Raw genomic sequence first — 112,061 nt, forward strand, 5'->3', positions numbered from 1 at the left:
AGGACGGTCAGGCTTCTATCAAGTCATGACCAGCCGACCGGATGCTTACGGTGTCGCGGGGTTCGACAGTTCGAGATCCAGACAGCCCTGCCAGGAGTCAGATACGCAGACGAGTCAGAACCCCGCGACACACCAAGGCAATCACCGATACGCCCGCTGCGCGGGCTACTCGATCAGCATGGATGCGGCGGCTCCGCGCTCTGCTATCGGACTCGACCGGTGAGATCGAGGACTCGACGTGATGCAGCTGCTCTCCGTGCCGGTCCCCGCGCCCCCTGGTCAGAACCGCTCGGCGATGGTTACCATGTCGTGTCTCCTTCCGGATCTCGCGATCCGGTCGGATGACTTCACCGGGCCGGGTGGACACGACTGAACGGTCGTCGGACAGTGTCCTTCCAGGTCACTTCCCCCACCCGGTCCGGCCCTCCGATCCCTCTGGGCGCAGAGCGGATCAGCCGCAGGCGGCGGCGTATCGAGACCTGCGGGAGCGTGCCGTGCCGGAAGCGTGGCGTTGATGCTGCCGTTCGACACCGCACGACTCCGGTTCCGCGAAATGACCGCGGCGGACGTCGATCTCCTGGCCGGATTGCTCGGCGACGCGGAAGTGATGCGCTACTACCCGGCCTCGAAGACCCGCGCTGAGGCCGCCGACTGGATCGCCTGGAACCGGCGCAACTACGAGCGCGACGGCTTCGGGCTGTGGGTCATCGAGACCACGGACCGCGAGTTCGTGGGGGACTGCGGCCTGACCTGGCAGAGCGTCAACGGCGTCCCCGAGCTGGAGGTCGGCTACCACGTCCGCTCCTCCCTGCAGGGGCGGGGCTACGCCACGGAGGCCGCGACCGCGTGTCTCGAGCTGGCTCGACGGTGCGGCCTCGCGGAACGCCTCGTGGCGATCATCCATCCCGAGAACAGCGCCTCCCAGCGCGTCGCCGAGAAGATCGGGCTCCGCATCGCCGGTGAGGACCGCGACGGCGGCCCGCTGGTGCGGATCGTCCTCGCGACTCCGCTCGACGGGTCCCGGTCCCGTCCCGAGGAGGGTTGAGAGGCCGGAGAACGGTTCGGCCTCAACTGCGCGGCCGAGGTCGTCCGGTGGGTGGATCTCGATACGCGCCCTGCGGGCGCTACTCGATCAGCATGCTGTGGCGGCTGCCACGCCTCCGGCTGCTGCGAACGCGACGGCGACTTCGGCTGCCGCGGCTGCTGCGCTTCCTGCGCCTGCTGCTACGCCGGCTGCGGATGCTGCACCTGCTCGACGACCTGCTGAACGGTCGGCGGCCCTCTCATGCTGGTCGAGTAGCCGCGCAGCGGCGTATCGAGACCCGGGGAACCGGATCGCCCTGGCGTTTCGATTCCGCAGTGGCCGGGGCTAGAGGCGGTCGGCGAGGGCCGCGATGAGGGCCGCGCGGTCCTCGCGGAGGATCGAGGCGCCCGCGCCGGGGATCGTGCGGACCTCCGCGCCGTGGTCGGCGAGCACATCACCGAGCGAGGAGTGGCCCAGCGGGTCCTCCGGCAGCACGGCGAGCGTCGGGACGGGGAACGACTCGGGCGCGTCGGCCGCTCCGCGCGCCGTCAGTCCGGCCGCGGACTCCGGGTCCCAGAGCGCGTGCGCCGAGACGTCGAGCTCGATCTGCTCGTCGGTCCAGATCGGGTGGCGGTGGCGCAGGTCGTCGGCGTCGCCCTTCTCGACGTGCGCGATCGAGCCGCCGCGGCGCAAGGCGCTGCCGAGCCCCTTCGCGTCGGAGAAGGCGGGGTCGAGCAGGATCAGCCGCTCGGCGCAGTACTCCGGGGCGAGCCGCGCGGCGACGACGGCGCCGAGGCCGTGGCCGATCACCAGGTCGGGCGACTGCAGGACCGAGGCGCGCACGTCCTCCGCCCAGTGGCCGACGGAGTAGGCGGGCGACTTCGGCGAGCCGCCGTGCCCGGCGAAGTCGGGCGCGACGACGCGGTAGCCGTGCTCGTGCAGCGTCGGCACCAGGGCGTACCAGACGCGCGAGTCCGTGCCGAGGCCGTGCAGCAGCAGGGCGATCTTCTCGCCGGAGCCGCCGTAGTCGCGGACGTGCAGCTCGAGCGGCTCGGCACCGGCCGCGAGCGCCTTCCGCTCCGCCTTCGTCGGCGGGAGCACGAAGACGTTCCCGAACTCGCGCGGGGCCGGACCGAACGCGTCCCGCGCGCTCTGCACGACCTTGCGGCCGAGCATCGCGTTGCCGACGCCGCCCAGCGCGGCACCGATCCCGAACGGCATCGCCCGCCCGACCAGCCCGGCGCCCTGCTGCGCGAGGAAGTGCTTGGCGAACGACTTCTTCGCCCGGTCGGCCAGCTCGCCCACGAGGAACGACGGCAGCCCCTTGGTCACCACCGAGCCCCAGTACTGGTTCATCCCGGTGCTGGTGCCGGTCGCGTGCCCGGCGACCTGGCGCACCAGCTCGCTGCCGGAGGAGCCCATCATCAGCGTGAGCACGAGGGCGCGGGCGCGGTCCGGGTCCTCGAGGCGGATGCCGTGCACCTCGGTGACCGACTGCGCGAAGAGGGCGCTCGCCTCGAGGAAGCCGATCGCCCCGGCGCCGGAGAGCGCGACGGATGCGGCGGTGCCGATCCCGGGGACGACCGCGGTCGCTCCGATGGCCGCGCCGCCGGCAGCGACGCTGGAGAGGTACTGGCGCTCGAGCGAGGTGATCAGCTGCTCGGGAGTCGCGTTCGGCCGGCGGCGCCGCAGCGCCCGGATGTTCGCGAGGACCGCGGGCCGCTGGACGGCGAGGACGCGGTCCAGGATCCGGGCCAGCTGCGCGTTCTCGACGTCGGCGGTGCCGGCCTGCTCGAGCTCGTCGCGGTCCTTGCGGTCCTTCTTCGAGGACATGTCTGCACTCCTGCGTCGTGAGGTCCCGCGCGTCGCGCTGTCACGACGAGCACCGGGCCGTGCGGCTCGGACTGCCGGTCACTCCGCGGCGGGCTGCGCTTTCGGCGCGTAGTCCTCAGAATACCGGGCGAGAACCTGATCGATCGGTGCGTCGAGGACCAGCGCGCCCTTGTCCAGGTAGAGCCCGCGGGTGCAGAAGCGGCGGAGGTCGCGCTCGTTGTGCGAGACGAAGAAGAGCGTCCGGCCGGCCGCGAGCAGCTCCTCGATCCGGGCGTAGCACTTCTCGCGGAACGCCTTGTCGCCCACCGCGAGCACCTCGTCGACCAGGATGATCGGCTCCTCGAGCCGCGACACCACCGAGAACGCGATCCGCACCTTCATCCCGCTGGAGAGGTGCTTGTACGGGGTGTCCAGGAAGTCGCCGATCTCGGCGAACTCGATGATCGAGTCGAACCGGTCGTCGACCTCGCGCTTGGACATGCCGTGCAGCCCGGCGGTCAGGTAGACGTTCTCGCGGACGCTGAGGTCGGCGACGAAGCCGCCGGTGATCTCGATCAGCGGGGCGACGCCGCCGCGCACCTCGACCACGCCCTCGTCCGGCAGCACGACCCCGGCGACGAGCTTCAGCAGCGTCGACTTGCCCTGGCCGTTCCGGCCGACGACGCCGATCGCCTCGCCCGCGTGCACCCGGACGTCGAGGCCGCGCAGGGCCCAGAACTCGCCGGGTCGCGAGCGTCGCGTCCCGCGGGAGAAGAGGTCCTTGAAGGAGCGACGGCCGCGGCGGTTCCGCCGGAACCGGATCCCGAGTCCCCGGCACTCGATCACGACGGGGGCCTCGCCGCCGGGGCGCTCGTCAGCGGAGGACACGCTCACAGCTCCTTCAGCACCGCGCGCTCGGAGCGGCGGAAGACGATCAGGCCGAGACCGAGCACGAGGAACGAGATCAGCACGGAGGTGAGGATGAGCGGCAGGTCGAGCTCGCTCGCGAAGAAGGTGGAGCGGTAGAGCGCGAAGATCCCGCTGAGGGGGTTCAGCGCGGCCCACGGCCGGATCGCATCGGGCAGGTTCGCCGTCGAGTAGATGATCGGCGAGGCGTAGAAGAGGAAGCGCAGCACCAGCTTGATCGCGCGCTCGAGGTCGCGGAAGAACACCACGAGCGGAGCGACCAGCAGGCCGACGCCGAGCGTGAGCACGCCCTGCAGCAGGATCGCGAGCGGGAAGAGCAGGATCGCCGGCGTCACTCCCGCTCCCGCGACGACCGCGAAGAGCACGAGCACCGGCAGACTCGCCACGAACTCGATGCCCTTGGACAGCACGATCCGGCCGACCCAGATGGTGCGCGGGATCGACGTCGAGCGCACGAGCTTCGCCTCGCGGAGGAAAGCCCGCGTCGCGTCGGAGGTCGCCTGGTTGAACCACATCCACGGCAGCAGACCCGCGAGCAGGAAGACGATGTACGGGTCCTCGCCGACGGTGCGCTGGAAGACGACGGTGAAGACGAAGTAGTAGATGCCCGACATGACCAGCGGGTCGAGCACCGACCACACGTAGCCGAGCGCGCTGGTGGCGTACCGGACCGTGAGGTCGCGCTTGGTCAGCAGCCAGAGCGAGTGCCGGTAGCGCCAGGCCCGCGAGCGGTGCGGACGCAGGGCGGTCGCACCGGCGTCGACGCGTGCGGGGCTGGTCACGGCAGGCGACTCCTCTCGACCGGCTCGGATCGAGCCGGACGAGACGCGAGCCTCAGACGAAGAGGTTCGCCCGCTCGAGATCCTCGGCGAAGTCCACCTCGACGGCGTAGAGGTCGGAGATGTCCATCGGCTCGACGAGCAGTCTGTCCTGCTCGATCGCCAACTCTATTCCACGCTCGAAGTAGTCCTGGGCGTCGACCCGGGCCAGCTGGCGGATGAGCGCCGGCTTGTCCGCGGCCGAGACGTAGTTGATCCCGACGGCCTCGCCGAGACCGCGCTTGACGGTCTTGGACAGCTCGTCGATGTAGCCCTCGGCGCTGGTCGTGTACTTGACCTCCTCGTCGGACACCTTCGCGGTGTTGACGGTGACGAAGGAGACGTCCTTCGCGATGAGGTCCGCGGTGCGGTCGAGGATGCGCGGGTCGAAGACGACGTCGCCGTTCATCCAGAGCACGCCGCCCTGGCCGGAGGCCTGCAGCGCGCGGAGGAGGCTCTTCGAAGTGTTGGTCTGGTCGTACTGCTCGTTGTAGACGAACGTCGCCGAGGGGAACGCCTCGATGATGTGCTCGAGCTTGTAGCCGACGACGATGCTCACCGGCACCTTCGTGCCGAAGGCGTGGTGGATGTTGTCGAACTGCTGCTGCATGATCGTGCGGCCGTCGCTCAGCGGCGTCAGCGGCTTCGGCAGGGAGCGGCCGAGCCGGCTGCCCATGCCTGCGGCGAGGATGACGACGGAGGCGGGCGCACCGGTGGAGCCGCCGGCGGGGGCGGTCGGGAAGGGCTTGCTCGTCATGTGTTCTCCTCGCGTCGATCGCGGCGGAACGGTGTGTTCACCGCCGCGTAGCGATCCTTAACCGGCGTGCAGCGACCTGATCGCTTCCTGGGTCGCCACTTAGTGTACTGTGCACGCCTTCGAAGGCCAGGGGTTGCCAGGAGCCGTGTCGGCGAGACGGATCCCAGGCTCCTCTCCACAGGGCCCGGCGCGCCCCGTCCCCGTCCGGAGCGACTTGGTACCGTAGCCGGATGACGTCCGCGACGAACGCCGAGGAATCCGAGCGCGACGGCGCTCCGCCCGCCGAGTCGCCGACTCCCGCAGAATCGTTCGCGACCGAGACCGCGGATCCGGCCGCTCCCGCGCGGACGGCCGAACCCGCGCGGACGACCGACCCCTCGCCGCAGCCCGAGAACGCCCAGCCCGCCGACCCCGAGCACCCCGTCGTCTTCGAGCTGCACGCCCTCACCCGCACCTTCGGGCGCACGGTGGCGGTCGACCGCATCGACCTCGCCGTCCGCGCCGGCACCTTCTACGGGATCATCGGCCCGAACGGCGCGGGCAAGACCACGACCCTGTCGATGATGACCGGCCTCCTCCGCCCCGACACCGGCCGCGTGCTCGTGCACGGCGTCGACGTCTGGAAGGACCCGCGCGCCGCGAAGCCGCTGATCGGCGTCCTGCCCGACCGCCTGCGCCTGTTCGACCGCCTCACCGGCGCGCAGTTCCTCTACTACTCCGCCGCGCTGCGCGGGATCGACCGGAAGACCGCCAAGCAGCGCACGGTCGAGCTCGCGGAGGCGCTCGGCCTGACCGACGCGCTCGAGCGCCTGATCTCCGACTACTCGGCCGGCATGGCCAAGAAGGTCGCGCTGGCCGGCGCCATGATCCACGCGCCGCGCGTCCTGGTGCTCGACGAGCCGTTCGAGTCGGTCGACCCGGTCTCCTCCGCGGCCGTGATCACCGTCCTGCGCCGCTTCGTCGCGGGCGGCGGCACCGTCGTCCTCTCCAGCCACGGCCTCGACTTCATCGAGCGCGTCTGCGACGACGTCGCCGTGATCGTGGGCGGCAAGGTCCTCGCCGCCGGATCCGTCGAGGAGGTCGCCGGCACCGCGACGCTCGAGGAGCGCTTCCTCGAGCTCGCGGGCGGCAAGCAGATCGCCGAGGGGCTGCAGTGGCTGCACGACTTCTCCGGCTGAGGCTCGACGTCCTGCTCGGCGCCTTCCGCTCGGGCGCACGGCACACGGGCGGTGCCCTGCTCGGAGTGCTCGTCGTCGTCGTGGCGACCGCGGCGCTCCTGGCCGGTCTCGGCACGCTCGACCCCGGTTCCTGGCTCGCGGACGACGCCGTCGTCGCCGGGGGAGCGGTCCTGACGCTCGGCTTCCTGGTGCTCCCGTTCCTGCTCGGGCCGAAGGATCCGATGGACCCGCGGGCCTTCCGGCTCTTCGGCATCCCGAGCGGCCGGCTCGCGGCCGCTCTCGCGCTGGCCGGGCTCGTCTCCCTCCCCGTGCTCGCGCTCGTCGTGCTGGGTGCGGCGTCGATCCGGCTCTTCCCGGGCGCCGGACTCCTCGCTGTGCTCGGCCCGCTGCTCGGCGTGCTGACCGCGGCGCTGCTGGCCAGGATCGGCCTCGCCGCCTCGTCGGCGCTGGTGCCCTCCCGCACCGCGCGGGAGCTGCTCGCGGTGCTCGGCCTCGTCCTCCTGCTCACCGCGCCGGTCGCGCTCGTGCTCACCACCGGACTCGACTGGGGCGGCGAGGGCTCTGAGGCGCTGGAGCGGCTCGCCGCCGTCCTCGCGCCGACCCCCTTCGGCGCCGCCTGGGCGATCGCGCCGAGCGCGGCCTCCGGGGCGGTCGCCGGCCCGCTGCTGACCGCTCTGCTCACCCTCGTCGTCGCCGGGGCGCTCTGGTGGCTGGTCGTCCGCGCGCTGACCGTCCGCCCCGAGCGCACCTCCCGGCCGCCGCGCGGGCTCCGCCTGGGCTGGTTCGACGTCCTCGGCGGCAGCCGCACCGGTGCCATCGCCGCGCGCAGCACGACCTACTGGCTCCGGGACCCCCGCTACCAGGCGTCGCTCGTCGCGGTCCCGCTGCTCCCGGTGCTCGCCGTGGTGCTCCTGGCCCTGGTGGGCGTGCCGTTCCCGCTGCTCTCGCTGCTGCCCGTCCCGCTCGTCGCGCTCTTCCTCGGCTGGTTCCTGCACAACGACGTCGCCTACGACGGCTCGGCCTTCTGGCTGCACGCCGCCGCCGGGGTGCGCGGCTGGTCGGACCGCCTCGGCCGCGCCTTCCCGACGCTGCTGCTCGGCCTGCCGGTCGTCGTGCTCGGCTCGCTCGTCAGCAGCGCCACCTCCGGCCTCGACGGTGCGCTGCCGGTCCTGCTCGCGGTGAACGCCGCGCTGCTCCTGGTGCCCGCGGGGGTCGCGAGCGCTCTCTCCGCGCGGCTCGCCTACCCGGCGCCGCGTCCCGGCGACAGCGCCTTCGTCCAGCCGCAGGCGCCGGGAGCGAGCGGGGCCGGCTCGCAGGCGCTCGCGTTCGGCCTCGGGCTGCTGCTCTCGGCGCCGGCCGTCGTGCTGGCGGTGCAGACCCTGTTCTTCGAGGGCGACCGGGACCAGGCGATCCTCGCGGGCCTCGGCAGCGCGGTCGGCGTCTTCGCCCTGGGCGTGCTGCTCGGCGGCTTCCTGTTCGACCGCCGCGCGGCCGAGCTGGTCTCGTTCACCAGCCGCTACTGAGCCTCAGCGGGCCCCGCCCCCTCCCGCGCTCCGAGCGTAGGATCGGAGCCATGACGTCCCGTTTCGAGAACAGCAGCACCGACCCCCTCGAGGGAGGCGGAGGAACCGCCACCCTCGACCGCGAACTCGAGGAGCTCCTCAACCAGGAGACGATCGAGCCGGGCGACCACGAGCGCTTCTCCCACTACGTCCCGAAGGACAAGATCCTCGAGAGCGCGATGACCGGCAAGCCCGTCCGCGCCCTCTGCGGCAAGAAGTGGCTGCCGGGCCGCGACCCGGAGAAGTTCCCGGTCTGCCCCTCCTGCAAGGAGATCTACGCCCGGATGAAGTAGGGCGCGCAGCCCGGCCCCCTCGGGAGCCGGGCTGGTCCCGTTCTGGGACCGTTCCGCTCAGGGACCGGTCCGCTCAGGCGTAGCGGGTCGGGATCACCGGGTCGCCGCGGCCGAGACGCAGCGCGTCCTGCGGCAGCTCGAGCACGGCGTTCGCCCGGTGCTCGCGCGCAGCGACGACACCCGTCGCACCGAGGTACTCCTCGCGGATCCGGCCGTCCTCGATCAGCGGCACCAGCAGCGCGCGCTCGTCCTCGCCGACCGCGCCCTCGGGCCCGGCTCCCACGTGCACGACCTCCTCGACGGCGACGCCGTCCTCGGTCAGACGCCGCCCTGCGGACTTGCGTCCGCCGATGGAGGCCTTGGCCGCCGACTTCTTGGCGACGGAGACCCACTCGCCCGCGTCGTCCTCGTGCGCGACGAGCTTGTAGACCATGCCCGCGGTGGGGTGGCCGGAGCCGGTCGCGACCGAGGTGCCCACGCCGTAGGAGTCGACGGGGGAGGCGGCGAGCGCCGCGATGCCGTACTCGTCCAGGTCGTTGGTGACGGTGATCTTCGTGCCGGTGGCGCCGAGCTCGTCCAGCTGGGCGCGGACCGCGGCGACCTGCTGGGGGAGGTCGCCCGAGTCGATCCGCACGGCTCCGAGCGAGGTGCCCGCGACGCGGACCGCGAGGTCCACCGCGGCGGTGACGTCGTAGGTGTCGACGAGGAGGGTCGTGCCCGGTCCGAGCGCGGCGACCTGCGCGCGGAAGGCGTCCTCCTCGGAGTCGTGCAGCAGAGTGAACGCGTGCGCGGAGGTGCCCATCGTCGGCACGCCCCAGCTGCGACCCGCCTCGAGGTTCGAGGTCGCCCCGAAGCCGGCGATGTGGGCGGCACGCGCGGCGGCGACGGCCGAGCGCTCGCCGGCCCGGCGCGAGCCCATCTCGGCCAGCGGCCGGCCGTCGGCGGCCGAGACCATCCGGGCCGCGGCGCTCGCCACGGCGCTGTCGTGGTTGAGCACGCTCAGCACCAGCGTCTCGAGCAGCACGCCCTCGGCGAAGGGCGCCTCGACGATCAGCACGGGGGAGCCGGGGAGGTAGACCTCGCCCTCGCGGTAGCCCCACATGTCGCCCTGGAAGCGGTAGTCGGCCAGCCAGTCCAGGGTGCGCGCGTCGACGACGCGGTTCTCCCGCAGCCAGTCGAGCTCGGCGTCGCCGAAGCGGAAGCGCGAGATCAGCTCGAGCAGGCGGCCGGTGCCGGCGAGGATCCCGTAGCGGCGCCCCGGCGGGAGGCTGCGGGCGAACACCTCGAACATGCAGCGCCGGTCGGCGGTGCCGCTGCCGAGAGCGCCCTCGACCATCGTCAGCTCGTAGCGGTCGGTGAGGAAGGCCGTCGCGTCCATCCGACCAGTGTTCCATGCACCGTTCCCTGCACGGGGCACCCTCCCCGGGCGCGGGTAGGCTCTTCCTCCGTGACGGACGCACCCCTCGGCATCTTCGACTCCGGCGTCGGCGGACTCACCGTCGCCCGCGCCGTGATCGACCAGCTGCAGAACGAGTCGATCGTCTACCTCGGCGACACCGCGCACTCGCCCTACGGGCCCAAGCCCCTCGCCGACGTCCGCGCCTACGCCCTGGACACCCTCGACACGCTGGTCGACCAGGGCGCGAAGCTGCTGGTGATCGCCTGCAACACGGCCTCGGCCGCGATGATGCGGGACGCGCGCGAGCGCTACACGACCGGCCGCGGCATCCCGGTGATCGAGGTCATCCAGCCGGCCGTCCGCAGCGCCGTCCGCGACACCCGCAACCGCCGCGTCGGCGTGATCGGCACCGTCGGGACGATCCGCTCGCGCGCCTACGACGACGCCTTCGTCGCCGCACCGGACCTCGAGCTGGTCACCGCCGCCTGCCCGCGCTTCGTCGAGTTCGTCGAGGCCGGCGTCACCTGGAGCGACGAGCTGCTGGCGCTCGCCGAGGAGTACCTCGCGCCGATGAAGCAGGCGGGCGTCGACACCCTCGTGCTCGGCTGCACGCACTACCCGCTGCTGCGCGGCGCCATCGCCTACGTGATGGGGCCCGACGTCCGGCTGGTCTCGAGCGCCGAGGAGACCGCCCTCGACGTCTACCGCACGCTGGTGGCGCACGGCCTGCAGCGCACCGCCGCCGCCCCGCCGACCTACCGCTGGGAGGAGACCGGCTCGAGCGACTTCGTCCGCCTCGCCCGGCGCTTCCTCGGCCCCGAGGTCTCGAGCGTCGACCTCGTCGAGACCGGCACGATCAACCTGCGCGAGCTCGACCGGGCCGCGCGCCGCACGACTCCAGGGAGACCCGAGTGACCGACAGCACCGCCGCCCAGCCCGCCACCGCCCAGCCGACCGTCAAGCGCAAGGACGGCCGCGCGCCCGACGAGCTGCGTGCGATCACCATCGAGCGCGGCTGGAGCACCCAGGCCGAGGGCTCCGCGCTGATCTCCTACGGGAACACCAAGGTGCTCTGCACCGCGTCCTTCACCAACGGCGTCCCGCGCTGGCTGCAGGGCAAGGGCAAGGGCTGGGTCACCGCGGAGTACGCGATGCTGCCCCGCGCCACCAACTCCCGGATGGACCGCGAGGCCGTCAAGGGCAAGGTCGGCGGGCGCACCCACGAGATCTCCCGGCTGATCGGCCGGAGCCTCCGCGCGGTCGTCGACACGAAGGCGCTCGGCGAGAACACGATCGTGATCGACTGCGACGTCCTCCAGGCGGACGGCGGCACCCGCACCGCGGCGATCACCGGCGCGTACGTGGCGATGGTCGACGCGATCGAGTGGGCCCGCGGCAAGAAGTACGTCGGCCAGAAGGCCCAGCCGCTGATCGACAGCCTGTCGGCGGTCTCCGTCGGCATCATCGACGGCGTCCCGATGCTCGACCTCGCGTACGTCGAGGACGTGCGCGCGGAGACCGACATGAACGTCGTCGTCACCGGCCGCGGCCTCTTCGTCGAGGTGCAGGGCACCGCCGAGGGCGCCCCCTTCGACCGCCGCGAGCTCGACGCGCTGCTCGACCTCGCGGTCGGCGGCGCGGCCGACCTGGCCCGCTTCCAGACCGAGGCGCTCGCCGCGGGGCAGGACGCGTGAGCCTCGACCTCGTCCTCGCCACCCACAACGCGGGCAAGGTCGAGGAGTTCCGGGCGATGCTGGCCGGCGCGCTGCCGGGCGTCGGCGTCCGCGCCTACGACGGGCCGGAGCCGGTCGAGGACGGCGTCACCTTCACCGAGAACGCGCTGATCAAGGCGCGGGCCGCGGCGGCGCACACCGGCCTCGTCTCGCTCGCCGACGACTCCGGCCTCTGCGTCGACGTGCTCGGCGGCTCGCCGGGTATCTTCTCGGCACGCTGGTCCGGCCGCGCGCACGATGCGGTCGCCAACTACGAGCTGCTGCTCGCGCAGCTGGCCGACGTGAAGCCGGAGCACCGCGGAGCGCATTTCGTCTGCACGATCGCGCTGGTCGTCCCCGAGTCGGTCCTGCCCGGCGGCCGCGAGATCGTGGTCGAGGGCCGCTGGGACGGCGCGATCGCCACGGGCCCGCGCGGCACCAACGGCCACGGCTACGACCCGGTCTTCGTCCCCGCTCACTCGGCCCTCTCGGCCGCCGAGATCGCCCCCGCCGAGAAGAACGCCCGCAGCCACCGCGCCCGGGCCTTCACCGCCCTCCGAACCGAGCTGACCGCCCTGGCGACCACCCTCTCCTGATCGGGGGCGCAGCCTCCCGACCGCGAGATGCCACTTGTGCACGCTCGACACGGCGTGTCGCGTGCACAAGTGGCATCTCGCGGGAGGGGCCGTGCTCGCTGCGGGTCAGTGCTTGCGGCGCTCGTCGTCGACGGCGGTGGGGTCGAGGACGAGGGCGCTCGCCTCCGACGCGTCGGTGTCCTTGTCGGCGGCGAGCCTGGCCTTGCGGCGCTGCTGGAAGAAGTGGAACGCGGTCGGGATGATCGCGAGGGCCACGGCGCCGATCAGGATCACGTCGATGTAGTGCGAGACGAAGTCGGCGACGGGCGGGATGAAGGCGAGCAGCCAGCCGATCAGCGTCACGCCGCTGCCCCAGATCAGGGCGCCGATGGCGTTGTACAGGCTGTACTTGCGGTAGTTCATGTGGGCGACACCGGCGGCGATCGGCGCGAAGGTGCGGACGATCGGCACGAATCGCGCGAGGATCACGGCGAGGCCGCCGAAGCGCTCGAAGAAGGCGTTGGTGCGCTTGACGTTCTCGACGCTGAAGAGGCCCGACTCCTTGCGCTCGAAGATGCGCGGGCCGGCCTTGTGCCCGATCAGGTAGCCGACCTCGCCGCCGAGGAACGCCGAGAAGCCGACCGCGAGGCAGATCAGCCAGATCGGGACGCCCAGCCCGCCGTTGGAGGCGTTCTCGTGAGCGAGCAAACCCGTGATGATCAGCAGGGTGTCGCCGGGGAAGAGGAAGCCGATCAGCAGGCCGGTCTCGGCGAAGACGATCAGGCAGACGACCAGCACGCCCCACGGACCGAAGGAGGTGAGGATCGTCTCCGGGTCCAGCCAGGGGATCAGGGCGGCGTGGTTCAACGGTTCTCCAGTCGATCAGTGCCGTGCGGCCGGCCGACGCCGCAGCCGATCCTCGGTCTGCGGCGGCTCGACCGCGCTCACTGTACCGGCGAAACCGGGAAGACGGCCGGGGCGGCCCCCGAAGGTGGCGTGCCACGCCGGTCGCTCCGGTCACCCCTGGTGCGGAAGGTGGGACTCGAACCCACATGCCTCTCGGCACAGGAACCTAAATCCTGCGTGTCTGCCATTCCACCACTCCCGCGTGCGCGCTCCAGTGTAGGAGGGGAGCGCGAGCAGGGGCCTGCGCGGAGACCGCCTGGCCGCCAGGTGCGCTGCGGGTCAGGTGCGCGGGCGCCGGTGCGGCAGGTACCGCGGGATCCAGCGCGAGAGCGCGGCGGCACCGGCCAGCCCGAGCACGCCCATCGCCCCCGCAGCGAACGGCAGCGAGACCGCCGCGGTCAGCGCGGACACCGCGATCGGCGCCGCCGCATTGCCCGCGTCGCCGGTGAAGCGGAACGCGCCGAGGAAGGGCGCGGGATCCTTCGGCGGCGCGAGATCCGCGGCGATCGTCATCAGGATGCCCGAGCCGATCCCGTTCGCCACCGCGAGGACGCAGGCCACCGCGATGAACCAGGGCACCGGGTCGGCGGCGAGGAGCGTCGCCACGAGCAGCAGGTGCCCGACCCCGAGGCCGATCATCGACGGGATCGCCGTGGCCCCGCGGCCGAAGCGGTCCATCACCTGCCCGCCCGCGTAGAAGAGGGCGAAGTCGAGGGCCCCGGCGATGCCGATGATGATCGCGGTGTCGGTCTCGGCGAGGCCGAGGCTGACCGCCCAGAGCGGGAGGATCAGCGTCCGGCTCGCGCGCAGGGCGCCGATCACGGCGGCACCGGAGCCCATCCGCGCGAGCACGCCGCGGTGCGTGCGGAGGGTGCGGACCAGGCCGGGGGAGGACTCCGGCACGGCCGCGGCCGCGGCTTCGGCAGCGGAGTCGAGCGCGGGGTCGGCGGCGGCGGAGGCGGCCGCCGCGCGGCGCAGCACCGTCGCCGGGTCCGGCACGAGCAGCAGCACGACGACCGCGGCCACGCAGCAGGCGATGTGCACCCAGAAGATCGACTCGACCGAGCCGCTGAGGTGCACGACCCCCGCCGCGAGGAACGGGCCGATCAGCCAGCCCGCGCGGAACACCCCCGCGAGCGAGGACAGCGCCCGCGCCCGGTGGCTGATCGGGACGAACGAGGTCATGAAGGCGTGCCGGGCGAGCGCGAAGACCGCTGTCGCGAGGCCGATCAGGAAGACGCCCACGGTCAGAGTCACCCACGAGGTGGAGACGAGGCAGATCGCCAGGCCGAGGATCGAGGCGGCCGAGGCGCCGAGCATCGCACCGCGCTCGCCGATCCGCGAGACGATCCAGCCGCTCGGGATGTCGCCCGCGAGCTCGCCGATCATGATCATGCCCGCGACGAGGCCGGCGATCGCCAGCGTCGCCCCGAGGTCGCCGGCGACGGCGGGGAGGAGGGGGATGATCGCGCCCTCGCCGACCGAGAAGAGCAGCGTCGGCAGGAAGGTGGAGAGCAGGAGGGGCCCGACGGGGAAGGGGCGCTCGGCGGTGCTGCTCACCAGCCCCATCCTAAGCGCCGCCCGGGCGGCCGCCCGCGGCGACCCCCGGCGCCCCCGGTAGTCTGGAGCCACCATGCTGGACAACGACTTCACCGAGCAGATCACTGCTCTCCGCTCCACCTTCTCCGACATCCTCGCCGTCATCGACGTCGCCGAGCTCCGCTCGAAGATCGAGGAGCTGAACGAGCAGGCGGGCGTCCCCGACCTCTGGGACGACACCGACAACGCGCAGAAGGTGACCAGTGCGCTGAGCCACCGCCAGTCCGAGCTCGCCCGGATCACCGCGATCGAGCGCCGCCTGGACGACCTCGAGGTCCTGGTCGAGATGGCCAACGAGGCCGACGACGCGGAGTCCGAGCAGGAGGCGATCGCCGAGCTCGACGCCCTGCAGAAGACCATGGGCGAGCTCGAGGTGCAGACCCTCCTCGACGGCGAGTACGACGACCGCCCCGCCGTCATCACCATCCGCGCGGGAGCCGGCGGCGTCGACGCCTCCGACTTCGCCGAGATGCTGATGCGGATGTACCTCCGCTGGGCCGAGAAGCACAAGTACCCCGCGACCGTGATGGACGCGAGCTACGCGGAGGAGGCCGGCATCAAGTCCGCCACCTTCCAGATCGACGCGCCCTACGCCTTCGGCACCCTCTCCGTCGAGGCCGGCACCCACCGTCTCGTGCGGATGAGCCCCTTCGGCGCCGCGGGCAAGCGCCAGACGTCCTTCGCCGCGGTCGAGGTCATCCCGCTGATGGAGGAGGCCGGCGCGATCGAGATCCCGGACAACGACATCCGCGTCGACGTCTTCCGCTCCTCCGGCCCCGGCGGCCAGTCGGTCAACACGACCGACTCCGCGGTGCGCCTGACCCACCTCCCCACCGGCCTGGTCGTCTCGATGCAGAACGAGAAGAGCCAGATCCAGAACCGCGCGGCCGCCATGCGCGTGCTGCAGTCGCGCCTGCTGCTGCTGCAGAAGGAGCAGGAGGCCGCGACCAAGAAGGAGCTGGCCGGCAACATCACGGCGAGCTGGGGCGACCAGATGCGCAGCTACGTCCTCGCGCCGTACCAGATGGTCAAGGACCTCCGCACCGACCACGAGGTCGGCAACCCCTCGCACGTCTTCGACGGCGACCTCGACGGCTTCATCGCCGCGGGCATCCGCTGGCGCAAGTCCGCCTGACCGGCGGCGGCACGGCGCGAGCCGGGCCGGCCCCCTGCGCCCGGGAACCCCACTGGAGCACGGGCGCGAGGCGGAGCCGACGTTCCGCGAACCCGGAAGAGCCTGAGCGTCGACCGGTTCTACCCTGAGAACGTCTCGATCCGAGACTCTCTCAAGAAAGGTGGAACCATGTCGAAGACTTCTCTCCTGATCGCTGCCGGGGCCGGCGCCGTGCTCGCCCTCGCGGCAGCCGCTCCGGCACAGGCGGACCAGCCGATCGCCGGCCTCCCGCTGTCCTCCGAGACGTCGCTCTCCGACGCCCTCGGGGACGACATCGCGCTGCGACTCGGAGAGACCCCCGCGAACCCGCTCGCTCCCGCCCGAGCAGCGGACGTCGTCGGGGGTGCCTCTGCGGGAGCGGTCACCGGCGCCGGGCTCCGAGTCGACGGAGCCGCGCTGTTCGACGGCACCGAGCTGTTCGCGCTGGTCCTCGAGGACGAGTGGGCGTCCCTCACCGTGGCGGGCGACGTCGCGCTGCCCTCCGAGGAGACGGGCGCCGTCGTCGCGGGCGGTTCCGTCGCGGACGCCGCTGCCGTCGTCGACGCCGCCGCTCGCGTCGTTCCGACCGGGGCGGTCGACGGCGATCCGGGAGACGCCACCTCCGCCGATCGCCGGTGAGCACGCCTCCCCGTCGGCCCGCCGCTGAGCGGACCGGCGGGGAGACCCCCGGGGGCACTCCGGCCGAGCGCCCGGTGGGGCTCGTTCTCCTCGGGCTCGCTGCGCTCGGTGCGGCGGCGGCCGCGTTCGTCGTCGCGTCCGTCATCGGCAACCGGACCGGTGCGTTCGACGCCGTGCCGGACGAGGGATGGCGGGTCGGCTTCGCGGTGGCGTCGGCGCTCGCCGGTCTGCTGCTGCTCGGAGCCGCCGCGCTGCTCGGACGGGCCTGGGGTGCCGAGCGCGGGGGGAGCGCAGCCCCCGTGATCGCGACGACGGCGGCCGCGGCGGCGGTCTGCCTCCTCGTCGGGCTGTCGCTCGTCGGCGTCGGGACGGAGCCGGCGACGTCGATGCCGACTCCCGAGGCGCAGAGGGCGTCGTCGGCTCTCGCGATCGCTCTTCTCGCCTGCGCGACCGTCTCCGCGGGCTCCCTCGTCGTCGCTCTGGTGCGGCGGCCGGGGGAGTCGCGAGGCGTCTGACTCCCAGGTCGGGTCCGCCGAAGGGCCGGCCGCTCGGCGCGCCGGGCGGCCGGACGGGTCACTCTCCGGGATCGTCGCTTACCCTCGTACCGACATGATTCGCTTCGACAACGTCTCCAAGCAGTATCGGGGTGGCACGAGACCCGCCCTCAACGCCATCGATCTCGAGATCCTCCGGGGCGAGTTCGTCTTCCTCGTCGGCGCCTCCGGGTCCGGCAAGTCCAGCTGCCTCCGCCTGATCCTCAAGGAGGAGCGGCCCTCCTCCGGCTCGATCCACGTGCTCGGGCAGAACCTGGGCAAGATCTCGAGCCGCAAGGTCCCCTACTTCCGCCGCAACATGGGCGTGGTGTTCCAGGACTTCCGGCTCCTCCCGAACAAGTCGGTCTTCGACAACGTCGCCTTCAGCCTGCAGGTGATCGGCAAGTCGAAGGGCTACATCCAGGAGGCGGTCCCCGACACGCTCAAGATGGTGGGCCTCGCCGGCAAGGCCGCGCGCCTGCCGCACGAGCTCTCCGGCGGCGAGCAGCAGCGCGTGGCCATCGCCCGCGCCGTGGTCAACAAGCCCGCGGTCCTCCTCGCCGACGAGCCGACCGGAAACCTCGACCCGACGACCAGCGCCGGCATCATGGCGCTGCTCGAGCGGATCAACGCCGGCGGCACGACCGTGATCATGGCCACCCACGAGGCCGGCATCGTCGACCAGATGAAGCGCCGCGTCATCGAGCTCTCGGCCGGCAGCATCGTCCGCGACGAGAGCCGGGGCGGCTACGGCCAGACCGAGAGCATCACCGTCGTGCACGACGGCGTCGTGGTCGTCGCGGCCGACGACCACCCGACCACCACGTCCTCGATCGCCGTCCCCGTGATCACCGAGAGCGCCCTCGCGCCCGCGGAGGTCCCGGAGGTCGACCTGCGCCGCGCCCCGGCGCCCGCCGCCGCCGCGCCGGAGCTCCCCGAGCACGGCGCCGCGTTCGCGCGCCCGCGCCTGCAGCAGACCGCGCCGCAGCCCCGCGTCCCGGAGGGCCGCCGCTCGGCCGCCGCACCCGAGACCCACGTCGCTCCGGCGCGTCCCACCACCCAGTCGAACCCGGTCGTCCCGCCGCCGCCGCCCGCCCCGACCGAGGCGCCCGCCTCGCCGCGCGTGGTCGAGCTGCAGAGCCAGACCGGCCCGATCTACCTCCCCGCCGACACCGGGGCCCTCCCCGAGGAGTCGCTCGCGGCCCGCCTGGGGCTGCGCGCCCACGCCGGCGAGGGCGACGAGTCCGGGGACGACCAGCAGGATGTAGGACCCGTCAAGTGAGATACGCACTGATCTGGTCGGAGGTCTCGAGCGGCCTCCGGCGCAACGTCTCCATGGTCGTCTCGGTGATCCTGGTGACCTTCATCTCGCTCACCTTCGTCGGCACCGCGATCCTGCTGCAGATGCAGATCGGCCAGATGAAGAACTTCTGGTACGACAAGGCCCAGGTCGCGGTGTACATGTGCACCGCCACCTCCGGCGGCTCGAACTGCAGCGGCTCCGACGCGACGCAGGAGCAGATCGACACCGTCGAGTCGCAGCTCGCGGGCGCGACGCTCGCCCCCTACATCGACCGCTCCTACTTCGAGGACCACGACCAGGCCTACGCGAACTTCCAGGAGCAGTTCGCCGGGAACCCGGTCGCCGAGTACGTCACGCCCGACCTGCTCAACCAGACCTTCTGGATCAACCTGAAGGACCCGACGCAGTCGGACGTGCTCGTGGAGAGCCTGTCCAGCGTCTCGGGGGTCGAGAGCGTCACGGATCAGAAGCAGTACCTCGACCAGATCTTCTCGATCCTCAACGCGGCCAGCTACACGGCCATCGGCATCGCGGTGCTGATGCTCGTGGCGGCGGTGCTGCTGATCGCGACGACGATCCGATTGTCGGCGTTCTCGAGGAGACGGGAGCTGGGCATCATGCGGCTCGTGGGTGCCTCGAACCGGTTCATCCAGACCCCCTTCATCCTCGAGGGCGTGTTCGCGGCGCTGCTCGGCTCGATCCTCGCGGGGGTCGCGGTCGTGGCGATCGTGGTCTTCTTCGTGCAGGGGTTCCTCGCGTACCGGATCCCGCTGACGTCGTTCGTGGGCGTCGACGACGCGCTGATCGTGGTGCCGATCCTGATCGTGGTGGGGATCGTCCTCGCGGCGATCTCGGCCAACGTGGCGATCGCGCGGTACCTGCGGGTCTAGACCGCCCGGCGTACTCGGTCGCGTGCGGCCGTATACTGGTGGGCTGCCCCGATCGGGGCGGCCCATCATCGCTCTCGGACCGAAGGAGCAGCCGTGCCCAGGGAACAGGGACAGAAGGTCGTCGCGACCAACCGCAAGGCGCGCCACGACTACCTCATCGAGGACACCTACGAGGCGGGACTCGTGCTCTCCGGCACCGAGGTCAAGTCGCTCCGCAACGGCCGCGCGTCACTGGTCGACGGCTACGCCTTCGTCGACGGCGGTGAGGCGTGGCTCGACGCCGTGCACATCAACGAGTGGGCCCAGGGCACCTGGACCAACCACCCGCCGCGGCGCAAGCGCAAGCTGCTGCTGCACAAGGCGCAGATCCTCAAGATCCACAACAAGGTGAAGGAGGGCGGGTACACGCTGATCCCGCTCTCGCTCTACTTCAGCGACGGCAAGGCCAAGGTCGAGCTCGCGGTCGCGAAGGGCAAGAAGGACTACGACAAGCGCCAGGTGCTCCGCGAGCGCCAGGACCGCCGCGAGGCCGACCGCGCGATGTCCACCCGCCGCCGCATGGGCGAGTAGGCGGCCCGCGCCGATGTCCCGCAAGCGGGGGAGGCGCGCGCTCCGGTCCTGAGAGACTGGAGGACGTGACCTCTCCCGACAACGCTCCCGACGCGCCACCCACTGCCGCGGAGGAGGGGACGCGCTGGCGGGCCTTCGCGGTCGCGGTGTCGGTCGCCGCCTTCACGATCCTCGACCTGTCGAAGGTCAACGTCGGGCTGCCCTCGATCGAGAAGTCGCTCTCGGCCGATCCGAGCCAGCTGCAGCTGATCGTCGCCGGCTACGCGCTCGCCTTCGGTCTCTCGCTCGTGCCGTCCGGACGGCTCGGCGACATCAAGTCGCGGCGCCTGCTCTTCCTCGTCGGTCTCACCGCGTTCACCCTCGCCAGCCTGCTCTGCGCCGTCGCGCCGACGATCGAGCTGCTCGTCATCGCCCGCTTCATCCAGGGCATCGCCGCCGGCATCCAGATGCCGCAGGTGCTCGGCCTGGTGCAGCAGCTGTTCACCGGGGCCGCACGGGCCCGCGCCTTCGGCGTCTTCGGCGCCGTGATCGGCCTCTCCACGGCGTTCGGGCCGACCCTGGGCGGACTGCTGATCGCGATCGGCGGCGAGCAGGACGGCTGGCGGCTGCTGTTCTGGATGAACATCCCGCTCGGCATCGCCGCGCTGGTCTTCGCCTGGAAGCTGCTGCCGAAGGTGCAGCGCACACCGCAGGGCGACACCTCGCTCGACCCGGTCGGCCTGCTGCTGCTGGGCGTGACGATCTTCGCCTTCATGCTGCCGTTCCTGCTGACCACCGGCGCCTCGACGGACTCGCCGTTCCGCTGGCTCTGGCTGCTGCTGGCGGCTGTCGCCGCGTACGCCTTCGTGAAGTGGGAGGCGCACTACGCCGCGAAGGACCGCACCCCGGTCATCGACTTCCGGATCTTCCGCACCAGCTCGTACCGCAACGGGATCCTGGTCGCGACGTCCTACTTCGCGGCGATCCCGGCGACCTTCCTGCTGACGACGCTCTTCCTCCAGCAGGGCCTCGGCCTCGCGCCGGTGTTCGCGGGCATGGTCAGCATCCCGTTCGCGCTGACCTCGGCGGTGACCGCGTGGTACGGCGGCAAGCTCGTCCAGCGCTACGGTCGCGCCCTCGTCGTGCTGGGCATCGTGCTCGTCGTCATCGGCTTCACACTGGTGCTGCTGGCGGCCGAGCTGCTGCCGGCCGAGACGGCCGCCTACGGGATGGGCGCGGCGATGCTCGTCGCCGGCGCGGGCGGCGGCTTCGTCGTGTCGCCCAACCAGACGCTGACGCTCGCCGAGATCTCGCCCGAGCAGGGCGGCGTCGCGGGCTCGGTCGGCCAGCTCGGTCAGCGCGTCGGCACCGCGGTCGGCACGGCCTGCGCCTCGGCCATCTTCTTCGCCACGCTCGCCAGTGAGGCGGGGATGGCCGAGGGGCTCGACCGGTACCACGACGCCTTCCGCAACGGCTACTTCGTCACCCTCGGGCTGATCGCACTGGCACTGGTGCTCGGACTGCTCGATCTGCGTCGTCGACGGGTGACCGCCCGCGCGACGAGGTAGACTGTCTCCTTGTAACTCCACAGTGTGCGACGACGACCCACTCCACCCGGCCCAGTGTCAGCAACGGCTCAGTGTCGGTGAGTGCTCGCGGGGATGATCGGTTTCGACATTGCCTGCGAAACTGCGAGAAGCGGGTCGAGGATTCAGGGTTATCTCGTTAACGATCTCTGAAAAACACAGGTGCCGAACAGAAGCGCACCGACTTCGCTCTCGCTGCCTAAGCCAGAGTAGATAGTCCGTCAGCCCGTGGGTGCGTCCTCGCCCCGGATCCTGGCGTCATCTAGAGGACTTGCTGCGTCGTTACGCCTGAGGGCGACGCGGGACTTGCACTCGGGCTGGGCCCGTCGACCGATGCGCCAGTGGTAACGGTCGGGGCCGAGCAGAACGCTCTCACTGGCTACACCCGTAGAAGGCGCAGAATCACAGCGATGGACGGGGGTTCGATTCCCCCCATCTCCACCACCGGTCGTCGTCGCACACGTGGAGCTGCCGCTCCGAGCCGCTGCTGCTCCAGGCCGTCACTCCGGACGCACGTCCAGCTGGCGGACGCGGCCGTAGAGGGTCAGCAGCGCGAGGCGCTCGTCGTCGTCGCGCTCCGCGCCGTTCTCCGGCCCCTGGAGCGTCGCGGGAGGCGTCCACGCGCGGTAGAGGTTCTCGGGCGTGACGACCGTCGCCATCGCGCCGTCCGGGTAGTGCGCGTGGGCATCGAGGGGCAGCTCGGCGAATCCGCTCGGGAGCATCCGCGCGAGTGCCTGCGTGAGCGGGGCGAGGCGCTCGGCGCGCTCGTCGTCGACGGTCAGCGTCACCGCGTTCATCGCCGCGAGAGCGGCGGCCAGGTGCTCGACCGCGTGGTCGTCCGCGCACTCCTCCGTGACCAGGAGGGCGATGACGCCGCGGGGCTTCAGCCAGCCCAGCACGGCGTCCTCCGCGCCGCCGTGCACCGACACGACTCGGTCCGAGGTCAGCGCGTAGTCGTGGATCAGCCGCGACCAGCGCCGGACGGAGTCCTCGGTCGAGTCGGCCAGCGCCTCCGCCGCCGAGAGCAGCGCGCACTGCCGCTGCAGCCGGGTGAAGAGGCTGTCCGCCGGCCGGAGCTCGTGCTCCGCCGTCGCCGAGCGCTCCGGCTCCGCGCTCTCCGGAACGTCTCCTGGGTGCTCGTGCATCTTCGACTCCTGCAGCGCTTCGCGGCACCCCCGAGCCGTTCGCCGATCGTGTGTGATCGTCCTCCCACAGTGCGCGTGCGCCGCGAACCTGTCAATCGAGGCGCGGAGGGGATTGACCCGGACGGCGGGCGTCCGGGCTGAGCGTCAGCGCGCGGCGCCGAAGAGGCTGCCCGTGGTCTCGCCGGTCGCCGGGTCGAAGACGGCGCAGAGCACGGCGCGGTCGCCGTGGCGCCAGCTGACCTCGGACGGGACGAAGCTGCGGTACTCGAGGGCGGAGTCGCCGTACGCGATGCTCATCACCGCGCCGAACTCGGGCTCGCAGCCGGCGTCCGCCTGGGCCAGCAGGGTGTTGCGGCTGGTGTAGTCGTCGCCGGGCTGCGCGAAGACGTGGAAGACCTCGAGGTCGTGGCTGTCCGCGCAGGGGACGGCCTCGAAGTCGGCGACGCGGTCGTCGTCCGGCTCCCGGAGGCAGTCGCCCTTCGCCACCGAGAAGGCGTCGACGACGCCCGCGGTGGTGACCGTGCCGCCCTCGTCGCGGACCGCCGCCGGATCGTCGGAGCCGACGACGGACGAGCACGCCGCGAGCGGGAGCACGGCGGTGAGGAGTGCCGCCGCGAGGAGCGCCGAGCGCCGGCTCATCGGCGGGCGGCGATCGCGAGGACCTCGTCGTGCAGGAGGCCGTTGGTCGCGACGGCGCTGCCGTGCCAGGGGCCGTCCTCGCCGTCGGCGGAGGTGAAGCGGCCGCCCGCCTCCTGGACGATCGGCACCAGGGCGGCGAGGTCGTAGGGCTTCACATCGAACTCGCCCGCGCCGTCGATGAGGCCCTCGGCGACCAGCATGTAGGGCCAGGCGTCGCCGTAGGCCCGGTCGCGCCAGACCGTGCGGGCGAGCTCCAGCAGCTGCTCGAGCCGGCCGGCGCCGTCCCACTGCTGGATGCTGTTGTAGCTGAAGGTGGCGTCGGCGAGGGACGCGACGCCGGAGACCTGGAGCCGGCGCGGCTCCTCGGCGGCCGGGGCGACCAGGACGCCGCGCAGGCCGTCCGGCAGGTCGAGGCTGCCCAGGGGAGCGCGGCTCTCGTCCACCCAGGCGCCGGCGCCCCTGGAGGCCCACCAGCGCTTGCCGAGGGCGGGGGCCGAGACGACGCCGACCACCGGGACGCCGTCGATCGCCAGCGCGATGAGGGTGGCCCAGATCGGGACGCCGCGGACGAAGTGCGCCGTGCCGTCGATCGGGTCGAGGATCCACTGGCGCGAGGCCTCGCCGGAGGTGCCGAACTCCTCGCCGAGGATCGCGTCGTCGGGGCGCTCGGCGGCGAGGAGCGCGCGGATCGCCTCCTCGACGGCGCGGTCCGCATCCGAGACGGGCGTGCTGTCGGGCTTGGTGTCCACGACGAGGTCGAGGGCGAGGAAGCGCTCGCGCGAGATCGCGTCGGCGGCGTCGGCGAGGCGGAGGGCGAGGCGGAGGTCGTCGTCGAGGGTCACGCGTCCACGATACTGAGCGCCCCCGCCGATGGCCTGGTGCCAGCGCGGCGTGGACGCGCGTCTCCCTGCTGCTCGAGTAGCCCCGGAGGGGCGCACTGCATGCTGGTCAGTGGCCCCGGAGGGGCGCACTGCATGCTGGTCGAGTAGCGCGCAGCGCGTATCGAGACCCACGTGTGCAGAAGGGTGGATCTCGATACGCCCGCTGCGCGGGCTACTCGATCAGCATGGCGCGAGTGTCGATTTGACGAAACGGGGGTGGGCGCTGGTAATGTGATCCCTCGGTTCGGCACGCACGATTCGCCGGTCGCCACGCACCTCTAGCTCAATCGGCAGAGCAACTGACTCTTAATCAGTGGGTTCTCGGTTCAAGTCCGAGGGGGTGCACCACATCGAGACGCCCGCCACTCCGGCGGGCGTTTCGTCGTTTCCGGAGCGTCCGACGTCGTCGCGCTCCGCCTGGGCATCCCCGCAACGTGCGGCGTCGCCCCGTGCGCTCCCCGCCGTGTCCGTGGGAGGCTGCCCTCTTCGTCCGATCCGCTCGATGGTGCGCGCCCCTTCCCCCACCCGAAAGGACCGCCGTGCCCGAAGACGCCCTGCAAGAAGTCGGCTCCATCGCCCTCGCCGTGCTGATCGCCGTCGTGATCGCCGTCGTCGTGACCGCGGTCGTGGCGCTGATCATCCGCTCGATCGGCAAGCGCAAGACGTGGGCCCGGCTGCTGATCCGCCGGGTGCGCATCCCGTTCCGCGTGCTGCTGCTCACGATCGCCGTCTGGGCCGCGCTCGCCGCGACCGTCTCCGGTGACACCTGGCCGGGGCTCGTCGACCGGATCTTCCAGATCGCCACGATCGGCGCCGCCGCCTGGCTGGTCGGTGCGACCTTCGTCTTCCTCGAGGACCTGGGCGCCGAGCGCTACCGCACCGACACCGCCGACAACCGGCGGGCCCGTCGCCTGCGCACCCAGATGACGATCATCCGGCGGGTGGCCGTCGCGGCCGTCGTCGTGATCGCGATCGGCGCCTCGCTGCTGACCTTCCCCGAGGCGCGGACCGCCGGGGCGTCCCTGCTGGCCTCGGCCGGTGTGCTCTCGATCGTCGCCGGTCTCGCCGCGCAGTCGAGCCTGACCAACATCTTCGCGGGGATGCAGCTCGCCTTCAGCGACGCGATCCGCCTGGACGACGTGGTCATCGTCGAGAACGAGTGGGGCCGGATCGAGGAGATCACCCTGACCTACGTGGTGGTCCACCTCTGGGACGACCGCCGCCTGGTGCTCCCGACCAACTACTTCACCACCCAGCCCTTCCAGAACTGGACCCGCACCGGCTCCGAGCTGCTCGGCGCCGTCGAGCTCGATCTGGACTGGCGCGTCCGACCCGACGAGATGCGGGCCGAGCTGCACCGGATCCTCGAGGAGACCGATCTCTGGGACCAGCGGGTCAGCGTCCTGCAGGTCACCGACGCGGTCGGCGGCTACGTCCGCATCCGCGTGCTCGTCACCGCGAAGGACGCTCCGACGCTCTTCGACCTGCGCTGCTACGTCCGCGAGGGGCTGGTGAGCTGGCTGCACGAGAGCGACCCGATCGCCCTGCCGCGCCAGCGCGTGGAGATGCAGCACGAGGAGGCGGGCACCGCCCCCGCACCGCGCACCCGCACGAAGTCGGCGCCGGACAACCTGTTCTCGGGCGACCAGCAGTCCGACGAGCGCGGCGCGCTCTTCACCGGGCTGATCGACCTGCGCGAGACGCCCGACCGCGACGGCCGCCGGCACGACTGACCGCCACGGCGGGCGGGACCGGGCCTAACCGCGCTCGCCCGCGAAGGTGAGCAGCGCCTCGGCGATCTGCGCGTCGGCCTCCTCGTGGCTGATCGTGGCCGTGCCGTCGCCCGGCTGCGGGCCGTACCAGCCGAAGTCGGCGTGGTTCGACCCGTCGATCTCGACGAAGCGCGCGTCGGCGGGCAGCTGGTCGCTCGCCGCGGCGACCTTCGCCGGGGTGCTCAGGCCGTCCTCCGAGCCGCTCACGCTCAGCACCGGCAGTCCCGACGCGGAGAGGTCGTTCGCGCAGTAGCTGCCGAAGAGCACGAGGCCCGCGACCTCGGGGTCCTCGCCCCACTGGCAGGCCTTCACGCCGCCCAGGGAGTGGCCGCCGACCAGCCACTCGTCGACGCCGTCGGCCTGCGCGGTGAAGCTCTCGAGCGAGCGCAGATCGAAGAACGCCAGGTTGAGGATCGGCCGGGTGATCACCACGCTCGCGCCCTCCTCGACGAGCGGCGCGAGGGTCGCCTCGTAGGAGGCCGCGTCGACCTTGGCGCCGGGGACGAAGACGAGGCCGACGCCGTCGAGGTCGGTGCCCGCGTCGTCCGTCGGGGTGAGCACGATCGCGGTGTCGGTGCGCTCGACGGCGACCGCCGGGTCCGCGTCGACGCGGGCGAGCGCCTCCGGATCGGGGCCCATCACGATCGAGGACCAGGTCAGGAAGCCGAGGACGGCGACGGCGACGAGGGCGCCGATGCTCACGAGGACGATCCGCAGCGGGCGGCGCCGGCGCGGCGCCGCCCTGCGCGCGCTCATCGGTGCCGCGCGATCGCGTCGGCGGCCTGGACGAGCGCGAGGTGCGAGAGCGCCTGCGGAGTGTTGCCCGCATGGCGCCGGTTCTCGACGTCGTACTCCTCCGAGAGCAGGCCGACGTCGTTGCAGAGCCCGACCAGGCGGTCCATCAGGGCGCGGGCGTCGTCGAGACGGCCGGAGTCGGCGTACTGCCGCACCAGCCAGAACGAGCAGGCCAGGAACGGGTGCTCCCCGCCCGCCAGGCCGTCGACCGAGGACTCGGTGCGGTAGCGGTGCAGCAGGCCGTCGTGCATCAGCGCCCGCTCGAGCTCGGCGACCGTGCCGAGCATCCGCGGGTCGTCGGCGGCGACGAAGCCGACCATCGGCAGCACGAGCAGCGAGGCGTCCACCTCGGTGGAGCCGTAGGACTGCACGTAGTGGCCGCGCTCGGAGTCGAAGCCCTGCTCCTCGATCTCGGCGCGGACGGTGTCGCGCAGCCGCTCCCAGGTCTCGACCGGGCCGTCGAGCCCGTGCTCGCGGACGGCGCGGACGCCGCGGTCCAGCGCCGCCCAGACCATCACCCGGGAGTGGGTGAAGTGCCGGGGCTCGCCGCGGATCTCCCAGATGCCGTTGTCGGGCCGCTGCCAGTTGCTCTCGACGAAGCCGAGCAGCGCGCGCTGCAGCGGCCAGGAGAACTCGTTCTCGTCCACTCCGGCCACTCGCGCCTCGTGCAGCGCCACCATCACCTCGCCGATCACGTCGGCCTGGTACTGGTCGACCGCCGCATTGCCGATCCGCACGGGGGAGGCGCCGTCGTAGCCGGGCAGGCTCGGCATCTCCCGCTCGGCCAGGTCGCGCTCGCCGGCCAGGCCGTACATGATCTGCACGTCCTCCGGGGCGCCGGCGACCGCCCGGAGCAGCCAGGCGCGCCACTTCTGCGCCTCCTTCTCGAAGCCGTGCGCGAGCAGGGCCTCGAGGGTGAGGGACGCGTCGCGGAGCCAGACGTAGCGGTAGTCCCAGTTGCGGCTGCCGCCGAACTCCTCGGGGAGGGAGGTGGTCGCGGCGGCGACGATGCCGCCGGTCTGGTCGTCGGTGAGGGCGCGCAGCGTGAGCAGCGAGCGGACCACGGCCTCGCGGTGCGGGCCGTCGTAGCGGATCGCGCCGGCCCAGTCCGTCCACCAGCGGACCGTGCGCTCGATCGCCTTGTCGACGTCGAGCACCTTCGGGGCGCGCTGGTGCGAGGGGAACCAGGCCATCGAGAGGTCGACCGTCTCGCCGGGCGCGACGTCGAACTCGGCGGAGTGCACGTGGTCGGTCGCCGAGAGACGCACGCCGCGGACGACGACCGCATCCGGGCCGGCGACGGCGACCAGCAGCGGATCCTCGTCCGTGCCCTCCTGGCGCACCCACGGCATCGTGCGGGCGTAGTCGAACCGGATCCGCAGCTCCTGGCGCATCCGCACCGAGCCGGACACGCCCTTCACGCGGCGGACCAGCTCGGCGCGGTCGTCACGGAGCGGCATCACGTCGGTGACCTCGACGACGCCGGTCGCGGTGGTCCAGGTGGTGACGAGGGCGAGGGTGTCGCCGAGGTAGTGCCGCTCGACGGTCGCCTCCGCGTCCACCGGCCGGAGCGACCAGCGGCCCTGATCGTCACCGCCGAGGAGCGCGCCGAAGATCGACGCGGAGTCGAAGCGGGGGAGGCAGAGCCAGTCGATGCCGCCGTCACGGGAGACGAGAGCGGCGGTGCGGCAGTCGGAGAGGACGGCGTAGTCCTCGATCGGGGAGACCATGGGCTGATCCTGGCAGCAGAACACTGGGCGCTCCTGCGAGCGGGCGGGTCCGGCCGGCCGGGGCGCACCGCCGTCAAGGCCGGGAAACGGTCGGCGGGGGCGCCGTAGGGTGTGGCGCATGCCTCAGTCGGTCCACACGCTGCTCATCCTCGGTGCGACGGGCGACCTGTCCGCCCGCCTGCTCCTCCCCGCTGTCGGTCAGCTCCTGACCCGCGAGCCCGATCGCCGCCTGCACCTCGTCGGCGCCGGTCAGGAGGACTGGACGCAGGAGCACTGGCACGAGGTCGTGTCCACGTCGTTCGCCACGGAGACCGCCTCGGGTGCCGGCATCGACGCCCTCGTCTCGGGCACGCGCTACCAGCAGGTGGACGTGACGGATCCGGAGGCGCTCGCCGCGCTGCTCGCGAGCTGCGAGGGACCCGTCGCGATCTACTTCGCCCTGCCGCCGGCGATCGCTGCGAAGGCCTGCGACGCGCTCGCCGCGCACGAGCTGCCGGAGGGGACGGTGCTCGCGCTCGAGAAGCCGTTCGGCACCGACGAGAAGAGCGCCAGGGACCTGAACGCGCGCGTCGCCGCGCTCGTCCCCGAGGACCGGGTGCACCGCGTCGACCACTTCCTCGGCCGTGCGACCGTCATGAACCTGCTCGGGCTGCGCTTCGCGAACCGGATCCTCGAGCCGCTGTGGTCCGCGGAGCACATCGAGAGCGTCGCCATCGTCTACGACGAGCAGCTGGGCCTGGAGGGGCGCGCGGGCTACTACGACGGCGCGGGTGCGCTGATCGACATGATCCAGAGCCACCTGCTGCAGGTGCTGGCGGTCGTCGCGATGGAGCCGCCGTCGACCCTCGGCGCGGCGGACCTGCGCGACGCCAAGGGCATCGTGCTGCGGGCGACGCGGCTGCACGGCGAGGACCTGAGCGCGAACTCGCGCCGGGCGCGCTACACCGCCGGCTCGGTCGACGGGCGCGAGCTCCCCGCCTACACGGACGAGAAGGGCGTCGACCCGTCGCGCAAGACCGAGACGCTGGCCGAGCTGACCGTCGAGATCGACACCTGGCGCTGGGCGGGCGTGCCGTTCACGCTGCGCTCGGGCAAGGCGCTGGGGGAGCGGCGGCGCGAGATCGTCATCCGCTTCAAGCCGGTGCCGCACCTGCCGGCCGGCTTCCACGGGACGGCGGAGGCGTCGGTGCTGCGGCTGTTCCTCGCGCCGGACCAGATGGCGCTGGAGCTGAACATCAACGGCCCGGGCGACCCGTACACGCTCGAGCGCGCGTCGCTCGAGGCGACCTTCGGTGCGGGGGAGCTGCTGGCGTACGGCGAGGTCATCTCGGGGATCCTCGACGACGACCCGTCGCTCTCGGTCCGCGGCGACGCGGCCGAGGAGTGCTGGCGCATCGTCCAGCCCGCGATCGACGCCTGGCGCGCCGACGACGTGCCGCTGGACGAGTACCCGGCCGGCAGCGAGGGCCCGGAGCGCTGGCCGGCGGTCTGAGCGCGCGGGATCTCGATACGCCCTCTGCGAGGGCTACTCGATCAGCATGAAGCGGAGACGCCCTCTGCAGTGCTGATCGATCAGCAGGGGGGGGCATGGTGATCGAGTAGCCGCGGAGCGGCGTATCGAGACCCGTCGGCAGGCGCGCAGGGCGTTTCGCGCCACAGCACGGCCGGGCTCCGCCCCGACCTACTGTGATCGGCGACCGGTGCCGAGTGCGCGCCGGTCTCCGGTTCGAGGGAGTCCCCGTGGTCGTCGTCCTGTCCCCACTCGCCGGGCGCGCCGTGCCCCTCTCGGCCGTCCCCGATCAGCTCTTCGCGGCCGGCGTGATGGGAGCCGGAATGGCGATCGAGCCTCCCGCGGAGCGCGTCGAGGTCCTCTCGCCGGTCCGCGGGGTCCTGCTCCAGGTGCTGCCGCACGCGTTCGTGGTCGTCGCGGACAGCGGACGAGCGGTGCTCGTCCACCTCGGGATCGACACGGTGGGGCTGAAGGGCGCCGGCTTCACGGTCCTCGCCGCCAAGGGCGACCGCGTCGAGGCGGGGACCCCGGTCCTGGAGTACGACGTCCCGGCGATCCTCGCTGCGGGACTCCCGACGGTGGTGCCCGTGGTGGTGCTGGAGCGGACCGCGGACCACGTCGACGCCCTCGTGGAGGACGGCGCGTCCGTCCTCGCCGGTGATCCTCTGCTGTCCGCATGACCGCCCGCACTCGGAGCGCGCCCGCCTCGCGTCGACGACTCGTCGTCCCCGGCTTCGCGGGTCTGCAGCGCCTCGGCAAGAGCCTCATGCTCCCGATCGCGGTGCTCCCCGCGGCCGGACTCCTCCTCCGGATCGGACAGCCCGACCTGCTCGGGCGGATCGATCTGCCCGTGATCGGCCCGTTCTTCCAGGCGATGAGCGCGGCGGGCGGTGCCCTCTTCGAGAACCTGGCCCTGCTGTTCGCCGTCGGCGTCGCCATCGGGTTCACCAGGAAGCCGGACGGGTCGACCGCTCTCGCGGCCGTCGTCGGCCACCTCGTGCTCGCGAAGGTCTTCACCGTCCTGTCGCCGATCGTCCTGGCGGGGCGGACGACGGCCGCCGGCGACCAGGTGCAGATCGACTACAGCGTCTTCGGCGGGATCGTGGTCGGTCTGCTCACGGCCGTGCTGTTCGACCGGTTCCACACCATCGCGCTCCCCGCCTACCTCGGTTTCTTCAGCGGCCGGCGGTTCGTCCCGATCGTCGTCTCGCTCGCGTGCCTCGTCGTCGGCTTCGGTCTGAGCTGGTTCTACCCGGTCTTCGAGTCCGGCCTCACCGGTCTCGGCGCCTTCATCGGCGGCACCGGGGCGCTCGGCGCCTTCGTCTACGGCTTCGCCAACCGCATGCTGATCCCGCTGGGGCTGCACCACATCCTCAACTCGTACGTCTGGTTCCTCCAGGGCTCCTACGCGAACGCCGACGGCGGCGTCGTCACGGGGGAGCTGACGCGCTTCGCCGCGGGCGACCCGACGGCCGGCGCGCTCACCTCGGGCTTCTACCCGGTGCTCATGTTCGGACTCCCGGCGGCGGCGCTGGCGATGATCCACGTGTCGAACCGCTCGCAGCGCGCGGCCGCGATCGGCATCCTCGGTGCCGCCGGGCTGACCGCCTTCCTCACCGGCATCACGGAGCCGCTGGAGTTCGCGTTCATGTTCGCGGCGTTCCCGCTCTACGTGGTGCACGCCGTGCTGACCGGGCTGTCCCTCGCGATCGCTGACCTCCTCGACATCCACCTCGGCTTCTCGTTCTCGGCCGGGCTCGTCGACCTGCTTCTCTACGGCACGGCGCCGGCCGCGAAGAACGTGGGGCTGCTCGTGGTGATGGGAGTCGTGTACTCCGGCGTGTACTACCTGCTGTTCCGGGTCGTCATCCGGAGGTGGAACCTCCGCACGCCGGGCCGGGAGGAGGTCGTCTCCGGAGTGGACGTGGGCGAACCTGCCGCGGTCGTGGCGGAGCCGACCTCCGCGTCGAACGAACCGCCGGAGTCCGAGGCCGAGTCGCTCATCGCGGCCTTCGGTGGGCGCGGGAATCTCGTCCACGTCGACGCGTGCATCACGCGGCTGCGCGTCCAGGTCGGCGACCGGGCGCTGGTCGATCCCGCACGGCTGAAGGCTCTCGGCGCGGCCGGCGTGCTGGAGGTCGGCGAGAGCGTCCAGGCGGTCTTCGGCCCCCGCGCGGAGGCGCTGAAGAACGACATCCTCGACGTGCTCTGAGGCAGCCCATGCTGGTCGAGTAGCCGCGGAGCGGCGTATCGAGACCCCACGTGCTCAGGGGGGGATCTCGATACGCCCTCTGCGAGGGCTACTCGATCAGCATGAGTGGCGCCCTCTGCGAGGGCTACTCGATCAGCAGGCAGGGGGCCGACGGGTCAGCGGGTGGCGTCGGCCGGGGTCGCGACGGAGGCGGCGTCGGGCTCGGCCCAGACGGCGATCGGCTTCGGGTCCCAGGTGAGGGCGACGGGCTCGGCGACGGGGGCGGCCGGCTCCGCGGTGACGGGGGGAGTGGAGGCGCGCATGACCGGGATGGCGGAGGTGACCGGGTTGGCGGTGGCCTCGACGCCGGCGCGCAGCTGCTCGGCCTGGATGGTGGCGGACAGCTCGTGGGCGAGCGAGCGGGCGAGCATCCCGTGGAAGATCGGGTCGCGGTCGTCATGGCTGCGCCGGGTGACGACCCAGGCGCCCTCGGCGCCGACGAAGGCGGAGAGGCGCTCGTGCACGACGGCGAAGAGCTCGTCCTGCGTGAGCGCGGGGGCCGCGACGACCTCGGGGGCCGGCTGACGGCGCCTCAGACGAAACCTCATGACGAACCCCGTTTCCCGTGCCGCGTGCTGAGACTCCAGTGTCCAGGGGCGACGGCGCCGGAGCGCGCTGACACGCCGCGGCCGGTGGCTCGCGGCGTGTCAGAAGGCGGTCAGCGGTCGCGCTTCTTGCCGTTCTGCTCCTTGACGAGCTCCTTCGAGTCGTAGGAGACCGAGCCGATGGCGACCGCGAGAGCGATCGCCCAGCTGACCCACTGCAGGGCCAGCCGCCAGTCGCGCGGACCCTTGCGCGTCGTCTGCAGGATGGACCAGCCTCCGACGATCGCGCTGATGACGCTGGAATTGAGGATGAACTTGCGCATCGATTGCCTCCTGTGTTCACCACGACGCTAGTGGCCCGGCCCCGTTCCCTCCCAACGGTTGACACCGCCGACGGCCAGCGGACGGCTCCGTCGTCGGTGTCGCCCGCTACGGTGAACCGCTGCTCGGCGCCGGGCCGCGGCACGGACCGAGGAGAACGGATACGAGATGCGCACGGCTGTGATCGGGGCGGTGCTCCTCGTGCTCGGCGTGATCGCCGCTCTCGCCGGGGTCCTGCCGATGGACGCGCTCGGCGAGCTGGTCGAGCGCACGGCGCCGATCCTGGCCTTCGTGGTCGCCGTCACCGTGGTGGCGGAGCTGGCCTCCGAGGCCGGAGTCTTCACGGTCGTGGCGGAGCGGGCGGCGATCTGGGGCCGCGGGCGGACCGCGCTGCTCTGGCTCCTGGTCGTCGCGATGGCGATCGTCAGCACCGTCTTCCTCTCCCTCGACACGACCGCCGTGCTGCTCACGCCGGTGGTCGTGCTGCTTGCCGCGCACGTCCGGGTGTCGCCGCTGCCGTTCGCGATGGCGACCGTCTGGCTCGCCAATTGCGCCTCCCTGCTGCTCCCTGTGTCGAACCTCACCAACCTCCTGGCAGAGAGGCGGCTCGGCGTCGACGGGCCGCTCGCCTTCGCCGCGCTGACCGCCGCGCCCGCGCTCGTCGCCGCCGTGGTCCCGGTGCTCGTGCTCGCGATCCGCTACCGCCGCGAGCTGGCCGGCCGCTACCGGACGGGGGAGCGGACCCCGGTCGAGGACCGCGTCCTGCTGATCGGCGCCGGCGTCGTCGTCGCGCTGCTGCTGCCCGCCCTCGTCTCCGGGCTCGAGGTGTGGATCCCCGCGGCCGTCGCGGCGCTCGCCCTCGTCGTGCTCTTCGCGGTGCGGCGGCCGTCCGCGCTGAAGGTCTCGCTGCTGCCGTGGCAGCTGGTCGTCTTCGCCTCCGGTCTCTTCGTCGTGATGGAGGCGGCGCACCAGCTCGGGCTGGGCGCGGCGCTCGCCGTGGTCGCGGGCGACGGGACCGGCGTGGGCGAGCTGCTCCGGCTCGCGGGCTCCGGTGTCGTGGCCGCGAACCTCGTCGACAACCTGCCCGCCTATCTCGCGCTCGAGCCGGTCGCCGCCGACCCGGTGCGCCTGGTCGCCCTGCTGATCGGCGTGAACGCCGGCCCGCTGATCACCCCGTGGGCCTCGCTCGCCACCCTGCTCTGGCACCAGCGGCTGACCGCGCTCGGCGTGACGATCTCCTGGCGGCAGTACGCGCTGCTCGGCGCCGTCGCGGTGGTGCCGACGGTCGGCGGCGCGGTGCTCGCGCTGGCCCTCGCCCAGGGCTGAGCCCGGCCCCCGTTCGAGTGCGGCTGGTAGCCTCGGCGGGTACGAAGACGGGCACGACCGACGATCGGGACCACCATTCCTCCGCACTCCGCCTCCGCCCCCGCACCCCTCGAGGACAGCGCCGACGGGACGACTCCAGCCGCCGCCGACCACACCGCCGGAGCGCGCAACGCGTTCGTCGTGGTCTCCAACCGCCTCCCGGTCGACCGCGTCGTCGACGCCGACGGCACGGCCTCGTGGAAGACGTCGCCCGGCGGGCTGGTCACCGCGCTCGAGCCCGTGATGCGGGCCAACGAGGGCGCCTGGGTCGGCTGGCCCGGGGTCGCGGACGAGGAGGTCGCGCCGTTCGAGAACGACGGCGTGCTGATCGTCCCGGTCGCCCTCAGCGCCCAGGAGCTCGAGGACTACTACGAGGGCTTCTCCAACGACACCCTCTGGCCGCTGTACCACGACGTGATCGCGCCGCCCACGTACCACCGCGAGTGGTGGGACGCCTACGTGCGGGTGAACCGCCGCTTCGCCGAGGCCGCCGCCGCGGTCACCGAGCAGGACGGCGTGGTCTGGGTGCAGGACTACCAGCTGCAGCTCGTGCCGAAGATGCTCCGCGAGCTGCGCCCGGACGTCACGATCGGCTTCTTCAACCACATCCCGTTCCCGCCCTACGGCATCTTCGCCCAGCTCCCGTGGCGCAAGCAGATCGTCGAGGGCCTGCTCGGCGCCGACGTCATCGGCTTCCAGCGCCAGGGTGACGCGGGCAGCTTCCTCCGCGCGGTCCGCCGCCTGCTCGGCTACGACACCCGCAGCACCGTCGTCGAGGTGCCGGTCGAGGACGACGCGGTCGACGGCACCCGCCGGGTCAACCGCTCGCGCCGCGGCGCCAGCGTCCGCCCGGTCGTCGCCCGGCACTTCCCGATCTCGATCGACGCCGCCGCCTTCGAGGCGATGGCGCGCACCCCCGAGATCCAGGAGCGGGCGCGCCAGATCCGCTCCGATCTGGGCGACCCCGAGACCGTCATGCTCGGCGTCGACCGCCTCGACTACACCAAGGGCATCGGCCACCGGCTGAAGGCGTTCGGCGAGCTGCTCGCCGACGGCCGGCTCAGCACCAAGGACGCGGTGCTCGTGCAGGTCGCGAGCCCGAGCCGCGAGCGGGTCGAGACCTACAAGCAGCTGCGGGACGACATCGAGCTGCAGGTCGGCCGGATCAACGGCGACTACGGCACGATCGGCAACCCGGCGATCAGCTACCTGCACCACGGCTACCCGCGCGAGGAGATGGTCGCCCTCTACCTCGCCGCCGACGTGATGCTGGTCACGGCGCTGCGGGACGGGATGAACCTGGTCGCCAAGGAGTACGTCGCCTCCCGCTTCGACAACGACGGCGTGCTCGTGCTGAGCGAGTTCACCGGTGCGGCGGACGAGCTCAAGCAGGCCGTGCAGATCAACCCGCACGACATCTCCGGGCTCAAGGACGCCATCGAGAACGCGGCCCGCATGCCGCGCGCCGAGCGCAGCCGCCGGATGCGGGCGCTGCGCCGCCGGGTGCTCGAGAACGACGTCTCGCGCTGGTCGGCGAGCTTCCTCGACGCGCTGAGCGAGCACGCCGCGGGCCAGCAGCTCGACGTGCGGCCGGCCGCGCGGGGCCAGGAGGCGCCGCTCGGCCAGGAGGCGGAGCACCACGAGGACGGCGTCCGCGGTCGCGCGGCCGAGGACGCGCACCACGAGACGGCGGAGGCGACGCGATGACCATCGTGACCCCGACCCCGGGCGAGCACCTGCCCGGCGTGCCCGACCGCCTCGTCGCCGCGCTGCACGAGCTCGCCGCGACCGGACGCCTGCTGGTGGCGCTCGACTTCGACGGGACGCTCGCGCCCGAGGTCGACGACCCGGCGCACGCCCGCGCCCTGCCCGAGGCGCGCGAGGCCGTGCTCCGGCTGCTCGCGCTGCCCGGCACCCGCGTCGCGCTGGTCTCCGGCCGTGCGCTCGGGAGCCTCGAGGAGGTCGCGCAGCTGCCCGATGAGGCGCTGCTGGTCGGCTCGCACGGCATCGAGATCCGCCTGGACCCGGGCGACGACGCCGTCCGCCTCGACGAGACCGAGCTGGCGAAGGTCGGCGTGCTCGAGGACGTGCTGAAGGGCATCGCCCGCGGGATCGACAACGTCTGGATCGAGGACAAGCCGGCCGGCTTCGCCCTGCACACCCGCCTCGCCACCGACCGGCACAGCCGCGTCGCGCACGTCGTCGCCCTGTCGGAGGCGCGCGCCGAGGTCGAGGGCGTCACCGTCCGCGAGGGCAAGAACGTCCTCGAGTTCTCGGTCCGCTCGACCACCAAGGGCGAGGCCGTGCAGCACCTGCGCCGCTACACCGGCGCGACCGCCGTGCTCTACGCGGGCGACGACGTCACCGACGAGGACGCCTTCGCGGTCCTCGGCACCGGCGACGTCGGCGTCAAGAGCGGTCCCGGCACGACCTCCGCCGCCTACCGCGTCCGCGGCCCCGAGCAGATCGCCCACGTGCTGTCGCTCCTCGCCGACTTCCGCGCCACCGCGAGCTGACCAGCGCCGGTCGATCCGTCACGAACGGTCGGCGCGCGGCCACTGACACGACCATCGCTGCCGGATCGAGGCGACGGACGCGACCGTTCGCGTCGGATCGGGACGCGCTCGGCAGCGCCGGAGCACCGCGTGCGAGGCGGTAGCCTCGTCACATGCCGGAAATCGATTGGAAGCCTCGTTCGCGCACCGTCACGGACGGCATCGAGGCCACGACGTCGCGCGGGATGCTGCGCGCCGTGGGAATGGGCGATGACGACTGGGAGAAGCCCCAGATCGGCATCGCGTCGTCCTGGAACGAGATCACCCCCTGCAACCTCTCGCTGGAGCGCCTCGCGCGCAGCGCGAAGGAGGGCGTGCACTCGGGCGGCGGGTACCCGCTGCAGTTCGGCACCATCTCCGTCTCGGACGGCATCTCGATGGGCCACGAGGGCATGCACTTCTCGCTCGTCTCACGCGAGGTCATCGCCGACTCCGTCGAGACCGTGATGATGGCCGAGCGCCTCGACGGCACCGTCATGCTGGCCGGCTGCGACAAGTCGCTGCCCGGCATGCTGATGGCCGCCGCGCGCCTCGACCTCGCCGCCGTCTTCGTCTACGCCGGGTCGATCGCGCCGGGCTGGGTCAAGCTGTCCGACGGCACCGAGAAGGACATCACGATCATCGACTCCTTCGAGGCGGTCGGCGGCGTCAAGGCCGGGATCATGTCCGAGGAGGACGCCAAGCGCATCGAGTGCGCCTTCGCCCCGGGCGAGGGCTCCTGCGGTGGCATGTACACCGCGAACACCATGGCCAGCGTCGCCGAGGCGCTCGGGATGAGCCTGCCCGGCTCCGCGTCGCCCGCCGCGGCCGACCGCCGCCGCGACTACTTCGCCCGCAAGTCGGGGGAGGCGGTCGTCGAGCTGCTGCGCAACGGCACCACCGCGCGCGACATCCTGACCAAGGAGGCGTTCGAGAACGCGATCGCCGTGGCCATGGCCTTCGGCGGCTCGACCAACGTCATCCTGCACCTGCTCGCGATCGCGAACGAGGCGGAGGTCGACCTCACGATCGACGACTTCAACCGCATCGGCGACACGATCCCGCACATCGGTGACCTCAAGCCGTTCGGCAAGTACGTGATGAACGACGTCGACCGCCACGGCGGCGTCCCCGCCGTGATGAAGGCCCTGCTCGACGCGGGCCTGCTGCACGGCGACTGCCTCACGGTCACCGGGAAGACCGTCGCCGAGAACCTCGCGGCGATGGACATCGCGCCGCTGGACGGCGAGGTCATCCGCACCCTCGACAACCCGATCCACGCCACCGGCGGACTGACCGTGCTCAAGGGCTCGCTCGCTCCCGAGGGCGCGGTCGTCAAGACGGCCGGCTTCGACGCCTCCGTGTTCGAGGGCCCAGCGCGGGTCTTCGAGCGCGAGCGCGCCGCGATGGACGCCCTCACCGACGGCGAGATCACGAAGGGCGACGTGGTGGTCATCCGCTACGAGGGCCCCAAGGGCGGCCCGGGCATGCGCGAGATGCTGGCCATCACCGCCGCCATCAAGGGGGCCGGCCTCGGAAAAGATGTACTACTGTTGACCGACGGACGATTCTCAGGCGGCACAACCGGCCTGTGCATCGGCCACATAGCTCCCGAATCGGTGGACGCAGGTCCCATCGCATTCGTTCGCGACGGAGACCCGATTCGGGTCGACATCGCCGCTCGATCGATCGACCTACTCGTCGACGAATCCGAGCTCGCCGCCCGCCGAGAAGGCTGGGCGCCTCTCCCTCCGCGCTACACCCGCGGTGTCCTCGCCAAGTACGCCAAGCTCGTCCGCTCGGCCGCCGAGGGCGCCACCACGGGTTGATCCCGGCCCGCTCGGGCCGGCCGCGCACTCGCGCCTCCCGGGCACCGCTCGCTCGCACTCCGAGCCCCCGGTGCCCGCCGCCGCACACCGCTTCGAAGGAATCGACACCCGCATGACCCCGGACCCGTCCGCCGCGCCTCCCGCCCCGACCCCCCAGCCACCCCGCTCCGCCGCGTCCGCGCCGGCGGTCGCTCCCGTCGCCGAGTCGCTCACCGGAGCGCAGGCGGTCGTCCGCTCGCTCGAGATGCTCGGGATCGAGGACGTCTTCGGTCTGCCCGGCGGCGCGATCCTGCCCGTCTACGACCCGCTGATGGACTCGTCGAAGATCCGCCACATCCTGGTCCGCCACGAGCAGGGCGCCGGCCACGCGGCCGAGGGCTACGCCGCGGCGACCGGCAAGCTCGGCGTCTGCATCGCGACCTCCGGGCCCGGCGCGACCAACCTCGTCACGGCGATCGCGGACGCCTACATGGACTCCGTGCCGATGCTCGCGATCACCGGCCAGGTCTTCTCGACGCTGATGGGCACCGACGCCTTCCAGGAGGCGGACATCGTCGGCATCACGATGCCGATCACCAAGCACTCCATCCTGGTCACGCGCCCCGAGGACATCCCCTCGGCGCTCGCCTCCGCCGTGCTGATCGCGACGACGGGCCGCCCCGGCCCGGTGCTCGTCGACATCACCAAGGACGCGCAGCAGGACGCGGCGCCGTTCGTCTGGCCGCCGAAGGTCGACCTGCCCGGCTACCGCCCGGTGACGAAGGCGCACGGCAAGCAGATCCAGGCCGCGGCGCAGCTGCTGGCCGAGGCGAAGAAGCCCGTGCTGTACGTCGGCGGCGGCATCATCCGCGCCCGTGCGGCTGCCGAGCTCCTGGCATTCGCCGAGGCCTGCGGTGCTCCCGTCGTCACGACGCTGATGGCGCGCGGCGCGTTCCCGGACTCGCACGAGCAGCAGCTGGGCATGCCCGGCATGCACGGCACCGTCCCCGCGGTGCTCGCGCTGCAGGAGTCGGACCTGATCCTCGCGCTCGGCTCGCGCTTCGACGACCGGGTGACCGGCAAGGCGGCGCTCTTCGCGCCCAACGCCAAGGTCGTGCACGTGGACATCGACCCGGCCGAGATCTCCAAGATCCGCACGGCCGACGTGCCGATCGTCGGCGACCTCAAGGACGTCCTGCCGGACCTCACCGACGCGTTCGCGAAGGCGATCGACGGCGCCGCGCCCGACACCGCCGACTGGTGGACTTACCTCAAGGGCCTGCAGGAGGAGTTCCCGCTCGGCTACACCGAGCCGGTCGACGGCCTGCTGTCCCCGCAGTACGTGATCAAGCGGATCGGCGAGATCACCGGACCCGAGGGCGTCTTCGCCTCGGGTGTCGGCCAGCACCAGATGTGGGCGGCGCAGTTCATCAAGTACGAGCGCCCCAACTCGTGGCTCAACTCCGGCGGCGCCGGCACGATGGGCTACTCCGTGCCCGCGGCGATGGGCGCCAAGGTCGGCGAGCCGGACCGCACGGTCTGGGCGATCGACGGCGACGGCTGCTTCCAGATGACCAATCAGGAGCTCGCCACCTGCACGATCAACGACATCCCGATCAAGGTCGCGGTGATCAACAACTCCTCGCTCGGCATGGTGCGCCAGTGGCAGACCCTGTTCTACGAGGGCCGCTACTCGAACACCGACCTCAACACGGGGCACGACACCGTCCGGGTGCCGGACTTCGTGAAGCTCGCGGAGGCCTACGGCGCCCTGGGCATCCGGGTCACCAAGCCGGAGGAGATCGACGCGGCCATCGAGCTGGCGATCGCCACCAACGACCGGCCGGTCGTCATCGACTTCGTGGTCAGCCGCGACTCCATGGTGTGGCCGATGGTCCCGCAGGGCGTCTCGAACAGCTACGTCCAGTACGCCAGAGACCACAGCCCGACCTGGGACGACGAGGAGTAGACCGCATGACCCACCACGTTCTCTCCCTGCTCGTCGAGGACAAGCCGGGACTGCTCACCCGCGTCGCGGGGCTGTTCGCGCGCCGCGGCTTCAACATCGAGTCGCTGGCCGTCGGGCCGACCGAGCTCGAGGGGCTCTCGCGCATCACGGTCGCCGTGGACGTCGAGGACCTGCCGCTCGAGCAGGTGACCAAGCAGCTGAACAAGCTGATCAACGTCATCAAGATCGTCGAGCTCGATCCCGACCAGTCGGTGCACCGCGAGCACCTGCTCGTGAAGGTGCGCGTCGACAACGTCACCCGCTCGCAGGTGCTCGAGGCCGTGAACCTCTTCCGCGCCCGCGTGGTCGACGTCGCGACCGACGCCCTGGTGATCGAGGTCACCGGCGACTCCGGCAAGACCACCGCGTTCCTCCGGGTCATCGAGCCCTACGGGATCAAGGAGATCGCCCAGTCGGGCCTGCTGGCCATCGGCCGCGGCTCGAAGTCGATCACCGAGCGCGTCTTCAAGAACTGACGGCCCCGCGCCGTCCCCTCTGCTCCGCCCACTCCACAACCAGAAAAGGAAGCATCACGTGACCGAGCTCATCTACGACGCCGACGCCGATCTCTCCATCATCCAGTCCAAGAAGGTCGCGATCGTCGGCTACGGCTCGCAGGGCCACGCGCACGCGCAGAACCTCCGCGACTCCGGAGTCCAGGTCGTCATCGCTCTCAAGGAGGGGTCGAAGTCGACCGCCAAGGCCGAGGACGACGGGTTCGAGGTCAAGAGCGTCGCCGACGCCGCCGAGTGGGCCGACCTGATCATGATCCTCGCGCCGGACCAGCACCAGCGCGCCATCTACAGCGAGCAGATCGCGGACAAGCTGACCGAGGGCAAGACGCTCGCCTTCGCGCACGGCTTCAACATCCGCTTCGGCTACATCGAGGCCCCCGCGGGCGTCGACGTGATCCTGATCGCGCCGAAGGCCCCCGGCCACACCGTGCGCCGCGAGTTCGTCGCCGGCCGCGGCATCCCGGACATCATCGCCGTCGAGAACGACGCGACCGGCACCGCTTGGGAGACCGCGAAGTCCTACGCGAAGGCCATCGGCGGCACCCGCGCCGGCGTCATCAAGACGACCTTCACCGAGGAGACCGAGACCGACCTGTTCGGCGAGCAGGCCGTGCTCTGCGGCGGCACCTCGCAGCTCGTCCAGTACGGCTTCGAGACCCTCGTCGAGGCCGGCTACCAGCCCGAGATCGCCTACTTCGAGGTGCTCCACGAGCTCAAGCTGATCGTCGACCTGATGTGGGAGGGCGGCATCGCCAAGCAGCGCTGGTCGGTCTCCGACACGGCCGAGTACGGCGACTACGTGTCGGGCCCCCGCGTCATCGACCCGAGCGTCAAGGAGAACATGAAGGCCGTCCTGGGCGACATCCAGAGCGGTGCCTTCGCGAAGCGCTTCATCGCGGACCAGGACGCGGGAGCGCCCGAGTTCCAGGAGCTGCGCGCCAAGGGCGAGAAGCACCCGATCGAGGAGACCGGCCGCGAGCTGCGCAAGCTCTTCGCCTGGAAGCAGACCGACGAGGACTACACCGACGGCAGCGTCGCGCGCTAGTCGCCCGCTCGGACGGACCTCGGAGCCCCGGGCCGTCGACGGACACCGCTTCTGCGGTGGACGTCGGCGGGGCCGGGGCTCCGTCGCGTCCGGGGGCGCTCGGCGCGTCCGCATGCTGGTCGAGCAGCCCCGGAGGGGCGTATCGAGACCCGCCATCGCCGGCGCGGGTGGTCTGCAGACCCTCGTTCCGGCGGGGGTGGATCTCGATACGCCCGCTGCGCGGGCTACTCGATCAGCATGAAACTGGGCGTTCCTCGCATGCGGTTCGTCCATGGAGGTCGGCAGGCCCGTGTTCTGGCGGGGGTGGATCTCGATGCGCCCGCTTCACGGGCTGCTCGATCAGCAGGCGGACCGTGGGGGAGCTCACGGGGCACGCGGGTAGCGTGGGGCGGATGGAGCGACGGGCACGGCGGCTGCGGCAGTGGGACGAGGGCGTGGCGGCGGCGCGGGACGGGCTGTCGTGCGAGGTGTCGGCGGGGATCGTGCTGTGCGGGCTGGCCGGCGGTGGGCTCGCGGCGGCGCTCGCGCTGGCGTCCGGGGGGATCCTCGAGTCGGCGCCGGTCGCGCTGCGGACGGTCACGGCCCTCGCGCTCGCGCTGATCACCGGCACGGTCCTCGTGGCGACCGCCACCGCCCTGCGGCGACGGACGGAGGCCGCGGGAGCCCGCTTCGCCCGCGCCGCGTGGCCGGTCCCCGCCGACCTCGGCCGGGACGACCTCGCGGAGACCGCCGATCTGCCGTTCGACGTGCGCCTGCCGGAGGACGCGCTCTCGCCGGCCGACCTCGTCGGCATCCTCGCGCCGTCGCGTGCGGCACGGGCCGAGGCGAGGAGGAGGGCGGCCACGCGGGATCTGCGGGCCCACTCCCTCCTGTTCTCGGCGCTCTCGCTCGTCGGCATCGTCCTCGCGCTCGCCGGCGTGCTGCTGATGATCGCGGCGATCGCCCTGCAGGGCTCGGAGGGGGCCGTCGTCACCGCGGCGGTCGTCGTCGCGGCCGGAGCTGCGGCCGGGATCGGCTCGTCCCAGGCGAACGGGCTGCCGCTGGCGGTGCTGCGCGCGTCCGACGCCGCCCTGGCTCGGAGCCGTGGGCTGCTGGTCGAGCGCTGGCCGGGGGATCTCGAGGAAGGACCGCTGTCGGTGCGCGGGGGAGTGGCGGCGATCGACCGCCGTCGGCTGACCGGACCGGCGCGGAGGCCGGCGCCGTCGAGCGCGGGTGCGGGACGGGTGGCGCCGATCGTGATGCTCGCGGTGGCGCTGCTGCTGGTGGCGGGACTGCCGCTGCTGTCCTAGCGGCCGGCGCTTCGGGATCGGGCGACTCGTCGCGCAGAACATCAGCGGAGAGTGCTGCTCATCGCCGATGGCGGATGACGAGTGCTCTCGGCTGATGTTCTGTGCGTGAACGCTCGTCAGCGGGCGGCGTCGCGGGCGAGGCGGCGCAGGCCGCCCTTGGGCGGGACGAGCACGGGCTCCGGCCAGCGCGGGGAGAGGTGGTCGCCCAGGGTCACCCGGCGGATCTTCCGGCCGACGAGGGGGAGCACCCAGTCGTGCGCCCAGCGGTACTGGTCGCGCAGCAGCTCGCGCGGCGTGAGCGGCTCGGGCGGGTCCCACGGGCCGGCGGAGATGGTGTGCGGCACGCCGAGGACGTCCAGCACCTGCGCGGCGAGCACGCGGTGCCCGCGCTTGGAGAGGTGCATCCGGTCGCTCGACCACATCGCGGCGTCGCGGAACGCCTGCATCCGCCAGTAGTCGACGAGGACGGCGCCGCGCTCGCGGGCGATGCGGCGGACGGCGCTGTTGTAGACGCGGTTGCGCTTCACGAACATCCGCGGGGCGGGCAGCCCGGGGATGTCGAAGCCGGTGAAGAGCACGAGCGACGCGCCCGTCGTCGCCAGGGCGTCGACCAGGTGCTCGTAGCCGTCGATCAGCACGCGCATGTCGGTGCCGAGGTCGAGGATGTCGTTGCCGCCGGCGTAGAGGGTGACGAGGGTCGGCCGCAGCTCGAGCGCGGGCGTCAGCTGCTCCGCGGTGATCTGGGCGAGCCGCTTGCTGCGGATCGCGAGGTTGGCGTACTCCCAGCCGGGTTCGGCGCGGGCGAGCCGGTCGGCCACGCGGTCGGCCCAGCCGCGCACGCCGTTGGGCAGGAGCCGGTGCGGGTCGCCGACGCCCTCGGTGAAGGAGTCGCCGATCGCGACGTAGCGGCGCCGGCCAGCGTCCACCGCGCGCTCGTCCGTCCCCGACTGCTCCGCCATCCCCGAAGGGTCGCCCGCCGGGGAGGCCGGGCGGTGACGCCGCGGTGGCGGGGAGGTGTCGGGCTGCTCCGAGCCGACGGCGAGGCCGCGCGGCTAGGGTGTTGCGGTGATCGACAGCAGACCCGAGGACGACCGGGACGACGACGCGCTCAGCTGGGCGGGCGAGGGCGGCGACCCCACCCTGGTGGCGGGCGACGCTCCGGTGCGACGCCGGACGCCCCGTGCGGTGCGCTCGGCTCCGGAGATCCGCCAGGCGCGCGAGGGCGACGTCGACGAGCTGCCGGAGGAGCTCCGCGAGGACGACGACGAGCTGGAGGACGACGACCCGGATGATGACGACGAGCGCGACGCCGCGGACGCGGCTGCCGCCTCCTCCGTGCTGCTGGTCGCGATGGGCGTCGCCGCGGGTCTGTACCTGCTCTGGACGATCGGCTGGATGATCACCGCGACGCGGCAGAACGCCACGGTCGCCGGCACGTTCGCGGGCGACCCGCTCGGCGGCGGACTCTACGGGCTCGGACTCTGGCTCGCGGTCGCGGGGCCGGCGGCCTGGTTCGCCGCCGTGCTGCTCGGCACTCGGAGCGCCCGCACGCGCACCCGGGTGCTCTGGCTGATCGCCGGGCTGATCCTGCTGGCCCCCCTGCCGTTCCTGAAGGGGGCGTGATGAGCGACAGCGCATCGACCGACTCCGCCGCGACCGACTCCGTCGCAACCGACTCCGCCGAGACCGGGAGCACGGTGAAGGCGACCCTCGGCGGGACCGGACACCGTGACGGCCGTCGGAAGCGCCTCCTGCTCTCGGTGCTGATCGCCGCGGTCTTCGCTCTCTTCTTCGCCTGGGACGTCTGGGAGGGGATCGGCAACCTCGTCGGCCTGCGCACCTACGCCGCCACGCTCGGCACCGACCTGAACGGCACGGGCTGGACGGTGCTGCTGCTCGGGCTGGCGCTGCCGGTGGTCTGCTTCGTGCTGGCACTGATGCTCGGCCGCCGGCGCGGGCTCCTGGCGCGGACCGGGCTGCTGTTCGCGGCGCTCTGCCTCTCCGCGGCGCTGTCGCTCGACGTGCAGCTGATCCTCGGATTCGAGAGCCTCGTCTCGCTCTAGGCCGCCGTCGCGCCCGCCGTCGAGGCCGGGCGTCACACGGCCGGGGACGGCTGCGGGCCTCCGCTACAGTGGCGGGGGCTCCACCGGCCCTCGTGCTCGGTGCCCGCTCCGTCCCCTCTCCGAAGGAAGCGCCTCTCGTGACTAAGCCGGTCGTCCTGATCGCCGAAGAACTCTCGCCCGCCACCGTGGACGCCCTCGGTCCCGACTTCGAGATCCGCTCCGTGGACGGCACCGACCGACCCGCGCTGCTCGAGGCGCTCGGCTCGGCCGACGCGATCCTGGTCCGCTCCGCGACGCAGGTCGACGCGGAGGCGATCGCCGCGGCGCCCTCGCTGAAGGTCGTCGCGCGCGCCGGCGTGGGCCTCGACAACGTCGACATCACCGCGGCGACCGCCGCGGGCGTCATGGTCGTGAACGCGCCGACCTCGAACATCATCTCGGCGGCCGAGCTCACCGTCGGCCACATCCTGAGCCTCGCCCGTCACATCCCGGCGGCGCACAGCGCGCTCGCGCAGGGTCTCTGGAAGCGCTCGAAGTACACCGGTGTCGAGCTCTACGAGAAGACCGTCGGCATCATCGGCCTGGGCCGCATCGGCGCGCTGATCACCGCGCGCCTGCAGGCCTTCGGCGTGAACGTCGTCGCCTACGACCCCTACGTCACCAGCGCCCGCGCGCAGCAGCTCGGCGTGACGCTCCTGCCGCTCGAGGAGCTCCTCGCGCAGAGCGACTTCATCACCATCCACATGCCGAAGACCCCGGAGACCACCGGGATGATCTCGGACGCGCAGCTCGCGCTGATGAAGCCGACCGCCTTCCTGGTGAACGTCGCCCGCGGTGGGCTGATCGACGAGGACGCGCTGCACCGCGCGCTCGTCGCGAAGACCATCGCCGGCGCCGGGCTCGACGTGTTCGTCAAGGAGCCGCCGACCGACTCGCCGCTGCTCGCCCTCGAGAACGTGGTCGTCACTCCGCACCTCGGCGCGTCGACCGACGAGGCGCAGGAGAAGGCGGGCGTCTCGGTCGCGAAGTCGGTGCGGCTCGCGCTCTCGGGCGAGCTCGTGCCGGACGCGGTGAACGTCGCCGGCGGCGTCATCGACCCGTACGTCCGCCCGGGCATCCCGCTGGTCGAGAAGCTGGGCCAGGTCTTCTCCGGCCTCGCCGCCTCGCCGGTCACGTCGATCGACGTCGAGGTGCGCGGCGAGCTGGCCGGCTTCGACGTCAAGGTGCTCAAGCTCGCGGCGCTCAAGGGCGTCTTCAGCAACGTGGTGTCGGAGACGGTGTCGTACGTCAACGCGCCGGTGCTCGCGGAGCAGCGCGGCATCGAGGTGCGGCTGATCACGGACGCGGTCTCGGACGAGTACCGCAACGTGATCACGCTCCGCGGCGCCCTCTCGGACGGCTCGCAGATCTCGGTCTCGGGCACGCTGACCGGCACCAAGCAGGTCGAGAAGCTCGTCGCGATCAACGGCTACGACGTCGAGGTGCCGCTCGCGAAGCACCACGTGGTGATGAGCTACGTCGACCGTCCCGGGATCGTCGCCGTCTACGGCCGCGAGTTCGGCGAGGCCTCCGTCAACATCGCGGGCATGCAGATCGCGCGCACCGAGGCGGGCGGCAAGGCCCTCTCGGTGATCACGATCGACTCGCCGGCGCCGGACGGACTGCTGGAGAAGGTCCGCGTCGCGATCGACGCCGACCTGATGCAGGAGATCGACATCACCGAGTAGGTCCGAGCGCGGCGGAGGAGACGGCAGCATGGAGCGCAGGTTCGCCCAGGTCGACGTGTTCGGCGCGGAGCCGTTCCTCGGCAACCCGGTTGCGGTGGTCGTCGACGGCGACGGCGTGTCCGACGCGTCGATGGCCGTGTTCGCGCGCTGGACGAACCTGTCGGAGACGACGTTCCTGCTGCCGCCGACGTCGCCCGAGGCCGACTACCGGCTGCGGATCTTCACGCCGCGGCGCGAGCTGCCCTTCGCGGGGCACCCGACGCTCGGCAGTGCGCACGCGTGGCTCGCGGCCGGCGGAGTGCCGCGCGAGTCCGGGGTGCTGGTGCAGGAGTGCGCGGCCGGGCTCGTGCGGCTGCGGGTGACGGCGGGGGCGATCGCGTTCGCGGCACCGCCGCGGCAGCGCACAGGGCCGGTGGACGAGCCGACGCTGGCGCGCGCGGCGGCGGCGCTGGGGCTCGCGCGCGAGGAGATCCTCGGGCACGAGTGGGCCGACAACGGGCCGGGCTGGCTGGCGCTGCGGCTGGAGTCGGCGGAGCGGGTTCTCGCGATCCGGCCGGACTCGGCGCGGCTCGGCGGGCTCGCCGTCGGCGTCGTCGGGCCGCATCCCGCGGGTGCGGAGTGCGCCTTCGAGGTGCGGGCGTTCATCCCGGACGCGGGCGTGGCGGAGGACCCGGTGACGGGGAGTCTCAACGCGGGGATCGCTCAGTGGCTGATCGGGGCCGGGCTCGCGCCCGAGCGGTACGTCGCGGCGCAGGGGACGGCGATGGGGCGCGCGGGACGCGTGCTCGTGGAGCGCGTGGGGGACGACGTGTGGATCGGCGGGGCGACGGCGACGCTGATCGAGGGGTCCGTGCGGCTGTAGGCGGCGGGTCTCGATACGCCGGCCTGCGGCCGGCTACTCGACCAGCATGCCCGCCGGCATGGCATGGCAGCGCGTGGCAGGCGCATCAGCCGCTGCTCCTTGCATGCTGATCGAGTAGCCCGCGGAGCGGGCGTATCGAGATCCGGCGTGCTGGCGGTGATGGGTCTCGATACGCCGGCCTGCGGCCGGCTACTCGACCAGCATGCTCCACGGCCTGCGGCCGGCTGGTCGACCAGCATGCCCACGTCCTGCGGACGGCGGGTCGACCAGCAACGAGGGCGGGCGGCCGCGACTGCGGACGCTCCTCAGACGGTCGCGGATGCGGCCGCTCCACCGGCGGCGGGGACGGCGCCGCTCCTCCGGGGTCAGCTCGGGAGGAGGCGGGCGATGACGGCGAGGACGTCGGCGGCCTCGCCGCGGGGGCTGTCGCCGGTGGGGAGCAGGGCGGAGTTGTAGTAGAGGCCGTCGCTCAGCAGGACGATGGCGCGGGCGACCAGGGGGTCGCCGACGGCCTCGGCGACGACGGCGTACCAGCTGTCGTGGATGCGGGCGAGGCCGGCGCTCGCGCGCTCGTCGTGCCCCTGGGCCACGCGCGAGACGGCGAGGATGGTGCGGTCGAAGGGGGTGTCCGCGGCGAACGAGGTGCGGATCAGGTACGGGACGACGCCCTCGTCGGACGTGCGGATCCGGTCGATGTCCTCGGCGAGGCGGTCGTCGAGCCGTCCGACGAGTCCGTCGACGAGGGCGTCCTTCGAGGGGAAGTGGTACAGCAGCCCGCCCTTGGAGACTCCGGCGGCCTTCGCGACGGCGTCGAGGGTGGCCGAGCGCTCGCCCTGCTCGATCAGCAGGGCCTCGAACGCGTCGAGGACGCGGTCGCGGGCGGGGGCGGCGGGCATGGGCTCCATCCTAGGGACGGATCCCGGTTCCGCCCCTGGCTACTGTACCGGCTGGACGGTATACTCGGTGGCGATCACCCCGTTCGAGAGAGAGCACCACTGTGTCCGCCCGCACCGCACCCGTCACCACCGTCACGACCCCCGGCCCCGCCTCGCGCGCCGCCGTCGAGCCCGACGGTCGCCGCGTCGGCCGCCGCGCCTGGTTCGCGCTGGCCGTGCTGATGCTGCCGGTGCTGCTCGTCTCGGTCGACAACACCGTCCTCAACTTCGCGCTGCCGCTGATCGCGGAGGACCTCGGTCCCTCCGGCACCGAGCTGCTCTGGATCGTCGACGCCTACCCGCTCGTGCTCGCCGGACTGCTGGTGGCGATGGGCAGCCTCGGCGACCGGGTCGGCCGGCGGAAGCTCCTGCTGATCGGCGCGGTCGGCTTCGCGGTGGTCTCCGTCGCGGCGGCCTTCGCTCCGACGGCCGGCGCGCTCATCGCCGCCCGCGCGGCGCTCGGTCTCTTCGGCGCCACCCTGATGCCCTCGACCCTCTCCCTCCTGCGCAGCCTCTTCCCGAACCGCGACCAGCGCCGGATGGCGATCGCGATCTGGGCGACCGGGTTCGCGGTCGGCTCGGCCGTCGGCCCGCTGGTCGGCGGCGTGCTGCTGGAGAACTTCCCCTGGGGCTCCGTGTTCCTGCTCGCGGTGCCGGTGCTGCTGCCGCTGGTGGTGCTCGCGCCGATCCTGGTGCCGGAGTCGCGCGACCCCAAGCCCGGGCCGGTCGACGTCGTCAGCATCGTGCTGTCGCTCGCGACGATGGCGCCGATCGTCTACGCGATCAAGTCGGCCGCCGAGCACGGGATCGACGCGGTCGCGGTGCTCTCGCTCGTGGTCGGCGTCGTGAGCGGCGTGCTCTTCGTGCGCCGGCAGCAGCGCCGCGAGGTGCCGATGCTCGACCTCTCGCTCTTCCGCCGCGGCTCGTTCAGCGCGGCCATCCTGGTCAACCTGCTCAGCGTCGTCGCGCTGGTGGGCGGGCTGTTCTTCGTCTCGCAGCACCTCCAGCTCGTCGTCGGCCTCTCGCCGCTCGAGGCGGGGCTCGTGCTGGTGCCGGGACTCGTCGTGATGATCGGCGCGGGGCTCGGCGTGGTGCCGATCGCCCGGCGGATCTCGCCGCGAATCGTGGTGCCGGCCGGACTCGTGATCTCGGCGGTCGGCTACGCGCTGCTCGCCATCGGCAGCGCGGCGCCCGGCGGCGCCTCCGCGCTGACCGTCGCGGTCTCGTTCGCCTTCCTCGGCCTCGGGATCGGCGCGGCCGAGACGGTCTCCAACGAGCTGGTGCTCGCGAACGCGCCCGCCGACAAGGCCGGGTCCGCCTCGGCGGTGTCGGAGACGGCGTACGAGCTGGGCGCGGTGCTCGGCACGGCGACGCTCGGCACGGTGCTGACGGCCGCCTACCGGAGCGGCGTGGTGCTGCCCGACGGCCTCGACGCCGGCCAGGCGCAGCGCGCGGGGGAGACCCTGGGCGGGGCGGTCGCGGTCGCGGGCGAGATCCCTGCGGAGTCGGCGTCGAGCCTGCTCGCCTCGGCCGGAGCCGCGTTCGACGCGGGCGTCGGCTGGTCGGCCTGGATCGGCGTCGGACTGGTGCTGCTCGCCGGTGTGGTGGCGGCCTGGCGCCTGCGCCGGAGCTGACGCGGCGCGACCGGCGCGGGCGGCGGCCCGAGAGTACGCTGGGCTGGTCTCCTGCCCCGCACGCTCGAGTGCTCCGCGCGCCCAGTCCTCTGGACGCGCAGCGCTCCGGCCCGTGCCCCCCGCACGTCTGAGGACCGCCATGACCCGCACCGTGAAGCTCGCCGTCATCCCCGGAGACGGGATCGGACCGGAGGTGATCGCCGAGGCCGTGAAGGTCCTCGACGCCGTCACCGCCGACTCCGACCTGGTGATCGAGAAGACGCCGTTCTCGCTCGGCGCCGGCCGGTTCCTCGAGACCGGCGACGTCCTCACCGACGAGGACCTCGCCTCGATCTCCGCGCACGACGCGATCCTGCTCGGCGCCGTCGGCGGCGTGCCCGGCGACCCGCGCCTCAAGGACGCGAACATCGAGCGCGGGCTGCTGCTGCGCCTGCGCTTCGCGCTCGACCACTACGTCAACCTCCGCCCGACCCGCCTCTACGCGGGCGTGCCGTCGCCGCTGTCGGCGCCCGGCGAGGTCGACTTCGTCGTCGTCCGCGAGGGCACCGAGGGGCCGTACGTCGGCAACGGCGGGTCGATCCGCCAGGGGACGCCGCACGAGATCGCGAACGAGGTCTCCGTGAACACGGCCTACGGCGTCGAGCGCGTCGTCCGGCACGCCTTCGAGCTCGCCCGCAAGCGCCGCTCGAAGCTGACGCTGGTGCACAAGACGAACGTGCTGGTCTTCGCGGGCTCGCTGTGGAAGCGGCTCGTGGACGAGGTAGGGGCCACCTACGAGGACGTGGCCGTCGACTACCTCCACGTGGACGCGGCGACGATCTTCCTGGTGACCGATCCTGCTAGGTTCGACGTCATCGTCACCGACAACCTGTTCGGCGACATCCTGACCGATCTGGCCGGCGCGATCAGCGGCGGCATCGGACTCGCGGCCTCGGGCAACATCAACCCCGACGGCGCGTTCCCCAGCATGTTCGAGCCGGTCCACGGATCCGCGCCCGACATCGCCGGGAAGCAGCTCGCCGATCCGACCGCCGCGATCCTGTCGGTGGCGCTGCTGCTCGACCACCTGGGTCGCGGCGACGAGGCCGCCCGCGTGACGGCGGCCGTGACCGCCGACATCGAGTCGCGCGACGGCACCCCGCGCTCCACGGCCGCGATCGGCGACTCCGTCGTCTCGCGGCTCCGCTGACCCTCCTCTCCGGCCCCCGCCCCCGGGCCCCACGCCACTCCAGGAAGAACCCCTCATGACCGACACCCTCCCCGCGCAGGACCTCGCCTTCGAGGTGACCGCCAATCCCGCGCCCCGCTCCGACGAGGAGCGCGCCCGCATCCTCGCGAACCCCGGCTTCGGGGTCCACTTCACCGACCACATGGTCGACATCCGCTGGTCGCGCGCCGGCGGCTGGGACCAGGCGCGCGTCGAGCCGTACGGCCCGATCCAGCTCGACCCGGCCGCGGCCGTGCTGCACTACGCGCAGGAGATCTTCGAGGGGATGAAGGCCTACCGCCACGCGGACGGCTCGATCTGGACCTTCCGCCCGGAGGCGAACGCCGGCCGGCTGCAGCGCTCCGCCCGCCGGCTCGCACTGCCCGAGCTGCCGACCGAGCTGTTCGTCGAGTCGCTGCGTCAGCTGATCGCGGCGGACGGCGCCTGGGTGCCGTCCGAGCCGGAGACGAGCCTGTACCTGCGGCCGTTCATGTTCGCCAAGGAGGCGTTCCTCGGCGTGCGCGCGGCCGAGGAGGTCGGCTACTACGTGATCGCGAGCCCGGCCGGCGCCTACTTCTCCGGCGGCGTGGCCCCGGTGTCGATCTGGCTGTCGACGTCCTTCGCCCGCGCGGGCAAGGGCGGCACGGGAGCGGCGAAGACCGGCGGCAACTACGCCTCGTCGCTGCTGCCGCAGCAGGAGGCGTACCAGCACGGCTGCGCGCAGGTGCTCTTCCTCGACTCGCAGGAGTCGCGCTGGATCGAGGAGCTCGGCGGCATGAACGTGGTGCTGGTGAAGAAGGACGGCACGCTCGTCACGCCGGAGTCGGACTCGATCCTCGAGGGCATCACCCGCGACAGCGTGCTGCAGCTGGCCGAGGACCGCGGTCACCGCGTGGAACGCCGCCAGGTGTCGATCGACGAGTGGCGCGACGGGGTCGAGTCCGGCGACGTGGTGGAGGTGTTCGCCTGCGGGACCGCGGCGGTCATCACGCCGATCGCCGAGCTCAAGGGCGACGGCTTCTCGGTGGGCCACGAGGGCGCGCCGGCCGGCGCGCTGACGATGTCGCTGCGCGAGGAGCTGACCGACATCCAGTACGGACGTCGCGAGGACACGCACGGCTGGATGACGAGGTTGGACGCATGAAGATCGCACGATTCGCCACGCAGCGCTCCGGAGACAACGGGGGCGCGATCCACTTCGGGATCCTGGACGAGGACGACCTGGTCGTGCTCGCCGGGGACCCGATGTTCGCGGGCTTCGAGACCACGGGGGAGCGGATCCCGCTCGCCGAGGCGAAGCTGCTCGCGCCGGTGATCCCGCGCTCGAAGGTGATCGGGATCGGCAAGAACTACTCCGACCACGCGGCCGAGATGGGCGGCGACGCTCCGGCCGAGCCGCTGATGTTCCTCAAGCCCAACACCTCGGTGATCGGGCCGGACGAGGCGATCGTGCTGCCCGAGGACAGCCAGCAGGTGGAGTTCGAGGGCGAGCTCGCGGTCGTGATCGGGGCGATCGCGCGGAACGTGCGGGCGGAGGACTACGAGGACGTCGTCTTCGGGTACACGATCGCGAACGACGTCACGGCGCGCGACCTGCAGAAGTCGGACGGGCAATGGGCCCGGGCGAAGGGCTACGACACGTTCTGCCCGATCGGGCCGGTCATCGAGACCGAGTTCGTCTGGAACGAGAGCGCGCTGGAGACGCGGGTGAACGGACGGCGGCTGCAGTCCGGGAACACCGGCGACATGATCCACGGGGTGCCCGAGATCATCGCCTACGTCTCGCGGGTGTTCACGCTGCTGCCGGGCGACATCATCCTGACCGGGACGCCCGCCGGCGTCGGGCCTATCGCCAACGGCGACACGGTCGCGATCGACATCGAGGGCATCGGCACGCTCTTCAGCCCGGTGGTGTCCCGAGCCTGACGCGTCTCCGCGAGATGCCACTTGTGCACGCCTTTCACGGCGTGTCGCGCGCACAAGTGGCATCTCGCGGTTCTTGGCGGGCTCGAGTCAGCCGGCAGAGGCGCGTTCGTCGGTGACGGGGCCGTCGGTGTCGTCCGGGAGGTCGGCGTCGCCGGAGACGGTGTCGCCGGCGCTGTCGCCCTCCGTGACGGTGTCGGAGACGCCGCGGTCGATGGCGGTGCCTCCCGGAGCGGCGCCCGCGGCGCTCGCGTCGGACGCGTCCTCGCCGGGCAGCACGGTCTGGGCGCCGCCGGTGTTCGGGGTCAGGTCGGACTCCTGCTCGGGCAGGTCCTCGTTCACGTTCTCGGGCACGGGGGCTCCTCTCGTTCGTCGTTCCATCGGAGCACGCGGGTGACTGCGGGCGGCAGGGTCTTGACACCGTCGGGGAGCGGCCGGTCTCGATACGCGCCTGCGGCGCTACTCGACCAGCATGATCCGGCGCTGCGGCTCCGCAGATCGAGCTGCCGCCTTCGTGCTGATCGAGCAGCTGCGGTCATGTTGATCGAGTAGCCCGCGGCGCGGGCGTATCGAGATCCACCCGCGTCGGAACAGGAGTCTGCAGGCCCGCCCTTCTGAGGACGGTGGGTCTCGATACGCGCCTGCAGCGCTACTCGACTAGCAGGGGGGCGCTCCGGCGCTCTGCGACCGGCGCGGGGCGGGGCGGTGGCTTCACCGTGCTCCCCGGAGCTGTCAAGTGGAGACGCTCGGCGGGGGCGGAGTCGTAGCGTCGAAGCATGAGCTCGTCCCGCACGACCCGCAGTTCCGATACCACCGCCACGAAGAAGACCACTGCCACGACGACCGCCGCCGCTGAGAAGAGCCGCGCGAAGAAGACCACCGCGAAGAAGACTGCCACGAAGAAGATCACGCGCAGCAGCGTCGATCGGATCGCTCGCGAGGACTTCGGCTGGACGTCGCTGCTGCCGGGGCAGCGCGAGGCCATCGAGTCGGCCGCCGCGGGCCGGGACACGCTGCTGGTGCTCGCCACGGGCGGTGGCAAGTCCGCCGTGTACCAGATCGCCGGCGCCGAGCGCAGGGGTGTCGTGCTCGTCGTCTCGCCGCTCGTCGCGCTGCAGGCCGACCAGCTCGCCTCGATCGAGGCCGCGCCGGCTGCGCCGCCCGCCGTCGCCATCAACTCCGCGCAGGGCACCGCCGCCGTCGCGCGGGCCTGGGAGCGCATCGACGAGGGCGGCCCGCTGTACGTGCTGCTCGCTCCGGAGCAGCTGGCCAAGGAGGAGAACGTCGCCCGGCTCGCCGCGGCCGGCGTCTCGCTCCTGGTCGTCGACGAGGCGCACTGCGTCTCCTCCTGGGGCCACGACTTCCGCCCGGACTACCTGCGGCTCAAGGACGTCCGCAGTGCGCTGGGCGAACCGCCGGTGCTCGCGATGACGGCCACCGCCTCCCGGCCGGTGCGCGAGGAGATCATCGACCGGCTCGGCATGACCGACCCCGAGGTGCAGGTGCACGGGGTCGACCGCCCCGAGATCCGCCTCGTGGTGCACCGCCACGAGAGCGAGAACGAGAAGCGCGCGGCCGTGGTCGAGGAGGCGCGCAGCTGGACGGCGCCGGGGCTCGTCTATGTCGCCACGCGCAAGGAGACCGAGACCTACGCGGCGGAGATCGCGGACTCGGGCCGGAGCGTCGCGGCGTACCACGCGGGGCTCAAGACGAGCGAGCGGCGCGCGGTGCACGAGCGCTGGCGCGACGGCGAGCTCGACGTGGTGATCGCCACCTCCGCCTTCGGGATGGGGATCGACCGCGCCGACGTGCGCTACGTGCTGCACGCGACGACGACCGAGTCGCTGGACGCCTACTACCAGGAGATCGGGCGCTCGGGGCGCGACGGCGAGCCCGCGACCGGTGCGCTGCACTACCGGCTCGAGGATCTGGGGCTGCGGCGCTTCTTCGCCAAGCGCCGGGTCGAGCCGGCCGCGTTGCGCGTGGTGTGGGCGGCCGTGTCCGACAGGCCGGGCGTCCAGGTCGAGGAGTTGGCGGAGGCGCTGGGCAAGTCGCCGCGCACTGTCGCGCGGCTGGTCAACGACCTCGCCGAGGCGGATCTGCTCGAGACCGAGGGCGGCCTGCGGGCCGTGAGCGACGCCGGCGGGGACGACGCGGTGCGCGCGGTGAAGGAGGAGCTCGCCTCGCGCGAGCGGATCGCCGAGTCGCGGCTGTCGATGATGCGGGCCTATGCGGAGACCTCGCAGTGCCGGCGGCGCGTGCTGCTGGACTACTTCGGCGTCGAGGGTCCGGAGTGGTGCGGCAACTGCGACGGCTGCGAGCGGCACGAGGCGCGCCAGGAGGCGGCCGACGAGGCGGCGTCCGCGGCTCCTGCCGATGCGCCGCTGAGCGTCGACGAGGCCGTCGAGCACCGCGAGTGGGGTGCGGGGACCGTCATGAGCGTCGAGGACGACCGCGCGACGATCTTCTTCGAGTCCGAGGGCTACAAGGTGCTCTCGTTCGCGGCACTGGAGTCCGGCGTGCTGAAGGAGCGGGAGATCGTCTCGGCCTGAGTGCGGCCGGGCGGGGTCTCGATACGCCGTCCTGCGGACGGCTACTCGACCAGCATGGAAGGGCAGCATCACCGGAGGTGCGACCTCGTGATGCGGGGCTGCTCGGCCAGCATGGAGGGGAGCCGCACCGCAGGTGCGGCCTCCACGCGCGAGATGCCACTTGTGAGCGGGCGACACGGCGTGTCGCGCTCACAAGTGGCATCTCGCGGAGGGGGGTCAGACGTTCGAGACGGCGGAGCTCACGTCGGTGGGCTTGTCGTAGTCGCCGGCCGGGATGGCGCGGAGGGCGTCGAGGACGTCGCTGTCGGCGCCCTCCTTCTCGGCGGTCTCGACGATCGTGTCCTTCGAGGCCGGGTAGTCGATCCCGGAGAGGTACTTCTGGACCTGGATCGGGTTGGGGGCATCCATCGTGCTGTCCTTTCGTCGTTCGGTCAGTGCTGGTGCTCTTCGGTGAAGAGCCGGTCGAAGGCGTCCACGCGCCGGTCGGTGACCGTCGTGGGCGTCTCGAGGTGCACGGCGCCGCTGGGGACGAGCCCCGCGCCGCCGAAGCGCTCCATGACGCGCCACTGCGCGGCGACGTCCTCGCCGCTGTGCTCCGGGGGCAGCTGCTCCCAGAAGTCGAACCCGCCGCAGGCGACGAGCGCCTCGCGACGGTAGAGCACGCACGCGCCGAGCCAGGCGACGCGGTAGGCGCGCCAGGCGCCCTCCGGCACGTCCAGGCGGGCGGCGACGTGAGTGAGGTTCGCGGCGTTGTGCAGCGGCCAGCGCTCGAACTCCGGCGTCCCGCGGCGGATCCGCTCGGGCTGCACGCCGTCGTCCCAGGGCTCGAAGGCGGTCTGCTCGTGCGGCCGCTCGTCGCCGAGGTAGGACAGCCCCTGCACGGCCGAGCCGACGAAGCCGCAGCCGAGGCGCCCGAGCGCCTCGTGCAGCCGCGCCAGCGTGCCCGGCTCGAGCCAGACGTCGTCGTCGAGGTAGAGGACCGCGGGGGCGGTCGCGAGCGAGAGGAGGTAGTGCCGCTGCTCCGCGAGGCCGCGCCGGGGGAGGTGCCGGCGCACGAGTGGAGCGCGGCCCTGCGCGGCGAGGATCCGCAGCATCGAGACGACGGTCGGGTCCGTCTCCGTGACCGCGGTGTCCGACTGATCGCTGACGACGACGCGGAACGGCGGATCGTCCTGCGCCGCGAGGCCCGCGAGGGTCGCCGCCAGCTCGGCCGAGCGGCCGGCCGTCGGGATCAGGACGTCGACGGCCGGGGTCTCCGGGGGCAGGTCGCGCCCCCAGAGCCCCGACCAGCGGCGGCTGCTCACGGCGCCGACGACGAGCGGATGCGCTGGACCATCTCGGTCGTCGAGTGCTCGGAGACGTAGCCCACGGTGGTGACGGTCCCGCCGTAGGAGCGGACGACCACCGCCTCCGCGAGCATGTCGGGGGCGTAGTCGCCGCCCTTCACGTAGACGTCGGGCTGCACGCGCTCGAGCAGCGGGATCGGGGTGTCACCGCTGAAGAGCGTCACGTAGTCGACGCAGCCCAGCTCGGCGATGACGCCCGCGCGGTCGCCCTCGGGGTTGATCGGGCGGCCCTCGCCCTTCAGCCGGCGGACGGAGTCGTCGTCGTTGACGGCGACGACCAGCACGTCGCCGAGCTCGCGCGCCTGACGGAGGTAGGCGGTGTGGCCGCGGTGCAGGACGTCGAAGCAGCCGTTGGTGAAGACGATGCGGCGGCCGCGGCGGGCCTCCTCGGCGAGCACCTCGACCAGTCCGTCCTCGCCGAGCACGACAGCGCCGGGCGCGGCGAGCGAGGCGAGCAGGTCGTCCGCGGTGCAGACGGAGGTGCCGGGGCGCTGCACGACGACGTCCGCCGCGGCCTGCGCCAGGTCGACGGCGGTCGCCAGCGAGCGGCCGGCGGCGAGGGCGAGGGTCGCGGTGGCGGCGAAGGTGTCGCCGGCGCCCGAGGCCTGCTTCTCCTCGGCGGGCTGGGCGAAGGTGCGGCTGACGGTGCCGTCGGCGTCGAGCGCGGTCGAGCCGTCGCGGTCGAGGGTGACCACGACGTGGCGGGCGCCGGAGCGCTCGCGGAGGAGGCCCGCCGCGGCGCGGACGGCGGCGGCGCGCTCGGTGCCGCGGCCGAGCGGGGCGCCGAGGAGACGCTCGGCCTCCTTCGCGTTCGGGGTGACCAGGTCGGGCGCCGCGAAGGCCCAGTCGGCGAGCTCGTGCGCGTCGATCACGAGGAGGCCGGGGCGCTGCGCGGCGAGCACGCGCTCGACGGCCTCGCGGAGGATCCCGGAGCCGTAGTCGCAGACGAGCACGGCGTCGGCGCCGTCGGCCGCGCGGACGGCGGCCTCGGCGAGCTCGTACAGCTCGCGGTCGGACGGGCGGTGCGGGCCGGAGTCGACGCGCAGCATCACGCTGTCGCCGCCGACGACGCGGGTCTTGATCGTGGTCGCGGCGTCGCTCCGGACGATCGCGCCGGTGTCCAGGCCCGCGCGCTCGAGCGCGGCGAGGAGGCGGTCGCCCTCGGGGTCGCGTCCGGCGACGCCGACCGTGCGGACGACGGCGCCGAGCGCGCAGAGGTTCGCCGCGGTGTTGGCCGCGCCGCCCGCGACGTCGACGACGTCCTCGAGGCGCAGCACCGGGGCGGGGGCCTCGCGGGTGACCCGCTCCGCCTCGCCGAGCCACCAGGAGTCGAGGATGAGGTCGCCGACGACGGCGACGACCGGCGGCCGCTCGCGCACGTGCGCGACCAGCGCGCTCGCCCGCTGGAGCGCGGAGCCCTCGAGGCTCATCGCCCGGCGCCGGGGAGCACGGGGAGGCCGAAGTGCACGACCGTGGTGGTGGTCATCTCGTCGAGCAGCTCCGGGCCGTAGCCGAAGCCCGAGCCGCTGGTGCCGCGGGGCTGCGCGCTGCCGCCGGGGGCGCCGCCGAAGACGCCGTTGATCTTGACGGTGCCGACCGGGAGGGTCGCCGCGGCGCGGTGCGCGTGCTCCATGTCGGCGGTGAGCACGGTGGCCGCGAGTCCGTAGGGACCGGCGGCGGCGCGGGTGAGCGCCTCGTCGAAGTCGTCGACGACGAGGACGGGGGCGACGGGGCCGAAGGTCTCCTCGGTCATCACCAGCATCTCGTCGGTGCAGTCGGCGAGGACGGTGGCGGGGTAGAAGGTGCCGTCGCCGGGCTCGCCGCCGGTGAGGATGCGGGCGCCGTCGCGGACGGCGGAGGTGACGTGCTCGTGCACGGCGTCGCGCATCCGGGCGTCGACCAGGCGGGGGAGCGGGCCGTCGCGCCAGCGCTCGGCCTCGACGACCAGTGCGGCGGTGAAGGCCTCGGCGACGTCGCGGTGCACGTAGATCCGCTCGACGGAGGTGCAGATCTGGCCCGCGTTGGCGAAGGCGCCGAGGGCGGCCTGCTCGGCGGCCCAGACGGGGTCGACGTCGCGGTCGACAACGAGCGCGTCGTTGCCGCCGTTCTCGAGGATGGTGTGCGCGCCGGTGACGGCGGCGATCCGGGCGAGGGCACGGCCGGTGGCGGTCGAGCCGACGTGCGCCAGGACGTCGACGCCGTCGGTGCGGGCCAGGGCGTCGCCCACGGCGCCGTCGCCCTCGACGAGGGTCAGCACGCCCTCGGGCAGGGCGTCGGCGAGCAGACGGGTGAAGAGGGCGCCGGTGCCGGGGCTGCGCTCGCTGGGCTTGTGCACGACGACGTCGCCGGAGACGATCGCGGCGCCGAGCATGCCGGCGGCGACGGCGACCGGGTCGTTCCAGGGGGTGAGCGCGAGGACCACGCCCCGCGGGTGCGGCAGGGCGAGGTCGACGTTGAGGGCGCCGCCGCGCAGGCTCTTCCCACGGTGCAGGGGGCCGAGCTCGGCGTACTGCAGCAGGGTGTCGACGCCGGCGCGGACGCCGCCGAGGGCGTCACCGGCGGGCTTGCCGGTCTCCTCGGTGTTGAGGTCGGCGAGCTCCTGCTCGCGGGCGGCCACGCGGTGGGCGGCGGCGCGCAGCAGGGCGCCGCGCTCGGCGGGCGCGGTGGCGGCCCAGGCGGGGAAGGCGGCGCGGGCGCGGGAGACGGCGTCGGCGGCGAGGTCGGCGGTGGCGCCGGTCGTGCCGGCGGCGGGGGTCGCGGTGTCGATGGTCACGGTCACCTCTCGGTCGGAGGCGTCCGCAGGGGTCGCGGACGCACGTGCAGACGTCCGGTACCCGCGCGGCGGCGGCTCAAACGGATACCGCCGCAGAACATCAGCTGAGAGGGCGACTCACCGCCGATGACCGATGAGAGCCCGATTCAGCTGATGTTCTGCATCCGCCGCGCGGGTCAGGCGGGGCCGAGGCGGTTGACGGCGGCGGTGATCGCGGGGGCGCTCTCGCCGTCGGGCCAGCGGAGGGTCACGCCCTCGCCCGGGACGATTCGGTTGATCGCCGCGGTCGTGCTGAGCGGCTTCCCCATCCGCGAGGCGCCGGGACGGTCGGCGGTGAGCATCGCAAAGCTGGGGGAAAACTAGTGTTCGCCGGCGATCTCAATTTCGGCGGATCAGCCCGCGATCCCGCACTACTTCATGCGGACCTCTCTCGAGGCGGTGTTGACATTGATGCAGAGGTCTGTCGCGAGCACCGGCGTCGGGGAGGGCGGCAGTTCGGTACGCAGGCTTGAAGCCTGCGCGATGATGAGGTGTGAAAAATCTTGCAGCGCCTGCATCTGATGTCGAGTTCTTCTGGGCTCCACTGTTCGTGGGGCTTTTGCTCTGGCTTGTTGCTGAAGGGGTTCGTGCGATTTGGCGCCTACTTGTTATAAGACGCTTAGAGAAGATTGCTCGCAGAGAGAAGATTGTCAGTGCTCTCGGTCAGGCTAGGAACATCACTTTTCGAGCGGTCAGGGACGGCTTGTATGAGAAGGCGTGGGTTTCGGAATCTCTGCAACCCCTCGACGAGACCAGACGCCGTTACGACGATTTGACCGAGCAGACCTTATCTCTTTTTCGTGAGGATGAAGTGGACGTAGCGTTCTGGACGGCAGTGGAATTCTACGCCGGTTTTATTGATCCGCTCTACTCGCTCGACCAGTTCCACGAAAGGAACTCCAAACCGAATGGATTCCCTCGGCTTGCGATGGAAGCCGAGGGAACGTTGAAGGGAGGCTATGTTTTGCCGCGTCCAGAAATGCTTCTAGGATGGTCGAAGCTCAAGGAAGAAGGGCCGCGCTTTGGCATGCAGGGCATAGTAGGTGACGCAACTCGTCACCGAATTGTAACTCCGAATTCGGATTCGAGCATGGATATGATTCTGCCTCCGGTTTGGACGTGGAGGCGTCAGCAAGGACATAGAGCAATTTGGCCGCAGACGCGAGGTGACGATTAGGAGCTGGCGCGCGAACGGCTGAGCTTGATTACCAGCTCCACTTACGGCGAGGGCAAGGGCTTGGCAGCGTAACTGAACCATCCGGCTGACCTTGCGGCTTTCACGGCGCGAGCTGTAACGCTCTCAGGCTCGCGAGGACACTACTTCGCCCTTTGATGTTCTGCATCCGCCGCGCGGGTCAGGCGGGGCCGAGGCGGGTGACGGCGGAGGTGATGGCGGGGGTGGTCTCGCCGTCGGGCCAGCGGAGGGTGACGCCCTCGCCGGGGACGACGCGGCCGATCGCCGCGGTCGTGCTGTGCGGCGTGCCCATGCGGGAGGCGCCGGGGCGGTCGGTGGTGAGCATCGCGAAGCCGGGGAAGCAGGAGAGCCAGTCGGCCAGGCCCGCGGCGGCGGGGCGGGGGATCGCGGCGACCTCGAGCTCGGCGCCCGCGCCGGACGCCTCGGCGAGCATGCCGACGGTGCCGACGAGTCCGGCCATGCTGACGTCCTTCGCGCCGTCGGGGGCGGCGGAGCCGATGCTCGCCGCGAGCGCCCGCAGCACCTCCGGTGAGCGGCCCGAGGTCGAGTCCCACTGCAGTCCGGCGTAGCCCGGGCGCCAGCCGCCCGCGAGGTCCGCGGTGAGGCTCAGCTCGTGGCCGATCGGGGCGCTGCCGGGGACCGGGCGCTCGGTGCGGCCGAGGCCGGTCACCGAGAGTGCGGCCGGGACGCCGAGCTGGGTGTGCCCGCCGAGCAGCGGCACACCCCAGGCCTCGGCGCCGGCGCGCAGTCCGCGGAGGACGCGCGCGGCGAAGGAGGCGTCCCGCGCGCCGACCGCGTCGAGCAGGCCGACCGGATCCGCACCCATCGCCGTGAGGTCGTTGACGTTGACGAGCACCGAGCACCAGCCCGCCCACTCCGGGTCGCGCTCGACCATCGAGGGGACGATCGCGTCGCAGACGGCGACGAGGTCGGAGCCGGGCACGGGCGCGCCGTCGTCGCCGCGGAAGCCCGGGCCGCCGAGCTGGCCGGCGAAGGCGTCGAGCAGCGGACCGAGGGCGGCCTTGGCGCCGCGGGCGAGGCGGTCGAACCGGTCGATCGGCCAGCGCATCTGCACATGGGGCGTCCCGGCGACCTCGACGGCGCCGAGCCGGTCCCAGCCGAGTCGGCGGAAGAGCACCTCGTTCTGCGTCTGCACCGTCGCCTCGAAGCGGATCACGCCGCGCGCCTCGGCCTCGGCGCAGGCGGCGCGCACCAGAGCGGCGCCGATCCCGGCCCCGCCTCGGGCGCTGCGGCGGACGACCAAGCGACTGCCGGTCCACCAGCCGAGGTCCTGCTCGAGCGCGGGCGCGATCCGCACCCCGCCGAGCACGCCGTCGGCCGAGCGGGCCACCAGCACGACGGTGCGCGGATCCTCGTCGAGTGCATCGCGGTCGTCGGCGTCGAAGAGGCCCTGCTCGCCGACGAAGACCTCACGGCGCAGGGCGCGGTAGGCGGCCACCTCGGCCGGGTCGGCGACCACGACCACGAAGGCCTCGCGGGCAGCCGGCGCGACCGCGCGGACCCCCTCGAGGATCGAGAGCTCCATCAGGCGCCGGCGGTCTTCAGCACGCCGCAGGCGCCGCAGGCCGCGCAGCCCGCCTTCTGCCCGGAGGAGAGCATCCCCGCGGCGATCAGCAGCGCGGCGACCTGCTCGCTGACCTTCTCCAGCAGCGAGCCGGCCGGCGGCAGGACGTGGTCCACCTCCGTCGCCAGCGTGCCCTTCAGCGGCCGGAACGGCACCACGAACGGGTAGATCCCGCGCTCGATCAGCTCGCCGGCGCTGGCGACCAGCTCGTCCGGGTCCTCGCCGAGGCCGACGAGCAGGTAGGTCGAGACCTGGTTGCGGCCGAAGATCCGCACCGCCTCGTCCCAGGCCTCCCAGTACTTCGCGGTCGAGACGCGCGCCTTGCCGGGCGTCCAGCGGCGGCGGATGTCGTCGTCCATCGACTCGATGTGGATGCCGATCGAGAGGGCGCCGGCGTCCTTGAGCTCCTGCAGGGCGGCGAGGTCCTCCGGCGGCTCGCACTGCACCTGGATCGGCAGCCCGGGCACGGCCTGGAGCACCGCGCGGACGCAGCGGGCGAGGTGCCGGGCGCCGCGGTCGCGGCCCTTGGAGGTGCCGGTGGTCATCACCATCTGGCGGATGCCGTCGAGCCGGGCGGCCGCCTCGGCGACTTCGGCGAGCTGCGCGGGGGTCTTCACCGCGATGGTGGAGTCGTTGGCGAGCGAGGCCTCGATCGCGCAGAAGCGGCAGCGCTCGGCCTCGTCGTAGCGCATGCAGGTCTGCACGACGGTGGTGGCGAGGATGTTCCGGCCGTGCAGGCGGGCGATCTTCTCGTAGGAGACGCCGTCGGCGGTGTGCAGGTCGTAGAAGCGCGGGCGCTTCACCGGCTCGACGTCCAGGCCGATGTCGGCGCCGTCGAGCAGGAGGCGGCCGTTCGTTACGGCGTAGGGGCTCTTCGGGTTCACCGGGATGGCGGCGCCGAGGCCGCCGAGCATCACGTGGCCGTCGTCGCTCGGGCCGGCGCCGGCCTCGCGGTGCACGGGGGCGTCGACGCGGATGCCCTGGAGGGCGATGTCGACGCGGGTGCGCAGGGCGGAGGAGCCGGTGCGGCGGACGGGGGCGGAGCCGCAGGCGTCGGCGGCGCAGGAGGAGTCGGTGGAGTCGGAGGGTGCGGGATCGGCGGTGCGGAGGCGGGGCGTCTGCAGATCGGTCATGGTGCTCCTCGGAGTCTCGAGTCGAGCGGTGCGCGACGGCGGAGTCCGACGTCGTGAGCCTCCATTAGGTCAACGCGGTGTTTCGGAGCGATGACATCGGGAACGCGATCGTGTTACATCCGGCGGCGGCCCCGACGCCGGCCCGATGCTCGCCCGGCGTCACGCAGGCTTCTTCTGGCCGAAACCACTCCGAAACACGAGCGGCCTTGACTGGACGCAGTCGGGACGAACGCTCCCGACCCGGCCCCGTCGCTCCGCTCGTCCTCTGTCCCGCCCCGAGCGACGCCGGCCTCTGCATCACAGCACCGCCCGTTCCACCCGGCACTCCTGTCCCTGCACCACTCGCTCGCGCCCCGCCCGGCGCGCTCCTCACCGAACCCCGGAGGTTCTCATGACCGACGACCAGACCACCCCCGCCGACCACAGCACCGACGACCAGGCCTCGATCGAGGAGCAGATCAGCGCCAACATCGAGAAGTCGCGCTCCGAGATCGCGCACCCCTCGCTGCCCAAGGGCAGCAACCTCTACGGCTCCACCAAGGTCTTCCCCGACTACCAGGCCGAGCCCGGCCAGTCCTACTTCACCCTCGTGCACGGCATCGCGCACGAGTCCTCGGTCAGCTTCGTCGCGATCCTGCAGGCGACCCGCGCGGCCCGCAAGGGCTTCGAGTCGGCCGTCTACTTCTACGGCCCCGGCACGATCAACGCGATGGCCACCCGCGGCTTCCCGACGGTCGGCGACTCCGGCTTCCCGGGCGAGCAGAACATCAACGACGCCCTGAAGACCTTCATCGACGAGGGCAATCGCGTCTTCGTCTGCCGCTTCGGCATGGCGCTGCACGGCCTGCGCGAGGAGGACCTGATCGAGGGCACCATCCCCTGCCACCCGCTCGACGTCCAGGACGCCGTCATCCACTACGCCCGCAAGGGCGCCATCATCAACTCGACCTACAACCTCTAGGCGCCCGCCATGACCGTCGTCGGATCGGTCGCGGCGAACTTCACCCGCGACCTCGATCAGAACTACGCGCTCATCGCCGCGCTGGCCGAGGAGGCCCGCGAGAAGCGGGTCGAGTTCCTCGTCCTGCCCGAGGCCGCGATCGGCGGCTACCTCTCCTCCCTCGGCAATCACGGCGACACGGTCAAGACGACCACCCGCTCGATGCCCCCGGCGATCGCGCTGGACGGGCCGGAGCTGCGCCGGGTGCAGGAGATCGCCGGCGACCTGCTGGTCGCGATCGGCTTCTGCGAGCTCGACGCGGACGGGGAGACCCGCTACAACGCGGCCGCCCTGCTCGACGGCGGGCAGATCTACGGCAGCTACCGCAAGGTGCACCAGCCGCTCGGCGAGCACATGTCGTACTCGCCCGGGCCCGGCTACTCGGTCTTCGAGACCCCGGTCGGCCGGGTCGGGCTGCAGATCTGCTACGACAAGGCCTTCCCGGAGGCGGCCCGCTCGATGGCGCTGGACGGGGCGGAGATCATCGCCTCGCTCTCGGCCTGGCCGGCCGCGCGGACGGCGACGGCGGAGAACCTGCAGGAGGACCGCTGGACCTACCGCTTCAACCAGTTCGACATCGCGCGGGCCCTGGACAACCAGGTGTTCTGGCTGGCGTCGAACCAGTCCGGCACCTTCGGGTCGCTCCGCTACGTGGGCAACGCGAAGGTCGTCGACCCGGGCGGCAACATCCTCGCGACGACGCTGCTCGGCTCGGGCATGGCGGTCGCCGACATCGACGTGCGCGGCACCTTCGAGGCGATGCGCGGCGGGATGTTCCACCTCCGCGACCGCCGGCCGGACGCCTACGACATCGAGCGCGTGTGGAGCGGAGGGCTGGTCCATGCCTGAGATGACCTTCCACGTCCGCTGGCCGGACGGCGTCGAGGAGCGCTGCTACTCGCCGAGCCTGGTGATGCACGACTACCTCGCCGAGGGCGAGAGCTACCCGATCGAGGACTTCGTCGGCCGCTCGACCGAGGCTCTGCGGCTGGCGAGCGAGCGGGTGCGCGCCAAGTTCGGCTTCGCCTGCACCTCCGCGCTGCAGCAGGAGTCGGAGATCCTCGCGGCCGCCGCGCGCTTCGACGGCGGCCGCGTGCGGGTGCTGGCGATGGATCCGCCGCTGCCTCCGTCCTCCGTCCCCGCGTCCGCGCAGGGGGCGCGCGCATGACCGCGCTCGAGAACGGCCGGCACCTCCCGGTCGCCGTGATCGGCGCCGGCCAGGCCGGGCTGTCGATCAGCCGCCTGCTCACGGACCAGGGCGTCGAGCACCTCGTGATCGAGCGCGACAGCATCGCGCACGACTGGATCGACCGCCGCTGGGACAACTTCACGCTGGTCACGCCGAACTGGCAGTGCCGGCTCCCGGGCTACCCCTACGACGGCGACGACCCCGACGGCTTCATGACCCGCGCCGAGGTGCACGCCTGGGTCCGGCGCTACGCGGAGTCGTTCGGCGCGCCGGTGGCCGAGGACACCGAGGTGCTCCGGCTGCGCGAGAGCGCGGACGGGGCCTTCGAGATCGTCACCTCGCGCGGCACGATCACCGCCGACCAGGTCGTCGTCGCCACCGGCGGCTACCACCGCCCGGTGCTGCCGGCGGTCGCGCACCGCATCCCCGACTCGATCGTTCAGTTGCACTCGGCCGACTACCGCTCGGCCGCGGCGCTGCCCGAGGGCGGGGTGCTCGTGGTCGGCTCCGGCCAGTCGGGCGCGCAGATCGCGGAGGACCTCTTCCTCGAGGGCCGCGACGTGCACCTGGCGCTGGGGACGGCTCCGCGGGTCGCCCGGTTCTACCGCGGGCGCGACTGCGTCGCCTGGCTCGCCGACATGGGCGTCTACGACGTGCCGGTGCACGCGCAGGTCGGCGGGCTCTCCAAGCGGGAGTCGACCAACCACTACGTCACCGGGCGCGGCGGCGGCCGCGACATCGACCTGCGGGCGTTCGCGCGCGACGGGATGACGCTCTACGGCCGGCTGCAGCAGGTCGACGGCGGGTCGCTCCGATTCGCCCCGACGGCGGAGGCGTCGCTCGACTACGCGGACTCGGTCGCGGAGTCGATCAAGAACGACATCGACGCCTACATCGAGCGCTCGGGTGTCTCGGCGCCGACTGAGGCCCGGTACGCGCCGGTCTGGCGGCCGGAACACGAGATCGAGGAGCTGGATCTGGCGGCCGCCGGGATCACGAGCATCGTCTGGGCGGTCGGCTTCCGCTCCGACTACTCCTGGATGCAGATCGGCGTCTTCGACGGCGCCGGGCACCCCACCCACCGGCGCGGCGCGACCGCCGTGCCCGGGCTGCACTTCCTCGGGCTGCCGTGGCTGAACACCTGGGGCTCCGGGCGCTTCGAGGCGATCGCGCGCGACGCGGAGCACGTGGCGGAGCAGCTGCTCGGCGGCGCGCGGATGGACCGGCTCGAGCACGCCGCGGTACGGTGACGGCCACGCGCTCGGCCCGAGCGCACCGCTCTGCCGCGCGGGGCGGAGGAGGGCGGAGGCTCTCCGTCCGCCCCGGCGCACCGTCCGCCTGCAGAGGGCGGGAGAGAAGGACCATGGCGACGATCACGATGGCCGCGGTCGCGGCGCACTTCGGCCGCGACATCGAGCGCACCCTCGTCAAGCTGCCCGGCATGATCGCGAGCGCTCAGGAGCGCGGGATCGACCTGCTGGTGCTGCCGGACGCGACCCTCGGCGGCTACCTCCTCGACATGCACCACCCCGGCCCCGACGACCTGCCGCAGGCCGTGGAGGTCGACGGGCCGGAGGTGGCGGCCGTCGCGGCGATGGCGGGCGACACCACGGTGTGCTTCGGCATCGCGGAGCGCGCGCTGGAGGGCGGCGAGGTGCGGCGCTACAACTCGGCGGTCTGCGTGCAGGGCGGTGAGGTGATCGGGACGCACCGCAAGGTGCACCTGCCGCTGGGCGAGTCCGAGGCGTACGCCGCGGGCGACTCCTTCCGCTCGTTCGACTCGGCCGTGGGGCGGATCGGGATAATGATCGACTTCGACAAGACCTTCCCGGAGTCGGCGCGCTCGCTCGCCCTCGACGGGGCCGAGATCCTCTGCTGCCTCAGCGCCTGGCCCGCGAGCGTCACCGACCGCTCCGATCGGATCCGCAACGACCGCCAGGCGCACCTGTTCGACCTCTACGACTGCGCGCGCGCCGCGGAGAACCAGGTCTACCTGGTCTCCTCGAACCAGACCGGGGTGCTCGGCGGGCTGCGCTTCCTCGGGCAGGCGAAGGTCGTGGACCCGGCCGGCGAGATCCTCGCGAAGACCTGGGCGAAGGGCGGGCTGGCGGTCGCGACCGACGACGTCTCGGCCTCCGTCGCCCGGGCCCGTCGCAGCATGGACCACCTGCGCGACCGCGCCGAGCACGCGTACCACCGCGCGGCTCCCACCGTCTGAACCCGGGGCCGCCCGTCCGACCGGTGCCGCCCGCGGGCGCCGCCCCGCCTGAAGGAGACCCCGTGCGGATCGCGCAGCTGACCTACTCCACGAAGCCCCGCGGCGGCGTGGTGCACACGCTCGCGCTGTCGGAGGCGCTGGCCCGGCGCGGACACGAGGTGACCGTCTGGACGCTCGGCCGCGGCGGCGACTCCGCCTTCTTCCGCGCAGTCGACCCCGCGGTGGCGGTCCGGGTGGTGCCGTTCGCGGCGCGCGACGGGGAGGACATCGGCGACCGGATCGTCCGCTCGCTCGACGCGCTCGCGGTCGCGCTGGGGGAGGACGGCGAGGAGTGGGACGTCGTGCACGCGCAGGACTGCATCTCGGCCAACGCCGCGCTCGACGCCGGATTCTCGGGGGCGGGCGGACTGCTTCGCACGGTGCACCACCTGGACGCCTTCACGACGCCGGCGCTGATCGCCTGCCACGAGCGCGCGATCACCGGGCCGGCCGGGCTGCTCGCAGTGTCGCGGGCGGTCGCGGACGAGGTGGCGGCGGGCTGGGGCCGGGCGCCCGCGGTGATCCCGAACGGCGTCGACGCGGCGCGGTTCGCGGCCGCGGCCGGCGGTGCTGCGGCGGGGGAGTGGCGGGCCGAGCTCGGCCGCTACGTGCTCGCGCTCGGCGGCATCGAGCCGCGGAAGGGCAGCATCGACCTGCTGGAGGCGTTCGCGGGGCTGGCTCCGGGGACCGCGCTCGTCTTCGGCGGCGGGGAGACGCTGTTCGACTACCGGGGCTACCGCGAGGAGTTCGAGCGCCGGGCGGCGGAGCTGGGCGTGACGCCGGTCGTGCTCGGCACGGTGCCGGAGGAGCGGCTCGCGGCGCTCGTCGCCGGTGCGGCGGTGCTCGGCTTCGTCTCGACCAAGGAGGGCTTCGGGCTGGCGGCGATGGAGGCGCTCGCCGCGGGGGTGCCGGTCGTCGCGCGCGATCTGCCGGTGCTGCGCGAGGTGTTCGGGGAGACCGTGGCGTACGGGAGCGACGTGGCGGGGATCCGGGGTGCGCTCGCCGCGGCGCTCGCGGGGGCGGCGCCGAGGCCCGGGCCCGGGCGGGAGCTCGCGTTCTCGCACTCGTGGGACGACGTCGCGGCGAGTCACGAGGCGCTGTACCTCTCTCACGTCGGCGGCAGCTGATGCGCCGGTCGTTCTCGCGCTGCTTCTCGGCGCTGGCCGAGCGGGACCCCGAGCGCGTCGTGGTCGTCGCGGACGACGCGACCCTCACCGCGGGAGCCCTGGACCGGGCCTCGAACCGGCTCGCGCGTGCCTACGCGGCGCGGGGCGTCACTCCGGACTCGCTCGTCGCGGTCTCGCTGCCGAACAGTGCCGAGCTGGTGATCGCCTGCGCGGCGATCTGGAAGGCGGGCGCGACGCCGCAGCCGCTCTCGCGCGGGCTGTCGGCGCGGGAGCTCGCCGAGGTCGGCGCGCTCGGGCGGCCCTCGCTGAGCGTCGGCGTGGAGCTGGAGGGCGTGCCCTTCGTGCCCGCGGGCTTCGCGCCCGACCCCGCGCTGCCGGACGACGAGCTGCCGGATCTCTGGGCGTCGTCCTGGAAGGCGCCCGCCTCCTCCGGCAGCACCGGGCGGCCGAAGATCGTCCTCGCGGCGGCGCCCGCGCTGATGGATCCGACGCAGCCGGTCGCGGCGTTCCTGCCGCGGGAGGGGGTGCAGCTCGTGGCCGGGCCGCTCACGCACTCCGCGACCTTCACCTACGCCTTCCGGGGGCTGCTGACCGGGCAGCGGCTGGTGATCCTGCCGCGCTTCGACGAGGCGCGGGTGCTCGCGGCGATCGCGGAGCACCGGGTGACCTGGGCGCTGCTGGTGCCGACGATGATCCACCGGCTGCTGCGGACGCCCGGGCACCGGGACGCGGATGTGTCGTCGCTGGAGACGGTGCTGCACCTGGGCTCGCCGTGCCCGCCCGCGGACAAGCGCGCGCTGATCGACTGGATCGGGGCGGAGAAGGTCGTCGAGGTCTACGCGGGAAGCGAGTCGAACGGGCTGACCATGATCCGCGGCGACGAGTGGCTCGAGCGGCCGGGGAGCGTCGGCCGGCCGATCGGCGGGACGGAGCTGCGGGTGCTGCGGTCGGACGGGTCGGAGTGCGGGCCCGGCGAGCCCGGGCTCGTGCAGCTGCGCCGCGGGGAGGCGACCTACCGCTATCTCGGCGGGGAGTCGAAGCGGACCGACGACGGCTGGGACACCCTCGGCGACCTCGGCTCCGTCGATGCGGACGGCTACCTCACGGTGCTCGACCGGGCGGACGACCTGATCCTGCGCGGCGGCGTGAACGTCTATCCAGCGGAGATCGAGCGGGTGCTGGAGGAGCACCCGGCGGTGCGCGGGGCGGTCGCCTTCGGCGTTCCGGACGCCGAGCTCGGCCAGGCGATCGAGGCGGTCGTCGACATCGCGGACGCCGCCGTGACGGCGGAGGAGCTGCTCGCCTTCGCCCGCGGGCACCTCGGCACCCGGGCACCGCGGGCTCTGCGACTCCAGCGCTCACCGCTGCGCGACGACGCGGGCAAGATCCGCCGCGGGGCGCTCGCCGGCGACTGAGCAGCCGCGCAGGCGGGCCTGCGCGGGCCCGCCGCCCGCAGGTCGCCGCACAACATCAGCTGAGAGGGGGGTCCCTCCCCCCACAGCGGAGGCCCTCCCATCTCAGCTGATGTTGTGCGGGGCTCGACGGCTGCCTCCGGTTTCGGATCGCCTCCGACGGGGAAGAGGAGGAGTGCCCCTTCCCCGGAGTCGCCGCGCGCGACTCCGCCCCACCGAGAGGAACGACCGTGGTCGCCATCGCCCCGCTCCGAGACCGCTTCGACGGAGTCGAGAGGATCGCCGTGCTGCGCGGCGGCGGACTCGGCGACCTGCTGTTCGCGCTGCCCGCCGTGGACGCGCTCGCCGCCGCCTACCCGGGCGCCGAGATCGTGCTGCTCGGCACTCCGGCGCACCGCGTGCTGCTGCAGGGCGTGGAGTCGCCGGTGAGCGACGTCGAGATCCTGCCGGTGGCGCAGGGCGTCCGCGACGGCGAGGGTGAGGACCCGCGGGTCGTCGAGGACTTCACCGAGCGGATGCGCGCGCGCCGCTTCGACCTCGCGGTGCAGCTGCACGGCGGCGGCCGCTTCTCCAACCCGTTCCTGCAGCGCCTCGGCGCACGGCACACCGTCGGCTCGCGCACCGACGACGCGGCCGAGTTGGAGCGCACGATCCCCTACGTCTACTACCAGCACGAGATGCTGCGGGCGCTCGAGATCGTCGGGCTCGCGGGGGCCCCTGCGGTGCGCCTCGAGGCGTCGCTGCAGGTCGACCCGGAGCGCCGCGACCGCCTCGCTGCCGCCCTGCCCGCCGGCGGGCCGCTGGTGCTGATCCACCCGGGTGCGACCGACGTCCGGCGCCGCTGGAGCTCCGCGAACTTCGCCGAGGTGGCCCGCGCGCTGCTGGCCGACGGCGCGCGCGTGCTCGTCGTGGGCGACGCCTCCGACGCGCCCGCCGCGGAGGCGATCGTCGCGGGCGCTCCGGGCGCGGTGTCCTGGGCGGACCGGGTCGAGCTCCCGGATCTCGGTCCGCTGCTCTCGCTCGCCGACCTCGTCCTCGGCAACGACAGCGGACCGCGGCACCTCGCGGCGGCGGTCGGTGCGCCCACGGTCGGCGTCTTCTGGGTCGGCAATGCCATCAACGCCCAGCCCCTCGGCCGCCAGCGCCACCGCGTGCAGCTGAGCTGGACCACCCGCTGCCCGATCTGCGGCATCGACGTCACCCAGGTCGGCTGGACCGCCCCGCGCTGCGAGCACGAGCTGTCCTTCGTCGACGACGTCCCCGTCGCCCGGGTCCTCGGGGACGTCCGCGGCGTCCTCGCCTCCACCCGCTGACGTCGCCCGGGCCCTGCCCCCCACCACGAGATGCCACTTATGAGCGGCGACACCGGCGTGTCGCGCTCATAAGTGGCATCTCGCGGGAGGGGTCGGACGCGGGGGAGCGTCAGACGTCCTGGGCGTCAGCGGCTCACGGCCAGGAGGGCTCCTCCTCGTGGGTGATGACGAGCTCGCGGACCTCGCAGCCGCGGGGCTGGCCGAGGACGAACATCACGGCGTTGGCGACGTTCTCCGGGTCGTTGAGGAGCGCGTCGGGACCCGGCTTGTACTGGGCGTCGCGGTCGTCGAAGAAGCGGGTCTTCATGCCGGAGGGGATCAGCGTGGTGACGCCGATCTCGCCCTTGGTCTCGGCCGCGAGCGCCCGCGTGAAGCCGAGTACGCCGAACTTCGACGCGCAGTAGGCGGTGGCGTCCGAGACGGCCTTGATCGCGAGCGAGGACGCGACGGTGACGACGCGGCCGTGGGTCTCGGTGAGGAACGGCAGCGCCGCGCGGACGACGGCCGCGGTGCCGAGCAGGTTGACCGAGATCACGCGCTCCCACTCCTCCGGGTCGACGTCGACGAGGCGCCCGCAGCGGTCGATGCCGGCCGCGGTGACGACGGCGTCGAGGCCGCCGTGCTCGCGGGCGATCTCGACGACGGCCTTCTCGGCCTCGCGGGTCTTGGCGACGTCCACCTGGTAGGCGGCGACGCCGTCCTGGACGTTCGACACGTCGCGGTCGAGGACGATCGGCGTGCCGCCCGCGGCCGTGACGGCGGCGGCGACGGCTGCTCCGAGTCCGGAGGCGCCTCCGGTGATCAGGACGCGGCCGATGGGGGTGGGGGTGGTGGTCATGGGTGTCCCTTCCAGGATCGTCAGCGCCGACAGGATCGGCGCAGCGGGGCGGTGGTCGGCCGGAGCCGACGCGGTCAGCCGACGCGCGCGAGCGCGGCGGCGAGATGGGTGGTCGAGCGGCCCGCGTGGTACGGCACCGTCAGGACGCGGCCGCCCCACTCGGCGACCGTCGCGGTCTCGGGCAGCGATTCGGCGGAGTAGTCGCCGCCCTTCACCCAGACGTCCGGGCGGATGCGGCGCAGCGCCTCGTCGGGGGTGTCCTCGCCGAAGACGAGCACCGCGTCGACGCACTCGAGCGCGAGCAGCAGGTCGACCCGGTCGTCCTCGGGGATGATCGGCCGGGCCGGTCCCTTGAGCCGGCGGACGGAGTCGTCGGAGTTGAGGCAGACGATCAGGCAGTCGCCGAGCGCCCGGGCGGCCGAGAGGGTACGGGCGTGGCCGGCGTGCAGGAGGTCGAAGCAGCCGCCGGTCGCGACCACGGTGCCGCCGGCGCCGCGGACGGCCTCGGCGACGCGCAGCGCGTCCACTCCGGACGCCCCGTGCAGGGCGGCGGTGTCGGCCGGAGCGCCGAGGGAGGCGACGCCGCCCGCGAGCAGGTAGGCCCCGGCCGCGGCGACGGCCGCGCCGACCGCCTCGGAGGGGGTGGCCCCGCCGGCGAGCGCGACGGCGGCGGAGGCGGCGAAGCGATCGCCCGCCCCGCAGGGATCGGTCGGCGGCACGGGAGCGGCCGGATGCACCACCGGCACGCCGGCGCCGCGCGAGCGGACCAGAGCGCCGCCGGAGCCCATCGTCACCGCGACCGCGCCGCAGCCCCAGCGCTCGAGCAGCGTCGTCGCGGCGGTCTCGGCGAGGGTGACGCCGCGGCCGCTCGCCCCGGAGAAGCCGGTCGCCTCGCCCAGGTTCGGCGTCGCAAGGGTCGTCCCGGCGACCGGCTCGGTCCCGCGCGGGTGCGGATCCCAGACCAGCGGCACGGTGAGCGCGTCGAGGGCGGCGCGGAGCGAGGCGTCCTCGGTGAGCCGGCGGCCGTAGTCCGCGACGACGACCGCGTCGATCTCGCCGAGCGCGGCGAGCATCTCCTCGGTCACGGTCGGCACCGGCGGGCGCTCGCAGCCGCGGTCGAAGCGGACGACCGCCTGGCCGGAGGCGGCGACCCGCGTCTTCACGGGCGTCGGCGCGCCGGAGGGCCCGGCGACCACGCGGACACCGTCGAGCGCGGCGAGCAGCTCGGCCGCATCGGGATCGGCGGCGTCGGCCAGCGCCGTCACCAGCACGACCTCGTGGCCGTCGCGCACCAGCATCCGCGCCACCAGCCCGGCGCCGCCGGCGCGCACCCCGCGGGTCGACACGTCGACCACGGGCACCGGCGCGTCGGGGCTCAGCCGCTCGGCCGGCCCGGAGAGGTCGACGTCGAGCATCACGTCGCCGACCACGGCGATCCGCAGGCGGCTCACGCGGCCGCTCCGGTCCGCACGCGGATCCGGTGCTCGAAGGCCCGGCAGAGCGCGTGCACCAGCACGAGCTGCGCCTCCTGCACGTTCGAGCCGTGGCCCTGGAGCGCGATCGACTCGTCGCAGGCCTCGGTCAGCGGGTTGGGCCCGTCGCCGGTGAGCGCCCAGGTGCGGGCGCCCGCCGCGCGGGCCGCCTCGGCCGCGTGCAGCAGGTTGGCGCTGCGGCCGCTGGTCGAGAGCAGCACGACGACGTCGCCGCTGCGTGCGTGCGCGGTGACCTGGCGGGCGAAGACGTGGTCGAAGCCGTAGTCGTTGCCGATCGCGGTGAGGCTCGAGGTCTCGGAGTGCAGCGAGATCGCAGAGAAGGGGATGCGGTCGCCGTCGAAGCGGCCGACCAGCTCCGCGGTGAGGTGCTGCGCCTCCGCGGCCGAGCCGCCGTTGCCGGCCGCGAGCAGCCGGGCGCCGGTGTGCAGGCGGTCCGCCAGCTCGACGCCCCAGGCGACGATCCGGTCGGAGTGCCGCTCCAGCTGCGCGACGACGTCGAGCGCGCGGGCGACGTGGTCGTCGACGAGGCGCCGGGCGGCGTCCTTCGGGGAGTCGGACGGCGTGTCCCTCGGGGTGTCCAGAACGGTGTCGATGCTCATCTGCGCGGGGCCGCCTTCCGGGGGGTGGAGGAGAGGGAGGTGCGAGCGGTGCCGCTCATGGCGGCATCGCCGTCGCCGAGTCCGGCGAGGGTGGTCAGGTAGGCGCGCTCGGTGTCCGCGGCGACGCGGTCCCAGGAGTAGCGCGACTCGACGCGGGCGCGGCCGGCGGCTCCGTAGGCGCTGGCGCGCTCGGGGTCGGCGATCAGCGCGGCGAGGGCCTCGGCGAGGGCGGCGGGGTCGCGCGGCGGCACGTGCACGCCGGTGACGTCCTCGACGACCGTGTCGATCAGCCCGCCGACGGAGGAGGCGACCACCGGCACGCCGCAGGCCATCGCCTCCAGCGGGGTGATGCCGAACGGCTCGTACCAGGGCGCGCAGATCACGATGTCGGCGGAGCGGAGCATCGCCGGCATCTCGGTCTGCGAGAGCTGGCCGGCGAAGACGACGCGGTCGGCGACTCCGAGGCCCTCGGCGACGCCGTGCAGGCGCTGGTACTCCGGGTCGGCGGCGAGCGCGTCGCCCGAGCCGGAACCGCCGACGACGACCAGCTCGGCGTCGCAGCCGTCGGCGACCAGGCGGGCGAGCGCCTCGATCGCGTGGCCCATGCCCTTGCGGGGCACGAGGCGGCCGATGCTCATCAGGCGCACCCGCCCGGTCCGCTCGGCGACGGGTCCGTCGGGCGTGAAGCGCTCGAGGTCGACGCCGCAGGGCACCACCGAGATGCTCGAGGTGGGCACGCCGAGGCCCTTCAGCTCGAAGGCCTCGTCGGAGCAGGTGGCGACGACGCCGTCCGCACGCCGGCCGACGCCGGGCTCGAGCCAGGCGCGCTCCTCGGGGCTGGTGTCGAGCGCGCCCTGCTGGCGGCGCTTGACCACGCCGAGCGCGTGGAAGGTGTGGAAGACGGGCACGCGGCGCCCGGTGGCGCGCTCCACGCGCTCGGAGGCGTCGAGCGCGGCGACCCCGGACATCCAGAAGTGGCTGTGCACCAGGTCGGGGCGGGAGTCGAGCCAGTCGTTCGCGAGGTCGACCGCGAAGTCGCCCATGAACGGCAGCAGCTCGTCCTTCGAGACCTTCGCGGCCGGGCCGGCATCGATGTGCACGACCTCGACGCCGGAGGTGAAGGGAACCCGGCGGGGGAGCGACGCGTCGTCGCGCCGGGTGTAGACGGTGACGCGGTGGCCGCGGCGTGCGAGCGCGTCGGCGAGGGCCGCGACGTGCACGTTCTGCCCGCCGGCGTCCACGCCGCCGAGCGTCGCCAGCGGGCTGGCGTGCTCGGAGACCATCGCGATCGAGAGGGGACGGGGGGTGCTCATCGGGTGCTCCCTTCGCTGGTTCCGGCGGTGGAGAGGGTGCGCGGGGCGGCGGCGAGGTCGCCGAGCAGCTCGTCCCAGTCGCGGTGGAAGCGGCCGAGGCTGTAGCGCGCGAGCGCGGCCTCGCGGGCGACCGCACCGGCGAGCGCGGCCCGCTCCGGGTCCTCCATCAGCGCGCGGGCGGCTGCCGCCAGCGCGTCGAGGTCGTTCGAGACCGCCCCGGCCTCGGGCGGCACGGCGCGGCCGGCCTCCGTGGTCTCCAGCGCGACGACCGGCATGCCCAGGTGCATCGCCTCGAGCAGCGCGAGGCCGAGCGAGGTCCAGCGGAACGGGTGCAAGTAGACCCGGCGGCGGGACAGCTCCGCGTGCATCGCACCGGTCTTCACGTCGCCGAGCACGTCGAGGCGGTCGGCGGGCAGCCCGGGCGTCCCGACGAGGCCCTCGGTCTTCATCCCGAAGACGTCGAGCGGCGCGACCGCGGCGAAGCGCGGCAGGAGGTCGGTGCCGGTCACCCGCTGCCGGCGCACCGGCTCGTTGATGACGACGCCGAAGTGCGCGAGCTCGCCGGTGTAGAGGGGGCCGGGGTCGTTGATCCCGTGCTCGATCACCGTGGTGCGCGTCGATCCGGTGTCCCACATCAGCGCGTTGAAGTGCGTCACGTGCACGAGGAGGAGGTCGTCGCGGTCGGCGAGCGGGTGGCGGTTGTCGGGCACGTCGCCGCGGGGCGTGTTGTGCTCGACGTAGACCGCCGGGATCTCGCGGCCGAGCCGCCGCCCGAGCAGGCGCTCCGCCTCCGCGAGCTCGTCCGGGCGCTGCAGGAGGACGACGTCGACGTCGGCGTCGCGCAGCTCCTCCGGTGCGATCTCGATCGTGTTCGGCCAGTCGCGGCCGCCGGTGCCGAGGCCCCAGGCGTCGCGGGCCGGGGTCGTCGGGAGCAGGTACTCGTGGTCGCCGCGGACGAACGCGTCCGCCCAGCCGCCGTGCACGTGCCAGAGCAGGATCCTCATGCGAGCGCCTCCGAGGGTGTCGTGGTGGATGTCGTGGAGTCGCGCCGCGGGAGCGCGCGGAGCCGGTGGGCGGCGGCGACCGCCTCCTCGGCGCTCACCCCCGCGAGGCAGGGGTGGCCGGGGACGGGGCAGACGCGGGCGCGCGAGCCGGCGCAGGCGGCCTGCTGGTCGCCGAGCAGCTCGACCGGGACGCCGTAGGGCGCCCACCGGATCGCCGGGACGACGGGCGCGAACAGGCTGACCACCGGCGTGCCGACAGCCGCCGCCAGGTGCGCCGGCCCGGTGTTGCCGCTGATGACGACCTCGGCGCGGGCGAGCACCTCGGCCGCGCCGGCGAAGTCGGTCGCGCCGCCGAGGTCGATGCCGCGGCTGCCCGCGACCTGCGCGGTGAGCGCGCGCTCGCCGGGGCCGCCGGTGACAGCGACCGCGAGGCCGGAGTCGGCGAGCAGCTCGACCGCGCGCGCCGCGTTCTCGGCCGGCCAGGCACGGGCGGGCACGGCGGCTCCCGGGTGCACGACGACGTACGGTCCGACACCCTCGAGCGCGGCGGGCAGGACGCCGCCGCGGTCGACCCGCAGGAGCCCGTCGTCGCCCTCCGGCAGCGCGAAGCCCGCGGCCGCCGCAATGGCGAGGGCGCGCTCCGGCTCCGGCTGGTCCTCCTCGAGCGTCTCGCCGGGCACCAGCCGAACATCGAGCAGCGCACCGGCGAAGTCGACCGAGGCCCCGGAGATCCGCGCGACGCCGGACAGGCGCAGCAGCAGCGCCAGCGGCAGCGGTGACTGGTGGAAGGAGGTGAGGATCACGGCCTCGTCCGGAGCGAACTCCTCGACGATCGACCGCAGCTCCGCCACGAGGGCGGCGTCGACCGCCTTCGAGGCGTCGCCGATCCACGGGCAGGACCAGGTGCGCACCTGCGTCGGCCCCGGCAGCAGTGCCGCAGCGGGCGCGCCCTGCGGCCCGGCGAGCAGCAGCACCTCGGCGTCGGCGGCGATCGCCCGCACAGCGGGCCCGCAGAGCAGCACGTCGCCCGCGCTGTCGAGGCGCGCCACCAGCACGCGGCGGGTCACTCGGCGTCCTCGTCCGGCTGCATCGCCAGCAGCAGCTCGACGGCCTCGAGGAGCGTCGCCGCGCGCAGCGGAGCGGCGGCCACCTCCTCGGCCCGGGTGATCGGGGTGGGCACGAGCACGCCGCGGGCCCCCGCGGCCGCCGCCGCGCCGATGTCGGCGCCGATGTCGCCGATCACTGCGAGGGTGTCGGCGGGCAGCCCGAGGGTCTGCGCGGCGTCGAGCACCATGCCCGGCGCGGGCTTGCGGCAGGTGCAGCCGTCCTCCGGGCCGTGCGGGCAGAGCATCCAGGCGTCGAAGCCGCCGAACAGCTCGTCGACGCGGCGGTTCACGGCGTCGGCCTGCGCGCGGTCGATGATGCCGCGGGCGATGCCGGACTGGTTCGTGACGACGCCGAGCTTCAGTCCCGCCTCGCGGGCCCGCTCGACCGCGTCCAGCGCGGTGGGCATCGGCTCGACCCGCGCCGGGTCGCCGTTGTAGGGCACGTCGACCACGAGCGTCGCGTCGCGGTCGAAGAGGATTCCGCGCAGGCGCGCAGCGCGCGGGGCGGGGGCGTCCTCCGCGGTGCGGTGCGCGGAGCCCGGCTGGATCGAGTCGTTCACCTCTCCCTCGTACCCCCCTCCTCCGGGTTCCAAACGCGGGGGAGGAGAAGTGGTGCGCTCGGGCGCGTCGGAGCCGCGGGGCCGCCCGGGCGAGATCCGCGCGTCTGAGGTCGCCGGAGCGGGGTACGGGACCTCCGACAGGAAGGAGGCGCCGTGCGCGCTCTCACCGACCCGGACGGAACCCCGGAGATCCTCGCCCTGCGAGCCCTCAAGCTCGGCGACATCCTCGTGGCCGTCCCCGCCCTCAAGGCGCTGCGCCGCGGCTTCCCCGAGCACCGGCTGATCCTCGCGACCACGCCCTGGCTGGAGCCGATCGTCGACCTGATCGACGGCCTCGACGCCCTCGTGCCGACCCTGCGCGGGCTGGACGATCCGCTGCCGGTCGCGCCCGGTCGCATCGAGCTCGCCGTCAACCTGCACGGCAACGGCCCGGAGTCCCGCGACGCCCTGATCGCGCTCGAGCCCGAGCGCCGCCTCGAGTTCCGCGTCCCCGCTCTCGACCCCGACGCGAGCCACGACGACCCGCGCCCGCTCTGGCTCGACGGCGAGCTGGAGCGCGCGCGCTGGGCCCGCCTGGTCAACTCGATCGGCCTCGACGCCGACCCCGAGGACGTCGGCATCGCCGTCCCGGCCGTGCCCGCACCCGTCGACGGCGCGGCGATCGTGCACATCGGCGCCTTCTACGGCTCGCGCGAGTGGCCGGAGGAGCGCTTCGCCGCGGTCGCGCAGTCGCTGGCCGCCGAGGGGCACCGCGTCGTCTACACCGGAGGCGCGAACGAGGCCGACCGCGCCCGCCGCGTCGCCGAGCTGGCCGGAACGGGCGAGGTGCTCGCCGGCGCGATCGACCTGAGCGGATTCGCCGCGGTCGTCGCCGCGGCCGAGGTGCTCGTCACGGTGGACACCGGTGCCGCGCACCTGGCGTCCGCCTACGGCATCCCGTCGGTCGTGATCTTCGGACCGGCGCCGCCCGAGGCGTGGGGTCCGCCGGCGAGCGGACCACACATCGTGCTGACCGACGCGTCGCTGCGCCGCGGAGACGTCTTCTCCTCCGAGCCCGACCCGGCGCTGCTCGCGGTGCGGACCGAGCACGTCCTCGACGCGCTCGCCACCCTGCCCTCGCGCGCCGACGCCCACCTCAGGCGGTCCGCAGCCGCGCCGCAGGGTGGACGGGCGTGACCACGGCGACCGACGCGACCCGCGCGCGGCTCGTGGGCTGATGACTGCGCGACGGGGCGCCGAGGCGGTCGGCGAGCTGCGCGAGGATCCGGCGCTGCAGCCGCGAGACCTGCATCTGCGTGGTGCCGAGCGCGTCGGCGATCTGCTGCTGCGTCATCTCCTCGACGAAGCGCATCCGGAGCAGCTCGCGCTGGCCGTTCTCGAGCTCGGCGAGCGCCCGGGCCAGGCCGTGCCGGCGGTCGATCGCCGCGAGGTCCTCGTCCTCCCCGCCGATCGTCTCGGCCAGCCGGACCCCGGTCTCGCCGACGGTCTCGTCGAGGGAGAGCGGATGTCCGGCCGCGCGCGCGTCGGCGACCTCGGCCGGCTCGACGCCGAGCCGCGCGGCGATCTCCCGATCGCTCGGGTGGCGGCCGAGCTCCTGCGCCAGCTCGTCGGCGACGACGGCCGAGCGGCGGTGCAGCTCCTGCACGCCGCGGGGCGGGCGGATCATCCAGCCGAGGTCGCGCAGGTGGCGCTTGAGCTCGCCGGTGATGGTGGGCACCGCGAAGGCGGCGAAGCTGTCGCCGCGCTCCGGCGTGAAGCGGCGGGCGGCCTTGACCAGCCCCACGTAGGCGACCTGGCGGAGATCCGCGCGGTCGCCGCCGGCGCGGGACACCCGGTTCGCCATCGCTTCGGCCAGCCCGAGGTGGTCGAGCACGATGCGCTCCCGGATGCGGGCGCCCTCGGCGTCGTCGGCGGTCGCCGCCGCCTGGAAGAGCGAGAGGGTACGCGCGTCCTTCTCCTCGCGCGGCGAGGCGGACTCGCTCGACGAGTCGGTCGCAGGGGCGAGCGCTGAGAGGGCGGTGTCGAGAACGACCGTGCTCATCGGGACCCCTTTCCGGGCATGCTGGCGCGTCCGGGGCGGCAGGGTGCGACGCGCTCGTCGTCGAGCGGCCCCGGGGGAGAAGCGGTAGCCACAGGCCACCACTGCTCCTCCCGTTCGAGAAGTCCGTTGACTCGGAGCACTGCTTCGCGCTAAGAGCTCCTGCCGCCCCGCACGCTGCCGCTGCGACCTCCGGCTCGCGATCCCCCCTCCGGCTCGCCGAATCACCCACTTCCCGCGTGCCGGAGCGGTTCCGGCGTGCCGAACGTCCACCCGCACCACCTCCGGCTCGCGATTCCGCCTCCGGCTCGCGGTATCGCGCGCTTCCCGCGTGCCGGGCCGGTTTCCGCGTGCCGAACCCCGACCCGCCCACCTCCGGCTCGCGAAACCACCTCGGGCTCGTGGAATCGGCCGGTTCCCGCGAGCCGAACCGGATTCCGCGAGCCGGAGGTGCGCCCGAGCGGGGCCCCCTGTCCAGTCCGGGCGCCGATCCCCGCCCCGCAGCTAGAATCGCCCCGTATGTCTGAGCTCACCCCGCCCTCCGATCGCGCCCACGACGCGCACCCGTTCACGACCGCGACCGGGAGCGACGTCCGCGTCCGCTTCTGCCCGTCCCCGACCGGGACGCCGCACGTCGGCCTCATCCGCACCGCCCTGTTCAACTGGGCCTACGCGCGGCACACCGGAGGCACCTTCGTCTTCCGGATCGAGGACACCGACGCGGCCCGCGACAGCGAGGAGAGCTACGAGCAGCTCATCGACGCGCTCCGCTGGCTGAAGCTCGACTGGGACGAGGGCGTCGGCGTCGGCGGCCCGCACGGCCCGTACCGCCAGTCCGAGCGCAGCGACGTCTACACCGACGTCATCCAGCGCCTGCTCGCCTCCGGCCACCTCTACGAGAGCTACTCGAACGCCGAGGAGATCGACGCGCGCAACGAGGCGGCCGGCCGCGCCAAGCAGCACGGCTATGACAACTTCGACCGCGACCTCACCGAGGAGCAGCGCGCCGCCTTCCGCGCCGAGGGTCGGAGCCCGGCGCTGCGCCTGCGCGTCCCGGACGCCGACCTCTCCTTCGACGACCTCGTCCGCGGCGAGATCACCTTCCCGGCCGGCTCCTTCAGCGACTTCGTCGTCGTCCGCCCCAACGGCCAGCCGCTCTACACGCTGGTGAACCCGGTCGACGACGCGCTGATGCAGATCACCCACGTCCTCCGCGGCGAGGACATCCTGCCCTCCACCGCGCGCCAGATCGCGCTGTACCACGCGCTGATCGACATCGGACTGACCACGTTCGTCCCGCGCTTCGGCCACCTCCCCTACGTGATGGGCGAGGGCAACAAGAAGCTCTCGAAGCGCGACCCCTCCGCCAACCTCTTCCACCACCGCGACCGCGGCTTCATCCCCGAGGGCCTGGTCAACTACCTCGCCCTGCTCGGCTGGTCGCTCACCCACGACCGCGACGTCTTCTCGATCAACGAGATGATCGCCGCCTTCGACGTCGCCGACGTGAACCCCAACCCGGCCCGCTTCGACCTCAAGAAGGCCGAGTCGATCAACGGCGACCACATCCGCCTGCTCGCGGTCGACGACTTCACCGAGCGGACGATCCCCTACCTGATCGCCGCCGGCGTCCTCGAGACCGAGCCGACCGCCGACCAGCGCGCCGTCCTCGACTCCGCCGCCCCGCTCGTCCAGGAGCGCATCGGCCTGCTCGGCGAGGCGCCCGGCATGCTCGGCTTCCTCTTCACCACCGCCGACGCCCTCTCCTACGACGAGGACGCGCTGAAGGGCCTGCCCGCGAACGCCGGCGAGGTCCTCGCCGCGTCGATCGGCGCCCTCGAGCTCGTGCCCGAGGGGGAGTGGCTGACCGCCTCGATCCAGGAGGCGCTCGCTTCCGCGCTGATCGAGGGCCTCGGCCTCAAGCCCCGCATCGCCTACGGGCCGCTGCGCACCGCGATCTCGGGCCGCCGCGTCTCGCCGCCGCTGTTCGAGTCGATGGAGATCCTCGGCAAGTCCGAGTCGATCGCCCGCCTCGCCCGACTCGCCGACACCCGGAGCTGATCGTGGCGGAGGTGCAGGGCGGCCACTACGACGTCGTCATCATCGGCGCCGGCCCCGCGGGGCTCTCGGCGGGGCTGAACCTCGTCCGCGCGCGCCGCAGCGTGCTGCTGCTCGACAGCAACCGGCCGCGCAACGCGGCGACCCTGCACTCGCACGGCTTCCTCACCCGCGACGGCGTCTCGCCGCTGGAGCTGCGCCGCCTCGGCCGCGCCGAGCTCGAGCAGTACGACGAGGCCGAGGTGCACAACGCGATGGTCACCGCCGTCGAGCGCTCCGGCGGCGAGTTCGTCGTCACCGCGAAGGGCGTCCGCGGCTCGGCCGACCGCTCGGTGCTGGCGACCGCGGTCGTCGTAGCGGGCGGCCTCTCCGAGCGCCTCCCGACGCTGCCCAGCCTCCGCGCCTACTACGGCACCGCCGTGCACAGCTGCATGGAGTGCGACGGCTACGAGAAGGCCGGCGAGCCGCTGGCCCTGATCGGCGAGACCGCCGACCTCGCCGAGCGCGCCATGCTCCTCTCCCAGTGGTCGACCGACCTCATCGTCTTCACCAACGGCGTCGGAGTCGTCAGCGACACCGACGAGTCGCTCCTGAACTCGATCGGCATCCGCATCGAGCGCCGACCCGTCGCGGACCTGGTGGGGGAGCGCGCCGTGATGACCGGCGTCGCCCTCGCCGACGGCGACGTGATCCCGCGCACCGGCGCCTTCGTCCGCCCGGTCTGGGTCCCCGTCCTCGACTACCTCGACCCGGCCGGCCCCGAGGTCGACCCCGAGGGCTTCCTCCGCGTCGACGCCGGCGGCCGCACCTCCGTCCCCGGCCTCTACGCCGCCGGCGAGGTCACCGCCCCCGGACCGCAGCAGCTGATCGTCGCCGCGGGCTCCGGCGCGCAGGTCGCCTCGGCGATCAACCGCGACCTCGTCCGCGCCCGCCTCGGCGAGGCCGCGCCCGAGTCGGAGGCCCTCGCCGTGCACGATCGCGGAGCCGATTTGAGCGGCGTGCGTCCGTAGGGTACTGTCGTCTCTCGGCGCCGAGTTGCACTCCGGCCGCCGCCTGGTCCCGGCCTCACCGCCGGATGACCATTGGGGTATGGTGTAATTGGCAACACGACTGATTCTGGTTCAGTTGTTCTTGGTTCGAGTCCAGGTACCCCAGCACTGAAGTGCTCGCGAGAGTCGAAGCATCGCCCGGCCTTCGTCGCCGCTGGCATTCCTCTCGCTGCGATCCCGCCCGTGCGTCCGCTCTTCGCGATCGCGCCGATCCGCCTCGTCGCGCGGCGACCCGAGCGCGGTTCTGCTCTCCGCCCGGCACCGCCGCGCGTCCCGCGCGAACGAGCACGCATCCGCCGTCCGGCCGACGCCCGGGAACCCCGTCCATGCCACGATGAACCTGTACATCGCTCAGAAACCCGCCCCGCGCGGGTTCCGAGAAGGGGGTCCCTCGTCCATGAATTCTGATCTGCTCTGGGTCGTCGGCGCCGGCATCGTCGTCGGTGTCGTGCTGCTGCTCGCCATCATCGGCTTCTTCATCTTCCGCGCCTGGTACCAGGTCCCGCAGGCCGACGAGGCCATCGTGATCGTCGGAAAGAAGCAGAAGGGCGACGACGGCCTGACCTCGAACATGACCGTCATCACCGGCGGCGGCGCGTTCGTCAACAAGCTGACCCAGCGCTCCGACCGCATCTCGCTGCGGTCGCGGCAGATCAAGATGGAGCCGGTCGCGCAGACCAAGAACGGCGTCACGATCCACCTCGCGGGCGTCGCCCTCGTGAAGATCGGCTCCACGCCCGACCAGGTGCGCGCCGCCGCCGAGCGCTTCGCCTCGCAGGACCAGTCGATCGACGTCTTCACCACCGAGCAGCTCGAGGGCGCGCTGCGCGGCGTCGTGGCGAAGCTCAGCGTCGAGGAGGTCATGCAGGACCGCCAGAAGCTCGGCGACGAGATCGCCGAGGGCATCAAGGGCGACCTGCTCGCCCAGGGACTCGTCCTCGACTCCTTCGCCATCCAGGGCGTCACCGACCGCAACGGCTACATCGAGGCGCTCGGTGCTCAGGAGATCGAGCGCGTCCGCCGCGAGGCCGACGTCGCCCGGATCAACGCGGCCCGCGAGGTCAAGGCCCGTCAGCTCGCCACCGACGAGGCGAACCTGATCGAGCAGACCGCCTTCGACAAGAACACCGCCGCCTCCAAGTCCGAGGTCGGCCGCGCCAACGCCGAGGCCGAGCAGGCCGAGAACCTGGCCCGCGCCGAGCGCGAGCAGGCCGTTCTCGTCCAGCGCGCCGAGAACCGGCAGGCCGAGCTCGACGCCGACGTCAAGCGCGTGGCCGACGCCGAGAAGTACCGGCGCCAGACCGAGGCCGACGCCGACGCCTACGGGCGCGCGAAGAAGGCCGAGACCGACCGCCAGGTCGCGCAGCAGGTGTCCGACGCCGAGGCCTACGCCGTCCAGCGCCAGGCGGAGGCCCGTCAGGCGTCGGCTGCGGCCGAGGCGGCGGCGGTCAGCGCCCGCGCCGAGGCGGAGGCCCACGCTCTGCGCGCCAAGGCCGGCGCCGAGGCCGAGGCCCTGCGCGCGAACGCCTCCGCCGAGGCGGAGGCCATCCGCACCAAGGGCGAGGCGAGCGCGGCCGCGATCCAGGCCGAGGCGGAGGCGCTCCGCGAGAATCAGGAGGCGATCCTGGGCCGCGAGCTCATCGGCCAGCTGCCGTCCCTGATGGCGGAGTTCGCGAAGGGCTACCAGAACGTCGGCACCATCACCCTGATCGGAGGCGACACCGCGGCCACGCACATCGCCCGCGAGCAGGCGGCGAGCCTGTCGGCCACGTTCGACAGCGTCAAGTCCGCGACCGGCGTCGACCTCGGAGCCATCCTCCAGGGCCAGGCCTTCGGCCGGGGCGTGGCCTCGACCTCGGCCGCCGAGCCCGCCCCGTCGGCCGATCCCACCGCCGTCCCCTCGACGAGCTGACGTCCCGGGGCCGCCCGCCCTCGATGCGGGCGGCCCGACGTCCTGTCGGCGGGTGCGGCCCCGCCCGCTCTACCGCCGCATCGATCCGTCACCAACGGCTGCCTCGACGGCTCCCACACGACCCTCCGTGCCGGATCGACGCGCCCCCTAGCGCGCCGAGCACGCGGAGGCCGATCCGTCCACTCCCGGTGCGCTCCGCAGCTGCGACGTACGCTGGCCCGAGGAGGCGGGGTCGGGGGCGCGGGGCGGGCGCCGCGGCCCTCGCCCTGACGGCGGTACTCCTGCTGGCCGGCTGCAGCGGCGACTCCTTCCGCGCCGACTTCACACGCACGTTCGGCAGCGACGAGGCGGTCGCCGACTTAGAGCTCGCGGCCGTCGAGGACATGCCGTTCACCGGCGGAGTCAGCGCCGAGGTCGTCGCCCGCGAGGACCTCTCCGACGCCGACGTGACGTCCCTCGCCGAGCGGTTGGCCGCCTTCGCCGCGAAGCGCCCGACGGGCGACGTGCGGATCCTCCTCGACGCCGACGACCTCACCCTGCCCGTGTCCGGCGACGAGGACCTCACGTCCGGCCGGATCGCTGCGGCCCTCGCGCTCCGGGACGACTCGCGAGTCGAGTCCCTCGCCCTCGCCGCCGACGACAGCGAGGACCGCGTGAGCGGCCTGAGCCTCTTCCTGGCGGAGCAGGCGACCGCCGACGACGCCTTCGCGCTCGCCCGCGACGCCCCCGCGCTCCTCTCCGACGCCCCGCCCCTGCACGTGAGCGTCCAGAGCGCCGACCGCTCGCTGCTCGTCACCGGCACTCCGGGCCCCTGGCTCGACGACGCCCAGCGCCTCTGGACCGCGATCTCGGCCGCCGTCCCCACCGCGGGCTTCCGCGCCGCCCCCGACCACCTCGCCGTGACCCTGACGAGCGACGCCGACCGCGCCGCGGCGACACTCGCCGCCGCCGCCGTCCCCAGCGGCGCGACCGCCGTCACGTTCTCCGGCCCCTGACCGCCGAGGACGCCACTCCGTTCGCTGCCCATCACGCAGCGCACGCCAGAATGACGCTCACCGGGCCGACCACGGTCAAAACAGTCCTGATTTCGGTACTCTTTTGGCAGAGGAGGGCGAGATGGGATATCGCAGAGACCTGTGGGAGTTGGCCGCCGCGCGGAGCGGCGTGGTGACCATCGCGGAGGCGGGGGATGCCGGCGTTCCGGCCGTCGAGGTCCGGAAGCTCGCTGCTCGTGGGGCGCTCCGGGCGCACGGCCAGGGTGTCTACACGCACCGCGACGTGCCGACGACCCGGGTCACCCAGCCGGCGATCGCCGTCGCGCTCGCGGGGGAGGGTGCGTTCCTGCATCGGGAGTCCGTGCTCGATCTGCTGACACTCGGGCAGTTCAATCCGCCGAAGGTGCGCGTGGGCACCCGCCGCCGGGTTCGGCGGGCTCTGCCGGACTGGCTCGATCTGCAGAACCGGACCGACCTCTCCGACCACGAGCTCACCCGCTACGAGGGTGTCCCGGCGACGACCGTCCGGCGAGCGCTGGAGGACATGGAGGACCGGATGCCGCCCGACCGCTGGTCCGCCCTGGTCGAGGAGGCAGGACGGCGCGGGCTGGTCGACGACCAGGAGATCGGGCCATGGAAGGCAGCGGCGCGATGACGGTGGTGCCGCCGCTGAACCTGACACGCCTGAAGGAGGCTGATGCTCGCGCATCAAGACTCTCGCGCGCAGCGCATTCAGAAGTCGTTCTGAACTACGATCGAGAGATGGCGACCACCCCGATCCCGACGTTCCAGTCCTCCGAGCTGAGCCGGAACGCGCGCGCCGTCTTCGCCGCGGCGGAGGAGCAGCCGGTCGACGTCACGCGTCGCGACGGGGACGACCTCGTGCTGATGTCCAAGCGCGAGGCGGATTCGCGCGAGCAGCTGCTGCAGCTGGCCGCCCAGCTCATCGCGGTCTCGACCGACGACCGGGGGACGCTCGGCGACCGGATGGCGCAGGTCTTCCCCTGGATGCTCGCGCTGTCCGGCCCGGACCGAGAGCAGTGCGCGAAGGATCTGCTGTCGACGGCGCGCGCGTCCTTCGCCACCGGTCACGCGCACCTGGCCGCGGCCGAGCTGGTCTCCTGGCGGGAGTCGGCCACGGCGATCGCCGACGGACTCGCGATCATGCCGGTCGACTGGCTCGAGACCGGCATCGTCGTCGAGCGTCCGTAGCCGTGGCGAGGGACAGCCGCGTCGAGCGGCCTCTCAAGAAGTCGGAGTACGAGATCCGCTTCGCCACGCTGCAGGCGCAGAAGGGCTGGACCGACCTCTGCGCCACCAGCCGGAACGCCCTGGCGGAGGCGTGGGACTTCCTGACGAGAACGCCGACAGAGACGACCCCGTCGAACTACCGGTTGCGGGGCGAGCTCGGCACCGTGACGAAGGGTGCTGACGTCCACGAGCGCTGGCAGCACAAGCCGACGCGGCAGGGCGACGCGCGCCTCTGGTTCTTCGTGGTGGGCCGGACGGTGTTCCTCGAGCAGGTGCACACCCGGCACCCGAACGCAACGAAGTGAGTCACTCCTCCGCGGCGCCGAGCTCCTTGCGCATCTGCAGCGACGTCGGCTCGTAGCCGAGCGACTCGTACAGTCCGCGTGCCGCGGTGTTGAAGCCGAAGACGTTCAGAGCGAGCGCCCGGTAGCCGCGCGAGCGGGCGTGCTCCTCCGCCAGCAGCATCGCCGCGCGGCCGAACCCGCGGCCGCGCTCCGACGGGTCGACCTCGACGTCCCAGATGTAGGCGACGCCCTCGAGCTCCTGCGGGTGCGGGCCGACCCAGATCACGCCGACCGGGCGCCCGTCGTCGAGGATCCGCAGCAGATCGTGGCCCGGCGCGAGCACTCCGCCAGGGAACAGCCGCTCGTCGTTCGCGTCCGCGTTCCGCAGCGCCGCCGCCTCGTCGTCGCCCGCGCGGATCCGGTCCGCGACGTAGGACGCACGCTGGACGGACATCCACTCGGCGAGTTCGGCGAGCGGGAACGGCGCGAGGGAGGCGGACATGCCCCACGGTCCCACACCTGCGCTGACCTCATCAGCCGGCACGGAGATCATCTCTGCAGACGTCCGCTCCGCGTCGTCGGAGGCTGCTCGCCGGATGGTTCAGAGACGTCGTCGACCCGATCATTGCGTATTACGATAATCCGCATGACCGATGAGGAGACGATCGCCGGCCGACCGGTGACGGAGGAGCAGATCGCAGCCTGGGCCGCCGAGGCGGAACGCGGGTACGACGTCGATGCGCTCAAGGCGAGAGGACGGGGACGCCCGGGACGGGGCGCGCAGCCCTCGCAGGTCGTCGCTGTGCGGCTGACGCTCGAGGAGCTCGCCGCGCTCGACGAACGCGCCGCCAGAGAGCACAAGACCCGCTCCGAGGTCGTCCGGGAGGCGCTCGCCTCCGCCGCGGCGTGAGAGTCCACGCCTCTGCTCTGAGGCACGGCATCTCCGAGGAGGACGATCAGGAGCGGTCCGCGCCCTCGCTCTCCGCCGCCTCGACCTGCTCCGCGTGCTTCTTCTTGCCGAAGCGCGTGGCCAGGAACAGCAGCGTCCCGACGACCACGTAGCCGGCGGTCCCGAGCCAGACCACGCCGGTCTGCTGCGTCAGCAGCACGACGCTCGCGATGATCGCGAGGATCGGAACGACCCGCGGCACCGAGAAGTGCGGGTGGTCGACGCGGTCCTTCTTCAGCACCAGCACCGAGATGTTCGCCGAGATGAAGACCAGGAGCAGCAGGAGCACGGTCGTCTCGGCCAGCGTGCCGACGTCGCCGATCAGGCTGAGCAGCATGGTCACGCCGCCGACGACGACGATCGAGACCCAGGGGGTGCGGCGGTTCGGCAGCACGCGGCCGAAGGCGCTGGGCAGCAGACCGGAGGACGCCAGTCCGAACCCGACCCGGCTCGCCATCACCATGAACAGCAGCGCGCCGTTCGCGATCGCGATGAGCGCGATCAGGCCGAACAGCCACGGCGGCACCGCCACGCCGCTGGCCGCGACGACATCGAGCAGCGGGCCGGTCGACTCCGCGAGCTCCTCGTTCGGCAGCACGATCACCGCGCCGAGGGCGATCAGCAGGTAGACCACGGCGGCGGTGATCAGCGCGCCGAACAGCGCGCGCGGGTAGACCTTCGAGGGATTGCGCACCTCCTCGGCCATGTTCGCCGCGGCCTCGAAGCCGAGGAAGGAGAAGAAGGCGACGATGGAGGCGGCGAACGCGCCCTGCAGCGGCGCGACCTCCGGGTTGAACTCCAGGACGCGGCCGGCGTCGCCGTTGCCGCCGCCGAAGAAGATCGCCGCGCAGACGATCACGATCACGAGTCCGCTGACCTCGATCACCGAGGCGACCAGGTTCGCGGTCAGCGACTCCTTCACCCCGCGCAGGTTGATCAGCGTGAGCACCGCGATGAAGACGATCGCGGTCGGCACGGGCGGCACGTCGAGCAGCGCACCGAGGTAGTCGCCGGCGAACGCGTTGGCGAGCGAGGCGGCGGTGGTGATCCCGGAGGCCATCATCAGGAAGCCGACCAGGAACGACAGGTACGGCTTGCCGAACGCCCGGTCCACGTAGCGGGCGGCGCCGCCGGCGTGCGGGTACTTGGTGATCAGCTCGGCGTAGGTGCCGGCCGTCAGCAGCGCGATGACGAGCGCGATCAGCAGCGGCAGCCAGATGACGCCGCCGACGTCCGCGGCCATCGTGCCGACGAGCGTGTAGATGCCGGCGCCGAGCGTGTCGCCGACGATGAAGGCGAAGAGCAGCGGTCCGGTGATGACCTTCTTCAGCGACCCTCCGCCCTTCGCGGGGGCACTGGCGGCGGCGTTCGTCGTTTCGGTCATCCGGTGATTCCAACGAGAACCGGGCCCAGGCGCAACCCCTGCCGCGAGATCGCTGCGTGATTTCTCATGCTGGAAACACGCCACGAAGTGCACGGATGCGGTCTCGAGGGTCTCCGGAGCCGAGCGGGACGCTCGTTCGTCCCGTCCGGTCGACCCGCAGGCTCCCGGACGACGCCGCGCCCGTCTCCCCGCCCGCCACCCCGTGCGCCACGATGAGCGGACGCCCCGCGACGGATCGAGGACCCCCTGTACGACAGCACCCCGCGTCCCGGTCTGCCCGAGCGGCTCGCGCGCCTGATCCGCCTCCGCACCGTCTCGGCCGAGCTCGAGACCGTCGACGAGGCGCTCGCGCTGCTCCGCGAGCTCTACCCCCTGACTCACGAGCATCTCGAGCCCGAGCGGATCACCGATCGCGGACTCCTCTACCGCTGGCCGGGCCGCGACTCCCGTGCGGATCCGCTGGTCCTGATGGCGCACCTGGACGTGGTGCCGGTCGAGGACCCGGCCGCCTGGACGCACCCGCCCTTCGGCGGCGACATCGTCGAGGGCGCCGTCTGGGGCCGTGGCGCCCTCGACGACAAGGGCCCGCTCGTCGTCGTGCTCGAGGCGGTCGAGAACCTGCTGTCCGCCGGCGTCGTGCCGGCCCGCGACGTCCTGCTGGCCTTCGGAGGCGACGAGGAGGTGCGCGGGGCATCGGCCCGTGCGATCGCCGAGACGCTGCACGAGCGCGGGATCGTTCCCTGGCTCGTGCTCGACGAGGGCAGCGCCGTCGTCGAGGCGCCGCTGCCCGGGGTCGTCGGGCCGGTCGCGATGATCGGCGTCGGCGAGAAGGGCCTGCTCACGCTCCGGCTGACCGCGCGCTCCGCCGGCGGTCACGCCTCCGCCCCGCCGCGACTCACCGCGGTCGGCCGCCTGGCGCGGGCGATCACCCGGCTCACGCCCTCGACCTTCCCCGCCCGGGTCCCGGAGGCGCTGGCCCGCGCGCTCGCGCTCCTCGCCGACCGAGCCCCCGGCGCTCGCGGCGCGCTCTACCGGCTGCTCGGCGCCCGGCCGCAGCTGGCCGCGCCCGTGCTCGCGGCGCTCGGCGGCGAGACGGCGGCCCTGGTCCGCACCACGATCGCGCCGACGATGCTCCGCGCGGGGACCGCCGACAACGTGCTCGCGGCGGAGGCCTCCGCCGTGCTGAACCTGCGCCTCGCCCCCGGGGAGACCGCGGCCGGGGCCGCCGAGCGCGTCCGCCGGCGGATCCGCGACCGCGAGGTGACCGTCGAGGTGGTGCTGGGGGAGGACGCGTCGCCGCAGTCGCCGAGCGACGGCGCCCCCTTCGCAGCGCTGCGGGCGGCGCTCGCCGCCTCCCACCCCGAGGCGGCGGTCGTTCCCTACATCATCAATGCGGCGACCGACTCCCGCCACCTGCACCGCTTCGCCCCCGCGGTGTACCGCTTCGCACCGCTCCTGATGACGAAGGAGCAGCGCGCCGGGATCCACGGCGTCGACGAGCACGCCGACATCGCGGCCCTCGAGCGCGGCGAGCTCTTCCACCGCGCCCTGATCACCGGGCTCGACGCGTGAGGGCCCGGTGAGCCGCAGGCCGCGCAGGCGCCGGGTGTAGGTTCGTCCGTCGTGGAGACGGTGCCGATGCAGACCCAGGATCACGAGCGGACCCAGGACGGGCCACCGGCCGGGGACCGCGTGCTCACCGATCTGCGCGAGCTGCTCGGCGACCGCGTCCTCACCGACCACGACGTCCTCGAGGCCTACCGCCACGACGACGCCGAGTGGGCACCCTCCGGGCTGCCGCTGGCGGTCGTCCTCGCCGAGAGCGCGGAGGACGTGGCGCACGCCGTCCGCGTCGCCGCCCGCGCGGGTCTGAGCGTCGTCCCGCGCGGAGCCGGCACCGGCCTCTCCGGCGGCGCCAACGCGCTCGCCGGCTGCCTCGTCGTCTCACTCGAGCGGATGGACGCCGTCCTCGAGATCGACGCCGACGAGCGCTTCGTCGTCGCCCAGCCCGGCGTGATCAACGACGCGCTGCGGGCGGCGGTCGCAGAGGCCGGACTCTGGTACCCGCCGGACCCGGCCAGCTCCGCCATCTCGACCATCGGCGGCAACGCCGCCACCAACGCCGGCGGCATCTGCTGCGTGAAGTACGGCGTCACCCGCGACTACGTCCTCGGGATGAAGGTCGTCCTCGCCGACGGTTCGCTCGTCAGCCTCGGCCGCCGCACCGCGAAGGGCGTCGTCGGCTACGACCTCACCGGCCTGATGGTCGGCTCGGAGGGCACACTCGGCATCATCGTCGAGCTGACGCTCCGCCTGCTCCCGCTCGCGGGCCGTGAGCAGCGCGCGATCGTCGGCTCCTTCGGCTCGCTCGAGGACGCCGGAGTCGCGGTCGCCGCGATCTCGGCCGCCGGAATCATCCCCTCCGCCCTCGAGATCATCGACAGCACCTGCCTGCGCGCCGTCGACGACTGGCAGCACCTCGGGCTGCCGCACGGCGTCGACACGCTGCTGCTGGCTAAGGTCGACGAGCCGGGGGAGGCGGGCCGCACCGCCGCCGACCGCGTCGAGGCGCTGATGGCCGGCGCCCGCGCGCTCTCGGTCGAGCAGGCCACCGACCAGGCCGAGGTCGACCGGCTCTTCCTCGCCCGCCGCCTCGCCTATCCGGCGCTGGAGCGCCTCGGGCCGGTGCTCACCGAGGACGTCTGCGTGCCGCGCCGCGCGGTCCCGGAGATGCTCGCCCGCATCCGCTCGGCCGCCGCCGACCACGACGTGGTCATCGCGACCATCGCGCACGCCGGCGACGGCAACCTGCACCCGCTGATCATCGCGCCCGAGGGCGACGACGCCGCGAAGGCCCGCGCGAAGAGCGCCTTCGACCGCATCGTCGAGGACTGCCTCGACCTCGGCGGCACCGTCACCGGCGAGCACGGCGTGGGGCTGCTGAAGCTGCCGGGAGCGGCCGACGAGCTCGGCCCGCGCGTGCTCGGCATGCACCGCTCGATCAAGGACGCGCTCGATCCGCTCGGCGTGCTCAACCCTGGCAAGGCGTTTCCGGGCTGAAGCGCCGCTCTCGGTTCTCCCGGGATCAGCGCGCCAGGAACTCCAGCAGCGCCTCGGTGAAGACCTTCGGCTGCTCGATGTTCGCCGCGTGGCCGTCCTTCTCGATCACGAGGGAGTCGCCGCGCGGGGCGAGCGAGGCCGCGGCCGCCGCGTGCTCGGCCGGCCAGAACTCGCTCTCGCGCCCGGCGACGAAGAGCACCGGCACGCTCGTCCGCGCGATCACCGGCCGCCAGTCCGCCTTCGCGTGGTCGTTCAGCAGCCGCCGCTCGGTCTCCGTCAGCTCCCGGCGCTCGCCGCCGCCGAGCGCCTTCAGCAGCCGCGCGATCCGCACCGGCCCCTTCGAGGCGATGCTCCAGCGCCCGGGATCCGGGATCGTCGTCGCGAAGAGGGTGTCGCGGTTCGCCTCGGTGTAGTCGTAGAAGCCGTAGGGCCAGTCGTCGCCGTTGAGCATGCGCGGCGTCTGGTCGACGATCACGATGCGGTCGACGCGGCTCTCGTCGGTGCTCTCGTCGGCGCTTCCGTCGGTGCTCTCGTCGGCACTTCCCGCCGTACCTGCTGCGGAGCCGGCCAGGAACGCCCAGATCGAGTTCCCGCCCATCGACCCGCCGACCAGCGCCGCGCCGCGCAGATCCAGGTGGCGCAGCAGCTGCGCGAGATCCGCGCCGTGCCGGAGCATCGTCGCGCCGGCCTCCGTCCGCTCGGACAGCCCGTGCCCGCGCCGGTCGAACGAGATCACCCGGTAGCCGGCCTCCGCGAGCGGCCCCTGCTGCGGCTTCCAGCTCGTCGCCGGCGCCTTGAATCCGGCGATCAGCACCACCGGCCGACCGGCCGGGTCGCCCTGCTCGGTCCAGCTCAGCCGGACCCCGTCGTCCGTGGTGAAGTCCGGCATCGTGGCCCCTCGTCGCTCTCGTTGCGGCCTGCTCAGGCCGTTCCCCGCCACGCTAGTGCGGCGCGAGTGGCGCGTCGCCCGCCCGCGGGGGAGGCACTCGCGATCAGGCCTCCTCGAGCACGCTCCGCACCGCGTCGTTGGCCTCCCGCCACTCCTCCGGGTCGGCCTCCTCCCAGAGCTCGGTGAGCTCGCTGCCGGGGGAGTCGGCGGCGGCCAGCGCGACGAGGGCGAGCGCGACGAGCTCGTCGTCGGGACGCCCGGCCCGCTGCACGAAGTGCGCGATCGTCTCGGCGTGCGGACCGCCCTCCCGGCCGAGCCCGCGCGCGACCACCTCGGCGGCGGCGATCGCGAGAGTCGCCGCATCCGCGTCCACCTGCGTCGGCGCGACGGCGGCGTCCAGCGCCTCGCGGACGTACTGCCAGTCGCCGGCCTCGTCGAGCTCGTAGACCCAGTCGCTCGCCGTGTCGTTGCCGAACGGCTCTCCACTCCATGCACCCATGGCCCGACGCTACGCCGACCCGCGCGCAGCCGCACTGCCGAGGCACCGATCGATCCGGCGGAGAAGCACTCGCCCGAGTGCACAGGAGAGCCGTCCGCGACGGATCGAAGCGGGCGGGACAGCCCTTCGCGACGGATCGATCCGAGCGGAGGAGGGTCGCGCGTCAGGCCAGCCGCTCGCTGAGCGCGACGATGACGCCCTCCGGTCCGCGGACGTACGCCATCCGCCAGACCCCCTCGTACTCGCCGACACCGCCGACCAGCCCGTACCCGTCGGCCGCGAGCCGCTCGAGGACGGCGGCGAGGTCGTCGACGACGAAGGCGAGACTCCGCAGCCCCGGCTCGTCCGCCTCGACGGGGGCGGGAACGGAACGCGGTGCGGGCCGGACGAACCGCGAGAGCTCGACGGCGGTCCCGCCGCCGGGCGGCCGCAGCATCACGATGTCGGTCCGGGCGTCCTGCATGCCGACCACCGTGTCGAGGAACTCGCCCTCCACGGGCGCCCGGCCCTCGAGCACGAGGCCCAGCCCGACGAAGAACGCGGTCGCCGTCTCGAGATCGTGCACCGTCACGCCGACGTGGTCGAATGCGGTGATCCCCGCCATGAGCGCCTCCTCGTGTCGAGCCCAGTCAGGCAGGACGGGGGCCCGCTGTCAACGCGCGGCTCATCCCTGCTCCGGCGCTGCGACCGGGCTGGTCGGAAAGCCGCATCGAGTTCCCGAGGCGTTCATCACTGGAGTCCCCTCGCGCGTGACCCGGCTCGCCCGCACTGGGTAGGCTGTACTGCTCCGTCGTCGAGGGGGAGCGGTCGCGGAGGAACGATGGGCAAGAAGCGCAATCAGGGACGATCCGGGAACGGGCGCTCCGGCGGCTCCGGCGGCCAGGGCGGCGGCCGCACGGCCGAGACCGCGCTGATGGTGCGGTTCCGCAGCTGGTACCGGTCGCATCTCGCCGACGTCGCCGTCCTGCACGAGCACCTCGACGTCGACGAGGCCGTGGAGGTCCTCACCGACCTCTTCGCCATGACCCGCGACCTCCGCCCGCGCGGCTCGTTCGCCCAGCCGGACGCCGAGCTCCTCGAGGCCGTCTTCGACCAGATCGAGGCCGACCTCTCCGGCGAGGAGAGCGCGGCCGACCTGGACGACACCCTCTTCACCGTCGCCGAGGTCGTCGAGCACTTCCTCGACTTCCTCACCGACGAGGACCTCTGGACCGGCACCGACGAGGAGCTCGACGAGTGCCAGGCCGTGCTCGACGAGGTCCTCGACCTCGCCGGCTCCTTCGTCGAGGCCGTCCTCGACGACCTGCTCGAGGTCGAGGAGATCCCGGACGCCGAGATGCTCTCCGCCGCCCGCGCCACCGCCCTCGTGCACGCCGCCGACGTCGTCGTCGAGCACCTCGCCGCCACCGACGGAGCGACGATCTCCGAGCGCGCCGCCCGCGAGATCGTGGTCGAGGCCGGTGTCGCCTCCGCCGGCTCGTCGCCGAGCGACGACGCCGTCCGCATCCCGGTCTCCGCCTGGTGGGACGCGCTCGTCGCCTCCGACGTGCTCGACGCCGACGGCTCCACCGCGGGCCTCGGTGACGCCGCGCCGGCCTGGCGCAGCTCCGAGGCGCGCGAGGCCACGGTCGAGCGCATCGCCTACATCGCCCGCTTCATCGAGCTCTGGCTCGTCAGCGCGCAGGAGGCGCTCGCCGCCGCCGACACCGAGAACGGCGCGTTCTCGCCGCGCGAGCGCGCGATCACCACGACCGACGCCGTCCTGGCCCGGATCGCGGTCGCCTGCCAGGCGCAGATCCACGAGGGCCTCGTCGTCGGCGAGCTGGTCGACGAGCTCGCCGCCGAGCTCGACGTCTCGCTCGAGGACGCCCTGGACGAGCGCGAGCGGATGGTCGGCGCGGCCGAGCGGATGCTCGACGACGCCGCCGAGCTCGGCCTGCTGCTGCACTCGCCCGAGTTCGGCTACGTGCTCCCCGAGGGCCTGCAGCCGGTCCTCGCCTCGGTCGTCCGCGCGAGCATCGTGCTGCTCGGCGCCCGCGACGCCACCCGCCTCGAGATCCTCGACGAGGCGACGGAGGACACCGACTCCGCCTACGCCCTGCACGTCTCGCTGCTCGGCACGAAGCCGGTCGTCTGGCGTCGGCTCGAGCTGTCCTCGGAGTCGTCGCTGCGCGATCTGCACCTCGCCCTGCAGCTCTCGCTCGGCTGGACCGACGCGCAGCCGCACTACTTCAGCGTCGGCGTGCCCGACGAGGAGCAGGCGCCGATCGGCTCGCCGGCCGACGCGGAGGAGCTCGGCTCCGGCCTCGTCGACGAGGGCGGCGTCGCGCTCGCCGAGGTGCTCGAGAGCGTCGGCGACGAGCTGTTCTACGTCTACGACCTCGAGGACGAGTGGCGCCACGTCATCCGCCTCGAGTCGGTGTCGCCGCTCGGCGCCGCCCTGCCGCGCTGCACGGGCGCGCGCGGAGCCGCTCCGCTCGACGCCCCCGGCGGCCCGGCCGCCTGGGCCGACACGGTCCGCGCCGCCACCGATCCGTCGTCCGCCGACCACGCGGAGGCGCTCGACGCCCTCGGGCTCGCCCCGGAGGCGGCGTTCGACCCCGCGAGCGTCGACGTCGACGGCATCAACCGCTCGCTCGGCCTGCTCCGCGCGGCGGTCTGACCGGTCCGCGCCGCAGAACGTCAGCCGAGAGGCCCCGTCATCGCCGATCGCGGCTGACGGGGCCTCTCGGCTGATGCTGTGTCGTCAGCGCCCGCTCACGGGGTGAGCAGCAGCTTGCCGATGTGCCCGGAGGCGGTCATCCGCTCGTGCGCCCGCTCGGCCTCGGCCAGCGGGATCACCTCGTCGACCACCGGCCGCACCGTCCCGTCCGCGACGAGCGGCCAGACGCTCTCGCGCACCGCGGCGACGATCGCGCGCCGCTCCTCCAGCGGCCGGGCGCGGAGGGTCGTGGCGTGCACCGCCGCGCGCTTGCGCATCAGCGTCCCGATGTCGAGCGAGCCCTGCGCGCCGGACTGGTTGCCGATGAAGACGACGCGGCCGCCGAGCGCGAGCGCCTCGACGTCGCGGGCGAGGTAGTCGCCGCCGACCGGATCCAGGATCACGTCGACCCCGCCGTCCGTCTCGGCAGCGATCCGCTCCACGAAGTCCTGCTCGCGGTAGTCGATCAGGATGTCCGCGCCCAGCGCCCGGCAGGCGTCGAGCTTCCGCGGGCTGCCGGCCGTCACGGCCACCCGGGCGCCGATCGCGGAGGCGATCTGGATCGCGGTGGTGCCGATTCCGCTGCCGCCGCCGTGGATCAGCACGGTCTCGCCGGCGCGGAGCCCGGCGACCAGCACGAGGTTCGACCAGACGGTCGCGGTCGTCTCGGGCAGCGCGGCGGCCGAGATCAGGTCGACGCCCTCCGGCACCGGCAGCAGCAGCCCCGCGTCGACGACGACGTGCTCGGCGTAGCCGCCGCCGGAGAGCAGCGCGCAGACCTCGTCGCCCTGGGCGACCGTCGTGACGCCCTCGCCGAGGCCGACGACGGTCCCGGACACCTCCATGCCGAGGATCTCCGAGGCTCCGGCCGGCGGCGGGTACACGCCGGCACGCTGCCCGAGGTCGGCGCGGTTGACGCCCGCCGCGGTCACGCGGAGCAGCACCTCGCCGGGTCCGGGGGAGGGGGTGGCGGTCTCCTCGAGCACGAGGCGGGAGTCGGGGCCGGGGTTCTCGACGCGGATCGCAAGCATCCCGCGATGCTACGCCGCGCGCCTGCACGGGCGGTCCCGTCCGATCTGCAGGTGATCCGGTGCTCCGCCGGCGCCTCCGCGCGGACGCGAGCGCGCTCCCGCCGGGATCGCCTGCGGATCGCACGCCGGCGTCAGGCGTGCTCCGCGAGGAACGCCAGCACCGCGTCCTTGAACGCCCGCGCCGGCACCGTGCTCGTGTGGTCGCGTCCCGGGACGCTGACGAAGTGCGCGCCCGCCTCCTCTGCCAGCCGCGCCCCACCGGGCGCGATCGGGTCGGCCCCGCCCGTCACCATCAGCGTCGGCAGCTCGGGGTGCGCGCCGAGCTCCGGATGCGCCCCGCCGCGCACCCCGTCGGCCACCGCCACCAGGGCGGCCAGGTCGTTCCCGGCGACGCCCTCCGCCATGCCGATGAACGCGCGGGTGAAGCGGTCGTCGATCTCGCCGCCGTCGGCAACGCGCGCGCGGGCCGCCGCCGCATCGAAGTGCCGCAGCGGCTCGCCCACCGTGAGCCCGCCGAGGCTGAGCGTCGCCAGCAGCTCCGGATGCTCCAGCCCGAGCACCCAGCCCATCCGCGCGCCGAGCGAGTAGCCGAGGTAGTGCGGAGCGATCAGGTCGTAGGTCTCGATGACCCGCACGATGTCGGCGACCATCAGGTCGACCCCGTACGCGTCGGCGCGATGCGGCTTCTCGCTGGCGCCGTGCCCGCGCTGGTCGAGCGCGACGACCCGGTACCCGGCGCGGCTCAGCGTCCGCAGCCAGCCCGCTGTCTCCCAGTTCAGCACCGCGTTCGACGCGAACCCGTGCACTGCCAGCACGGTCGGCGCCCCCTCGTCGCCGAGCGCGTACGTCGCGATCCGCGTCCCGTCGTCGGCGACCACGGACACGGGCGGGGGGAAGGCGATCGGCGTCACCCCACCACCCTGCCATCCCGCGGACGCCTGCTCCTCCGCGCTCCGCGGTGTCCGGACCGGCGAGCCCGGTGTCGGACCCTCGGCCGGCGACGAGCGTGCGTCCTGCGCCATCCTCCCGCGAGCGCTGCCGGCGGGCCTCGCCTCAATGGCCATGTGCGTATGGTGTGCGGATGACGGAGCCAGAGCACTCGAGTACCCGGCAGGGCCGGAGGTCGCTGTACGGGGAGCACACCCCATGGGGCTTCCTCGCGATCCTGTTCGCCGGAATGACCATCGGCGGCGCCGTCGCCAGGGCCGCCGGCGTGACAGATTCCCTGAACATCGCGTCGATCTGCGTCTCCGTCGTGACCACCCTCCTCGTCAGCCGGCTGGTGCTCTTCCTCCGGCACCGCAGGCGCTGAGCAGGACGACCGACGGAGGCTGCGGTCGACGTCGCGGAACGGGACCTCGGCTCGCGCTCAGCGCGCCGGTCGGGAGGAGCGGACGAACGGCACCGCGATGACGAGGCGGACGCTCCGGCCGCATCCCGAGCGGATACCGAGCACGACGCAGAGCACGGAGGGGGCTCAGCTGCTGGCCCCGGCGACGACGCCGTTGCGATCGCTCCACCGGTTCGGGCGAGCGGACTCCGAGAGAGGCGTGATCGCGCGCCAACCTCGCGAAATCGGTCCTGAGGCCGGAGCCATTGTCACCATTTCAGTATGGTTCTCAGATGGGTGAGGCAGAGCAGCTGAAAGACGAGCCGAAGCGAGCCCCGATATGGGGAACACGCACACCGTGGGGATTCTGCGTGATCGCCTTCGTCGGATCGTGGTGCGGCGGCGCCATCTCCCGAGCAGTCGGAGCGATCGACCCGTGGACAGTGGTGATCAATTCCGTCTCCATCGCGATCACCTATTTCTTCTGCCGTGCAGTGCTCACCTTCTGGCGCAGTCAGCGCCGATGACGAAATCCAGGAAGGTACTCGATGAAGAGCATTCGAATGACACTGACCGTGGCGGCTGTCTGCGTGGCGACCCTCGGCGGAGCCCCCTTCGCCGCGGCAACCGCCGCGGTGGAAGCACCGGCGCAGGTGCAGTCCAGGGGACATGTCGAGTTGACGGTGAAGCGCACGACCGCCTCGACCATCGCCTTCGACGTCGGCGGCGGAGCCAGACCGGTGAAGTCGAAGGACGGCCGGGTCCGCATCACCGATGGAAGCGTCACCTCGGAGGCCCTGCCCACCAGGATCGGCGCCGGCAACGGGCGGACCGTGAGCGGCAGCTGGACCGTTGACGACTCGGACACGATGACCTTCCACTTCAAGCCGTCAGAGGTCCAGCGAGCGCTTGCTGGAGGCGCGGTGGCTGGGACTTTCTCGAGCGACTGGACCTCGAAGGAGTGGGGTCACTGCGTGGCGAAATCGGGCGTCAACGCCGCCGTGCTCGGGGGCTTGGGCGGTGCGATCACCGGGGCGGGAGCGGTCGTCACGGCGACAGGAGGGTTGATCTTCGGAATCCTGGGCGGCGCGCTCACTTGCTGAAGCCCCTGCGGAGGGCGATGTTCGACGCGGTCAGCGCACCGGACGGGAGGAGCGGACGAACGGCACCGCGATGACGAGGCGGACACTGCGGCCCCGTCCCGAGCGGACGCCGAGCACGACGCAGAGCACGAGGTTCAGCACGAAGAGACCGAGGATCGCCGCGATGGTGAGGGTGGGCCAGCCGCCGCCCCAGGTGTCGCGGACCGAGACGAGCGCGAGGTGCAGCGGCACGAGCATCAGCTGGAGCGCGAGGTAGGTCAGCTGCCAGTTCACGGCGACGACGCCGTTGCGGTCGCTCAGAGTGCCGCCGCGACGCCGGGCGCCCCAGGCCAGCACCGTCGCCGTCACTGAGATCAGCGGGGAGAGGATCACGAAGCCCGCGAGCGCCGACAGTCCGGCGAGCCAGACCGCGCGGGCCCCGCGGCCGTCGCGGCGACGGCGCAGCGTCTCGTCGTCGTCCATCCGCGGCCGCTCCCTCGCGATCGTCCCGGCGCACCGCCGGTCGTCCCAGTCTCGCACCGGCCCCCGGGAGTGAGCGGGGGGCTCCCGCTCCCGCCCGGGGGTTAGCCGGATGGGGGAGGATCCGCGTCCTCCGTAGCGTGGAGGCATCGCCGGGCGCTCCCGGCACCGCACCCCGCAGAAGGAGCACCGACCATGTCGAACGCCGAGACCACCCCGTCCGCCAGCACCACCGGCACCACCTCCGCCGACGAGCAGCCCACCGAGGTCTACGGCTCGACCGCAGTCCTCACCGACCCGGCCCCGGAGTCGCGGCAGCAGCAGTCCGAGCAGCAGGACCCGCCGTCCGAGCGGCCCTCCGTGCAGCACCCGGCCCCCTACGGCGTCCCGCCCGTCGCCGTCGCCCCGGCGCCGTCCACTCCGTTCTCGCTGACCAGCCTCATCCTCGGCGTCACCTCCGTCTTCTTCGGCCTCACCGTCATCGCCCCCGTCGCCGGCCTCGTCTTCGGCATCCTGGGCCTCCGTCGCGAGCCGACCGGCCGCACGCTCGCGATCTGGGGCATCGTCCTCAACGCGGTGATGATCAGCCTCGTCGTGCTCTTCGTCGTCGCCCTGCTCTTCCTCGGCCTGCTGGTGCCGTTCGTCGCGATCGCCACCGGCACCGACGTCAACTGACCGGGCAGGCGCTCCCGACTCAGGTCAGGAACGCCCGCAGCAGCGCCGCGGAGGCGTGCACGTGCTCGGTCATCAACCGGGCCGCCTCCGCCGCCCGACCGGTGAGGATCGCCGTCACGAGTGCCCGGTGCTGCTCGTCCGCGTGGGCGATGTTCCGCGGCAGCAGCGGGATGTCGTCCAGCAGGGCGTTCACCCGCGTCCGGCTCTCGGCCACGAGCGGCAGCAGCGACGGGACGCCGGCCAGCTCGGCGATGGTCAGGTGCAGCCGCGAGTCGAGCCGCCGGTAGTCCTCGGGGCTCGCGTCCTCGACGTCGGCGAGAGCCCGGAACAGCTGCTCCCGATCGGCGGCCGTCAGGTCCGCGCCGGCCGCGAGCCGCGCGGCCCCCACCTCGAGGATCTCGCGCAGCGCCACCACGTCGTCGATCTCGGCCCGGTCGAAGCCGCGACGGCCGATCGGCGCCGCCGGCAGCTCCTCCGCCACGAAGGTCCCGCCGTACCGGCCGCGCCGCACCACCAGGTAGCCCGCGTCCGCGAGCGAGGCGATCGCCTCGCGCAGGGTGTCGCGCCCCACGCCGAGCTGCGCGGCGAGCTCGCGCTCGGAGGGCAGCCGCTCGCCGGGTCCCACGAGCCCGAGACTCACCGTCTGCATCAGCCGCTGCACCGTCTCCTCGAAGGCGTTGCTCCGGAGCAGCCGCCGCAGGATCGCCTCCCTGGCGCTCGCCGCGGGAGCCGGCGGGCGGCTCTCGGCGTCGTCGTCCGTCCCGCTCGTCCCGGTGTCCTCGCTCACGTCGTGCTCACGTCGTGCTCACTCCGGGGTCACGTAGGCGGAGGAGATGCCGCCGTCCACGAGGAACGTCGACCCGGTGATGAAGGACGCGTCGTCGCTGGCGAGGAACGCGACCGCGGCGGCGAGCTCCTCCGGCTCCGCGAAGCGCCCCACAGGGATGTGCACGAGCCGGCGCTGAGCCCGCACCGGATCGGCCGCGAACAGCTCCTGCAGCAGCGGGGTGTTCACCGGACCCGGGCAGAGCGCGTTGACCCGGATGCCCTGGCGCGCGAACTGCACGCCCAGCTCGCGGCTCATCGCGAGCACGCCGCCCTTCGACGCGGTGTAGCTGATCTGCGACGTCGCCGAGCCGAGCACCGCGACGAACGAGGCCGTGTTGATGATGGATCCGCGGCCCTGCTTCGTCATGTGCCGGAGTGCCGCGCGGCAGCAGAGGTAGACCGACTTCAGGTTGACGTCCTGCACGCGCTCCCACGCCGGCAGCTCGGTCGTCTCGATGGAGTCGTCGTCGGGCGGCGAGATGCCCGCGTTGTTGAAGGCGATGTCGACCGAGCCGTAGGCGTCGACCGCGGCCTGGAAGAGCGCGTCGACCTCCGCCTCGCTGGTGACGTCGACCCGCACGAACATCCCGCCGAGCGCCTCCGCCACCTCGGTGCCGCGCGCGACGTCGACGTCGGCGACCACCACGCGCGCTCCCTCGCGGGCGAAGCGCGTCGCGGTGGCGAGGCCGATCCCGCTGGCGCCGCCGGTGATGACGGCGACCTTGCCGGCGAGCCGCTGCGTGAGGTCGATCGGGGTGGTGTCGAGGGGAGGGAGAGCCATGGTGCGGCCTTTCACGGGAGGGTGCGGGGGGTGGAACGGGGCGCGTCAGTCGGCCGCGAAGAAGATGTTCTTGGTCTCGGTGAAGCCGAGTGCCGCGTCGGGTCCGAGCTCGCGGCCGAGCCCGGACTGCTTGAAGCCGCCGAACGGGGTCGAGTAGCGGACCGAGGAGTGCGAGTTGACCGACAGGTTGCCGCTCTCGACCGCCCGCGACATCCGCAGCGCGCGGCCGAGGTCGCGGGTCCAGATCGAGCCGGAGAGGCCGTAGTCGGTGTCGTTGGCGAGCCGGATCGCGTCGGCCTCGTCCTCGAAGGGGAGGACGGAGACGACCGGACCGAAGACCTCCTCGCGCCAGACCGGGTCGCCGCTCGAGGGCAGCAGCACGGTCGGCGGGAACCAGAAGCCGGGGCCGGCGGGCGCCGAGCCGCGGAACGCGACGGGCGCTCCGTCCGGGACGAAGGCGGCGACGCGCTCGTGGTGGGCGGCCGAGACCAGCGGACCCATCTCGGTCGCCTCCTCGCGCGGGTCGCCGACGACGACGCCCTGCACGGCCGGCTCGAGCAGCTCGAGGAAGCGGTCGAGGACACGCCGCTCGACGAGGATCCGGCTGCGGGCGCAGCAGTCCTGGCCGGCGTTCTCGAAGACTCCGTAGGGGGCGGTGCTCGCGGCGCGCTCCAGGTCGGAGTCGGCGAAGACGATGTTCGCGCTCTTGCCGCCGAGCTCGAGGGTGACCCGCTTCACCTGGTCGGCGCAGCCCGCCATCACCCGCTTCCCGACGCGCGTCGAGCCGGTGAAGACGACCTTGCGGACCAGCGGATGGGTGACGAAGCGCCCGCCGACGACGTCGCCGCGGCCGGGCACCACCTGGAAGAGGCCCTCCGGCAGTCCGGACGCGAGGGCCAGCTCGGCGAGGAGGAGGCTCGTCAGCGGCGTCCACTCGGCCGGCTTCAGCACGACGGCGTTGCCCGCGGCGAGCGCCGGTGCGAAGCCCCAGGAGGCGATCGTCATCGGGAAGTTCCACGGCGTGATGATGCCGACGACGCCGAGCGGCTCGTGCACCGTGACGTCCAGCCCGCCGGCGACCGGGATCTGCGCGCCGAGCAGCCGCTCCGGAGCGGCGGAGGAGTACTCGAGGACGTCGCGGACGTGCCCCGCCTCCCAGCGCGACTGCGTGATCGGGTGACCGGAGTTCCGGGTCTCGAGCTGCGCCAGCTCCTCGATCGCGCCGTCCACGGCGGCGGCGAACCGGCGGAGGGCGCGGGCCCGGTCGAGCGGGGCCAGCGCCGCCCAGCCGCGCTGCGCTGCGGCCGCGCGCTCGATCGCGGCGTCGACGGTCGCGAGGTCGGCGAGGGCGACCTCGTCGAAGGCGGCGCCCGTCGAGGGGTCGACGAGGGTCTGCACGGTCGTCTGCGGAGTGGGCGTCTGCGGGGTCGTCGTCTGCGGGGTCATCGGAGTGCGTCCTTCGGGGTGCTGAGGGAGGAGCCTTCTGCCGCGCCGGTGCCCGCGCGGTGCGCGAGCGCGGCGGCCACCAGGCCGGTGAAGAGGCGGGTGTCGGCGGTGTCCTCCTCCGGGTGCCACTGCACGCCGAGCGCGAAACGGCGGCCCGGCAGCTCGAGCGCCTCGATGGTGCCGTCGGCGGTCCGGGCGGCGACCTCGAGGCCGTCGGCGACCCGGTCGACCGCCTGGTGGTGGTAGACCTGCGCGACGACGGCGTCCTCGCCGAGCAGCCCGCGCAGGCGCGACTCCGGCTCGACCGCGACGTCGACGTGCGAGAACACGCCGCCACCCGCCTGGTAGCGGCGGTCGCCGACCACGTCGGGCAGGTGCTGGTGCAGGGTGCCGCCGAGCGAGACGTTGAGCAGCTGCGCGCCGCGGCAGATGCCGAGGAACGGCAGGTCGGCCTCGAGCGCGGCGGTCATCAGGTGGTCCTCCCAGGCGTCGCGCTCGGGGCGGGGCGCGTCGGTCTCCGGGTGCGCCTCCTGACCGTAGCGGGCGGGGTCGATGTCCTTGCCGCCGCAGACGATCAGCCCGTCGAGGCGCTCGACGACGGCGCGCGCGGTCTCCGCCGAGGCGGGCTGCGGCGGCAGGAGCAGGGCGACGCCGCCGGCCCGGGTCACCGAGTCTATGTAGTTCGCGGGCAGGAAGGACGCCTCGACGTCCCAGACGCCGGAGACGGCGCGCTCGCGGTAGGTGGTGAGCCCGATGATCGGGCGCGGGGCGACGGGAGCGTGCTCGGAGCCTTCTCGGAGGTCAGAGTCGCTCAAAGCCGCGCACCCTCTCCCAGTCGGTGACGGCGGCGTCGTAGGCGGCGAGCTCCACCCGGGCGTTGTTCACGTAGTGGTCGACGACCTCGTCGCCGAAGGCGGCCCTCGCCAGCACGGAGGACTCGAACAGGTCGGCGGCCTCGCGCAGCGTCGTCGGGACGCGCGGCGCTCCGGAGCCGTAGGCGTTCCCGGTGCAGACGTCCTCGAGCTCCAGCTCGTTCTCGATGCCGTGCAGCCCGGCGGCGACCAGCGCGGCGACGGCCAGGTACTGGTTGACGTCGCCGCCCGGCACGCGGTTCTCGACGCGCATCCCGGCGCCGTGGCCGACGACGCGCAGGGCGCAGGTGCGGTTGTCGAGGCCCCAGGCGACCGCGGTCGGCGCGAACGACCCGTCGACGTAGCGCTTGTAGGAGTTGATGTTCGGCGCGAAGAAGAGGGTGAACTCGCGCATCGCGGCGAGCTGGCCGGCCAGGTAGTGCCGGAACAGCGGCGACATCCCGTGCTCGCTCTCCGCGTCGGCGAAGACGGGCGTGCCGTCCGTGCCGCGGAGCGAGAGGTGGATGTGGCAGGAGTTGCCCTCGCGCTCATTGAACTTGGCCATGAAGGTCAGGCTCTTGCCGTGCTTGTCGGCGATCTCCTTCGCCCCCGACTTGTAGATCGAGTGGTTGTCGCAGGTGACGAGCGCGGCGTCGTAGCGGAAGCCGATCTCCTGCTGGCCGAAGTTGCACTCGCCCTTGATGCCCTCGCAGTACAGGCCGGCGCCCTCCATCGACACCCGGATGTCCCGCATCAGCGGCTCCATCCGGGTCGAGGCGAGCAGCGCGTAGTCGATGTTGTAGTCGCTGGCGGGCGTGAGGCCGCGGTAGCCCTTCGCGAAGGCCTCGCGGTAGGAGTCGTCGAACACGATGAACTCGAGCTCGGTGGCGACGAACGCCTCGAGGCCGCGCTCGGCCAGGCGGTCCAGCTGCGCGCGGAGGATCTGCCGCGGCGCCTCGCCGACCGGAGCGTCGTCGAGCCAGGTGAGGTCGGCCGTGACCAGCGCGGTCCCCGGCAGCCACGGCGCGAGTCGCAGCGTCGACAGGACCGGGATCATCTTCATGTCGCCGTAGCCGCGCTCCCAGCTCGAGATCGCGTAGCCCTCGACGGTGTTCATCTCGACGTCCACGGCGAGCAGGTAGTTGCAGCACTCGGCGCCGTGCGCGGCGACGTCGTCCTGGAACAGCCGCGCCGAGATCCGCTTGCCGACGAGCCGGCCCTGCATGTCGGTGAAGGCCACGATCACCGTGTCGATCTCGCCGGCCTCGATCAGCGCGTCGAGTCGCTCGAGGGTGAGCATGCCCCGCGCGAGGACCGGATCGGCCGCACTGCGTCGATCGGCGGCACTGCTCTCGGCGCTGACAGGTGCCATGGGATGCCTCCGGGGGTCACTCCGCCGGGTGGCCGGGCTAGGCCGCATGGTCGGATCGGGGTCCATTAGAGCACAGCCGCTGATCCCGAGGGAGTGACGCCGCGCTCACTGGCGCGGAGCGCGAGCCGATTGTCGGATCCTTCGGATCGCGCCGTTCACACCGTCGTAACGCCATCGGTCTTCCCAGCGTCCATTGAGGTCCCTATGCTCGGACCACCCGAGCCGAGGAGACCCGATGGCAGAGCAGACGAAGCAGACTCCGACGAGCAAGGGTGCGCGGCGCCCGGCGGCGTCCGGACCCGACTCCGCGAACGTCACCAGCACCGCGGGGGTGACCTATCGCGAGGCCGAGGCCGGCTACTTCGAGAAGCGCACCCTGCGCCGTTCCGCGGGCGTCTGGGGCCTGTGGGGACTGGCGGTCGCCGCCGTCATCTCCGGTGACTTCTCCGGCTGGAACTTCGGCATCGACTTCGCCGGCTTCGGCGGCATGCTGATCGCCTTCGCCGTCCTCGTGGTGATGTACTACGGCCTCATCTTCTCGATCGGCGAGATGTCCGCCGCGATGCCGCACACCGGCGGCGCCTACTCCTTCGCCCGCTCGGCCATGGGGCCGTGGGGCGGCCTGGTCACGGGATTGGCCGAGACCATCGAGTACGTGGCCACCACCGCCGTGGTCGTCTTCTTCTCGGCGCAGTACGCGAACGGGGTGACGAGCGAGCTGCTCGGCTTCGACCTCTCCGGCGCGATGTGGATTTGGTGGCTGGTCCTCTACATCGTCTTCGTCGCGCTGAACTCGGCGGGCGCGGCGATCTCGTTCCGCTTCGCGATCGTCGTCTCGATCGTGTCCATCGCGATCCTCCTGGCCTTCTCCGTGATGGCCCTGCTCTCGCCGGCGCTCGACTGGTCGAGCCTGTGGAACATCGCGCCGGACGCCGGTCAGACCGAGTTCCTCCCGCACGGCGTCCTGCCGATCCTCTTCGCGCTGCCGTTCGCCATGTGGTTCTTCCTCGGCATCGAGGAGCTGCCGCTGGCGGCGGAGGAGGCGCACGACCCGGTCCGCGACATCCCTCGCGCCGGCTTCTGGGCCCGCGGCACCCTGATCGTGACCGGCCTGCTCGTCCTCTTCCTCAACACGGCGCTGATCGGCTCCGAGGACATGGGCGTCTCGACCGAGCCGCTGCTCGACGGCTTCCGCGCGATGGTCGGCGACGGCGCGGCCGCCGTGCTCGCCCTCTTCGCCCTGATCGGGCTGCTCGCCTCGCTGCAGGGCATCATGTTCGCCTACGGGCGCAACATGTACTCGCTCTCCCGGGCCGGCTACTACCCGCGGGTGTTCTCGCTCACCGGGAAGCGCCAGACGCCGTGGATCGCGCTGACCGTGGGGGCCGTGATCGGCTTCGTCGCCCTCGTCGTCGTCGACGTGCTCAGCCGGCTCGACCCGGACAACGCCGGCGCCGTCGCGGGCGCGATCGTGCTGAACATCGCGGTCTGGGGCGCGGTCGTCGCGTACTTCATGCAGATGGTGTCCTTCGTGCTGCTGCGCCGCCGGTTCCCGAACGCGAGCCGGCCGTACCGCAGCCCGTGGGGCCTTCCGGGTGCGGTCATCGCGGCGCTGATCAACGTGCTGATCTTCCTCGGCTTCCTCTTCAACGACGCGTTCCAGCCGGCGATCATCGCGATCGCCGTGGTCTACGTGATCATCCTGATCGGCTTCGCCGTCTGGGGTCGGAAGCGCCTCGTCCTCTCACCCGAGGAGCGCTACGCGCTGAGCGGCGGACTGCAGGCGGCGCCGAGCATCCCGGAGCCGGACCGCGTCGACTGAGCGCGGGCGGGCGGGGCGGCGGCACCGTGTCAGGCGCCGCCGCCCCGGCTGTCGTAGGCGCGGTCGAACGCGACGGGGGAGTAGCCGTCGCGCCGGACCGCGAGTGCGAGCGGAACCGCGACGGCGGCGAGCAGGGCGAGGGCGATCGCGAGGACGAGGAGCAGGGCGAGCATGGGGCATCCGATCTCGAGGTGATGCTCCGAGAGTGGCCCGGTCCACTCGTCCCTGGTGGCGAGAAGAAGGGCCACTCTGCGCGCCACGGTCCTTCGGTGGCCGCTTCGTCCGAGGTGGCCTGACCGACGGTGGATCCGCCCACCCGACCGGCGTCCGGTGATCCGTCGAGCAGGAGGCGAGCCGGAGCCTGCGCCGAACGCCGCCGATCCGCCCGGAGCGGAGCCCCGGCGTAGGCTGGCGGCGCAGTTCGCGGACCCCCTGCACCCTTCGGGGCCGCACGACGACAGCGACGGAGCTGACGTGACATCCGCCTCGACCACCCTCCCCGAGAGCACCGACCCTGCGAGCAACGACCCCCTGAGCAACGACCCCCTGAGCAACGGCCCGCGGGGCACCGCCCTGCAGGCCCCGCCGGAAGGACCCCCCGTGGACGCCGACACCCGCACCGAGACCGACTCCCTCGGCTCGCTCGACATCCCGGCCGACGCCTACTGGGGCATCCACACCGCCCGGGCGCTCGACAACTTCCCGATCTCCAAGCGCCCGATCTCGATCTACCCCGATCTGGTCCGCGCCCTGGCGACCGTCAAGCTCGCCGCCGCCCGGGCGAACACCGAGATCGGCAGCCTCGCCCCGGCGAAGGCCGAGCTGATCGAGCAGGCCTGCCGCCGGATCATCGACGGCGAGTTCCACGACCAGTTCGTGGTCGGCGTGATCCAGGGCGGCGCGGGCACCTCGACCAACATGAACGCGAACGAGGTCGTCGCCAACGTCGCTCTCGAGATCGCCGGGCGCCCCAAGGGCGACTACGCCTTCCTGCACCCGCTCGACGACGTGAACCGCAGCCAGTCGACGAACGACGTCTACCCCACCTCGATCAAGATCGCGATGACCTGGTCGCTGCGCCGCCTGCTCGACGAGCTCGCCCTGCTCCAGGCCGCGTTCTCGCGGAAGGCCGTCGAGTTCGGCAGCGTCCTCAAGGTCGGCCGCACCCAGCTGCAGGACGCCGTCCCGATGACCCTCGGCCAGGAGTTCCACGGCTTCGCCACCACGCTCGGCGAGGACCACGCGCGCCTCTCGGAGACGATCTGGCTGCTCGCCGAGGTCAACATCGGCGCCACCGCGATCGGCACCGGCATCACCGCCGACCCGCGCTACGGCGCCGCCGCCGTCCGCCACCTCAACGAGCTCACCGACCTCGACCTCGAGATGGCGCAGGACCTCGTCGAGGCCACCAGCGACACCGGCGTCTTCATGTCGTTCTCGAGCGCTCTGAAGCGCTCGGCCATCAAGCTGTCGAAGATCTGCAACGACCTGCGCCTGCTCTCCTCCGGTCCGCAGGCCGGCTTCGGCGAGATCAACCTGCCGTCGCGCCAGGCGGGCTCGAGCATCATGCCCGGCAAGGTGAACCCGGTGATCCCCGAGGTGGTCAACCAGGTCGCCTACTCGGTGGCGGGCGCCGACGTCACGGTGACGATGGCCGCCGAGGCGGGTCAGCTGCAGCTGAACGCGTTCGAGCCCGTCATCGCGCACTCGCTCCTGCAGAGCATCACCTGGATGACCCAGG

At 72.9% G+C, this 112,061-nt stretch carries 107 protein-coding genes, 3 tRNA genes and 1 other RNA gene (1 of these 111 running past the window's edge); 64 read left to right on the forward strand and 47 right to left on the reverse strand.

The window, feature by feature from the left end:
- Positions 1–514 precede the first annotated feature (514 nt).
- The gene (locus EDF45_RS16915) at positions 515–1,045 is read left to right on the forward strand and encodes a GNAT family N-acetyltransferase (protein ID WP_123737295.1); all 531 of its coding nucleotides are present in this window, start codon (positions 515–517) and stop codon (positions 1,043–1,045) included.
- A 324-nt stretch (positions 1,046–1,369) separates the two neighbouring features.
- On the opposite strand, the gene EDF45_RS16920 is transcribed toward EDF45_RS16915, so the two are convergent.
- The 4 genes from EDF45_RS16920 to EDF45_RS16935 all read right to left on the reverse strand — a co-directional run bounded on the left by EDF45_RS16920 (position 1,370) and on the right by EDF45_RS16935 (position 5,338).
- A complete protein-coding gene (locus EDF45_RS16920) occupies positions 1,370–2,857 on the reverse strand; it encodes an alpha/beta fold hydrolase (RefSeq protein WP_123737294.1) in 1,488 nt (495 codons plus the stop codon).
- Positions 2,858–2,935: 78 nt separating this feature from the next.
- A complete protein-coding gene (locus tag EDF45_RS16925; RefSeq protein WP_374204768.1) occupies positions 2,936–3,724 on the reverse strand; it encodes an ABC transporter ATP-binding protein in 789 nt (262 codons plus the stop codon).
- 2 nt (positions 3,725–3,726) lie between these two features.
- Positions 3,727–4,545, reverse strand: a complete 819-nt coding sequence (locus EDF45_RS16930) for an ABC transporter permease (protein WP_397460059.1) — start codon at positions 4,543–4,545, stop codon at positions 3,727–3,729.
- A gap of 52 nt (positions 4,546–4,597) precedes the next feature.
- Positions 4,598–5,338, reverse strand: a complete 741-nt coding sequence (locus EDF45_RS16935) for an NTP transferase domain-containing protein (RefSeq protein ID WP_123448011.1) — start codon at positions 5,336–5,338, stop codon at positions 4,598–4,600.
- Positions 5,339–5,568: 230 nt separating this feature from the next.
- On the opposite strand from EDF45_RS16935, the gene EDF45_RS16940 reads away from it, so the two are divergent.
- From EDF45_RS16940 to EDF45_RS16950, 3 genes are read left to right on the forward strand one after another with little or no spacing between them, the layout of a single operon-like run.
- On the forward strand, positions 5,569–6,516 hold the full coding sequence (locus EDF45_RS16940) for an ABC transporter ATP-binding protein (RefSeq protein ID WP_123737293.1): 948 nt from the start codon (positions 5,569–5,571) through the stop codon (positions 6,514–6,516).
- Positions 6,492–8,039 carry an ABC transporter permease gene (locus EDF45_RS16945; protein ID WP_123737292.1) on the forward strand — a complete coding sequence of 516 codons (1,548 nt, stop codon included), beginning with the start codon at positions 6,492–6,494 and terminating at the stop codon, positions 8,037–8,039. The genes EDF45_RS16940 and EDF45_RS16945 overlap by 25 nt, the downstream gene beginning before the upstream one ends.
- Before the next feature lie 50 nt (positions 8,040–8,089).
- Positions 8,090–8,371 (forward strand): DUF3039 domain-containing protein, encoded by a 282-nt coding sequence (locus tag EDF45_RS16950; RefSeq protein ID WP_123448008.1) that lies wholly within the window; start codon positions 8,090–8,092, stop codon positions 8,369–8,371.
- Between the two features lie 73 nt (positions 8,372–8,444).
- Here EDF45_RS16950 and EDF45_RS16955 read toward each other — a convergent pair whose 3' ends face one another.
- A complete protein-coding gene (locus tag EDF45_RS16955) occupies positions 8,445–9,749 on the reverse strand; it encodes a nicotinate phosphoribosyltransferase (protein WP_123737291.1) in 1,305 nt (434 codons plus the stop codon).
- A gap of 69 nt (positions 9,750–9,818) precedes the next feature.
- Here EDF45_RS16955 and murI point away from each other — a divergent pair, with 69 nt between their 5' ends.
- Genes murI through rdgB form a run of 3 tightly spaced genes read left to right on the forward strand, consistent with a single transcriptional unit; the run spans position 9,819 to position 12,078 of the window.
- Entirely contained in the window at positions 9,819–10,685 is an 867-nt protein-coding gene (murI, locus tag EDF45_RS16960; RefSeq protein WP_123737290.1) for a glutamate racemase, read from the forward strand.
- On the forward strand, positions 10,682–11,464 hold the full coding sequence (rph, locus tag EDF45_RS16965) for a ribonuclease PH (RefSeq protein WP_123737289.1): 783 nt from the start codon (positions 10,682–10,684) through the stop codon (positions 11,462–11,464). The genes murI and rph overlap by 4 nt, the downstream gene beginning before the upstream one ends.
- Positions 11,461–12,078, forward strand: coding sequence for an RdgB/HAM1 family non-canonical purine NTP pyrophosphatase (gene rdgB, locus EDF45_RS16970; protein ID WP_123737288.1), 618 nt, complete (start codon positions 11,461–11,463; stop codon positions 12,076–12,078). Before rph ends, rdgB begins: the two co-directional genes overlap by 4 nt.
- 105 nt (positions 12,079–12,183) lie before the next feature.
- Here rdgB and EDF45_RS16975 read toward each other — a convergent pair whose 3' ends face one another.
- The 3 genes from EDF45_RS16975 to EDF45_RS16985 all read right to left on the reverse strand — a co-directional run bounded on the left by EDF45_RS16975 (position 12,184) and on the right by EDF45_RS16985 (position 14,523).
- Positions 12,184–12,924, reverse strand: a complete 741-nt coding sequence (locus EDF45_RS16975; RefSeq protein ID WP_123737287.1) for a DedA family protein — start codon at positions 12,922–12,924, stop codon at positions 12,184–12,186.
- Between the two features lie 157 nt (positions 12,925–13,081).
- Positions 13,082–13,165: transfer RNA gene (locus EDF45_RS16980), tRNA-Leu, on the reverse strand.
- Positions 13,166–13,242: 77 nt separating this feature from the next.
- Positions 13,243–14,523, reverse strand: coding sequence for an MFS transporter (locus EDF45_RS16985; RefSeq protein ID WP_260312270.1), 1,281 nt, complete (start codon positions 14,521–14,523; stop codon positions 13,243–13,245).
- Positions 14,524–14,596: 73 nt separating this feature from the next.
- On the opposite strand from EDF45_RS16985, the gene prfB reads away from it, so the two are divergent.
- The 8 genes from prfB (at position 14,597) to ssrA (ending at position 21,659) form a co-directional block, all read left to right on the forward strand.
- Positions 14,597–15,697, forward strand: a complete 1,101-nt coding sequence (gene prfB, locus EDF45_RS16990; protein WP_123737285.1) for a peptide chain release factor 2 — start codon at positions 14,597–14,599, stop codon at positions 15,695–15,697.
- 168 nt (positions 15,698–15,865) lie between these two features.
- Complete coding sequence (locus EDF45_RS16995; RefSeq protein WP_123737284.1) at positions 15,866–16,354, forward strand: hypothetical protein; 489 nt, start codon at positions 15,866–15,868, stop codon at positions 16,352–16,354.
- Positions 16,355–16,428: 74 nt separating this feature from the next.
- The gene (locus EDF45_RS17000; protein WP_123737283.1) at positions 16,429–16,869 is read left to right on the forward strand and encodes a hypothetical protein; all 441 of its coding nucleotides are present in this window, start codon (positions 16,429–16,431) and stop codon (positions 16,867–16,869) included.
- Between the two features lie 94 nt (positions 16,870–16,963).
- Positions 16,964–18,169, forward strand: coding sequence for a cell division ATP-binding protein FtsE (gene ftsE, locus EDF45_RS17005; RefSeq protein WP_123737282.1), 1,206 nt, complete (start codon positions 16,964–16,966; stop codon positions 18,167–18,169).
- Positions 18,166–19,080: a permease-like cell division protein FtsX gene (gene ftsX, locus EDF45_RS17010; protein WP_123737281.1), complete on the forward strand. Its 915-nt coding sequence runs from the start codon at positions 18,166–18,168 to the stop codon at positions 19,078–19,080. Before ftsE ends, ftsX begins: the two co-directional genes overlap by 4 nt.
- Positions 19,081–19,173: 93 nt before the next feature.
- Positions 19,174–19,650, forward strand: coding sequence for an SsrA-binding protein SmpB (gene smpB, locus EDF45_RS17015; RefSeq protein ID WP_123447996.1), 477 nt, complete (start codon positions 19,174–19,176; stop codon positions 19,648–19,650).
- Between the two features lie 65 nt (positions 19,651–19,715).
- Positions 19,716–21,197: an MFS transporter gene (locus EDF45_RS17020; RefSeq protein WP_260312269.1), complete on the forward strand. Its 1,482-nt coding sequence runs from the start codon at positions 19,716–19,718 to the stop codon at positions 21,195–21,197.
- An 89-nt stretch (positions 21,198–21,286) separates the two neighbouring features.
- Positions 21,287–21,659: a transfer-messenger RNA gene (gene ssrA, locus EDF45_RS17025) on the forward strand.
- Positions 21,660–21,715: 56 nt separating this feature from the next.
- On the opposite strand, the gene EDF45_RS17030 is transcribed toward ssrA, so the two are convergent.
- The 3 genes from EDF45_RS17030 to EDF45_RS17040 all read right to left on the reverse strand — a co-directional run bounded on the left by EDF45_RS17030 (position 21,716) and on the right by EDF45_RS17040 (position 23,841).
- Positions 21,716–22,360, reverse strand: coding sequence for a hypothetical protein (locus EDF45_RS17030; protein ID WP_123737280.1), 645 nt, complete (start codon positions 22,358–22,360; stop codon positions 21,716–21,718).
- Positions 22,361–22,504: 144 nt separating this feature from the next.
- On the reverse strand, positions 22,505–22,999 hold the full coding sequence (locus EDF45_RS17035; protein ID WP_123737279.1) for a septum formation family protein: 495 nt from the start codon (positions 22,997–22,999) through the stop codon (positions 22,505–22,507).
- Positions 22,996–23,841, reverse strand: coding sequence for an inositol monophosphatase family protein (locus EDF45_RS17040; RefSeq protein ID WP_123447993.1), 846 nt, complete (start codon positions 23,839–23,841; stop codon positions 22,996–22,998). Before EDF45_RS17040 ends, EDF45_RS17035 begins: the two co-directional genes overlap by 4 nt.
- A 311-nt stretch (positions 23,842–24,152) precedes the next feature.
- Here EDF45_RS17040 and EDF45_RS17045 point away from each other — a divergent pair.
- Together EDF45_RS17045 and EDF45_RS17050 are read left to right on the forward strand one after the other, a co-directional pair.
- Positions 24,153–24,228, forward strand: a tRNA-Lys gene (locus EDF45_RS17045).
- 191 nt (positions 24,229–24,419) lie between these two features.
- Positions 24,420–25,613, forward strand: coding sequence for a mechanosensitive ion channel family protein (locus EDF45_RS17050; protein WP_123737278.1), 1,194 nt, complete (start codon positions 24,420–24,422; stop codon positions 25,611–25,613).
- Positions 25,614–25,637: 24 nt separating this feature from the next.
- Here EDF45_RS17050 and EDF45_RS17055 read toward each other — a convergent pair whose 3' ends face one another.
- Both EDF45_RS17055 and EDF45_RS17060 read right to left on the reverse strand, forming a co-directional pair.
- The gene (locus EDF45_RS17055) at positions 25,638–26,408 is read right to left on the reverse strand and encodes an alpha/beta hydrolase (RefSeq protein ID WP_123737277.1); all 771 of its coding nucleotides are present in this window, start codon (positions 26,406–26,408) and stop codon (positions 25,638–25,640) included.
- Entirely contained in the window at positions 26,405–28,177 is a 1,773-nt protein-coding gene (locus EDF45_RS17060) for a glycoside hydrolase family 15 protein (protein WP_123737276.1), read from the reverse strand. Before EDF45_RS17060 ends, EDF45_RS17055 begins: the two co-directional genes overlap by 4 nt.
- A 118-nt stretch (positions 28,178–28,295) precedes the next feature.
- On the opposite strand from EDF45_RS17060, the gene EDF45_RS17065 reads away from it, so the two are divergent.
- The 3 genes from EDF45_RS17065 (at position 28,296) to EDF45_RS17075 (ending at position 31,899) form a co-directional block, all read left to right on the forward strand.
- Positions 28,296–29,669: a glucose-6-phosphate dehydrogenase gene (locus EDF45_RS17065; RefSeq protein ID WP_185020244.1), complete on the forward strand. Its 1,374-nt coding sequence runs from the start codon at positions 28,296–28,298 to the stop codon at positions 29,667–29,669.
- 248 nt (positions 29,670–29,917) lie between these two features.
- Complete coding sequence (locus EDF45_RS17070; protein ID WP_123737308.1) at positions 29,918–30,367, forward strand: PTS glucose transporter subunit IIA; 450 nt, start codon at positions 29,918–29,920, stop codon at positions 30,365–30,367.
- Positions 30,364–31,899, forward strand: a complete 1,536-nt coding sequence (locus EDF45_RS17075; RefSeq protein ID WP_123737274.1) for a PTS transporter subunit EIIC — start codon at positions 30,364–30,366, stop codon at positions 31,897–31,899. The genes EDF45_RS17070 and EDF45_RS17075 overlap by 4 nt, the downstream gene beginning before the upstream one ends.
- Before the next feature lie 155 nt (positions 31,900–32,054).
- On the opposite strand, the gene EDF45_RS17080 is transcribed toward EDF45_RS17075, so the two are convergent.
- Together EDF45_RS17080 and EDF45_RS17085 are read right to left on the reverse strand one after the other, a co-directional pair.
- Entirely contained in the window at positions 32,055–32,486 is a 432-nt protein-coding gene (locus EDF45_RS17080; protein WP_123737273.1) for a hypothetical protein, read from the reverse strand.
- 110 nt (positions 32,487–32,596) lie between these two features.
- Positions 32,597–32,806, reverse strand: coding sequence for a hypothetical protein (locus EDF45_RS17085; protein ID WP_123447985.1), 210 nt, complete (start codon positions 32,804–32,806; stop codon positions 32,597–32,599).
- A 166-nt stretch (positions 32,807–32,972) separates the two neighbouring features.
- Between EDF45_RS17085 and EDF45_RS17090 the strand changes: the two genes are divergently transcribed.
- From EDF45_RS17090 to EDF45_RS17125, 8 genes are all read left to right on the forward strand, one after another.
- Positions 32,973–34,130, forward strand: a complete 1,158-nt coding sequence (locus EDF45_RS17090; protein WP_123737272.1) for an SLC13 family permease — start codon at positions 32,973–32,975, stop codon at positions 34,128–34,130.
- A gap of 180 nt (positions 34,131–34,310) precedes the next feature.
- A complete protein-coding gene (locus EDF45_RS17095; protein ID WP_123737271.1) occupies positions 34,311–35,876 on the forward strand; it encodes a trehalose-6-phosphate synthase in 1,566 nt (521 codons plus the stop codon).
- Positions 35,873–36,685 (forward strand): trehalose-phosphatase, encoded by an 813-nt coding sequence (gene otsB / locus EDF45_RS17100; protein WP_123737270.1) that lies wholly within the window; start codon positions 35,873–35,875, stop codon positions 36,683–36,685. The genes EDF45_RS17095 and otsB overlap by 4 nt, the downstream gene beginning before the upstream one ends.
- 152 nt (positions 36,686–36,837) lie before the next feature.
- Positions 36,838–38,532, forward strand: a complete 1,695-nt coding sequence (gene ilvD, locus EDF45_RS17105; protein WP_123734025.1) for a dihydroxy-acid dehydratase — start codon at positions 36,838–36,840, stop codon at positions 38,530–38,532.
- Between the two features lie 112 nt (positions 38,533–38,644).
- Complete coding sequence (locus EDF45_RS17110) at positions 38,645–40,480, forward strand: acetolactate synthase large subunit (RefSeq protein ID WP_123737269.1); 1,836 nt, start codon at positions 38,645–38,647, stop codon at positions 40,478–40,480.
- Between the two features lie 5 nt (positions 40,481–40,485).
- Positions 40,486–40,995, forward strand: a complete 510-nt coding sequence (ilvN, locus tag EDF45_RS17115; RefSeq protein ID WP_123447978.1) for an acetolactate synthase small subunit — start codon at positions 40,486–40,488, stop codon at positions 40,993–40,995.
- A 58-nt stretch (positions 40,996–41,053) separates the two neighbouring features.
- Complete coding sequence (ilvC, locus tag EDF45_RS17120) at positions 41,054–42,079, forward strand: ketol-acid reductoisomerase (protein ID WP_123737268.1); 1,026 nt, start codon at positions 41,054–41,056, stop codon at positions 42,077–42,079.
- A 392-nt stretch (positions 42,080–42,471) separates the two neighbouring features.
- A complete protein-coding gene (locus tag EDF45_RS17125; RefSeq protein ID WP_148060322.1) occupies positions 42,472–43,368 on the forward strand; it encodes a hypothetical protein in 897 nt (298 codons plus the stop codon).
- 116 nt (positions 43,369–43,484) lie between these two features.
- On the opposite strand, the gene EDF45_RS17130 is transcribed toward EDF45_RS17125, so the two are convergent.
- Complete coding sequence (locus EDF45_RS17130) at positions 43,485–44,327, reverse strand: SGNH/GDSL hydrolase family protein (protein WP_123737266.1); 843 nt, start codon at positions 44,325–44,327, stop codon at positions 43,485–43,487.
- A gap of 106 nt (positions 44,328–44,433) precedes the next feature.
- On the opposite strand from EDF45_RS17130, the gene EDF45_RS21390 reads away from it, so the two are divergent.
- The 4 genes from EDF45_RS21390 to EDF45_RS17155 all read left to right on the forward strand — a co-directional run bounded on the left by EDF45_RS21390 (position 44,434) and on the right by EDF45_RS17155 (position 48,020).
- The gene (locus EDF45_RS21390; protein WP_185020245.1) at positions 44,434–44,991 is read left to right on the forward strand and encodes a hypothetical protein; all 558 of its coding nucleotides are present in this window, start codon (positions 44,434–44,436) and stop codon (positions 44,989–44,991) included.
- Positions 44,991–45,431 (forward strand): hypothetical protein, encoded by a 441-nt coding sequence (locus EDF45_RS17145; protein WP_123737265.1) that lies wholly within the window; start codon positions 44,991–44,993, stop codon positions 45,429–45,431. Before EDF45_RS21390 ends, EDF45_RS17145 begins: the two co-directional genes overlap by 1 nt.
- A 137-nt stretch (positions 45,432–45,568) precedes the next feature.
- Complete coding sequence (gene serA / locus EDF45_RS17150) at positions 45,569–47,158, forward strand: phosphoglycerate dehydrogenase (RefSeq protein ID WP_123447972.1); 1,590 nt, start codon at positions 45,569–45,571, stop codon at positions 47,156–47,158.
- Between the two features lie 28 nt (positions 47,159–47,186).
- Complete coding sequence (locus EDF45_RS17155; RefSeq protein ID WP_123737264.1) at positions 47,187–48,020, forward strand: PhzF family phenazine biosynthesis protein; 834 nt, start codon at positions 47,187–47,189, stop codon at positions 48,018–48,020.
- 365 nt (positions 48,021–48,385) lie between these two features.
- Here EDF45_RS17155 and EDF45_RS17160 read toward each other — a convergent pair whose 3' ends face one another.
- Positions 48,386–48,916 carry a TetR/AcrR family transcriptional regulator gene (locus EDF45_RS17160; protein ID WP_123447970.1) on the reverse strand — a complete coding sequence of 177 codons (531 nt, stop codon included), beginning with the start codon at positions 48,914–48,916 and terminating at the stop codon, positions 48,386–48,388.
- A 101-nt stretch (positions 48,917–49,017) separates the two neighbouring features.
- Between EDF45_RS17160 and EDF45_RS17165 the strand changes: the two genes are divergently transcribed.
- From EDF45_RS17165 to EDF45_RS17180, 4 genes are all read left to right on the forward strand, one after another.
- The gene (locus EDF45_RS17165) at positions 49,018–50,589 is read left to right on the forward strand and encodes an MFS transporter (RefSeq protein WP_260312268.1); all 1,572 of its coding nucleotides are present in this window, start codon (positions 49,018–49,020) and stop codon (positions 50,587–50,589) included.
- A gap of 139 nt (positions 50,590–50,728) precedes the next feature.
- The gene (locus tag EDF45_RS17170; RefSeq protein WP_123734015.1) at positions 50,729–51,778 is read left to right on the forward strand and encodes a 3-isopropylmalate dehydrogenase; all 1,050 of its coding nucleotides are present in this window, start codon (positions 50,729–50,731) and stop codon (positions 51,776–51,778) included.
- A 55-nt stretch (positions 51,779–51,833) separates the two neighbouring features.
- A complete protein-coding gene (locus EDF45_RS17175) occupies positions 51,834–52,940 on the forward strand; it encodes a branched-chain amino acid aminotransferase (RefSeq protein ID WP_123734014.1) in 1,107 nt (368 codons plus the stop codon).
- Positions 52,937–53,722 (forward strand): fumarylacetoacetate hydrolase family protein, encoded by a 786-nt coding sequence (locus EDF45_RS17180; RefSeq protein WP_123447967.1) that lies wholly within the window; start codon positions 52,937–52,939, stop codon positions 53,720–53,722. Before EDF45_RS17175 ends, EDF45_RS17180 begins: the two co-directional genes overlap by 4 nt.
- Before the next feature lie 87 nt (positions 53,723–53,809).
- Here EDF45_RS17180 and EDF45_RS17185 read toward each other — a convergent pair whose 3' ends face one another.
- Entirely contained in the window at positions 53,810–54,073 is a 264-nt protein-coding gene (locus tag EDF45_RS17185) for a hypothetical protein (RefSeq protein WP_123737263.1), read from the reverse strand.
- Positions 54,074–54,495: 422 nt separating this feature from the next.
- Here EDF45_RS17185 and EDF45_RS17190 point away from each other — a divergent pair, with 422 nt between their 5' ends.
- Positions 54,496–56,271 carry a RecQ family ATP-dependent DNA helicase gene (locus EDF45_RS17190; RefSeq protein ID WP_123737262.1) on the forward strand — a complete coding sequence of 592 codons (1,776 nt, stop codon included), beginning with the start codon at positions 54,496–54,498 and terminating at the stop codon, positions 56,269–56,271.
- 216 nt (positions 56,272–56,487) lie between these two features.
- Here EDF45_RS17190 and EDF45_RS17195 read toward each other — a convergent pair whose 3' ends face one another.
- From EDF45_RS17195 to EDF45_RS21395, 5 genes are all read right to left on the reverse strand, one after another.
- Positions 56,488–56,679: a DUF2795 domain-containing protein gene (locus EDF45_RS17195; protein WP_123737261.1), complete on the reverse strand. Its 192-nt coding sequence runs from the start codon at positions 56,677–56,679 to the stop codon at positions 56,488–56,490.
- A 23-nt stretch (positions 56,680–56,702) separates the two neighbouring features.
- Positions 56,703–57,575 carry a glycosyltransferase family 2 protein gene (locus EDF45_RS17200; protein ID WP_221181144.1) on the reverse strand — a complete coding sequence of 291 codons (873 nt, stop codon included), beginning with the start codon at positions 57,573–57,575 and terminating at the stop codon, positions 56,703–56,705.
- The gene (gene rfaE2 / locus EDF45_RS17205) at positions 57,572–59,047 is read right to left on the reverse strand and encodes a D-glycero-beta-D-manno-heptose 1-phosphate adenylyltransferase (RefSeq protein WP_123737260.1); all 1,476 of its coding nucleotides are present in this window, start codon (positions 59,045–59,047) and stop codon (positions 57,572–57,574) included. Before rfaE2 ends, EDF45_RS17200 begins: the two co-directional genes overlap by 4 nt.
- On the reverse strand, positions 59,044–60,390 hold the full coding sequence (locus EDF45_RS17210; protein WP_374204769.1) for an aldehyde dehydrogenase: 1,347 nt from the start codon (positions 60,388–60,390) through the stop codon (positions 59,044–59,046). Before EDF45_RS17210 ends, rfaE2 begins: the two co-directional genes overlap by 4 nt.
- A gap of 176 nt (positions 60,391–60,566) precedes the next feature.
- Positions 60,567–60,731: a hypothetical protein gene (locus tag EDF45_RS21395; RefSeq protein ID WP_185020246.1), complete on the reverse strand. Its 165-nt coding sequence runs from the start codon at positions 60,729–60,731 to the stop codon at positions 60,567–60,569.
- 191 nt (positions 60,732–60,922) lie between these two features.
- Here EDF45_RS21395 and EDF45_RS21065 point away from each other — a divergent pair, with 191 nt between their 5' ends.
- Entirely contained in the window at positions 60,923–61,606 is a 684-nt protein-coding gene (locus tag EDF45_RS21065) for a hypothetical protein (protein ID WP_148060321.1), read from the forward strand.
- Positions 61,607–61,784: 178 nt separating this feature from the next.
- On the opposite strand, the gene EDF45_RS17215 is transcribed toward EDF45_RS21065, so the two are convergent.
- Positions 61,785–63,170, reverse strand: coding sequence for an MSMEG_0567/sll0787 family protein (locus tag EDF45_RS17215; protein ID WP_123737258.1), 1,386 nt, complete (start codon positions 63,168–63,170; stop codon positions 61,785–61,787).
- The gene (locus tag EDF45_RS17220; protein ID WP_123737257.1) at positions 63,170–64,342 is read right to left on the reverse strand and encodes an MSMEG_0568 family radical SAM protein; all 1,173 of its coding nucleotides are present in this window, start codon (positions 64,340–64,342) and stop codon (positions 63,170–63,172) included. Before EDF45_RS17220 ends, EDF45_RS17215 begins: the two co-directional genes overlap by 1 nt.
- A gap of 391 nt (positions 64,343–64,733) precedes the next feature.
- Between EDF45_RS17220 and EDF45_RS17225 the strand changes: the two genes are divergently transcribed.
- From EDF45_RS17225 to EDF45_RS17260, 8 genes are all read left to right on the forward strand, one after another.
- Positions 64,734–65,303, forward strand: a complete 570-nt coding sequence (locus EDF45_RS17225) for an MSMEG_0572/Sll0783 family nitrogen starvation response protein (protein ID WP_123447959.1) — start codon at positions 64,734–64,736, stop codon at positions 65,301–65,303.
- 9 nt (positions 65,304–65,312) lie between these two features.
- Complete coding sequence (locus EDF45_RS17230) at positions 65,313–66,191, forward strand: carbon-nitrogen hydrolase family protein (RefSeq protein ID WP_123737256.1); 879 nt, start codon at positions 65,313–65,315, stop codon at positions 66,189–66,191.
- Positions 66,184–66,510 carry an MSMEG_0570 family nitrogen starvation response protein gene (locus tag EDF45_RS17235; protein ID WP_123737255.1) on the forward strand — a complete coding sequence of 109 codons (327 nt, stop codon included), beginning with the start codon at positions 66,184–66,186 and terminating at the stop codon, positions 66,508–66,510. The genes EDF45_RS17230 and EDF45_RS17235 overlap by 8 nt, the downstream gene beginning before the upstream one ends.
- Positions 66,507–67,781, forward strand: a complete 1,275-nt coding sequence (locus EDF45_RS17240) for an MSMEG_0569 family flavin-dependent oxidoreductase (RefSeq protein WP_123737254.1) — start codon at positions 66,507–66,509, stop codon at positions 67,779–67,781. The genes EDF45_RS17235 and EDF45_RS17240 overlap by 4 nt, the downstream gene beginning before the upstream one ends.
- A 113-nt stretch (positions 67,782–67,894) precedes the next feature.
- Positions 67,895–68,749, forward strand: a complete 855-nt coding sequence (locus tag EDF45_RS17245) for a carbon-nitrogen hydrolase family protein (protein ID WP_123737253.1) — start codon at positions 67,895–67,897, stop codon at positions 68,747–68,749.
- Positions 68,750–68,811: 62 nt separating this feature from the next.
- Positions 68,812–69,915: an MSMEG_0565 family glycosyltransferase gene (locus EDF45_RS17250; protein ID WP_123737252.1), complete on the forward strand. Its 1,104-nt coding sequence runs from the start codon at positions 68,812–68,814 to the stop codon at positions 69,913–69,915.
- Positions 69,915–71,330 carry an AMP-binding protein gene (locus tag EDF45_RS17255; RefSeq protein WP_123737251.1) on the forward strand — a complete coding sequence of 472 codons (1,416 nt, stop codon included), beginning with the start codon at positions 69,915–69,917 and terminating at the stop codon, positions 71,328–71,330. Before EDF45_RS17250 ends, EDF45_RS17255 begins: the two co-directional genes overlap by 1 nt.
- A 227-nt stretch (positions 71,331–71,557) precedes the next feature.
- On the forward strand, positions 71,558–72,640 hold the full coding sequence (locus EDF45_RS17260; RefSeq protein ID WP_123737250.1) for a glycosyltransferase family 9 protein: 1,083 nt from the start codon (positions 71,558–71,560) through the stop codon (positions 72,638–72,640).
- Between the two features lie 133 nt (positions 72,641–72,773).
- Here EDF45_RS17260 and EDF45_RS17265 read toward each other — a convergent pair whose 3' ends face one another.
- The 7 genes from EDF45_RS17265 to EDF45_RS17295 all read right to left on the reverse strand — a co-directional run bounded on the left by EDF45_RS17265 (position 72,774) and on the right by EDF45_RS17295 (position 79,553).
- Positions 72,774–73,478 (reverse strand): SDR family oxidoreductase, encoded by a 705-nt coding sequence (locus EDF45_RS17265; RefSeq protein WP_123737249.1) that lies wholly within the window; start codon positions 73,476–73,478, stop codon positions 72,774–72,776.
- A gap of 74 nt (positions 73,479–73,552) precedes the next feature.
- Entirely contained in the window at positions 73,553–74,920 is a 1,368-nt protein-coding gene (locus tag EDF45_RS17270; protein WP_123737306.1) for a PfkB family carbohydrate kinase, read from the reverse strand.
- Between the two features lie 5 nt (positions 74,921–74,925).
- Positions 74,926–75,570, reverse strand: a complete 645-nt coding sequence (locus EDF45_RS17275) for an SIS domain-containing protein (protein ID WP_123737248.1) — start codon at positions 75,568–75,570, stop codon at positions 74,926–74,928.
- Positions 75,567–76,883 (reverse strand): glycosyltransferase, encoded by a 1,317-nt coding sequence (locus EDF45_RS17280; protein ID WP_123737247.1) that lies wholly within the window; start codon positions 76,881–76,883, stop codon positions 75,567–75,569. Before EDF45_RS17280 ends, EDF45_RS17275 begins: the two co-directional genes overlap by 4 nt.
- Positions 76,880–77,887, reverse strand: a complete 1,008-nt coding sequence (locus EDF45_RS17285) for a glycosyltransferase (protein ID WP_123737246.1) — start codon at positions 77,885–77,887, stop codon at positions 76,880–76,882. The genes EDF45_RS17280 and EDF45_RS17285 overlap by 4 nt, the downstream gene beginning before the upstream one ends.
- Positions 77,884–78,954, reverse strand: a complete 1,071-nt coding sequence (locus tag EDF45_RS17290) for a glycosyltransferase family 9 protein (protein WP_123737245.1) — start codon at positions 78,952–78,954, stop codon at positions 77,884–77,886. Before EDF45_RS17290 ends, EDF45_RS17285 begins: the two co-directional genes overlap by 4 nt.
- Positions 78,951–79,553, reverse strand: coding sequence for an HAD-IIIA family hydrolase (locus tag EDF45_RS17295; protein WP_260312266.1), 603 nt, complete (start codon positions 79,551–79,553; stop codon positions 78,951–78,953). Before EDF45_RS17295 ends, EDF45_RS17290 begins: the two co-directional genes overlap by 4 nt.
- 153 nt (positions 79,554–79,706) lie before the next feature.
- Here EDF45_RS17295 and EDF45_RS17300 point away from each other — a divergent pair, with 153 nt between their 5' ends.
- On the forward strand, positions 79,707–80,729 hold the full coding sequence (locus tag EDF45_RS17300; RefSeq protein ID WP_123737244.1) for a glycosyltransferase family 9 protein: 1,023 nt from the start codon (positions 79,707–79,709) through the stop codon (positions 80,727–80,729).
- On the opposite strand, the gene EDF45_RS17305 is transcribed toward EDF45_RS17300, so the two are convergent.
- Positions 80,689–81,594, reverse strand: coding sequence for a sigma-70 family RNA polymerase sigma factor (locus tag EDF45_RS17305; protein WP_123737243.1), 906 nt, complete (start codon positions 81,592–81,594; stop codon positions 80,689–80,691). The genes EDF45_RS17300 and EDF45_RS17305 overlap by 41 nt on opposite strands.
- A gap of 516 nt (positions 81,595–82,110) precedes the next feature.
- On the opposite strand from EDF45_RS17305, the gene gltX reads away from it, so the two are divergent.
- From gltX to EDF45_RS17345, 8 genes are all read left to right on the forward strand, one after another.
- Positions 82,111–83,652: a glutamate--tRNA ligase gene (gltX, locus tag EDF45_RS17310; RefSeq protein WP_123737242.1), complete on the forward strand. Its 1,542-nt coding sequence runs from the start codon at positions 82,111–82,113 to the stop codon at positions 83,650–83,652.
- An 11-nt stretch (positions 83,653–83,663) separates the two neighbouring features.
- Positions 83,664–84,659 carry an NAD(P)/FAD-dependent oxidoreductase gene (locus tag EDF45_RS17315; protein ID WP_123737304.1) on the forward strand — a complete coding sequence of 332 codons (996 nt, stop codon included), beginning with the start codon at positions 83,664–83,666 and terminating at the stop codon, positions 84,657–84,659.
- A gap of 73 nt (positions 84,660–84,732) precedes the next feature.
- Positions 84,733–84,804 (forward strand) — tRNA-Gln (locus tag EDF45_RS17320).
- Positions 84,805–85,095: 291 nt separating this feature from the next.
- Positions 85,096–86,610: an SPFH domain-containing protein gene (locus EDF45_RS17325; RefSeq protein WP_123737241.1), complete on the forward strand. Its 1,515-nt coding sequence runs from the start codon at positions 85,096–85,098 to the stop codon at positions 86,608–86,610.
- Between the two features lie 188 nt (positions 86,611–86,798).
- Positions 86,799–87,605, forward strand: coding sequence for a hypothetical protein (locus EDF45_RS17330; protein WP_123737240.1), 807 nt, complete (start codon positions 86,799–86,801; stop codon positions 87,603–87,605).
- A 121-nt stretch (positions 87,606–87,726) separates the two neighbouring features.
- Positions 87,727–88,260 (forward strand): type IV toxin-antitoxin system AbiEi family antitoxin domain-containing protein, encoded by a 534-nt coding sequence (locus EDF45_RS17335; RefSeq protein ID WP_123737239.1) that lies wholly within the window; start codon positions 87,727–87,729, stop codon positions 88,258–88,260.
- Positions 88,261–88,367: 107 nt separating this feature from the next.
- Positions 88,368–88,817, forward strand: coding sequence for a prevent-host-death protein (locus tag EDF45_RS17340; protein WP_123737238.1), 450 nt, complete (start codon positions 88,368–88,370; stop codon positions 88,815–88,817).
- A gap of 2 nt (positions 88,818–88,819) precedes the next feature.
- Positions 88,820–89,161 (forward strand): hypothetical protein, encoded by a 342-nt coding sequence (locus EDF45_RS17345; RefSeq protein WP_123737237.1) that lies wholly within the window; start codon positions 88,820–88,822, stop codon positions 89,159–89,161.
- A 1-nt stretch (position 89,162) separates the two neighbouring features.
- On the opposite strand, the gene EDF45_RS17350 is transcribed toward EDF45_RS17345, so the two are convergent.
- The gene (locus EDF45_RS17350; protein WP_123737236.1) at positions 89,163–89,642 is read right to left on the reverse strand and encodes a GNAT family N-acetyltransferase; all 480 of its coding nucleotides are present in this window, start codon (positions 89,640–89,642) and stop codon (positions 89,163–89,165) included.
- 144 nt (positions 89,643–89,786) lie between these two features.
- Here EDF45_RS17350 and EDF45_RS17355 point away from each other — a divergent pair, with 144 nt between their 5' ends.
- The gene (locus EDF45_RS17355; RefSeq protein ID WP_123733986.1) at positions 89,787–90,050 is read left to right on the forward strand and encodes a ribbon-helix-helix protein, CopG family; all 264 of its coding nucleotides are present in this window, start codon (positions 89,787–89,789) and stop codon (positions 90,048–90,050) included.
- Between the two features lie 46 nt (positions 90,051–90,096).
- On the opposite strand, the gene EDF45_RS17360 is transcribed toward EDF45_RS17355, so the two are convergent.
- A complete protein-coding gene (locus EDF45_RS17360; RefSeq protein ID WP_123737235.1) occupies positions 90,097–91,473 on the reverse strand; it encodes an APC family permease in 1,377 nt (458 codons plus the stop codon).
- Between the two features lie 468 nt (positions 91,474–91,941).
- On the opposite strand from EDF45_RS17360, the gene EDF45_RS17365 reads away from it, so the two are divergent.
- Both EDF45_RS17365 and EDF45_RS17370 read left to right on the forward strand, forming a co-directional pair.
- Positions 91,942–93,045, forward strand: coding sequence for a M20/M25/M40 family metallo-hydrolase (locus EDF45_RS17365; protein WP_397460060.1), 1,104 nt, complete (start codon positions 91,942–91,944; stop codon positions 93,043–93,045).
- A gap of 66 nt (positions 93,046–93,111) precedes the next feature.
- Positions 93,112–94,533 carry an FAD-binding oxidoreductase gene (locus EDF45_RS17370; RefSeq protein WP_123737233.1) on the forward strand — a complete coding sequence of 474 codons (1,422 nt, stop codon included), beginning with the start codon at positions 93,112–93,114 and terminating at the stop codon, positions 94,531–94,533.
- Positions 94,534–94,558: 25 nt separating this feature from the next.
- Here the strand turns inward: EDF45_RS17370 and EDF45_RS17375 are convergent, their stop codons facing one another.
- The 3 genes from EDF45_RS17375 to EDF45_RS17385 form a co-directional block, all read right to left on the reverse strand.
- Positions 94,559–95,422, reverse strand: a complete 864-nt coding sequence (locus EDF45_RS17375; protein WP_123737232.1) for an alpha/beta fold hydrolase — start codon at positions 95,420–95,422, stop codon at positions 94,559–94,561.
- Positions 95,423–95,525: 103 nt separating this feature from the next.
- A complete protein-coding gene (locus tag EDF45_RS17380) occupies positions 95,526–95,921 on the reverse strand; it encodes a DUF4259 domain-containing protein (RefSeq protein WP_123737231.1) in 396 nt (131 codons plus the stop codon).
- A 163-nt stretch (positions 95,922–96,084) separates the two neighbouring features.
- Positions 96,085–96,525, reverse strand: coding sequence for a VOC family protein (locus EDF45_RS17385; RefSeq protein ID WP_123705015.1), 441 nt, complete (start codon positions 96,523–96,525; stop codon positions 96,085–96,087).
- Positions 96,526–96,741: 216 nt separating this feature from the next.
- Between EDF45_RS17385 and EDF45_RS17390 the strand changes: the two genes are divergently transcribed.
- Positions 96,742–98,583 (forward strand): plasmid pRiA4b ORF-3 family protein, encoded by a 1,842-nt coding sequence (locus EDF45_RS17390; protein ID WP_123737230.1) that lies wholly within the window; start codon positions 96,742–96,744, stop codon positions 98,581–98,583.
- A 95-nt stretch (positions 98,584–98,678) separates the two neighbouring features.
- Here EDF45_RS17390 and EDF45_RS17395 read toward each other — a convergent pair whose 3' ends face one another.
- Together EDF45_RS17395 and EDF45_RS17400 are read right to left on the reverse strand one after the other, a co-directional pair.
- The gene (locus EDF45_RS17395) at positions 98,679–99,653 is read right to left on the reverse strand and encodes an NAD(P)H-quinone oxidoreductase (protein ID WP_123737229.1); all 975 of its coding nucleotides are present in this window, start codon (positions 99,651–99,653) and stop codon (positions 98,679–98,681) included.
- A gap of 131 nt (positions 99,654–99,784) precedes the next feature.
- On the reverse strand, positions 99,785–100,564 hold the full coding sequence (locus EDF45_RS17400) for an alpha/beta fold hydrolase (RefSeq protein WP_123737228.1): 780 nt from the start codon (positions 100,562–100,564) through the stop codon (positions 99,785–99,787).
- A 790-nt stretch (positions 100,565–101,354) separates the two neighbouring features.
- On the opposite strand from EDF45_RS17400, the gene EDF45_RS21400 reads away from it, so the two are divergent.
- Together EDF45_RS21400 and EDF45_RS17410 are read left to right on the forward strand one after the other, a co-directional pair.
- A complete protein-coding gene (locus EDF45_RS21400; RefSeq protein ID WP_185020247.1) occupies positions 101,355–101,510 on the forward strand; it encodes a hypothetical protein in 156 nt (51 codons plus the stop codon).
- A gap of 21 nt (positions 101,511–101,531) precedes the next feature.
- On the forward strand, positions 101,532–102,086 hold the full coding sequence (locus EDF45_RS17410) for a hypothetical protein (protein WP_123737226.1): 555 nt from the start codon (positions 101,532–101,534) through the stop codon (positions 102,084–102,086).
- Positions 102,087–102,116: 30 nt separating this feature from the next.
- On the opposite strand, the gene EDF45_RS17415 is transcribed toward EDF45_RS17410, so the two are convergent.
- Positions 102,117–102,548, reverse strand: a complete 432-nt coding sequence (locus EDF45_RS17415; RefSeq protein ID WP_185020248.1) for a DUF4870 domain-containing protein — start codon at positions 102,546–102,548, stop codon at positions 102,117–102,119.
- A 192-nt stretch (positions 102,549–102,740) separates the two neighbouring features.
- Here EDF45_RS17415 and EDF45_RS21610 point away from each other — a divergent pair, with 192 nt between their 5' ends.
- Positions 102,741–103,220: a DUF4190 domain-containing protein gene (locus tag EDF45_RS21610; RefSeq protein ID WP_123737224.1), complete on the forward strand. Its 480-nt coding sequence runs from the start codon at positions 102,741–102,743 to the stop codon at positions 103,218–103,220.
- A 19-nt stretch (positions 103,221–103,239) separates the two neighbouring features.
- Here the strand turns inward: EDF45_RS21610 and EDF45_RS17425 are convergent, their stop codons facing one another.
- The 5 genes from EDF45_RS17425 to EDF45_RS17445 are packed head-to-tail and all read right to left on the reverse strand — an operon-like array spanning position 103,240 to position 108,426.
- Positions 103,240–104,007, reverse strand: a complete 768-nt coding sequence (locus EDF45_RS17425) for a FadR/GntR family transcriptional regulator (RefSeq protein ID WP_123737223.1) — start codon at positions 104,005–104,007, stop codon at positions 103,240–103,242.
- An 18-nt stretch (positions 104,008–104,025) separates the two neighbouring features.
- Complete coding sequence (locus EDF45_RS17430) at positions 104,026–104,829, reverse strand: 3-oxoacyl-ACP reductase (protein WP_185020249.1); 804 nt, start codon at positions 104,827–104,829, stop codon at positions 104,026–104,028.
- 45 nt (positions 104,830–104,874) lie between these two features.
- Positions 104,875–106,275 (reverse strand): aldehyde dehydrogenase, encoded by a 1,401-nt coding sequence (locus EDF45_RS17435; protein WP_123737222.1) that lies wholly within the window; start codon positions 106,273–106,275, stop codon positions 104,875–104,877.
- Positions 106,272–107,090 carry a gamma-glutamyl-gamma-aminobutyrate hydrolase family protein gene (locus EDF45_RS17440; RefSeq protein WP_123737221.1) on the reverse strand — a complete coding sequence of 273 codons (819 nt, stop codon included), beginning with the start codon at positions 107,088–107,090 and terminating at the stop codon, positions 106,272–106,274. Before EDF45_RS17440 ends, EDF45_RS17435 begins: the two co-directional genes overlap by 4 nt.
- A complete protein-coding gene (locus tag EDF45_RS17445) occupies positions 107,077–108,426 on the reverse strand; it encodes a glutamine synthetase family protein (protein WP_123737302.1) in 1,350 nt (449 codons plus the stop codon). Before EDF45_RS17445 ends, EDF45_RS17440 begins: the two co-directional genes overlap by 14 nt.
- 307 nt (positions 108,427–108,733) lie before the next feature.
- On the opposite strand from EDF45_RS17445, the gene EDF45_RS17450 reads away from it, so the two are divergent.
- The gene (locus EDF45_RS17450; RefSeq protein WP_123447918.1) at positions 108,734–110,320 is read left to right on the forward strand and encodes an amino acid permease; all 1,587 of its coding nucleotides are present in this window, start codon (positions 108,734–108,736) and stop codon (positions 110,318–110,320) included.
- A 29-nt stretch (positions 110,321–110,349) separates the two neighbouring features.
- On the opposite strand, the gene EDF45_RS21410 is transcribed toward EDF45_RS17450, so the two are convergent.
- Positions 110,350–110,493, reverse strand: a complete 144-nt coding sequence (locus EDF45_RS21410) for a hypothetical protein (protein ID WP_185020250.1) — start codon at positions 110,491–110,493, stop codon at positions 110,350–110,352.
- A 427-nt stretch (positions 110,494–110,920) separates the two neighbouring features.
- Between EDF45_RS21410 and EDF45_RS17455 the strand changes: the two genes are divergently transcribed.
- Positions 110,921–112,061, forward strand: the 5' portion of a protein-coding gene (locus tag EDF45_RS17455) for an aspartate ammonia-lyase (RefSeq protein ID WP_260312262.1). Its footprint extends 299 nt past the window's final position; the window shows 1,141 of its 1,440 coding nt (coding positions 1–1,141); it begins with the start codon at positions 110,921–110,923; the stop codon falls past the right edge of the window.

This window comes from Rathayibacter sp. PhB186 (assembly GCF_003751825.1).
In the GTDB taxonomy this organism is placed as follows: Bacteria; Actinomycetota; Actinomycetes; order Actinomycetales; family Microbacteriaceae; genus Rathayibacter; species Rathayibacter festucae.

Coding starts and splice junctions, on each gene's coding strand:
- EDF45_RS17350 (WP_123737236.1), bottom strand. CDS start 89,642: ATGTCCGCCTCCCTCGCGCCGTTCCCGCTCGCCGAACTCGCCGAGTGG.
- EDF45_RS17365 (WP_397460060.1), top strand. CDS start 91,942: ATGGCGCACCTGGACGTGGTGCCGGTCGAGGACCCGGCCGCCTGGACG.
- EDF45_RS17415 (WP_185020248.1), bottom strand. CDS start 102,548: ATGGACGACGACGAGACGCTGCGCCGTCGCCGCGACGGCCGCGGGGCC.
- EDF45_RS17445 (WP_123737302.1), bottom strand. CDS start 108,426: ATGCTCACCCTCGAGCGACTCGACGCGCTGATCGAGGCCGGCGAGATC.
- EDF45_RS17325 (WP_123737241.1), top strand. CDS start 85,096: ATGAATTCTGATCTGCTCTGGGTCGTCGGCGCCGGCATCGTCGTCGGT.
- EDF45_RS17435 (WP_123737222.1), bottom strand. CDS start 106,275: ATGACCCCGCAGACGACGACCCCGCAGACGCCCACTCCGCAGACGACC.
- EDF45_RS21395 (WP_185020246.1), bottom strand. CDS start 60,731: ATGCTCACCGCCGACCGTCCCGGCGCCTCGCGGATGGGGAAGCCGCTC.
- EDF45_RS16995 (WP_123737284.1), top strand. CDS start 15,866: ATGTCGAAGACTTCTCTCCTGATCGCTGCCGGGGCCGGCGCCGTGCTC.
- EDF45_RS17280 (WP_123737247.1), bottom strand. CDS start 76,883: ATGAGCACCCCCCGTCCCCTCTCGATCGCGATGGTCTCCGAGCACGCC.
- EDF45_RS17340 (WP_123737238.1), top strand. CDS start 88,368: ATGGCGACCACCCCGATCCCGACGTTCCAGTCCTCCGAGCTGAGCCGG.
- EDF45_RS17370 (WP_123737233.1), top strand. CDS start 93,112: ATGCAGACCCAGGATCACGAGCGGACCCAGGACGGGCCACCGGCCGGG.
- rfaE2 (WP_123737260.1), bottom strand. CDS start 59,047: ATGAGCCTCGAGGGCTCCGCGCTCCAGCGGGCGAGCGCGCTGGTCGCG.
- EDF45_RS17155 (WP_123737264.1), top strand. CDS start 47,187: ATGGAGCGCAGGTTCGCCCAGGTCGACGTGTTCGGCGCGGAGCCGTTC.
- EDF45_RS17195 (WP_123737261.1), bottom strand. CDS start 56,679: ATGGATGCCCCCAACCCGATCCAGGTCCAGAAGTACCTCTCCGGGATC.
- EDF45_RS16955 (WP_123737291.1), bottom strand. CDS start 9,749: ATGGACGCGACGGCCTTCCTCACCGACCGCTACGAGCTGACGATGGTC.
- EDF45_RS17110 (WP_123737269.1), top strand. CDS start 38,645: ATGACCCCGGACCCGTCCGCCGCGCCTCCCGCCCCGACCCCCCAGCCA.
- EDF45_RS17215 (WP_123737258.1), bottom strand. CDS start 63,170: ATGGAGCTCTCGATCCTCGAGGGGGTCCGCGCGGTCGCGCCGGCTGCC.
- EDF45_RS17175 (WP_123734014.1), top strand. CDS start 51,834: ATGACCGACACCCTCCCCGCGCAGGACCTCGCCTTCGAGGTGACCGCC.
- EDF45_RS17035 (WP_123737279.1), bottom strand. CDS start 22,999: ATGAGCCGGCGCTCGGCGCTCCTCGCGGCGGCACTCCTCACCGCCGTG.
- ilvN (WP_123447978.1), top strand. CDS start 40,486: ATGACCCACCACGTTCTCTCCCTGCTCGTCGAGGACAAGCCGGGACTG.
- ilvD (WP_123734025.1), top strand. CDS start 36,838: ATGCCGGAAATCGATTGGAAGCCTCGTTCGCGCACCGTCACGGACGGC.
- EDF45_RS17060 (WP_123737276.1), bottom strand. CDS start 28,177: ATGGTCTCCCCGATCGAGGACTACGCCGTCCTCTCCGACTGCCGCACC.
- EDF45_RS17235 (WP_123737255.1), top strand. CDS start 66,184: ATGCCTGAGATGACCTTCCACGTCCGCTGGCCGGACGGCGTCGAGGAG.
- EDF45_RS17130 (WP_123737266.1), bottom strand. CDS start 44,327: ATGGCGGAGCAGTCGGGGACGGACGAGCGCGCGGTGGACGCTGGCCGG.
- EDF45_RS17080 (WP_123737273.1), bottom strand. CDS start 32,486: ATGAGGTTTCGTCTGAGGCGCCGTCAGCCGGCCCCCGAGGTCGTCGCG.
- EDF45_RS17125 (WP_148060322.1), top strand. CDS start 42,472: ATGGAGCGACGGGCACGGCGGCTGCGGCAGTGGGACGAGGGCGTGGCG.
- EDF45_RS17225 (WP_123447959.1), top strand. CDS start 64,734: ATGACCGACGACCAGACCACCCCCGCCGACCACAGCACCGACGACCAG.
- prfB (WP_123737285.1), top strand. CDS start 14,597: ATGCTGGACAACGACTTCACCGAGCAGATCACTGCTCTCCGCTCCACC.
- EDF45_RS21610 (WP_123737224.1), top strand. CDS start 102,741: ATGTCGAACGCCGAGACCACCCCGTCCGCCAGCACCACCGGCACCACC.
- EDF45_RS17245 (WP_123737253.1), top strand. CDS start 67,895: ATGGCGACGATCACGATGGCCGCGGTCGCGGCGCACTTCGGCCGCGAC.
- EDF45_RS17285 (WP_123737246.1), bottom strand. CDS start 77,887: ATGAGGATCCTGCTCTGGCACGTGCACGGCGGCTGGGCGGACGCGTTC.
- EDF45_RS17170 (WP_123734015.1), top strand. CDS start 50,729: ATGACCCGCACCGTGAAGCTCGCCGTCATCCCCGGAGACGGGATCGGA.
- EDF45_RS16935 (WP_123448011.1), bottom strand. CDS start 5,338: ATGACGAGCAAGCCCTTCCCGACCGCCCCCGCCGGCGGCTCCACCGGT.
- gltX (WP_123737242.1), top strand. CDS start 82,111: ATGTCTGAGCTCACCCCGCCCTCCGATCGCGCCCACGACGCGCACCCG.
- EDF45_RS17090 (WP_123737272.1), top strand. CDS start 32,973: ATGCGCACGGCTGTGATCGGGGCGGTGCTCCTCGTGCTCGGCGTGATC.
- EDF45_RS17145 (WP_123737265.1), top strand. CDS start 44,991: ATGAGCGACAGCGCATCGACCGACTCCGCCGCGACCGACTCCGTCGCA.
- EDF45_RS16920 (WP_123737294.1), bottom strand. CDS start 2,857: ATGTCCTCGAAGAAGGACCGCAAGGACCGCGACGAGCTCGAGCAGGCC.
- EDF45_RS17075 (WP_123737274.1), top strand. CDS start 30,364: ATGACCGCCCGCACTCGGAGCGCGCCCGCCTCGCGTCGACGACTCGTC.
- EDF45_RS17255 (WP_123737251.1), top strand. CDS start 69,915: ATGCGCCGGTCGTTCTCGCGCTGCTTCTCGGCGCTGGCCGAGCGGGAC.
- EDF45_RS17395 (WP_123737229.1), bottom strand. CDS start 99,653: ATGCTTGCGATCCGCGTCGAGAACCCCGGCCCCGACTCCCGCCTCGTG.
- EDF45_RS17230 (WP_123737256.1), top strand. CDS start 65,313: ATGACCGTCGTCGGATCGGTCGCGGCGAACTTCACCCGCGACCTCGAT.
- EDF45_RS17375 (WP_123737232.1), bottom strand. CDS start 95,422: ATGCCGGACTTCACCACGGACGACGGGGTCCGGCTGAGCTGGACCGAG.
- EDF45_RS17265 (WP_123737249.1), bottom strand. CDS start 73,478: ATGACCACCACCCCCACCCCCATCGGCCGCGTCCTGATCACCGGAGGC.
- EDF45_RS17355 (WP_123733986.1), top strand. CDS start 89,787: ATGACCGATGAGGAGACGATCGCCGGCCGACCGGTGACGGAGGAGCAG.
- EDF45_RS17450 (WP_123447918.1), top strand. CDS start 108,734: ATGGCAGAGCAGACGAAGCAGACTCCGACGAGCAAGGGTGCGCGGCGC.
- EDF45_RS17410 (WP_123737226.1), top strand. CDS start 101,532: ATGAAGAGCATTCGAATGACACTGACCGTGGCGGCTGTCTGCGTGGCG.
- EDF45_RS16950 (WP_123448008.1), top strand. CDS start 8,090: ATGACGTCCCGTTTCGAGAACAGCAGCACCGACCCCCTCGAGGGAGGC.
- EDF45_RS21410 (WP_185020250.1), bottom strand. CDS start 110,493: ATGCTCGCCCTGCTCCTCGTCCTCGCGATCGCCCTCGCCCTGCTCGCC.
- EDF45_RS17390 (WP_123737230.1), top strand. CDS start 96,742: ATGGGCAAGAAGCGCAATCAGGGACGATCCGGGAACGGGCGCTCCGGC.
- EDF45_RS17275 (WP_123737248.1), bottom strand. CDS start 75,570: ATGAGCATCGACACCGTTCTGGACACCCCGAGGGACACGCCGTCCGAC.
- EDF45_RS17240 (WP_123737254.1), top strand. CDS start 66,507: ATGACCGCGCTCGAGAACGGCCGGCACCTCCCGGTCGCCGTGATCGGC.
- EDF45_RS17030 (WP_123737280.1), bottom strand. CDS start 22,360: ATGCACGAGCACCCAGGAGACGTTCCGGAGAGCGCGGAGCCGGAGCGC.
- EDF45_RS17065 (WP_185020244.1), top strand. CDS start 28,296: ATGCCTCAGTCGGTCCACACGCTGCTCATCCTCGGTGCGACGGGCGAC.
- EDF45_RS17190 (WP_123737262.1), top strand. CDS start 54,496: ATGAGCTCGTCCCGCACGACCCGCAGTTCCGATACCACCGCCACGAAG.
- EDF45_RS16915 (WP_123737295.1), top strand. CDS start 515: ATGCTGCCGTTCGACACCGCACGACTCCGGTTCCGCGAAATGACCGCG.
- ftsE (WP_123737282.1), top strand. CDS start 16,964: ATGATTCGCTTCGACAACGTCTCCAAGCAGTATCGGGGTGGCACGAGA.
- EDF45_RS17360 (WP_123737235.1), bottom strand. CDS start 91,473: ATGACCGAAACGACGAACGCCGCCGCCAGTGCCCCCGCGAAGGGCGGA.
- EDF45_RS17385 (WP_123705015.1), bottom strand. CDS start 96,525: ATGGCGGGGATCACCGCATTCGACCACGTCGGCGTGACGGTGCACGAT.
- EDF45_RS17305 (WP_123737243.1), bottom strand. CDS start 81,594: ATGAGCACGGTCGTTCTCGACACCGCCCTCTCAGCGCTCGCCCCTGCG.
- EDF45_RS17055 (WP_123737277.1), bottom strand. CDS start 26,408: ATGAGCGCGCGCAGGGCGGCGCCGCGCCGGCGCCGCCCGCTGCGGATC.
- EDF45_RS17085 (WP_123447985.1), bottom strand. CDS start 32,806: ATGCGCAAGTTCATCCTCAATTCCAGCGTCATCAGCGCGATCGTCGGA.
- otsB (WP_123737270.1), top strand. CDS start 35,873: ATGACCATCGTGACCCCGACCCCGGGCGAGCACCTGCCCGGCGTGCCC.
- EDF45_RS17430 (WP_185020249.1), bottom strand. CDS start 104,829: ATGGCTCTCCCTCCCCTCGACACCACCCCGATCGACCTCACGCAGCGG.
- EDF45_RS17160 (WP_123447970.1), bottom strand. CDS start 48,916: ATGCCCGCCGCCCCCGCCCGCGACCGCGTCCTCGACGCGTTCGAGGCC.
- EDF45_RS17335 (WP_123737239.1), top strand. CDS start 87,727: ATGGGATATCGCAGAGACCTGTGGGAGTTGGCCGCCGCGCGGAGCGGC.
- EDF45_RS17380 (WP_123737231.1), bottom strand. CDS start 95,921: ATGGGTGCATGGAGTGGAGAGCCGTTCGGCAACGACACGGCGAGCGAC.
- EDF45_RS17180 (WP_123447967.1), top strand. CDS start 52,937: ATGAAGATCGCACGATTCGCCACGCAGCGCTCCGGAGACAACGGGGGC.
- EDF45_RS16940 (WP_123737293.1), top strand. CDS start 5,569: ATGACGTCCGCGACGAACGCCGAGGAATCCGAGCGCGACGGCGCTCCG.
- EDF45_RS17220 (WP_123737257.1), bottom strand. CDS start 64,342: ATGACCGATCTGCAGACGCCCCGCCTCCGCACCGCCGATCCCGCACCC.